Origin of the sequence: Streptomyces capitiformicae, from assembly GCF_002214185.1 — a bacterium.
GTDB lineage: Bacteria > Actinomycetota > Actinomycetes > Streptomycetales > Streptomycetaceae > Streptomyces > Streptomyces capitiformicae.
Genome location: NZ_CP022161.1, coordinates 1,143,830 through 1,259,172, shown reverse-complemented (window position 1 = coordinate 1,259,172; position 115,343 = coordinate 1,143,830). Strand labels below are relative to the sequence as shown.

Genomic DNA, 115,343 nt, shown 5'->3' with positions numbered 1-115,343 from the left:
CGCGAGATGAATAGCTGCGCCGCCTCAAGGGGCGGTGGAGGCGGAGCGGTCCGGGGTACGCGGCCAGGGCCTGTGCGACAGCGGCCTCGTCGCCCCGAGGGCGGCTGCGCGGCGGCGTGGGGGAGCGTGCTTTCGGAGTGCCGGCCGAAAGCCCTAGCTAGTACTGGGTGTACTTGTGCTTTCGGGTGGTGCGGCGATGAGGGCCCCTCCCGCTCGAGCGGAGCCGGGAGTGGGGAGCGTGCCGGGCGTCGCGCGGCAGAGGCCACTTTCGCAACCGGCCCTGGCTAGCCCCCTTGGGCAGCGTCCGGGGCGCGTGCCGGGCGCCTTTGAACAGCGATCCGGTGTGGGGACTTCCGGAACAGCGATCCGGTGTGGGGACTTCCGGAACAGCGATCCGGTGTGGGGACTTCCGACCGTCCCGCCGGTCCGCCCCTGTCTCTGTTCAAGGCGCTCTCGACTCAGCCGTGTGACGGTCGGCCGGCCGCGTGGCACTCGGCCACGGCAGGCGCTGGAAGGAGCAGAAGCGAATGACGCACACCATTCCCGACGTCAGTACTCCTGCCGGGATCATCCGGCTCGGCAACATGTTTTGCGACGCCAAGGCGCTGCTGACCGCTGTCGAGCTGCGCCTGTTCACGGTGCTCCACGAGAAGGGCCAGGCCACCGAGGAGGAGATCAGGTCCGCGCTGGAGCTGCACGGGCGTGGCCTGTCGGACTTCCTGAGCCTGCTCACGGCCCTCGGCCTGCTGGAGCGTGAGAACGGGCGTTACCGCAACACCACGGGCGCGGACACCTACCTGGTGCACGGCAAGAAGAGCTACGTCGGCGGCTTCCTGGAGCGGTCGAACCGGAACCTCTACCCCGCGTGGGGCCGGCTCTCCGAGGGCCTGCGCACCGGGAAGCAGCAGTCCGGCAGCGACTTCGACGCCGTCACGAAGAACCCGCACATCCTGCGCCAGTTCGTCGGCATGATGGACGCCCTCACCCACGTCGTCGGACCCGAACTCGCCCAGAAGTACGACTGGTCGGGCCACGCCTCCGTGCTCGACGTCGGCGGCGCCCGGGGCAACCTGTGCTCCATCATCACCAAGCACCACCCTCACCTCACGGGCCACGTCTTCGACCTCCCGGCGATGGAACCGCTCTTCGACGAGCGGGTCGCCGAGGACGGCCTCACCGAACGCGTCACCTTCCACGGCGGCAGCTTCTTCACGGACCCGCTGCCCACCGCCGACGTCGTCATCCTCGGGCACGTCCTGCACGACTGGGACAAGAGCCAGCGCGCCGAGCTCATCGCGAAGGCGTACGACGCCGTCAACCCCGGCGGGACCCTGCTGATCTACGACCGGATGCTGGAGGACGAGTCCACGCACATCGAGAACCTGGTGATCAGCCTCGACATGCTGCTCGTCACGGACGGCGGTGAGGAGTACCCGATCTCCGAGGCCGTGGCGGTCGCCAAGCAGGTCGGCTTCTCCACCGTCGAGGTCTCCCCGCTCAGCGAGTACGACACGCTCGTTGTCTGCCGCAAGAAGGCCTGAACCCCACCAGAGAGGAGTCTCCCCATGAGCAAGGCGCCTTCCGAGGTGCAAGTGCTGGTCGTCGGGGGCGCTGTCACCGGCCTGTCGACCGCCGTCTTCCTCGCCCGGCACGGGGTCAGCACCCTGGTCGTCGAGCGGCACCCCGACACCCTCAGCCATCCCCGCTCGCGGGGCATCAATCCCCGTACGGTCGAGGTCTACCGGCAGGCGGGGCTGGAGTCTCGGATCTGGGCCGAAGCCAGCCTGGCCACGGACTTCAGCAAACTCCAGATGATCAAGGCGGAGACGCTGGCCGCCGAGGAGCACTTCAGCGGGCCGACGGACAGCCCGGACCCGACCGGCGAGGTCAGCCCCTGCGAGTGGGCACCCATCGACCAGGACCGGCTGGAGCACCTGCTGCGCGAGCGGGCCACCGAGCTCGGCGCCGAACTCGCCTTCGCCACCGAGCTCGTCTCCTTCGAGCAGGACGACGACGGCGTCACCGCCGTCCTACGGGACCGTGAGGGCGGGGCCGAGCGCACCGTGCGGGCCCGGTACCTGATCGCGGCCGACGGCGGTCGCAGCCCGGTCCGCTCCGACCTGGGCATCGAGCTCGACGGCCCCGGCGAGTTCGCGACCACGGTCTCGGTGCTGTTCGAGGCCGATCTGAGCGAGGCGGCCCGCGGCCGTCCGGTCGGGGTCTGCTACCTCGACCGGCCGGCACCCTCGACGATCCTCTTCGCGCACGACGGCGATCAGCGCTGGATCTTCGCCACGCCGATGCCGCCGGACACCACCTTGGAGACGGTCACCGAGGAGCAGGCGATCGAGCTGGTGCGGGCCGCCATCGGTCTGCCCGACCTCAAGGTGCGCATCGTCGCGCAGCTGCCGGCGGGCGGCGCCAAGTGGCTCAGCTTCATCATCGGCGCCCAGGTCGCCAGGGAGTACCGCCGCGGCAGGGTCTTCCTCGTCGGTGACGCCGCCCACCTGGTCCCGCCCACCGGCGGGTTCGGCGCCAGCCTGGGCATCCAGGACGCGCACAACCTGGCCTGGAAGCTGGCCGCGGTGCTCGACGGCACCGCGGGGGAGGCGCTGCTCGACACCTACCAGGCCGAGCGGCAGCCGGTGGCCTGGATGACCCTCCAGCAGACCATGGCGATGATGCAGGACCGCACCGGCCAGGACGGCGGCGAGGACGGCGGGCTCAGCCCGGCCGAGAGCTACAGCACCACCGTCTTCGGCTACCGCTACTCCGACGGCCCGCCGGTGCCGCCCCGGCAGCTCAGTGGCGAGGCCGGCACCAGGGCCCCGCACGTGACGCTGGAGCGTGACGGGAAGACCATCTCCTCGCTCGACCTGTACGGTTCCGGGCCGGTCCTGGTCACCGCCGCCGGCGGCCAGGCCTGGGAGGCGGCGGCCGCCGCCGTCGCCGAGCGCCTCGGCGCGCCGCTCGTGGCGCACCGGGTCGGCGGCGCGGGGCTCACCGACCCGGACGACGCGCTGCCCGCGCGGTACGGCATCGGGGCCGAGGGCGCCGTCCTGGTCCGCAGCGACGGCTTCGTCGCCTGGCGTTCGCAGGGCGCCGCGGCCAAGCCGGAGGAGGAGCTGACGACCGCGCTGCTGCGTTTGCTGGGCCGCGACTGAGCGTTCCCCTTCCCCCCCAGGCGCCGGACGGGCTGGTCACCAGCCCGTCCGGCGCTGTTTTCACGGGGATCGCCCCGTCCGGTTCCACGCGGGACCCACGTCCGAGCCTGGCCTGGCCCCGGCCCCGGCTCGGCCCGGTTCCGGCCCCGGCTCGGCCTGGCCCGATCCCGATCCCGGCCACGGCCCGGCTCCGGCCTGGCTCGGCCTGGCTCGGCCTGGCCCGGTCGGCTTGGCTCGGTTCGCTCCGGCCCGGTCGGGTCTGGCTCGGGCTCGGGCTCGGGCTCGGCCTGGCTCGGCTTGGCTCGGTTCGACTCCGTCCGGCTCGGCTCGGCTCGGCTCGGTTCGGTCCGGCTCGGCTCGGTCCGGCTCGACCTGGCTCGGTTCGGTCTGGCTCGCCTCGGTCTGGCCCGGTCGGGTTCGGCTCGGTCCGGTTCGGTCTGGCTCGGCTTGGCTCGGTCCGGCTCGGCCTGGCCTGGTCGGGCTCGGTTCGGTCTGGCTCGGCTTGGCTCGGTCCGGCTCGGTCTGGCCTGGTCGGGCTCGGTTCGGTCTGGCTCGGCTTGGCTCGGTCCGGCTCGGTCTGGCCTGGTCGGGCTCGGTTCGGTCTGGCTCGGTTCGACTCGGTCCGGCTCGGCTCGGTTCGGTCCGTGAGGTTCCCCCGGTGTGCGGGAGGCGCTGATCAGCTGGTCAGGGCGGGTTGACGGGGTTTCAGGTTCGTTCGTTCGGCCGTTGTCTTCGGGGAGAGCGAGTCGGGCAAGACGAACCTGCTGCGCCTGATCGCGAAGCAGATCGCCGAGCGCTACACCCCCTCGGAGGCCCGGATCGTCGTCGGCGACTACCGCCGGACGATGCTGGAGGCGGTCTCCGAGGACCATTTACTGGAGCACGCACCGATGACATCCGCAAATGGGGACGGAGTCATCCGGGAGGATCATCTATGAAAGTACGCGTTGGGTTGACTGTGATGGTCGTCGCCCTCGCTACGGGCTGCGGCGTGCTGGGAGATAACGGCAGCGAAGGTAAAAACATGTCCGACATGACAATGCAACAAGCAGCTGAAAGAGCAGACAGCATCCTGACCGAAACGATGACGGCAATCAAGCCTCAAGTGCAGTGGGAGCACGGGATCTTCACGGACTTGACTTGCTCTGTATCTCGGAGAGTGTCCGTGACGACGATTATTTCCCCAGAACGAAGGGGTAGTTTTTTGGGTGTTGTGGAACGCTACTGGGAGAAACAAGGATTCACCCATCGCACCGCGAACAAAAGCACCACGAATCCGGCAACCTACTTCATCACACCGGATCAGTTCCAAATTCGTTTGCTCTTCGGCTATCAGGGGCAGGCCCACTTTGAGGTTACAACTCCTTGCGTCAAGAAATCCGCGGTAGCACCACCGCAGCCAGTTTCCGGCGTTCCAGAATATGACGGAAGCGAGCCGCCGCTCCCTAGCGAGAATTCAGATTTCTGGTCGGCAAACACACCAGTTTCGTCTGCCTCGCCCAGCTCATAAGAACTTGGGGGTGTTCCAGCGAGTCCGGTGGCAGGAAGGCCCTGGGCATCAAGGTGCTCCTGGGGCTTGTTGTCAACCTGGCTGGCGCTCAAGGAGCAGGAGGCGTTGTCGGACGTCCCTGGACGGATAAGCGCGGGATGCCCGAGCGCCTGAATTCTTAGAATCGCGGTTATGACCATGAAGAAAGAAGTGAGAGTAGCGACGCTAGGCGGAGCAGGCCTCCTCCTCGCTTTCGGATGCTTTTCCGGTTACAAATACTTTTTCACTATGGGGCTTAATCGATTGCCAGCAGAAGTCTGTTCGGGTGCTGTCGATCGTGCCACAGTGGCGAGTGCTCTCCCGGACACCCGTGAGGCTCAAGCCGGGGAGAGTCAGACCGCCCCGGGTGAGGACTTTCTCTTTGCTTGCCGTATCACGACCAGTAATAACTCGATAATTTCTGGCGAAAGCGAGGTTAGTGACGCCTCCATCACCAGTTGGACTCGCCATTTCGAGGAAAAAGGCGACGGCAAGGTGATGAAGGTATCGAGTGGTGATGTCCGTGCTCTCACAGTGTCAGGCCTCGCCACCGTATACGTACCTTGCACTCCTCCTGGCAAGGAGTCGAATGAAGCAGTTGAGTCTTACGCACTCGTAACCCAGGCAAGGGTTATCGGGGACAGTCGCGTCAAAGGACACGCCTTGCGGAAGGCATTGACCGACTTCTCCTTCCAGATGACGAAGCATGCGTACAAAATTGGCAAATGTCAGGAAGTGAAAAATCTCCCCAATGAGATTCCGGCCATGGATTCAGGATCTTAATACTCGATATCTTTCTTTCTCCCACCGAGCTTGCAGCACGCACTGAGTTCTTTCCATGCATTACCCTTCAGCGTGGCACCTATTTGTATCCAGGGGCAGTGACATGGTTCCTCGGCGCGAACAGGCGGCTCGACGGAAACCGAAATCGATCGCGAGAATCGACAGGGTATCCGTCTCCAAACAGGCTGCCTAAGAAACCACTGCAGGCATATGTGAGCCAGAACGTAAAGCTGTCAGGCCATTCTGCCGCTGGACCTGTTCTTCAGGCTGGCAACAAATGCAGCGAACGCGTCTGAGCCAACGGTAAATCCTCTCCGGTCAATGGCTTTGGAGTCACGTATACCCACGCGTTGCGCAGCATGTGAAACCTCCACGCACTCGTTGTCCGCCGCGCTGTAACTGCTCTTGAACCAATCCGTTGCTGCGAGTCGGTCGGTTATCTGTGTCTCGTTCATCGGTTGAGCTCCTGTCGCGCTTCGGCCAACAGCTGGAGGCTGGCCGACGTGTCGGCTGCTTGTGATCGCAGGTAGTCGAACATGAGCTTGTAGCTCTGCACATCGGTGGGGGCGTCGAGATAGAGCCCCCGTTTGTGGAGTTCCAGATAGACCACACTCACATTGCCGAGCGGGTCGCCTGTGTCGTCACGGCCGAGGATCAGGAAATGACCGCCCGAGCCGGCCGCGTGGGCGCCTGCGGTGAACTGGAGAATCTGGATGTCCACGTTGGGGCGTTGCGCCATGGCGTACAGATGATCGAGCTGTTCGGCCATGACGTCAACGCCGCCGACGCGTCGCCGGAGGACCGCATCGTCCAGCACCACCCACAGGTGTAGCGCCGGGGCCCGCTCCAGAATCGCTTGGCGCTTGACGCGGGCGTCCACTTTGCTCGCGATGGCATCGGCCCCCGTTCGGACGTCCTGTGCCTCGTGGAGAGCGAGGGCGTAACGCGGTGTCTGAAGCAGGCCGGGCACCAGAGCGTTGGCGAAGACGTGTTCGTACTCGGCGACGTCCTCAAAGGACATCAGCGGGTCCAGGACCTCTGGTACTGCCGGATGGTCCATCCACCAGCCGTTCTCCTGGTTGCGGACGAGTTGGATCAGCGTGTCCAGCTCCTCCGGTGTGGCACCACACGTATCGGCGATCGCTCTCACCGTCGGGATCCGGAGCTTCGCGCGGTCCTGCCACGTCTCGTACCGGTTGACGGTACCGACGGAAACTCCAGCATGCTTGGCCACTTCGGACTGTGTGAGGCGGGCTCGGGCTCGCAGCGCTTTCAGCCCGCGGGCGATCTGCATGCGACCAGCAGGTCCCGCTGATCCTCGTACGGTCACCGTCTCGTCTCCTACTCGGCCGTCGTAGTCACCTGCCCTCGGACTGCGGAGCGCCAGGCAGAGCGTATGCGGTACCCGGAGCTCGCACCTCCCGCCCTGAAGTTCACCTTGTCGAGGGAGAGTTGAGCCAATCGAGTATCGACCATTGAAATTCAATGGCAGCATACTCAACCAGCACGCTGCGTACTGAAGCTGTCACCAAACGCGGTGGTCTGACGTGTGCGTGTACATCCGCCTTGCCAGCCGCACCTCATCAAGGGAGTGCTCATGCGACGACTGGATCCACTACCGAGCCAGTTTGGGGTTCCGCGCCCCGCAGCGCACCGTGGGCCTGCAGCCCCCACCGTCCGCTGCTGGTACGAACCCCTCGACGGCACCTCGCAAGCCCTCGCCCACCGCTACCTCGCCGCGTATGAGCACGAGGAGGAGGCAGGGGTCCAGCCGCTGCGCCGCGATATCCACACCCACCTGGGGACTGCGTCATGAACGACGAGGGGAAGCATGTACGGCTCCTGCCCTGGACCGGCTCCCACGGCCAGCCCTGTCTCCTCCTCACCGACGGCGAGGGCACGGCCTCTCGGGTGGCCGACCGGATCGAGCGCACGCAGCTCGGACTCGCGGGCCGGCTTCTGGGGCGAGCGCGGGCCGTGTTGCCGGATCAGAGTGCGGATGGCAGTCAGTGGGCGCCGCTGGCAGGTCAGTTGACCGATGCGCTCCACGATGTGTTGCTCATCGCCGAGTCTCGTGGTGCTCGGCTCGGCGGGGTGCCGGCGGAGCATCGACGCTTCGGCCGGATCGCCCTCCCCGGTACCGATCTCACCTCCGCGTGCTTCGCCCGGCGTCACGTCCGCGACACGGCCGACTCGTGGGGACTGCCCCAAAGTGTGATCGACGACCTGGAAACGATCGCCGGAGAGCTCGTCGCCAATGCTCTGGAGCACAGTGACAGCCACACGATTACCGTTGACTGTGGCCTCACCTCCCGCACCGCTGTGATCAGCGTGACGGACGAGGGTGGAAGGCCGACATCCGCGGATCTGCCCGCGTCGGCGGAACTGTTGGGGTTGGAGCAGGAACGCGGACGCGGGCTGGTGATCACCCAAGCGCTGGCCGTCCGGTGGGGGACACTGCGGGACGGCGGCGAGCTGACGGTCTGGGCCGAGGTTCCCATGGAGTCTCCGGAGTCTGCCGGGTGACCTTCACCAGCACAACGGGGGAGGCAGCGTATCCCGCCGACTCCCCCGCCCCTCAGCCGTGTGTCAGCCCATCAGCATGCGGAGGCGCTTCGCGCCGTCCAGGTCCGTGCCCTGGTAGCCGACGACCGACCTGTCCAGCAGGGTGGCGATGAAGTTGAGCTTTTCCGTCATCGCCTGCATCTCGGTGGTGTTCTTGCGCTGGATGTCTCCGTACGCCGTCTTCGCCTCGCCCTCCCAGGTCTCGGCGACGCGCTTCACCTCTTGCATGAGGGCTTCGAGTTCCTGTGTGAGGTCGGTGGCGGTCTTACGGACGTCGCTCGCAGCCTGGGTGACTGTGGCGTAGCTGATCGCTGTGCGGTCGTAGCTGGTGCTCATCGTGGGTCTCCTCCGTGGCTCAGGCGAGGCTGGTGATGCGGTCGGTGGTGTACGTCTGGCCCCTCATACCCGCCTCGGCCTGGGCCTGGGACTCCCCGGAGTTGTCCACCCTCCGGATCTCCGCGATGCGCTCCTGCTCGTGCTCGTCGAACCCGTTGACGGCCATGCGCATGACGTCTTCCAGGTCGACGAGGTTGTCCTGGAGCTTCTTCAGGTGAACGTTCACCTCTCGCTGCACCCTGTCGTACTCCTGGCTCGCCGCGCCCTGCCAGCCGCCCTGGATCATGTCCACCACGGTGTTGAGCGACGTCACACGACGGCTCACCTCGACGTGGAAGTTCTGGATCTTGTTGGCCAGCGCGATGAGTTGGTCATTCTCGCGTTTCTGGTCCGCGGTCCCACTCACAGGTTCTCCACCCTCCTCTTGATGTGACGGCGGTATCGACCGCCGCGACGCGTCCATCGAGGCCGGACGCCCAGATGGTCCAGGCGGGCAAGAACCACCGTGATCGTCGCGCGCCGCGCGGCCACAGTGTCAACCGCCCCCGTGCCGTACCACCCACGTGATACCGCATACCACTCTAGTCACTTGACGTGACGCTTCCAACTGCAAAGTGGTAAGGGGCGGTTCAGGGGCCGGGCAGGTGTCGGACCAAGGGCCGCACAGGGACTCCGGTTGCCGACGGGGGGTGATGCGAGGATTGCGGGGTGTGACACAGCGCTGTTCTGTTTGTCGGTCACGGGCATGCCACCGCGCAAGTACTGTGACCCCGTAGCTCGTTCGTACGTCGGGAAGGGATCGCGCCGTCATGGCCGATGAGCTGGACAAGGATGCTGAGAAGGCGCTCAAGGAACGCAAAGAGCGCGAGAAGGACGAGCTGTATGCGCTCGACATCTCGGGGGTGGAGTGGCACAGCGCGCCGGGGACCGAGGAGCATGAGGAGCGGGTCGAGATCGCTTATCTGCCGGAGGGTGCCGTGGCCATGAGGTCGTCGCTCGATCCCGACACCGTGCTGCGGTACACGGAGGCCGAGTGGCGCGCCTTTGTGCTCGGGGCGCGGGACGGGGAGTTCGATCTGGAGCCGGCGCCTCACAACGGCGGGCTGGAGCAAGGGGCCGACGCCCCGCAGTGAGAGTGCGGCAGTGAGAGTGCGGCGGTGGAATGGAGCCACGAGTGTGGTGATGGCAGCCCGATGACCGCTGCGTGGTAGCCATCGTCCCGGGGTTCGGTGCTCGTCTCACCGGACCCCGAGCAGTCACCTCACGTGCCGGGTCTCACGCTCTCGCTGCCCGGCAAGTGCCAATCCCACATGCCGCATGTCCGCCAGTCGTACGAGAGGCTTCTCAACCGATTCCCGACTGATTCCCCGCTGATTCCCGGACGTCGGGTCATGCTCGGGCGTCCTTTCCGCGGTGCCGACGGCGCAGATCGCGCAGTACGACCGCCGTGCCGGTGATGACCGTGACCACGGCCGCGGTGAGGCCAAGGGTGTAGGTGGCGTAGCGCTCGTCGCGTTCGTGGGGTGTTTCGGCCAGCGAAAAGGCTTCCGTGTCGGGGGCCGGGGCCTTGGACACACCGGGGTCCGGAGTCGGCGACGAGGGTGGGTCGGCGACGTCGGAATCCTGAACGGCGCGGACCGGGTCGACGACGCCCCAGCCGACGAAGTTGTCGTGGCCGTTGACGGAGCGTTCGGCCGTCTGCTCGATCTGGGTCACGATCTGGGCCGTCGACCAGTCCTCGTTCTTCTCCTTCAGGAGTGCGGCGACACCGGCGACGAACGGGGCGGAGAAGCTGGTGCCGTTGTCCGTGCACTGGCCGCCGCCCGGGACCGTGGACACGATGTCGACACCGGGGGCCGCCACGCCCACGAACTCGCCCGCCTGGGAGAAGGAGGCTCGTTCGTTGTTGCGGTCGGAGGACGCCACCGCGAGGACGCCGGGGAAGGCGGCCGGGTAGGTGTTCTTGTACGTGCCGTCGAGGCCGTCGTTGCCCGCGGAGGCGACCACGACGACGCCCTTGGCGATGGCGGCGCGTACCGCCTGCGCAAGCGTGGACGTGCCGGACAGGGGTTTGGTCGTGTCCTGGGAGATGTTGATGACGTCGGCGCCCTGGGAGACCGCGTAGGTGATCGCCTCCGCCATGGAGTCCGAGTCGCCGCTATTCTCGGCGTCGTTCTGACGGATGGGGATGATCGTGGCGTTGGGGGCGAGGCCCACGAAGCCCGTGCCGTCGTGCGGTCGGGCCGCGATGATGCCCGCGACCTTCGTCCCGTGCCCCTCCCGGTCGTTCGTGGGATCGGCGCTCTTGCCCTTGGCCAGGAAGTCGCGTCCGGCCGCCTTGTCGACGGCCGCCTTCAACTGCGGGTTCTCGTCATCGACTCCGGTGTCGATGACCGCCACCCGGATGCCCTTGCCCTTGTCGGTGCCCTGCCAGAGCTCGTCGAGGAGCACACGCTGCAGCGACCAGGGAGTGCCCTTGACCTGCTTGGCCGGGAAGGTGCACTCACCACTGCCGTCGATCCGCACACGCGCGTGGAGCCCATCGGACACGGTGCGTACGTCGGACACGGTGCGTACGTCGGACACGGTGCGTACGTCGGACGCGTCGAGGCCGGTCCCTGGCGGTGCGGTGCTCAGCGCGGTCAGCAGCACGGCCGCGGCCGGCAGAGTTGTCTTCTTCGGCGACACCTGTACGTCGCTCCCGTCCTTCTGTGGTGTGGAGCCGCTGCGGAGATGGTGCGCGGACGCGCGCGTTCAAGAACCCTGCGGCTGGCGAGCGCTGTTGGTGTCGAGGCGGGGGCCCTTGGCCAGGAACTCCGACCAGACCAGCGGGACCTTCGCCGGGCGGACGTTCTCGTAGCCGAGCTTCACCTGGGCCTCGCTCGGCTCCGGCGTCCCGTCCGACGTCTTCCGCTTGCCGTCCGTGCCTACGCCGGACCGCTCGCTGTCGCTGTCGCCGTTCGCCTGAACGGCGTACCTGAGGCCGGTGTCCGTCACGAGGAAGAGTGACCCCGAATCGCTGTCGGTGCCCTGGATCTGTGTGTAGAGCAGTCCCGTTCCCGGGGTGACGTACGTGCTCGTCCCGCCTGCGGCGATCTCCGCGGGGTACCCGGTGCCCGCCCAGGTCTGGAGCGTCGTGCCGTTGTCGTCGTCCACGTCCCTCAGGACACTGCACACGGTGTCGCGGCCCGAGTCCGCGGAGGCGGAGTTGACCATGGAGGCGCGCCGCGTCGGCCAGTCCGCCGGCTGGCCGTCGAACGGGGCGCTGTCGGCGGTGAAGTCCTGGAGGCCCACCTTGACAGCCTCGCCGTTCATGTTGAGGACGGCGGTCCTGGGCGAGTTGATCAGCAGCCAGGCGGTGAACTCGCTGATGGGTTTCACCTGGCCCGGCAGCACGACGAAGTACCTCTCGCCCTCGCCTGTCTCCGTCACCAGCACCATGCCGACCCTGCTCTCGTCGTCGGAGAGCTGGCCCTGGATCCCGGCCGGTGCGCCCACGCCGGAGGGGAGTTCGGGGAACGAGATCGGGTCGCCCTTGTGCAGGGTGTCGATCCATTCCTTCGTGACGAGCTGAGGCTGTTTGGAGCCCACGAGCGCGTCCGTCAGCTTCCGGTCGTCCTCCTCGGTCGCTTCGCCCGCGACGGGGTACGCCTTTCCGGCGGCGTCCACCAGAAAGCGGTCTCCGGCGCGGGTCCTGACATAGAGGACCTCGCCGCCGGAGAGGCGTTCGGAGCCGTCGGTCCTCTTCACGTCCCGGTCGGCCAGGACGAACGTCGCCTCCTGGACCGTGCTTCCCTCGCCACCGGGCTGCTCGCACACCGCCCACCGCTTGGCTTTGCCCGCCTCGTCGGCGGTCGGCAGCCGGTCCGGTGCGTAGGGGATGCCGAGGATGGGGCCGCGGGGCGGCTTGCCCGCGTCGAGGATCTTGTCGCTGATCTGGACGACCTGGTAGTCGGCGCCGTTCATGAGAAGCCGGGCGGAGGCCAGGTTGAGGACGGGGTGGAGGCGGGTGGTCCCGTCCGTCTTGAGCACGACATAGCGTGTCGTGGACTGCTTGCCCACGATGACCCGGGTGCCCGGCTGGTTCCACTCCTTGGGCGCGGTGGGCTGGAACATGCCCCAGGCACCGAAGACGCCCAGGACCAGGGCACCGGCGATCAGGCTGGGCACGACGGCCCGCAACGGCTTGGGAGCCCCCTCTTCCGAGCCCCAGGGGGACGGCTGGAGAAAGGCCGCGAGAGTGCGTCGCTTCGCGAACGTGTAGGCGTTGAGTTCGTCCCGCCGTGATGCCATGAGTGCCTGTTTCTCCCCGTACCGCGCCCGGGGGCCGACGCCCCCGCCCTCCGCTGTCAGACCGCCCCTACTATGCCCGTTGAGCCGTTGTGCGTGTGGGGCGGGTAGGGTTCGTTCCACATCGAGGCCGCTGTCGAGTGGGTCGTTTCAGGTGACTACGGGGGGTTTGCAGCAATGGCTTCCGCAAGCCGGACGCGATCACGATCGCGGACAGACGCGGCCGACCGGCGTTCCGCTCCCGCTGTCACGCCCCCGTCCGCGCCCGCGGTGACGACTCCCGCTCCCGGTCCGTTCACACCGCATCTCAAGGCGGGCTCCGGGCACTTCGGCGCGTTCCGTTTGCAGCAGGTGCTCCTTGTCGAAGCGGCCGCCGCCGTGTTGCTCGTCGGCTGGGCCGTGCACCCCCTCGCGCTCGTGCCCGCGGCCGTCGTCGCGATCGTGCTCGTACTGCTCGCAGCGGTACGTCGCCGGGGGCGCTCGCTGCCCGAATGGCTGGCCACGGTACGGGCGTTGAAGGCGCGGCAGCGCAAGGCGGCCGAAGCGGTCATACCGCCCGGGACCGAGCCGGGGCTCGCGCCCGCGGTGGAGTGCGACCCGACCCTGCGGACCTACGCGTACGGCGGACGGGACCGGCGGAGCGTCGGGATCATCGGGGACGGGACGTTCGTCAGCGTCGTGTTGCAGGTCGAGGCGGACGCGACGGCGCTGCGGGCGGACAGGAGCCGGCAGCCGTTGCCGCTGAGGCTGGTGCGGGACGCGCTGGAGGTGGACGGCATCCGGCTGGAGGGTGCGCAGATCGTGCTGCACACCCAGCCTGCTCCCGCGATCCAGCTCCCCCAGCAGTCGGTGGCTGTCAGCAACTACGCGCCGTTGCAGGCCCAGACGGGTACGCCAGCGATCCGGATCACCTGGATCGCGCTGAAGCTCGACCCGGAAGTGTGCCCGGAGGCCGTGGCCGCGCGCGGGGGCGGTCTCCTGGGCGCACAGAAGTGTGTGGTGCGGGTCGCGGACCATCTGGCCAGTCGGCTGACCGGGGCCGGGTTTCGCACGACCGTGCTCGACGAGCAGGAGTTGATCGCTGCCGTCGCCACCTCCGCCTGTGCCAATCCCCTGGTGACAGCCGAGGCGGGACGTACGGAGACTCCACAACGGCGGACCGAGGAGTCCGGGCGCAACTGGCGGTGCGACAACCGCCGGCACACGACCTACTGGGTGCGGCGGTGGCCGCAGTTGGGCGGTCGGGGCCCGTCGCTTCCGCAGCTCGTGGGGCAGCTGACGGCCGTGCCCACGCTCGCCACCACGTTCAGTCTGACCTTGGCACGCGGAGTGCGGCAGGAAGTGGCGATCACCGGACATGTGCGGGTGACGGGGCGCAGCGACGACGAACTCGTCGCCGCCCGGCGGGCGTTGGAGCACGCGGCCCGGCAGGCCGGAACCGGGCTCGCGCGGCTCGACCGTGAACAGCTGCCGGGTGTCCTCGCAACGCTGCCTCTCGGAGGTGTCCGCTGATGACCATGACCGGTACGGGCCCCTACGCGCCCGATTCCAGCGCCACCGCCCCCGGTTCAGCCGCCCCGGGGCCTTCCGTGGGTGAGCGGGTGCGCGAGCGGCTGCGTTCCGGGTTCGGGCTGATCGGGCCCCGGCACGGACGGCACGCGCTGTCGGTCGAGCAGTTCGACTCGCTCGCGCTGCCTGTCGGGGACGACGGCGTCGTCATCGGCGTCGACGCCGAGAGCCGGCCCGCTGTCCTCGGGATCAACCGGCCCACCCCCTACGACGTCGTTCTGATCGGCGGGCTGTGGACTGCCCAGGTGCTCGCCCTGCGCGCGGCGGCCACGGGGGCGAGGGTCGCCGTGGAGACCGGGCGGGCACCGGCCTGGATGCAGTTGGTGCACGCCATGGGCGGCGGACAGAACGGCCTGGCCGTGTACGACGTCGGGCGAGTGCCGCCGCAGGGCGCCTCGGCCGGCGGTCCCGTGCTGGTCGTGCGGGACTGCGGTATGCGTCCGCCGCGCGGACGGGTCGTCGCCGGCCCCTGGCAGTCCGTCCTGACGCTGCTGCCGTACCTCAGCCCGGCCGCCCCCCGGCTCATCCGGCAGGCCCGGCTCGTCGGTGTGCAGCGGGTCTCGCCCGACGAGGCGGCGGAGTTGGGGCGCACCATGGCCCTGCCCCGCGCGGACATCGATTCGCTGCCGACGCTCGCCGACGGTGTCACCCTCTGGTGCGCCGACCGTGACCGGCAGTACGTGATGACCCAACCGACCGACGTCGAGACCGGATTGCTGGGTACGCCCCGGCGGATGGACTGACGGGCGTGGCGGCCTTCGGCGATCCGGCCGGCAGCCGTTCAGTACGTTCCATACCGGCAGCGTTCGGTGCCGGTAGCCGCCCGCGCCCGGGGACCGTCGTACGCCGGCGGTTCAGTCTCCCTCCCCTTTCGAGTTGTTCACCGGCAATGACCGGTTTGTTCATCCTCGTTGGGGATATGTGCGCCATCTCAGGGCAGGGTGCGACGGAGCGGGCGGGTGCTGAGGGGTGGGCGGGCCTGCCGTCGTCGCGCTCGTGGTGATTAGGCTGGACCCGGGGGCGGATGCCACGACGTCACGACGACACGGCTCGAACGACAAGAACGGTCGGCCCCGGCACGGCTTTGAGGGTGCTCGACCACACCAGGAGGAATTGTGAACAGCGATCGGGACGGGATCCGCGGGGGCTGGGCCACGCCCGGCGATGACCAGTCCGACGCCGAGTCCGCCATCGAGACGACGGGCGAGTTCACCATCGACTATGCGCCGCCTGCCTGGTACACGCAGAACGCCTCGTCGGGAGGGGGCGGTTCGGATTCCGGTAGTGCTGGACCCGCCGCCGGTTCGGTGACGCCACCGCCGCCCGCGCCGCCGGTCGGTCCGCCTGTCGACATGGCCGGCGGGGCTTCGGGGGGTGCGGCGTCGGGGGGTTCCTTTCCGCCTCCGTGGCCTCCGGTCGCACCCGCCCCGGCGCCCGTGCCCGAGCAGGCCGGTGCCGACAGCGGGGACATCGAGAGCGGCGCGACCATGCGGATCTCGGCCACCGCGCTGAAGCGTGAGATCGCGGAAGTGTCTTCGGCCAAGGCCCCGGAGGGTGACGCCGACGCGAGTGCTGGTACTGGTTCCGGTGGTGAAGCGGGTGGGGCCGACTTCGAGTTGAACGCTCCGCAGGCGGAGGGCGAGGCATCCGAGGGTGCCGCTGTGCCCGACGCGGAGGCCGGTCCGGATGCCGAGGTTCAGGGCCAGGACAGCGCCGAGTCCGGCGCCGCCGACACCGAGGCCGCCGAGCCGTCCGCCGATGCAGCGCCTGCCGACGCGGAGCAAGGCCAGGAACAGGGCCAGGTCACACCGGACGCGCAGGACAGCGAAGCCGATGCCGTAGAGGGTGAGCAGACCGGGCACGCGGTCGCCCCGGACGGTGCCTCCGGCGAGGCGGAGCCGACGGATGCCGCACCTCAGGACACGACTCCTCAGGACGCGACTCCTCGAGACACGACTCCTCAGGATTCCGTTCCGGGCGCCGACGAGCCCGCCGACCCAACCCCCGCCACCCCCGAGCCCTCGGACGCCGTCCCGCCGAGCAGCACGGCGCCCCAGGACGCCCCGCCCGCCGCGGACTCGCCCGGTGGCGAACCGCAGACTCCCCCCGCCTGGGCTCCGCCGCCGGTGCCGCAGGGCGGGCTTCCGCCGTTGCCGCCCGCGTACCAGCCCGCCGCGCCCGCCCCGGCGGCGCAGTGGCCCCCGACCGGGCCGTCGGCCCCGCCCGTGCAGGCCTTCCCCGGGGCGCCGCAGCCGGCTGCCGCACAGGGGGAGCCGCCATTGCCGCCGCAGCAGCCGTTCCAGCCGCAGGCTCCCCAGGGCGCGCCTGCGGCCTGGGGCAACCCTGCCGACGCCGCGCCCGGTACGCCCGGTATGCCTGGCACGCCAGGTGCTCCCGGTGCGCCCTCTACGCCGCCGACCCCGAGCCCCACGCCCCAGCAGGCCACCCCGGCGGGCTACGGCTTCCCCCAGCCCCCGGCCCAGCCCGGCCAGCCCACTCCCCCGGCTCCGCCCGCCCCCGGCTACGGCTTCCCGCCCCCCGGCGCCCCCGCGCCCCAGGCGCCCGTGCCTCCCCAGGGCGGTTACGGCTTCCCTCAGCCCCCAGCCCAGCCGGGTCCCCCGAACGCGCCGCAATCCCCCAATCCCCAGCCTCCCGCTCCCCCCGCGGGTTACGGCTTCCCGCACCCCGGCGCCCCCGCACCCCAGCAGGGCGTCCCCGGCGCACCGACCCCGAACCCCCAGGGCCCGCCCAACTCCCCCACTCCCCAAGGCGGCTACGGCTTCCCCCAGCCCCCGGCCCAGCCCGGTCAACCGCAACCCCAGATCCCCGGCCAGCCCAACCATCCGGGCCACCCGGGCCAGCCCGGCCCCGCAGGCGCCCCCGGTCAGCCCGGTCATCCCCAGGCCGCCGCGCCCGTCGACCCCCGTACTGGTGCCGCCTGGCCGCAGCCCGTGCAGCACGATCAGCGGCAGCCCACCAACCCGGGTGTGGCGCCGCTCGGTTACACGGCGGCGGTGGAGCTGTCCTCCGACCGGCTGCTCAACAGCAAGAAGCAGAAGCAGAGGAGCAGTCGGCCGGCGTCCGGCGGTGGGCTGTTCAAGCTCGGTGGTAAGAAGGAAGAAGCCGAGCGGCAGCGGAAGCTGGAGCTGATCAGGACCCCGGTGCTGTCCTGCTACCGGATCGCGGTCATCAGCCTCAAGGGCGGTGTCGGCAAGACGACGACCACAACGGCACTCGGCTCCACGCTCGCGACCGAGCGCCAGGACAAGATCCTCGCGATCGACGCCAACCCGGACGCGGGCACGCTCGGCCGCCGGGTGCGGCGCGAGACCGGTGCCACCATCCGTGACCTGGTCCAGGCGATCCCGTACCTCAACTCGTACATGGACATCCGGCGGTTCACCTCCCAGGCCCCCTCCGGCCTGGAGATCATCGCCAACGACGTCGACCCTGCCGTCTCCACGACCTTCAACGACGAGGACTACCGGCGCGCGATCGACATCCTCGGCAAGCAGTACCCGATCATCCTGACCGACTCGGGTACGGGTCTGCTCTACAGCGCGATGCGCGGAGTGCTCGACCTCGCCGACCAGCTCATCATCATCTCGACGCCGTCCGTGGACGGGGCGAGCAGCGCCAGTACGACGCTGGACTGGCTCTCCGCGCACGGGTACCAGGACCTGGTGGCGCGCTCCATCACCGTCATCTCCGGTGTCCGCGAGACCGGTAAGACGATCAAGGTGGAGGACATCGTCGCGCACTTCGAGACCCGGTGCCGTGGCGTGGTCGTCGTGCCCTTCGACGAACACCTCGCCGCCGGTGCGGAGTTGGACCTCGACATGATGCGGCCGAAGGTGCGGGAGGCGTACTTCACGCTCGCGGCGATGGTCGCCGAGGACATCGCCCGGCACCAGCAGTCGCACGGCCTGTGGACGTCCGACGGCAACCCGCCGCCGGTCGCCGCCCCGCCGATGCCGGGCCAGCCGTATCCGGGCCAGCCCTACCCGCCGCAGCAGGCCCAGCCGTACCCCGGTCAGCCCTACCCGGGCCAGGCCGCCCCACAGCCCGGCCAGCAGCCCCAGCAACCGCCGCAGCCTTACGGCCACCCCGGGCAGCCGGCGCCGGGGCAGCCCTACCAGCAGCCGTATCCGCCCCAGGGCCAGAACCCGCCGCCCCAGCAGTAGCGGACCTAGCTGACAGCGCAGAGGGCCCGCACCGTTCACGAACGAACGGTGCGGGCCCTCTGCGATTCCGAAGCGCAGTGGGGCTACTCCCCCTCATACGCCGCGATCAACTCCCGGCACTTCTTCACGTCCTCCCCCATCGCCACGAGCAGCGCCTCCAGCGAATCGAACTTCGCCTGCCCGCGCACGAACGCGAGGAAGTCGACGGCGACATGGAGCCCGTAGAGGTCGAGCCCCACCCGGTCGATGGCGTACGCCTCCACCGTGCGCTCGGTGCCGTCGAACTGGGGGTTCGTGCCGACGGAGATCGCGGCCGGCATGGCCTCGCCCTCGACGTGCAGCCACCCGGCGTAGACGCCGTCGGCGGGGATCGCGGTGTGCGGGAGGGTCTCGACGTTGGCCGTGGGGAAGCCCAACTCGCGGCCGCGCTGGGCACCGCGTACGACGACGCCCTCGACGCGGTGCGGGCGGCCGAGGATCTCGCGGGCGCCCTCGACATCCCCCTCGGCGACCAGCCGCCGGGTCAGGGTCGAGGAGAACGGCTCGCCGCCGCCCGCCTCGCCGGTGACGAACAGGTCCACGACCTCCACCTCGAAGTCGTACGTCTTGCCCTGCTCGGCGAGGAACGCCACGTCCCCGGCGGCCTTGTGGCCGAAGCGGAAGTTGGGGCCCTCCACGACGGCCTTGGCGTGCAGCTTGTCGACGAGGACCTTGACGACGAAGTCGGCGGGCGACAGCCGCGAGAACTCGGTCGTGAAGGGCAGGATCAGGACCGCGTCCACACCCAGCTCGCCCATCAGTTCGGCGCGGCGGTGGTGCGGGGCGAGCAGCGGGGGGTGGCTGCCGGGGCGCAGGACCTCGCTGGGGTGCGGGTCGAAGGTGACGGCGACGGTCGGAACGCCCAGCTCATGGGCGCGTTCCACCGCGTGCCGGAGGATCAGCTGGTGCCCCCGGTGCACCCCGTCGTAGGAACCGATGGTGACGACGCTGCGCCCCCAGTCCTCGGGGATGTCCTCCAAGCCACGCCAGCGCTGCACTGTGACCGCTCCTCATCGAACCCGTGTCCGTGGTTGCCTCATACGCAGGTCTAAGGGTGCCATGCCCGGTGTCCTCTGCCCGCATCGGCATCCGGCCTGTGACCCGGAGCACGAAACCCGCCGCCGCGTTCCTCCGCGCACTCGTCCTCGCTTCACGCCGGCACCAGCACCCCCGAAACCCCTCGCCAGGTTCTCGATCATGCGGCGGGTGCTCGGCCCGACGACCGCCGCCCACTCCTCGGGCGTTCCGCTCAACCAGCCCGCGACCAGTCTCTCGAAGCCCGCGACCAGTCTCTCGAAGCCCGGAACATGCCGGGCCAGGTCGGTGAGCGCCCAGCCGAAACGGGTCGCCTTCCTCCGGCGTACGGACGAGCAGTATCCCGATCCGGGGACGACGGGGCCGATGCGGTGGCGGGGCACGGGGAGGTTGCCGGTGGCCTGCCGGGACCTGGCACCGGACGCGGGCCTCCGACGGCATCGTGCCCCAGCCGTTGGTCGCGCCGAGCCGCCGCCCCGACACCTGCGCGGCGAGCCGCCGTACAGCCGTGCCCCGCATCCCGTTCGCGGCGGCGAACCGGACGGCGATACGCAGGCACTTCAGGTCGAGGTAGGCGCCAAGCACCTCGTCGCGGTCGGGGTATCCCGGAGCCCCGGCCGGAGACCCGGCCCCGCCCGCTCCGAAGCCCCCGGCCCGTCGCGTCCCGATCGGCCGTCCTCGCCAGACGGCGCCCTCCGGCAGCGCCTGCCCCTCACCGGCAGGCGGGTTCCAGGGCGCCGAACAGCAGAGGAGAGCCGTCGGTCGCGGTGTAGGTGACGTCCGCCGCGCCCAGCGCCCGGGCCTCGCGCCGGCCGGCGGCGGCGACACGGACGTACGCCCCGGTCTCGACCTCGTCCCGCGGCGCGAAGGGCAGCGGGGTCACCGTCATCGCGTCGGAGGTCGCCGCGCAGCTGCGGTCCCCGGCTGCGTGCAGAACGATGCGGGCCAGCCCCCGTCCACCGCCTCATGGCTGGTGACACCCGTGCCGTGGTGAGCGGCCACGAAGCCCGTGCCGCACGGCCGCCGTCGCCCGTTGCCCGACGGCCCCGTACCGCCCTTCCCGACCTCCCCGTCGTACCTCTGCTCCGACGGTAGGCATGTGAAGATCAGCAAAACAGGTGCCCTTGCGAACGCGCCCCCTTCCGCTCCCTCGGTTCACTCCGAGCGCCTGCACGAAGGGGTGAATAGCCGTCAGCGGATGGATACACCTTTGTGTGGGGGAACCGGGGGGGGGGACCGTGGAGCGGCGGGAACAGCGAGCCCCGTGAACGCCGCTCCACGGCGAAAGCCGGTCAACCGAAAACGGTCAGCCGAAGACGGCCAGGCTCTTCGCCTTGCCCTTCTGGTTCTCCACGAGGGCAAGGAAGCGCCCGGTGGGGTCGAAGACCGCCACGGGCCCGCGCTCCGCGTACTCCTCGGGCATCTCCAGCCGCACCCCGTTCAGCAGCAGCCGCGCGCGCCTGTCGTCCACGTTCCAGCGCGGGAACGCGGCGGCGGCCGCTTCGGCGATCGGCATCACGGTCAGCTCCTCCTGGAGCTGGTCGAGGGTCCGCGCGGAGTCCAGCTTGTACGGCCCCACGCGCGTCCGGCGCAGCGCGGTGAGGTGGCCGCCGACGCCGAGGTCGGCGCCCAGGTCGCGGGCGAGGGCCCGGATGTACGTCCCGGAGGAGCACACCACCGAGACGACCAGGTCGAGGACCGGGGTGCCGTCCTCGGCGACGGCGTCGCGGACGTCGTACACGGCGAAGGAGGAGATGGTGACGGGCCGGGCGGGAATCTCGAAGTCCTCGCCGTCCCGGGCCCGCTTGTACGACCGCACGCCGTTGATCTTGATGGCGCTGACCTTGGACGGCACCTGCATGATGGCGCCGGTCAGCTTGGCGATCCCGGCGTCGACGGCCTCCCGGGTGACCTTGGAGGCGTCCACGGAGGACGTGATCTCCCCCTCGGCGTCATCGGTGATCGTCGTCTGTCCGAGCCGGATGGTCCCCAGATACTCCTTCTCGGTCAGCGCGAGATGGCCGAGGAGCTTGGTCGCCTTCTCGACGCCGAGGACGAGGACGCCGGTGGCCATGGGGTCGAGCGTGCCCGCGTGCCCGACCCGCCGGGTCCGGGCGATGCCCCGCATCTTGGCGACGACGTCGTGCGAAGTGAAGCCCGACGGCTTGTCGACGATGACAAGGCCGTCGGGCGTGGTGTTCTTCTGGCGCTGCTGGGTCATACGGCGGCGTCGTCCTCGTCGTCGCCCGGCTTCTTGTACGGGTCGGCGCCACCGGCGTACTCGGCCCCCGACGCGCTCTCGCGCACCTTGGCGTCCGAGGTCCGCGCCTTGTCGAGGAGGTCCTCGATGGTCTTGGCCGTGTCCGGGAGGGCGTCGGCCACGAAGGTGAGGGTCGGCGTGAACTTCACACCCGCGGCCCGCCCGACCTCGGAGCGGAGGATGCCCTTGGCGCTCTCCAGCCCCGCGGCGGCTGCCGCCCGCTCCTCGTCGTCCCCGTACACCGTGTAGAAGACGGTCGCCTCCCGCAGGTCCCCGGTCACCCGGGTGTCCGTGATGGTGACGTGTGAGCCGAGCCGCGGGTCCTTGATCCCGCGCAGCAGCTTCTGGGCCACCACCTCTCGGATGAGGTCCGCCAGCCTCTTGGCACGCGCGTTGTCGGCCACTGGTCCGTCTCCTAGCTCGTTCTGCGTTACTGCTGTTTCTTGAATTGTCTCTGCGGTCGGGCAGTCGGGCGGTCGTTCAGTCGGTCAGTCGTCGTCGCCGTGCAGGCGCCGTCGGACCGAGAGCAGTTCCACCTCGGGGCGGCCGGCGACCATCCGCTCGCACCGGTCCAGTACGTCGCTCAGGTGCCCCGTGTCGCCGGACACCATGGCCACTCCGATGCCGGCCCGGCGGTGCAGATTCATGTGGTCGACCTCCGCCGCGCTCACCGCGAACTTGCGTTGGAGTTCTGCCACGATCGGGCGGACGACGGAGCGCTTCTCCTTCAGCGACCGTACGTCGCCGAGCAGGAGATCGAAGGACAGAGTCCCCACGTACATGTGTGTGTCCGGTTCACCCGCCGGTACGGGATAGGTGGCCCGTCCGGCGATGTGCCTGGGCGGGAACATCAGAACCGTACAACGAACCCTGCGGGCGGCTCGACGGGATTGTTTCGCCCCCGCCGCCCACCCGTCCCATCCCCAGGGGCTGCGCCCCTTCGCCCCCCGATTCCGGGTGCGGGTCGGTGGGGGCTTGTCGCGCAGTTCCCCGCGCCCCTGAAGGGGCGCGGCAGCCCCAGATACGGCCACACCGGCCGGGGGTGAACCAGTCACCCCCGGCCGGTGTGAACCACCGGCTTACGCCCGCGGCTTCTCGCGCATCTCGTACGTCGCGATGACGTCGTCGACCTTGATGTCGTTGAAGTTTCCGAGGTTGATACCACCCTCGAAGCCCTCGCGGATCTCGGTGACGTCGTCCTTGAAGCGACGCAGGCCCTCGATGTTGAGGTTCTCCGCCACGACCTTGCCGTCGCGGATGAGGCGGGCCTTGGTGTTCCGCTTGACCTCGCCGGAGCGGATGAGAACACCCGCGATGTTGCCCAGCTTGGACGACTTGAAGACCTCGCGGATCTCCGCCGTACCGAGCTCGACCTCTTCGTACTCCGGCTTGAGCATGCCCTTGAGGGCCGCCTCGATCTCCTCGATCGCCTGGTAGATGACCGAGTAGTAGCGGACGTCCACGCCTTCGCGTTCCGCCATCTGCTGCGCACGGCCGGCTGCCCGGACGTTGAAGCCGATGACGATCGCGTCGGAGCCCATCGCGAGGTCGATGTCGGACTCCGTGACCGCACCGACGCCGCGGTGCAGGACGCGGATGTCGACCTCTTCGCCGACGTCCAGCTGGAGCAGGGAGGACTCCAGAGCCTCGACCGATCCGGACGCGTCGCCCTTGATGATCAGGTTCAGCTGCTGGACCTCGCCGGCCTTCAGCACCTTGTCCAGGTCCTCCAGCGACACACGGCGTGTGCGCTTGGCGAACGCGGCGTTGCGCTCGCGGGCGGCGCGCTTCTCGGCGATCTGACGGGCCGTACGGTCCTCGTCGACGACGATGAAGTTGTCGCCCGCACCCGGGACGTTGGTGAGACCCAGGACCTGCACCGGCGTCGCGGGGCCGGCCTCCAGCACGTTGTTGCCGTTGTCGTCGTGCATGGCGCGGACTCGGCCGTAGGCGTCGCCGACCACCATCGTGTCGCCGACCCGCAGCGTTCCTCGCTGGACGAGGACCGTCGCCACGGCACCGCGGCCGCGGTCGAGGCGGGACTCGATCGAAATACCCTGCGCGTCCTGCTTCGGGTTGGCCCGCAGGTCGAGCGAGGCGTCGGCGGTGAGGATGACGGCCTCGAGGAGGCTGTCGATGTGCAGACCCTGCTTGGCGGAGATGTCGACGAACATCGTGTCGCCGCCGTACTCCTCGGCCACCAGGCCGTACTCGGTCAGCTGACCGCGCACCTTGGTCGGGTCCGCGCCCTCGACGTCGATCTTGTTGACCGCGACGACGATCGGGACGTCGGCCGCCTTGGCGTGGTTGAGCGCCTCGACCGTCTGCGGCATGACGCCGTCGTTGGCCGCGACGACCAGGATCGCGATGTCGGTCGACTTGGCACCGCGGGCACGCATGGCGGTGAACGCCTCGTGACCCGGGGTGTCGATGAAGGTGATCTTGCGATCCTCTTCGTTGACCTCGGTCGTGACCTGGTAGGCACCGATGTGCTGGGTGATGCCGCCGGCCTCGCCCGCGATGACGTTCGTCTTGCGGATGGCGTCGAGGAGGCGCGTCTTACCGTGGTCGACGTGACCCATGACGGTGACGACCGGCGGGCGGACCACCAGGTCCTCCTCGCCACCCTCGTCCTCGCCGAACTCCAGGTCGAAGGACTCGAGAAGCTCGCGGTCCTCCTCCTCGGGGCTGACGATCTGAACCGTGTAGTTCATCTCGTCGGCGAGGAGCTGCAGCGTCTCGTCGGAGACGGACTGCGTGGCCGTGACCATCTCGCCCAGGTTCATCATCACCGCGACGAGCGACGCCGGGTTGGCGTTGATCTTCTCGGCGAAGTCGGTGAGGGAGGCACCGCGCGACAGGCGAATGGACTCGCCGTTGCCGCGAGGCAGCATCACGCCGCCGACCGACGGGGCCTGCATGGCCTCGTACTCCTGGCGCCTCTGCCGCTTCGACTTGCGGCCACGACGCGCGGGACCGCCGGGACGGCCGAAGGCGCCCTGCGTGCCACCACGGGCACCCGGACCGCCGGGACGGCCACCGAAGCCGGGACGGCCACCGCCGCCCGCGCCCGCGGGACCACCGGGACGACCGGCGAAACCGCCGCCACCGCCACCGGGACCACCGGGACGACCGGCGAAACCGCCGCCACCGCCCGGACGACCGGCGAAACCGCCGCCACCCGGACGACCGCCGCCGCCACCGCCACCGGGACGACCGCCGCCGCCGGGACCGCGGCCGCCGGGGCCACCGCCGCCGGGACGCGGGCCGGCAGCAGGACGCTGCGGCATCATGCCGGGGTTCGGACGCGGGCCACCGGGGCCGCCGCCGGGACGGGGACCGCCGCCCTGCGGGCGGGGCATGCCGCCCGGGGTCGGACGCGCGCCGCCCGGAGCCTGCGGACGGGGACCGCCCGCCGCGCCCTGGGGACGGGGACCGCCCTGACCGGCGCCCTGCGGACGCGGAGCGCCGCCGGGAGCACCCGGACCACCCGGGCCACCAGGTCGCGGAGCGCCGCCCGGACGGGGCGCCTGCGGGCGACCCATGCCGGTGGAGCCACCGGAGGTGAAGGGGTTGTTACCCGGACGCGGACCCGCGGGACGGGCACCGCCGGGCTTGGGCGCACCGGCACCGCCACCCGGACGCTGACCGCCGGGGCGGGGCGCCTGGCCACGGTCCTGACCGGGGCCGGCGGGACGCTGGCCACCGGGACGCGGCGCACCGGGGCCTGGACGGGCGCCCGGTCGCGGGGACGGGGCGGCCGGAGCCGACGGGGGCGCCTGGAACTCGGGCACGCTCGGGGCCGGGGAGGCCGGAGCGGGCTTCGGCGTCGGCGGCTTGGGGCCGGGCGTCGGGCGCGGGCCCGGCGTCGGGGCCGCGGGCCGCTCGGCGGCGGGCGGCTTGGGTGCCGCCGGACCCGGGCGCGGGGCGGCCGGACGTGCGGCCTGCGCGGGAGAGGGTGCCGCCGGACGGGCCGGGGCAGCCTTGCGGGGGGCGGCGGGCTTGCCGCCTCCGTTGCCCTGCTGGAGGGCGTCAGTCAGTTTGCGTACAACGGGCGCCTCGATCGTCGAGGACGCCGAACGGACGAATTCACCGAGCTCTTGGAGCTTGGCCATGACGACCTTGCTCTCAACCCCGAACTCCTTGGCGAGTTCGTATACCCGGACCTTAGCCACTTCGCTCCTTTTAGGTCCGGGTTGCGTCCGGACCGTCGCTACTTCATGGGCGTACTCATCGCGTGCTCATCGAGTGCTCATCGCAATCTCGACCTACTTCCAACTCGCGGGGTACCAGGGCCGCACGGAGGTTCCGTGCGACACGTCTTACTGTGTTGCCTGCTCGACGGTGAGGCGCAACGCCACTGTGTCGAGCGGTCCCGGGGCACGCAGCGCCCGTGGGAACGCCCGGCGGCGAACCGCCAGGTCGAGACAGACCGGGGCGGGGTGTACGTACGCACCCCGGCCGGGCAGCGTACCGCGATGATCGGGGACGCATTCACCCTCGATCGCCACGACGCGCAGCAGCTCGGTCTTGGCCGCTCGCTGCCTGCACCCCACACAGGTGCGCTCAGGGCATGCGCGGGCACGCGTCCGGCCAGACACTGCTAAGTCTACCTCCCCGCACCGACCTCACCCCTTTGGGGCAAGAATCGAACAGTTGCCGCGCATATAACTGACGTGATCTCAACGACCTGCGGCTTGTATCTATTCCCGATCAACCGCCGGTCGCACTTCGGGGACTATTCGGACGGCTGCTCGGTGTCCGGGCGGATGTCGATCCGCCAGCCGGTCAGACGGGCGGCGAGACGGGCGTTCTGGCCCTCCTTGCCGATCGCCAGCGACAGCTGGTAGTCGGGGACCGTCACGCGCGCGGAGCGGGCCGCGAGGTCCACCACGTCGACCTTGGAGACCCGGGCCGGCGACAGCGCGTTCGCCACCATCTCGGCCGGGTCGTCCGACCAGTCGACGATGTCGATCTTCTCGCCGTTCAGCTCGCCCATGACATTGCGCACACGACCGCCCATCGGACCGATGCAGGCGCCCTTGGCGTTCAGCCCGGAGCGGGTGGAGCGGACCGCGATCTTCGTACGGTGACCCGCCTCACGTGCGATGGCCGCGATCTCGACCGACCCATCGGCGATCTCCGGCACCTCAAGGGCGAAGAGCTTCTTGACCAGGTTCGGATGCGTGCGCGACAGCGTGACGGACGGACCGCGCACGCCCTTCGCCACTCGAACGACGTACGACCGCAGCCGCATGCCGTGCTGGTACGACTCCCCGGGGACCTGCTCCTGCACAGGCAGGATGGCCTCCAGTTTGCCGATGTCGACGAGCACGTTCTTCGGGTCGCGGCCCTGCTGGACCACACCGGTGACAATGTCGCCCTCGCGCCCCGCGTACTCACCGAGCGTGGCGTCGTCCTCCGCGTCCCGCAGTCTCTGCAGGATCACCTGCTTGGCGGTGGTGGCGGCGATACGGCCGAAGCCGGACGGGGTGTCGTCGAACTCACGCGCCTCCTGCCCCTCCTCCAGGTCCTCGGGGTCCTCCTTCGCCCACACGGTCACATGGCCGGTCTCCCGGTTGAGCTCCACGCGCGCGTGGCGGCGGCTTCCCTCGGTGCGGTGGTAGGCGATGAGGAGGGCCGCCTCGATCGCCTCGACGAGCAGGTCGAAGGAGATCTCCTTCTCCCGAACCAAGCCCCTGAGGGCACTCATGTCGATGTCCACGGCTACGCCTCCTCCTCTTCCTTCATGTCCTTCTTGTCCTTGCGGTTGAACTCGACCTGGACGCGGGCCCTGTCGATCTCGTCGAAGGCGAGCCTGCGGGTGGTGGCCTTGCGGCCCTTCACTCCGGGCACCTCGAGGTCGAGGCCGTCGTCGTCCACGGTCAGGATGCGGGCGACCAACTCGCCGCCGCCATCGTGAAGCTGGAACTTCACCAGCCGGTCCACCGCTCTGCGGTAGTGGCGGTGCTCGGTGAGGGCGCGCTCGGCGCCCGGGGTGCCGACTTCCAGGGTGTACTCCGCCTGGCCCATCATGTCCGTCTCGTCCAGTTTGGCCGAGAGCGCGCGGCTGACGTCGGCGACCGCGTCCAGATCGGCACCCTCGTCGGAGTCGACGACCACGCGCAGCACCCGCTTGCGTCCGACCGAGTCCACTGCGATCTCTTCGAGATCCAGGCCCTGGGAGCGTACGAGCGGTTCCAGCAGTTCTCGCAGCCTCTCGCTCTGGGTGGTGCTCATCCGGGTGACTCCTCGGCCGCGTGTGCTGTTGTGGGTAGGGCGCGTGTCAGGTCAAAGGGTAGCCGCTCCGCTGGGGTGTTGCCGTCCAAGTGGGTTCCCGTGGGGCGCGGTGGTGGCGGCCTTGGAGCAGATGCGCGGGTACCGTGATCACACCGCTTCTTTGTTCGTACGAATCCCCTAGGACGTCTGTCGTGTCGTTCACCGTGCCGTCGCGTACCCCTTCGGGTCCGCGTAGGAGGAGTCTGCTGGTCGGGGCCGCGGGTGCGGGTCTGCTCGTGGGGTGTTCGGCCGGGGGTGAGGGGTCGGATGCCGCCGGTGGCGGTCCGTCGGTGGTGGAGAAGGCGCGGGCCCGGGCGGCGAAGGACAGTGGAGGGCTCGTGGAGCGGTACGACGCCGTGATCGCGGCGCATCCGGATCTGGCCGCGCTGCTGACGCCGCTGCGGGCGGAGGTCGTACGGCATGTCCAGGCGTTCGGGGGTGGGAAGGGTACGGCCACGGCGAGCGCCTCCCCCTCGGGCTCACCCTCCGCTTCGGCCTCCCCCTCGCCCGTGCCCGCCGACCCGAAGGCCGCCCTCACCGAACTGGCCGCTGCCGAGCGGAAGCTTGCCGACGGGCGGGCCAAGGCGCTGCTGGAGGTGCCGGGTGAGGTGGCGCGGTTGATGGCGTCCGTGGCGGCGGCGGGGGCCGGGCACGCGTACTTGTTGGTGGAGGGTGCGAAGTGAGCAGCGAGGAGCTGAAGGCGGTGCAGGCGGCGCTCGGGGCCGAGCATGCCGCCGTGTACGGATACGGGGTCGTCGGCGGGAAGATCGGCGAGCCCCGGCAGAGCGAGGCGCGGGAGGCGTACGACGCGCACCGGGCCCGGCGGGACGAGCTGACGCGGACCGTACGGGACCTGGGCGGCAGGCCCGAGGCCTCGGCCGCCGCGTACGCGCTGCCCTTCCCGGTGACGGACGCCGACTCCGCCGTACGACTCGCCGCCGAGTTGGAGGAACGGGTGGCCGGGGTGTACTCCGACCTCGTACGGGCATCCGAGGATGGTCGGCGTGCCGCGGCTGCCGAGGCGCTGCGCGAAGCGGCGGTGCGGGCGGTTCGGTGGCGGGGAGGAAGCGTAGCCTTCCCTGGTCTCGCCGAGCGGGCGGCCGGTGCGGTGTCTTCGGCGGCGCCGGCGGCCCCGCACACCTGATCGCTGCTTGGAAGGAACGACTCGCGCATGACTCGCAAGGCTTTCGAGGCGTCCGAGGCGTTCGAGTCCTTCGAACCCCCGCAGCGGCTTGTGCGCGCGCTCGCCGAGAGTCGGCTGGGTGGGGGCGGCGGGGCGGACGAGTGGCTGGAGGCGCTGCCGCATCTCGTTCAACAGGCCGTCGCTCTACGCGAGTTGACCGTGGAGCGGGTGCAGGCGCCCGGCGGGCGCAGCAGTCTGGTGCTCCTCGTACGGCAGATCGACGGCACTCCGGCCGTGCTGAAGCTGGCGCCGGAGCGGGCGCGGCCGGAGAGCGAGCGGGCGGCGCTCGCCCACTGGGACGGGCGGGGTGCGGTGCAGTTGCTGAATCCCGGTGACAGTCATGGCGTGCTGCTGTTGGAGCGACTGCATCCCGATCTGTCGGTGCGGTCGTTGCCGGAGGCGAAGGCCCTGCTGGAGGCCGCCGCGACTCTGCGGCGGCTGTGGGTCGAGCCGCCCGCGGCGCATGTGTTCGAGACCGTGGCGGAGCGGACGGGGCGGCAGGCCGAGGCGATGCGGGGCGGCTCCGCCGGGGACAGCGAGGTACGGGCCCTGGTCGACGCCGCCCTTGCCGCACGGGAGGAACTGCTTGCCGCGGCTCCCGAGGAACGGTTGCTGCACGGGACCTTCCGGCAGAGCAAGGTGCTCGCCGGGGAGCGGTTGCCCTGGTTGGCCGTGGGGCCTGATCCGGTGATCGGTGAGTGTGCGTTCGATCTGGCTCGGCTGGTTCGGGATCGGGTGGAGGATCTGATCGCTTCGCCGTCGGGGGCCGCGACCACTCGGCGGCGGGTGAGGAAGCTTGCCGAGTCGTTGGATGTGGATCAGGAGCGGTTGCGGGGGTGGACGTTGTTCCGGGCTGTGGAGTCGGGGGTGCGGGCGCGGAGGGTCGGACGGCCGCGGGATGCGGAGTTGTTGTTGGAGTTCGCGGGGTGGCTTTAGTCGGGGGTGTGAGGGGCGTTGCACCGTAGGGGGGATGGTCGTTGTGCGGCAGGGGCCGGGTAGCCGCCGATCAGGGCCGCGCTCGTGTCCTGGAGAGGGAGCAGGCGGATCTCGTAGCTCATGAGGTGAGCTCGGCGTCCGGGCTGGGAGTGGCGGACGGCCGGCCCGGGGTCGTGACGACCGTGCCGTCGTGCGTGACCAGCCTGGCCGGCAGGCCCAGCCGCGACAGCCGGCGGACCGCGTGCTCGCCCTTCACCAGGGCCGCTGTGCTCGCCGCGTTGGCGTCGGCGCAGGTGGCGGCGGCCACCGAGACGGTGCGCCAGGGAGTGGCGGCGGGGGTGCCTGTGCGGGGGTCGACCATGTGGTGGAGGTGTCGGTCGCCTCGGCGACGGCGGCGGGCGGTGGTGCCGGAGGTGGCGAGGCCGCCGCTGCGGATGCCGACCGTGGCGTACGAGCCGTGGGCCGGGAGGTCGTCCACCGGGCCCGTCTCGTCCTGGACGCGGATGCGCCAGCCGCCGGCCGGGGGTTCGCCCGCGACGGCCGTGTCGCCGCCGAGGCCGACCAGGATGCCGCAGTCGGCGGCGCGGGCCGGCATGTGTGCCGCCTTGTCGGCCGCCCAGGCCTTGGCCGTGGCGCCCAGGTCCAGGCTGACACCGGGCGGGAGGGTCACCGTGTTCGTGGCGCGGGCCGGCTCGACCAGGCTCCAGCCCGGCACAAGCTTCACCGTGAGCCGCACCGGGCGGTCGTCCTCCTGGACCAGGGTGAAGTCGCGGTCGTAGCCGAGGGCCTCCATCGCCGAGCCGACCGTGGGGTCCACGGCGCCGTCCGTCGCCCGGGCGGCGCGCAGGGCCACCGCCAGGGCCTCGGCCGGCAAGGGGCTGACCTTGACCGGTCGGCCTTCGGCGGCGTTCAGCGCCGACAGCTCCGAGTCCGCGCGGAGCCGGCTGCACGCGGCGTCGACCTCGGCCAGGTGGCGGGCGAGGAGCAGGTTGCAGGAGTCCAGCAGGGCCGGGTCGGTCGTGACCAGGCGGACCCTCGTTCCAAGGGCCCGCCAGTCCATGGCGGCCGTGGGTCGGTCGGTCGTGGACACGGTCATCACGACGCCCCCGAGGTCGAGTCCGCCGCCGAGTCGTCCGTGGCCGAGGTCATGCCGTCGGAGGAGGACTGGAGGTCCGAGGAGGAGTCGGTCGAGCTGTCCGAGGAAGAGCTCGACGAGTTCGTGCTGCTGTCCGTACCGGTGTCGCTGCTCGAACTCGACGAACTCGACGACGCGGAACCCGAGTTGCTGCCGCTCGCCGTCGTGTCCGCGTCCGCCTGCACCCTGCCGATCAGCGCGAACATCCCGGCCGCGGCCGGGAGCGTCACCGCCGCGGCCGCGGCCGCCGTACGCCGAGCCCCTCCGCGGATGCCCGCGACGGCACCTCGTTCTCTGGTCGCCATGACCGTTCCCCTCCGTAGTGACGTTCTGTCACGCCCTACGGTCGGGGAACGGTCTGAGAGAAGCCTGTGAGGTACCTATAGGCCTCGGGAGAAGATTCTGAGGGTTTCCTCAGGACGCGGTGGACGCGGTGGACGCGGTCAGGCGGGCGATCGCCTCGTCGACCGTCAGCTCCTCGCGCTCGCCGGTGCGGCGGTCCTTCAGTTCCAGGACGCCCTCGGCTGAGCGGCGGCCCGCGACCAGGATCTTCGGTACGCCGATGAGCTCGGAGTCGGTGAACTTCACGCCCGGGGAGACACCGGCGCGGTCGTCGACCAGGACACGCAGGCCGGCCGTGCGCAGCTTCTCGGAGACGTCGAGGGCCAGTTCGGTCTGGAGGGCCTTGCCGGCGGCGACGACGTGCACGTCGGCCGGGGCGACCTCCTCGGGCCAGCACAGGCCCTTGTCGTCGGCGGTCTGCTCGGCGAGGGCGGCGACCGCGCGGGAGACGCCGATGCCGTACGAGCCCATGGTGACGCGGACGGGCTTGCCGTTCTGGCCGAGGACGTCGAGCTTGAGGGCGTCGGCGTACTTGCGGCCGAGCTGGAAGATGTGGCCGATCTCGATGGCGCGGTCGAGCTTGAGGCCGGTGCCGCAGTTCGGGCAGGGGTCGCCCTCCTGGACGACCACGACGTCGACGTACTCGCCGACCTCGAAGTCACGGCCGGCGACAACGTTCTTCGCGTGCGTGGCGTCCTTGTTGGCGCCGGTGATCCAGGAGGTGCCGGGGGCCACGCGCGGGTCGGCGATGTACGTGACCTTCTCGCCCAGGCCCTGCGGGCCGACGTAGCCGCGGACCAGGTCGGGGCGGCCCGCGAAGTCCGCCTCGGTGACCATTTCGACGACCGCCGGGGCGAAGTGCGCCTCGACCTTGCCCATGTCGACCTCGCGGTCGCCGGGGACGCCGACCGCGACGATCTCGCCGTCGACCTTGACGAGGAGGTTCTTCAGGGTGGCGGAGGCCGGGACGCCGAGGTGGGCGGCGAGGGTCTCGATGGTCGGGGTGTCCGGGGTCGGGATCTCCTCGGCGGCGGGCACCGCGGAACCGTCCACCGGCTTCAACTCGTACGTGATCGCCTCGGTGTTGGCCGCGAAGTCGCAGGCGGGGCAGTCCGCGAAGGTGTCCTCGCCGGCGCCGGCCGGGGCCAGGAACTCCTCCGACTTCGAGCCGCCCATCGCTCCGGCCGTCGCGGCGCAGATGCGGTAGTCGAGGCCGAGGCGCTCGAACACCTTCTGGTAGGCCTGGCGGTGCAGGGCGTACGACTGGGCGAGGCCCTCGTCCTCGGTGTCGAAGGAGTACGAGTCCTTCATCAGGAACTCACGGCCGCGCAGGATGCCGGCGCGGGGGCGGGCCTCGTCACGGAACTTGGTCTGGATCTGGTAGAGGATCACCGGCAGGTCCTTGTAGGAGGACGCCTGGTCCTTCACGATCAGCGTGAAGATCTCCTCGTGGGTGGGGCCGAGGAGGTAGTCGCCGCCCTTGCGGTCCTTCAGGCGGAACAGCTCCGGGCCGTACTCGTCCCAGCGGCCGGTCGCCTCGTACGGCTCCTTCGGCAGCAGTGCGGGGAGCAGGACCTCCTGGGCGCCGATCGCGTCCATCTCCTCACGGACGATGCGCTCGACGTTGGCGAGGACCTTCTTGCCGAGCGGCAGCCACGTCCAGACGCCGGCCGCCGTGCGGCGCACGTAACCGGCGCGGACGAGCAGCTTGTGACTGAGGACCTCGGCGTCGGCCGGGTCGTCGCGCAGCGTCTTCGCCATCAACTGGGACATGCGCTGGACCGGTGGGTTCGCCATGATTCTCGTACTCCTGCTGCCGTTGACTGATGGCAGGAGGTTAGCCGGGTGGTGCGGGACCGTGGAAATCGGTCAGCGGCGGCGCAGCGGGAGGGGGGCTCCCATCACGGCGTACGGCCTGGGGGCGCTGGGGAAGACGACCTGGCGGGCCAGGTCCTCGTAGCCAAGGGAGCGGTACAGGCCGCGGGCCGGGCTGTCGACGTCGATCGCGGAGAGGATCGAGCGGGGCTGCGTCGCGGTGTCGGTGATGGCGGTGATCAGGGCGCGGCCGATGCCCTTGTTCTGGTAGGCCGGGTGGACGTGCAGTTCGGTGATCACGAAGGAGTCGTCCAGCCAGGCCTCGTGGCCGAGGGCGCGCAGGTAGGGCTCCACGACGGTGGACCACCAGTGTGTGCGGTCGTTGGGCATGCCGTAGACGAAGCCGATGAGTCTGCCTGCGGCCGTTGTTGCTCCGAGGGCCCTTGCGCCGAGGTAAGTCATGTGGCGGAGGACGATCTGGCGGCGTACGGCTACCTCGTCGGGGCCGAGGCCGAAGGCGAGGGCTTGGACGGCGAGGGCCTCGTCCACGTGGGTGGAGAGGTCCAGGGGGCCGATCACGATGTCGTCGGGGCGGGGGCGATGGCCGTGTCCGTGACCGGGTAGACGCATGGGGGGAGATTACAGGGGACCGTGGGGAGTTGATCGGCTGCGGGTCGTGGGACTGGTCGCTCCCTCACTCACGGCTTCTCCCCCACTCTCGACTTCGCTCGAGCGGGAGGGACCCCCATGAGCGGGGGGACCCCCATCGCGGCGGAGCCGCGTATCGGTACAGCCCCGCGCTCAGAACAGGACGCTCATGAACGCGCCCACTTCCTGGAAGCCCACCCGTCGGTACGTGCGCCTCGCCGCCGTGTTGAAGTCGTTCACGTACAGGCTCGCCACCGGGGCCACGTCGGCCAGCGCGTAGCGCAGTACCGCTGCCATGCCGGGGGCCGCCAGGCCCCGGCCTCGGTGCTCGGGGGCGACCCATACGCCCTGGATCTGGCAGGCGTGGGGGGTGGCCGCGCCGATCTCGGCCTTGAAGAGGACTCGGCCGTCGGCGTCGAGGCGGGCGAAGGAGCGGCCGGAGCCGACCAGTTCGGCCACTCGGGCCTGGTAGAGGAGGCCACCGTCGCCGGCCAGGGGGGATACGCCGACCTCCTCGGTGAACATGGCCACGCACGCCGGCATGATCGTCTCCATCTCGTCCTTGCGGATGCGACGGACGTAGGGGTCCGGGGTGACGTCGGCGGGGTCGGGGAGCCGGTCGGTGACCATCAGCGGCTGGTGGGTACGGACCTCGCGGGCCGGGCCCCAGCTGGGTTCGAGCAACCGCCAGAGCTGGGCCGTGGATTCGGCGGGGCCGACGATGGAGGAGCAGCGGCGGCCTGCCCGGCGGGCGCGGTCGGCAAAGGCGCGGACGGCGCGGGGGTTGGCGCAGATGGGGACGAGGTTGGCGCCGGCGTAGCAGAGGGAGGTGAGGGCGCCGTGCTCGTACCAGCCCCACATTTCGCCGCCGAGCCGCCAGGGGTCCAGGCCGGCGACCTGGACGCGGGACGTCACGAAGGCGTTCGCGACCGGCTCGCGGTCGAGGACGGCGAGCGCGGCGTCCAGGTCACTCGGTTCGAGGACCCTGGTGGTCGTCTGGGTCAACACGTGCGGGGGCCTCACCCTGGGGGTATGCGCTGATTCCCGCACGATACCCCGCGGGGCTGTGGCCGGTCGCCTTGTAGCTCGGGAGGAACTGTGCTTGGGCGGCTGCGGGTTCGTTGTGGCTGGTCGCTCCCCTCAGCCTGCCACCGCCACCGTCGGTTCGCCCGACTCGATACCCTCGGCCTCCATCTGTTCGGCGATCTTCATCGCCTCCTCGATCAAGGTCTCGACGATCTTGGACTCGGGGACCGTCTTGATGACCTCGCCCTTGACGAAGATCTGTCCCTTGCCGTTGCCGGAGGCCACGCCGAGGTCGGCTTCGCGGGCCTCGCCGGGGCCGTTGACGACGCAGCCCATGACGGCTACGCGGAGGGGGACCTCCATGCCGGTGAGGCCGGCGGTGACTTCCTCGGCGAGCTTGTAGACGTCGACCTGGGCGCGGCCGCAGGAGGGGCAGGAGACGATTTCGAGGCCGCGCTGGCGGAGGTTGAGGGATTCGAGGATCTGGGTGCCGACCTTGATCTCCTCCACCGGCGGCGCGGAGAGGGAGACGCGGATCGTGTCGCCGATGCCCTCGGAGAGGAGGGCGCCGAAGGCCACGGCCGACTTGATGGTGCCCTGGAACGCCGGGCCCGCCTCGGTGACGCCGAGGTGGAGGGGGTAGTCGCACTGGGCGGCGAGCTGGCGGTAGGCGTTGACCATGACGACCGGGTCGTTGTGCTTGACCGAGATCTTGATGTCCCGGAAGCCGTGCTCCTCGAAGAGGGACGCCTCCCACAGGGCCGACTCGACCAGGGCCTCGGGGGTGGCCTTGCCGTACTTCTGGAGGAGGCGGCGGTCGAGGGAGCCGGCGTTGACGCCGATGCGGATCGGGGTGCCGTGGTCGCTCGCCGCCTTGGCGATCTCCTTGACCTTGTCGTCGAACTGCTTGATGTTGCCGGGGTTGACGCGGACGGCCGCGCAGCCCGCCTCGATGGCGGCGAAGACGTACTTCGGCTGGAAGTGGATGTCGGCGATGACGGGGATCTGCGACTTGCGGGCGATCACCGGGAGCGCGTCGGCGTCGTCCTGCGTGGGGCAGGCGACGCGGACGATCTGGCAGCCGGAGGCCGTCAGTTCGGCGATCTGCTGGAGCGTGGCGCCGATGTCCGACGTACGCGTGGTCGTCATGGACTGGACCGACACCGGGGCGTCTCCGCCGACCGCCACGGACCCGACCTGGATCTGCCGGCTCTTCCGGCGCTCGGCGAGCTTGGTCGGAACGGACGGCATGCCGAGAGAAATCGCAGTCATCTGCTGTGCAACCCCAAGTTGTGGATCAGGATCGATCGGGTCCCGGTACGGGCGGGCTCCAGGCTTCGAGATTACGGCACCGGCTTGGCCCCGAGCACATCGCGGGCCATGCACCCCAGCCGCCCCAGCCGCCCCACCCGTGCGGAAGGCGGTCCGCCGGAACGGGAAAGCGGCCGGGCACCCAGGGTGCCCGGCCGCCGTGAACGCCGTGTGACTAGGAGATGCGCACCGGGTTCACCACGTCCGCGATCAGTACCAGGAGCGTGAAGCAGATGAAGATTCCGGCCACCACGTACGCGACCGGCATCAGCTTCGCCACGTCGAACGGGCCGGGGTCCGGGCGGCGCAGCACCTTGGCCGTGTTTCGGCGGACCGACTCCCACAGGGCGCCCGCGATGTGCCCGCCGTCGAGGGGGAGGAGCGGGAGCATGTTGAACAGGAAGAGGGAGAGGTTGAAGCCGGCGAGCAGGATGAGGAAGCTCGCGAGCTGCTGGGTGGCGGGGATGTCCAGGGTGAAGATCTCGCCGCCGACGCGGGCCGCGCCGACCACGCCCATCGGCGAGTCGGCCTCGCGCTCGCCATCGCCGAAGGTGGCGTCCCACAGGGCGGGGATCTTGGCGGGCAGGGAGATCAGGGACTCGACGCCGTTCTCCATCATGTCGCCCATGCGGTTCACGGACTCGCCGAAGGAGAGCGGGAGGACGTCGGTGGCGGGGGTGAAGCCGAACCAGCCGGCGTAGTCGTACTTGCCCTCGACGTAGCCGCCCTCGCCGTCGGTCCTGCTGACCAGGTTCTTGACGAGGGTGGCGGTGAGGTCGAGCTTCTCGCCCTCGCGCTCGACCGTGACGGTGACTTCCTTGCCGGGGTTGGCGCGGATGTCGGTCTGGAGCGCGGACCAGTCCTCGACGGGGGTGCCGTTGAACGCGACGATCTTGTCGCCGGGCTTGAGGCCCGCGGCCTTGGCGGGGGCCGTCTCGTCGCCCTTCTCGCACTTGGAGCGGTTCTCGCTGGCCTCGATCACGCAGTCCGAGACCTTGCCGACCGTGGTCGTCGTGGTCTGGGCGCCGAAGGTCATCATTACGCCGAGGAAGATCACGACGGCGAGGACCAGGTTCATGAACGGGCCCGCGAACATCACGATGACGCGCTTCCACGGCTTGCGCGTGTAGAACAGGCGGCTCTCGTCGCCGGGCTGGAGCTCCTCGAACGAGGCCGCGCGGGCGTCCTCGATCATGCCGCGGAACGGGGACGTCGAGCGGGCCTCGATCCGGCCGTCGGGGCCGGGCGGGATCATGCCGATCATGCGGATGAAGCCGCCGAGCGGGATCGCCTTGATGCCGTACTCGGTCTCGCCCTTCTTGCGCGACCAGATCGTCGGGCCGAAGCCCACCATGTACTGGGGTACGCGGATGCCGAACATCTTGGCCGTCGACAGGTGGCCCAGCTCGTGCCAGGCGATCGAGAACCCCAGGCCGATCACGAAGACGACTATGCCGAGGATGAACATCAGGGTCGTCATGCACGGGCCTCCGCGGTCGTCCGCTCGGTGGGTTTGTCGGTCGGGGTGGTCAGTTCCCGGGCCCGGGCGCGGGCCCACGTCTCCGCTTCGAGGACGTCCGCCACGGTGAGGGAAGTTCCCGTTCCGGGGGTGCCGTGCTCCTCGACCACGCGGGTCACGGTCTCCATGATCGAGTTGAAGGGCAGGGCGCCCTTCAGGAAGGCGTCCACGCATTCCTCGTTGGCCGCGTTGAACACCGCCGGGGCGGTGCCCGCGAGCTCTCCCACGTGCCGGGCGAGAGCGACCGACGGGAACGCTTCGTTGTCGAGCGGGAAGAACTCCCAGCTGGAGGCCTTGGTCCAGTCGAAGGCGGGCGCGGCGTCGGGGACGCGCTGCGGCCAGCCGAGGCCGATGGCGATGGGCCCGCGCATGTCGGGGGGCGTCGCCTGCGCCAGCGTCGATCCGTCCGTGAACTCAACCATCGAGTGGACATACGACTGCGGGTGCACGACGACCTCAATGCGATCGAAGGGAATGTCGTAGAGCAGGTGTGCCTCGATGACTTCCAGGCCCTTGTTGACGAGGGTCGCGGAGTTGACCGTGATGACCGGGCCCATGGCCCAGGTGGGGTGCGCGAGCGCGTCGGCGGGCGTCACATCCGCCAGCTCCGCCTTCGTACGGCCGCGGAACGGGCCCCCGGAGGCGGTCACGACGAGCTTGCGCACGTCGGCCCGTGTGCCCGAGGCGAGGGCCTGGAAGAGGGCCGCGTGCTCGGAGTCGACGGGGATGATCTGGCCCGGCTTCGCCACGGCCTTGACCAGCGGGCCGCCGACGATGAGCGACTCCTTGTTGGCGAGCGCGAGGGTGCGGCCCGCCTCCAGGGCGGCGAGGGTGGGGGCGAGGCCGATGGAGCCGGTGATGCCGTTGAGGACGGTGTGGCAGTCGGAGGCGGCGAGTTGGGTGGCCGCGTCCGGGCCGGCCAGGATCTCGGGAAGAGCCTCCCCCGCCCCGTAGACGGTGGCCAGGGCCTCCTTCAGCGCCGGTACGACGTCCTCCCGGGCCACGGCGACGGTCCGTACCCGCAGACGGTGAGCCTGCTCGGCCAGCAGCTCCACCCTCCCTCCGGCGGCGGAGAGCCCGGTGACGCGGAAGCGGTCCGGGTTGCGCAGGACGAGGTCGATGGCCTGGGTGCCGATCGAGCCGGTCGATCCGAGGATCACTGCATCCCGTACGCCGTCGACCGGGTCGAAGACGAGATGCGGATCGGCGAGAGGGGCTGGACTGTCACTCATCCCCCCATTGTGGCCGCATCCGGTGTCCGGCAGGACCGCGCGTCCCCCTGTTGACCCACTTCGTGCCGTGTGTGGCCAAGCGTGGTTGACGAGTGGATTTCTCCGTTTGTGAAGCACAAGTGAAGGCGGAGGTGGTATGACTTCTCCCCTGAACTGATCCGATAGTCGGATCAACCGATCGCCGGGCCGGTGGTTGATGGCGATCGTGAACGAGGATCCTGGGGGGATCTCCATGTCTGTGCGCATACGCGCCCGCGCCGCCCTGCCCGCGCTCGCCGGAGCGGTCGCCCTGACCGGCACGCTGCTCAGCTCTCCTGCAGAGGCCGCCGGGCGCGTCTACATCTACGAGGTGTACTACGACAGCCCCGGGTCGGACCGCGGCTCCAACGCGAGCCTGAACGCCGAGTGGGTCATCATCAAGAACACCAAGTCCACGACGGTGTCGTTGAAGGGCTGGAAGCTCAAGGACAAGACCGGCTACACGTACACCTTCGGCGATGTGAAGGTCAGCGCGGGCAAGTCCAAGAAGGTGCACACCGGCAAGGGGACCAACACCGCGTACGACAAGTACTGGGGTCGCTCCTGGTACGTGTGGAACAACACCGGCGACACGGCGACGCTGTACAACTCCGCGGGGGCCAAGGCCCACACCTGTTCGTGGTCCTCGATCGGCAGGGGCTACAAGTACTGCTGATCCGCGGCCACGCGGCGGAGCCGCACCTCGATACAGCCCCGCGCCCCTGAAGAACGGGGGCGCGGGGAGTCGGGAAGTCAGCGGACGGGGCGGTGGACGTTCTCCTTTTCGCTTGGGCCCGGGGTCGCGTCCGCGATCCAGGGGCCTTCGCCGGACGGGTCGATCACTCCCCGTTCCAGCCACTCGTACGCACCGGCCAGTACGCCCTTCACCACCTTGCGGTCCACGGTGTCGGTGTTGGTCCACAGGCGGGCGAAGAGTTCCTCCACCCGGATGCGGGACTGGCGGCAGAAGGTGTCGGCCAGTTGGTAGGCCTCGCGGCCGTGGGCCTCAGTGGTGCGGAGGAGTTCGGCGCGTACGACGGCCGCGCTCATCGCGAAGAGTTCGGCGCCGATGTCGACGATGCGGCCGAGGAAGCCCTGCTTGGTCTCCATACGGCCCTGCCAGCGGGACATGGCGTAGAACGTGGAGCGGGCGAGCTTGCGGGCGTTGCGTTCGACGTAGCGCAGATGGGTGGAGAGGTCGGGGTGTCCCGGCGGGTGGAAGTCGCCGTAGGCGCGCGGGAGTTGGCCGGTGCCCGTGACCAGCTTCGGCAGCCACTTGGCGTAGAAGACGCCCGCGCCCGCCCCCGCCTTCGCCTTTTCGGAGAGGGATTTCTCCGGGTCGATGAGGTCACCGGCCACGGAGAGGTGGGCGTCGACGGCCTCGCGGGCGATCAGCAGGTGCATGATCTCCGTGGAGCCCTCGAAGATCCGGTTGATGCGCAGGTCGCGCAGGACCTGCTCGGCGGGGACGGCCCGTTCGCCGCGTGCCCGCAGGGAGTCGGCGGTCTCGAAGCCCCGGCCGCCGCGGATCTGGACCAGTTCGTCGGCGATGCGCCAGCCCATCTCCGAGGCGAAGAGCTTGGCGAGGGCGCCCTCGATGCGGATGTCGTTGCGGTCCTCGTCGGCCATCTGGGACGAGAGGTCCAGGACCGCCTCCAGGGCGAAGGTCGTCGCCGCGATGAAGGAGATCTTCTGCCCGACCGCCTCGTGGTGGGCGACCGGCTTGCCCCACTGTTCACGGGCGGCCGACCACTCGCGGGCGATCTTGAGGCACCACTTGCCGGCGGCCACGCAGGAGGCGGGCAGGGAGAGGCGGCCGGTGTTGAGGGTGGTGAGGGCGATCTTCAGGCCGGCGCCCTCGGGGCCGATGCGGTTGGCTGCGGGGACCCGGACCTGGTGGAAGCGGGTGACGCCGTTCTCGATGCCGCGCAGGCCCATGAAGGCGTTGCGGTTCTCGACGGTGATACCGGGCGAGTCCGTCTCCACGACGAAGGCGGTGATGCCGCCCCTGTGACCCTCGCTCTTCGGGACGCGGGCCATGACGACCAGGAGGTCGGCGACCACGCCGTTGGTCGTCCAGAGCTTCACGCCGTCGAGGACGTAGTCGTCGCCGTCGGGTACCGCCGAAGTGGCCAGCCGGGCCGGGTCGGACCCCACGTCGGGCTCGGTGAGGAGGAAGGCGCTGATGTCGGTGCGGGCGCAGCGCGGCAGGAACTTCTGCTTCTGTTCGGGGGTGCCGAACAGTTTCAGCGGCTGCGGTACGCCGATCGACTGGTGGGCCGACAGCAGCACGCCGATCGCCGGGCTGGCCGAGCCCGCCAGGGCCAGGGCCTTGTTGTAGTACACCTGGGTGAGGCCGAGGCCGCCGTACTTGGGGTCGATCTTCATGCCGAAGGCGCCGAGCTCCTTGAGGCCGTTGATCACCCCGTCGGGGATACGGGCCTCGCGCTCGATCAGGGCACCGTCGACCTTGGTCTCGCAGAAGTCACGGAGCTTGGTCAGGAACTGCTCACCGCGCCGGACGGCCTCGTCGGTGGGGAGCGGGTGGGGGTGGATGAGGTCGAGGCGGAACCGGCCCAGGAACAGTTCCTTGGCGAAGCTGGGCTTGCGCCATTCCTGCTCCCGGGCGGCCTCCGCCACCTGGCGGGCCTCACGCTCGGTGACAGTGGGCTTCTTGAGGGGTGGTGCGGACATGAGGCTCACCTCGCCGCGAATCGGGATCATGGACCACATCGGTTACTGATGGGTGCTACTCGATCGTTGGTACCCGATACGGGGTGAGCCCGCCACCCCTCGCGCCATTCGGCCGAAGCCTCGGCCTCTTGAACCGCCGACCGAGAATTACCACCTGGTTCACCGGCTTGCGGTCGCCCACCCGGATGGGAAGCTGGGTGGACGCCGCATCGACCTTCCAGCCCCGGTGTCGGCCGAGGACGGTGGAGGCGTACGACTTCACGTCGCGGAAAAATTGCCGTCGGTTCTAAGCTGGGATTCGCGGCGCCCGCGCAACGAAGGGGCGAGCAAGGAAGGGGCGCGGGGCTGCGTCGATATGCGGCTCCGCCACGATGGGGGTCCCTCCCGCTCGAGCGAAGCCGAGAGTGGGGGAGCGACAAGCCACCACACACCCGCACCCGCCGAACAAATCCAACCCCACCCCATGAGGCGCCCCGGCTCACACCAACCGGAGTCGAAGCGCTTCGACAACCTATGGACACCCACCCACCGTCAGGCTACTGTCGAGTCACCCTCACTCACCCTGGTTCAGAGAAAACGCGCTGTCGAAGCGCTTCACACGCTTGGAGAGCTGGATGGTCACCCTCGCCGAGGTCGCCCAGCACGCCGGAGTCTCGGCGAGCACGGTGAGCTATGTCCTCAGCGGCAAGCGGTCCATCTCCGCGGGCACCCGGCAGCGGGTCGAGCGGAGCATCCAGGAGCTCGGCTACCACCCGAACGCGGGGGCCCGAGCCCTGGCGAGCAGCAGGTCGAACATCATCGCGCTGATGGTCCCCCTGCGGACCGACATGTACGTCCCCGTGATGATGGAGATCGCCATAGCCGTGGCGACGACGGCCCGCACGCACGGCTACGACGTGCTGCTGCTCACCGGCGAGGAGGGCCCCGACGCGGTGCGCCGCGTCACCGGCAGCGGGCTCGCCGACGCGATGATCCTGATGGACGTCGAGCTCGCTGACGAGCGGCTGCCGTTGCTGCGCGATACCGACCAGCCGTCGGTGCTCATCGGTCTGCCGGCCGACACCAGCGGCCTGACCTGCGTCGACCTCGACTTCGGGGCGACGGGCGCGCTCTGTGTGGAGCACCTGGCGATGCTCGGTCACCGCGACATCGCCGTCATCGGCGAGGCGCCCGCGGTCTACGAACGGCACACCGGTTTCGCCGAGCGCACCCTCGACGGACTCAGGTCCCGGGCACGGGAGCTGGGCCTGCGCGTACTGCACCGCCCCTGTGAGGGCGGCTACGACGCGATGGCCGCGACGCTGGCCCGGGTCTTCGACGAGCGGCCGGGCACCACGGGGTTCGTCGTGCAGAACGAGTCCGCGGTCGAGCCGCTGCTCTCGCTGCTGCGCCAGCAGGGCCGGGCGGTGCCCGAGGACATCTCGGTGATCGCCATCTGCCCCGAGCAGGTCGCCGTGCAGGCCTCGGTACGGCTGACCTCCGTCGCCATCCCGGCCCAGGAGATGGGGCGGCGGGCCGTGGAGCAGCTGGTCGCGAAGCTGGAGGGGCGGGACACCGAGGAAGTGGTGCTGCTCGCCCCCGAGTTGACGGTCCGCGCGAGCACGGGGCCGCAGTCCACGGCCGACTGAGCCCGTCGCGTGCCGGCGGCGGGCAGCTGCCCGGCCCGTTCGCCGGAGCCCTGTCGACGGACTCCCATCAACGAACTCCCGTCGACGACAGCCCAACTCCCCATCTGTACGGCAGTCGAGGGTCCTCCCCGGCTGTGCCCTCCACCTCCTCACCGCCCGGCCCACCAGAGCCGAGCCGGGCGGGCCACCACTCCTCCCTTCCAGGAGCCTTTCGTGAATCAGCCTGCCGAGAACCAGACCCCGTCGGGCGCGGTCAGCCTCGCCCAGTCCTCCCCCACCGTCGGCACGTTCCGTGAGCGGGACGGTGCGCTGGAGTGGAGCGGACGTCAGGAGACCCTGCGGATCGAGCCCTGGGGGCCGGACGCGGTCCGGGTCCGCGCCCGGCTGGGCGGTCCGGTCCTCGACGGACTGCCGGGTGCCCTGCTCGACGAGGCGGAATCCACGGAGAGCAGCGTCAAGATCGAGGACGGGCACGGCCAGCTGACCGTCGGCGCGCTCACCGTCGAGGTCGACGCCGAGGGCCTGATCCGGTACACGCGTACGGCGGACGGCGGCGAGCTGCTGTCGGAGGCGCGCGCCCACTTCTGGTGGCCGGGCTCGCGCCTGTACACCGCGGTCGGCAACGGCTACCACCGGCTGGAGCAGCGGTTCGCCGCGTACGACGACGAGAAGCTGTACGGCCTGGGCCAGCACCAGCACGGACGGCTGGACCAGAAGGGCCTGGTCCTCGACCTCGTCCAGCGCAACGCCGAGGTCGGCATCCCTGTGCTCACCTCCAGCCGCGGCTACACCCTGCTGTGGAACAACCCGGCGATCGGCCGCGTCGAGCTGGCTGGCAACGGCACGCGCTGGGTGGCGGACTCGGCCCGGCAGATCGACTACTGGATCACGGCCGGCGACCCGGCCGACGCGCAGCGCCGCTACAGCGCCGTGACCGGCCGTACGCCGATGCTGCCGGAGTGGGCGGCCGGGTTCTGGCAGTGCAAGCTGCGCTACCGCACCCAGGACGAACTCCTCGCCGTGGCACGGGAGTACAAGCGCCGGAACCTGCCCATCGACGTCATCGTGTGCGACTTCTTCCACTGGACGCACCTGGGCGAGTGGAAGTTCGACCCGGCCGAGTGGCCCGACCCGGCGGCGATGGTCCGGGAGCTGGACGAGCTGGGCATCAAGCTGGTGGTGTCCGTGTGGCCGTCGGTCTCGCCGCTGAGCGAGAACCACCACCTCATGGAGCAGCGCGGCTACTTCATCGGCACCCAGTACGGCCCGATGGCACACGCCGACTGGCCCGACAAGGAGGTCGCGTCGACGGTCCAGGTGGCCTTCTACGACGCGACGAACCCCGAGGCCCGGGACTTCGTGTGGTCGCGGGTGAAGGAGAACTATCTGGAGCCGTACGGCATCAAGGCGTTCTGGCTCGATGCCTGCGAACCGGAGATCAAGCCGGGCTTCCAGGAGAACCTGCGCTACTGGGCGGGCCCCGGCCTGGAGGTCGGCAACATCTACCCGGCCGAGAGCGCCCGCACCTTCTACGAGGGGCTGAAGGCGACCGGTGAGGAGGAGATCGTCTCCCTCAACCGCTCGGCGTGGGCAGGCAGTCAGCGCTACGGCGCCGCCCTGTGGTCGGGCGACATCGGCACCGATTTCACGACCCTGCGCCACCAGATCGCGGCCGGACTCAACACGGCCCTCTCGGGCATCCCCTGGTGGAACACCGACATCGGCGGCTTCCACGGCGGGAACCCGGACGACCCGGCGTACCGCGAGGTCATGGTCCGCTGGTTCCAGTTCGGCGCGTTCTCTCCGCTGATGCGGCTGCACGGCTTCCGCGACCCCGGCATGCCGCTGGGTCCGACGATGACCGGCGGTCCCAACGAGGTCTGGTCGTACGGTGAAGAGGCCGGGGCCGTGCTGGAGAAGTACCTGCGGCTGCGGGAGCGGCTGAAGCCGTACGTCCTCCAGGTCATGCGGGAGGCCCACGAGGAGGGGCTGCCGGTCATGCGGCCGCTGTTCCTGGAGTTCCCCGGGGACGAGCGGGCCTGGTCGGTCGACGACGCGTATCTGTTCGGGCGGGATGTGCTGGTCGCGCCGGTGCTGGAGGCGGGGGCGACGACGTGGACGACGTACCTTCCGGCGGGGGCTCGGTGGACCGATGCGTGGACCGGGCAGACGTATGAGGGGGCTACGTCGGTGACCGTGGACGCGCCGTTGGACCGTATTCCGGTGTTCCTGCGGGACGGGGTGGTCCTGCCGATCGCCGAGTAGGGCACCCGGCCGCTGGAGCGGGGCAACAGCCCCGCCTCCCTTGGTCCGTGGTCTCCGGGCCCGGTCTACGCTATGGCCGCCATCGCATGATCCTCGGGGGTGTGCGTCACCCCCTGAGCGAGCGGAGAACGCTGAGCATGAACAGCCGTACGGGAGACCCTCGTGGAAGCCGCGGGGGACGGCCGGGCCGTCGGGGTGGGCCCCTGCGCAGGCCGACGCACCGGACGCGTACGACGATACGGACGACCGGCGCGTACGTCGGTGTACCGGCGCCGGCCGTCCCGGCGGCACCGGCCGGGACAGACATCCCCCGTGGTTTTCTGCCGGGGCCCGCCCGGCACATCGCCGTGTGGAGCGCGCTGACGCTGCTCGTCACCGGGGTGGTGTCGGTGGTGGTGTGGCTGTGCATCACGTTTCAGACGGCGGTCACGCCGGTGCTGCTCGCGTTGTTGGGGACCGCGCTGCTGGGGCCGTTCTATCGGCGGCTGGTGGCGATGAAGTTCAACAAGTCCCTTGCCGCCGGGCTGACGTGTGCTGCCGTGGTGGTGGTCATGGGCGGGGCCACGTACATCGTCGTGGCCGCGCTGATCGACACCGGTGACCAGATCATCTCCTCGCTGCGGGACGCGGCGAAGTCGCTCAGCGAGGACTTCGGACTGGCGGGGACGTCGCTGGACGACCTCGCGAAGAACGCGAAGGAACTGCTGTCCAAGTTCGGGGGCACGGCGGCCTCCGGGGTGCTCAGCGGGGTCGGGGTCGTCAGCGAGATCATCACGATGGCGATCCTGGCACTGACGCTGATGTTCTTCTTCCTGCGCGACTCGGACCGGGCGGTCGCCGCCCTGCACTCGTTCGCGCCCCGCCGCTCCGGTGAGACGCTGGAGGTGATGACCCGGCGCGCCTTCCTGGCGATCGAGGGCTATATGCGCGGGACGACGATCATCGCGTTCATCGACGCGGTCTGCATCGCGATCGGCCTGCTGGTCCTCAAGGTGCCGGGCGCCCTGGGGCTCGCAGCCCTGGTGTTCATCGGCGCGTACATCCCGTATCTGGGCGCCTTCCTGTCGGGCTCGGTCGCCATCCTGGTGGCGTTCGCGGACCGTGGCGCGGTGACGGCGCTGTGGGTGCTGGGGGTGATCGCCGTGGTGCAGTTCCTCGAAGGGAACGTGTTCCAGCCGATGATCCACAGCCGGACCGTGCAGATGCACCCGGCGGCGATCCTGCTGGCGCTCACCGCGGGCGCCTCCATCGCCGGCATCCTCGGCATGCTCCTCGCGGTGCCGCTCGTCGCGGCGGCGTCCGGCGTGCTGTCGGAACTCCGGGCGCGCTACGGCGACGGAGGCGCCCGTACCGACGAACCGGACGCAAGCCCCGCGGCGGCCCCGTGACCGTCCGGACCTTCCTGCGCTTCCGGTTCCCGGCCGCGCTGCCGCCGTCTTCGTCGGGCTGAAAGCGGCCATGTACCTGGCCGCGGTGGGCGCGGTGATCGGGGGGTCAGCGCGGGCGACGAAGGGCTGGGCTTCGTCGTCGTGCAGTCCGGCGCGAACTACGCCACCGCCCTGGCGTTCGCCGCGGTCGCGCTGCTGGCCGTGATGAGCGTGGCCCTGTTCTACCTGTTGGTGCCTGCGGAGCGGCTGCTGCTGCCGTGGGTGAGGGAGACGACGTCCCAGCGGCGGAGCGGGTGGGCCGCCCGGGTGGCCGTACCGGCGGTGTGATCAACTCCTGTGTACGGCACGGGGGTTCGGGTCGGTCATCGTTCCCCCGTTTCGCCGTTCCGCCGTCGAAAGGAGCCCCGCCCGTGTCGTCCTCGTACTCCGTGCCGCTCTCGCTCAAGCTGGCGAACCTGTTGCTCCGGCCCGTCGCGGGCTCCCGGCGCGACCCCGACCGGGCCTTCGAGCGGATCCTCGCCAAGGCCGGGCAGGCGGAAGGGGACCAGGAGTTCACCGACGGCTTCCGGTTCCTGCTGCGGGGCTGGGCGGGCGACGAGCATCTGACTCCGGTCGGCTGGCAGTCCGCGCAGTCCCATGTCCGCAGACATCTCACCAACCGGGCCCGGGTCCAACGGCTGATCGCCGAGCACCCCGAGATCGAGCGGGAGCCCATCGAGCGGCCGGTGTTCGTGGTGGGGCTGCCGCGCACCGCCACCACGCTCACCCACAACGTGCTGTCCATCTCCGACGACCACCGCTGTCCCCTGCTGTGGGAGCTGACCGCCCCCGACCTCTACGCGTCCGAGCAGCAGCGCCGGAAGGCGATCGCGTCCACGCGCCGCTGGGTCGACGGCATCAATCTGCTCGCCCCCCGCTTCCGCGACATCCACCCGATGACCGCCGAGGGCCCCGAGGAGTGCACCTTCCTCCTCCCGCACGCCCTGGTGCCGCTGTCCCAGGCCCGCATACCCGCGTACCAGACCTGGCACTACGAGCGGGACTTCGTCGCCGACTACCGCCACCTCAAGCAGGTCTACCAGGTCCTCCAGTACGGCCGGCCGCGCCGCCGCTGGGTCCTGAAGTCCCCCATGCACACCGAGCACCTGACCGCGCTGCGCACCGTCTTCCCCGACGCCACGATCGTGTGGACCCACCGGGACCCGGCGACCGTCGTGGCCTCGTTCTGCAGCCTGGTCGAGCAGGGCATGATCGGCACCCTCTCCCCGCTCGACCTGCACGAACTCGGTGCCCAATGGCTGGAGTTGCTGCATCACCTCGTGCGGCGCGGCATGGCCGCCCGGTCCACCGTCCCCCGCGAGGCGCTCGTGGACGTCCCCTACTCCTGGCTCGGCACCGACCCGGCCACGGGCGCCCCGAAGCTCTACGACGCCATCGGCGCCCACTGGACCGACGCGGACGCCGCCCGGCTCCCGGGGATCACCGCCCGGCCCAAGGGCAGCCGCCCCCACCGCTACGACCTCGCCCGCTACGGCCTGACCCGCGCCGCCGTCGAGTCGGTGTTCGCCGACTACAACGCGCTGCGGGAGGAGGTGGACCGCGCCTGACGGCAGCGGCCCTCGGCCACAGGCAGGTGGCCGAGGGCCGCGTCCCAACCGATGGGCCGTGTCCTAGCCGATGACCCGGCCCAGCTCGATCCGGTCGATGTTCGGCGCCCAAGCGGTCGCGTTGCCGAACGTGACCTTGTTGGCGCCCTTCTTCAGGTCGACGGGGACGCCCACCGTCCAGTAGTCGTCCCAGCTCCAGGTGTTCTTGAAGGTGGCCTTCCGGGGCTCGCCGTCCCCGACCGTGATGTCGGCCGTGCGGGACATGATGTCCGTGTTGTAGGCGTGGCCGTTGTCGCGGCGGTCGTTGTGCGCGTAGTGGACGACGAGGACGTAGCGGCCGGCGGTGGGCGCGTCGACCGTGAACTCGGCGGTGCTGTCGGCGCTGTTGCCGAGCCAGCCGATGTACGAACCGGCGGTGGCGTGCGCCGAGTCGACGAGCTTGGTCCCGCCGGCGAGGGTGGCCGAGGCGCCCTCGTAGGAGAGTGTGCCGGCGGTCGAGCCGTCGCCGGTGACGTCGAGGGAGCGGAGGGCGGCGTACTTGGCCGTCGCCGTGACGCGGTTGTTGCCCGCGACGAGGTACAGCTTCAGCGGCCGGCCGGGTACCGCCGCAACCGTCTCTCCGTGCAGGGCGAGCCGCACCGGGGCCGAGGCGCGCGGCACCACGCGGTAGTAGCCGTCGCGGGGGGCGTAGACGTCGAAGACCGCCTTGTCGCCGGAGCGCAGGACGAGCGCGCCGGTGCCGACGCCGGCCGACGACGAGTAGTCGTACGACGGCTTGCCGCCGATGTCGGCGAGCGTGGCCTCGTACGAGGCGGAGGGCTCGGCGGTGTGGGCGGTGAGGTCGATCCGGTCGAGGGTGACCTCGGCGGCGCCCTTGGCGAGGGTCAGGGTGTGGGTGCCCGCCGACAGCTCCACACGGACGTCCTTCTTCGCGCGGTAGGTCCAGTTCTCGGTGGACGGGTAGGTCAGCGTGACCGGGTCGCCGCCGTCGATCGACAGCTTCTGCGTGGCGGGGGTGCCGGACTGGTTGCCGTACAGGATCGCCAGATCGTACGTGCCGTCCTTCGGGACCGTCACCGTGAAGTCCACCTTGCTGGTGGCCTGGTTGAGGGAGCCGACGTCCTTGGTGCCGGAGGCGGCGTAGCCGTTGGCGTTGCTGACCGTGCCCTGGGTGTAGACCTTGCCGTCGGTGATGGCGGCTTCCTCGGCCTCGTGGGAGGCGGTCCAGGGGACGGACGGCGTGGCCGGGGTGCCGGAGCCGCCGGGGGTGAGGACGATCCGGTAGGCGGACATCTTGTGCATGCCGCGCAGCGGGACGGTCACCGTGCCGTCGTCGGCGACCTTCACCTTCGTACGGGCGAGGACGCGGGGCGCCGCGTGCCGGCCCTCGTAGCCGGACCAGGCGGCCTCGGCGACGGTCGCGGTGACCGTGCGGCCGAAGAGGGAGCGGGAGACGTTGTCGACGACGACGTCGGTGTCACCGGCGGAGCCGCCGAGCAGGACCTGGGCCTGGCGGCGGGAGGTGTCGAGGGAGGCGAGGCCCTGGAGCGTGTCGATGGTGTTGGCCTGCGGCGGCGTGACCTTGACGGTGTCGCCGGTCAGGCCCGCGTACCAGCGGAAGAACCACCAGCCGCCGTTGGGGATGTTGGAGCGGACGACGTTGCCGTCCATGTTGCCGGCGGCGTCCCAGTACGCCTGGTTGGCGTACACCTTGTTCCTCTCGAACATCGAGACCCACTGGACGAGTTGGCCGGGGACGGAGAGGTCGCGGCGGTTGGCGTACTCGTCGATGTTGATCTTCAGCGGGGCTATGCCCGCCTCCCGCTCCAGGGCGCGGTAGTCGTCGTAGTGGGCCTGGAAGTCCCTGAGGGAGCCGGAGCCCAGCTCATGCCAGGTCATCACCTGGGGCAGGACGTTCTCGCGCTTGGCGAAGGCGAGGAAGTCCGTCAGCAGGCGGGTGTGGTAGGCGGCCTCGTTGGGGCCGGCGATCCGCGCGTCGGGGTCGATGGCGCGGATGCGCTCGTACACCGTCTTCCAGTCCCGGAAGAACCGGTCGCGGTTGGCCTCGTACTGGGCCTGGTCGGAGACGCCGAGCTTGTACCAGATCTGGTCGGGCTCGTTGAACGGGATGTAGACGAAGCGGTCGCTGTTCGGGTCGGCCGCGACCTCCTTGGCGATCTTGTCGACCTTGGGGAGGTAGTCGTCGATGCCGAGGTCCTCGTAGGGCCACTTGGCGTAGATGTCCTGCATCATCACGTTGATCTCGCCGCCGCCGTTACGGAAGAACGACTTGGAGACGGTGAGCGCGTCGCCGTTGGGGTGCTGGGCGCCCCCTTCCGGCTTCTGCGAGATGCTGGTGATCTTCAGGGGTTCCAGGGCGGCGTCGCTGGGCACCCCGTCGTCGCTGAGCCCGTACAGCGCGCCGTTGGCGCCCAGCATCACCGGGCCCTCGGAGGCGGAGAGGTCGACGGTCAGGCGCTGCGGGTCGGCCGCTGACGCGGGACCGGCTGCGGGGAGGGTGCCTGCCATGGCGGCTGCTCCAAGGGCGGTGGCGGCAAGGGCGGTTCTGATACGGGATCTTGTGCGGGTGGGGGTGATCACGCTGCTGGACCTCCAGCCATTCCGGTCACTCCGGTCATTTGACGGCTCCACTGGTGATTCCGGACACGATCTTTCGCTGGCCGACGAGGAACACGGCGACCATCGGCAGGCTCATCACCACGACGTACGCGAAGACGAGATGCCAGTTGTTGAGGTAGAGCTGGGCGCTGGCGACCTTGTAGAGGTTCAGGGGGAGGGTGGTCCGCTCGCCGCCGCCGAGGACGAAGAAGGCGTAGAAGATGTCGCTCCAGGCGTAGAGCATCACCATGATCGTCGCGGTGGCGATGACCGGCCGGAGGAGCGGGAGGACGATCCGGGCGAAGATCCGGAAGGGCTTCGCCCCGTCGATCCGGGCGGCCTCTTCCAGCTCCATGGGGATGGCACGGATGAAGCCGGTCATGAAGAAGATGGAGGTGGAGAGGTACATGCCGGTGTAGACGGCGATCATTCCGGGGCGGGTGTTCGCGAGGCCCAGCTGCCGTAGCTCCATCACGATGGTGATGACGGCGGGCGGCAGCAGCAGTCCGCTGATGCAGAGGGCGTACGCCGCCGCGACCAGCTTCGACTTGCGGCGGGCGAAGACCCAGGCCGCGCCCGCGCCGAGGATGAGGACGAGGACCACCGAAGGGACCACGACGAGCAGGGAGTTGAGCAAGCCCCGCAGCATCTCGCCCTGGGCGACGGCGTCCGCGTAGTTGCTGCCCGGCTGCCACTGCTCCGGCAGGTCCAGGTTCGGCTTGATGGCCTCCGCCTGCGGCTTGGCGGAGGTGACGAGGACCAGCCACAGGGGGACGCCGACGGCGAGGCCGGCGAGGAGGACGACGAGGCCGGGGCGGCCGTACCGCCACATCACGGCGCTCACAGGAGTTGCTCCCTTCGTCGCAGGCCGACGACCAGCGGGATCGCGACGGCGACCACCACCAGGAAGAGGACGAGGCTCATCGCGGAGGCCTGGGCGTACAGGCCCTGTCCGAAGATCCGGAACATGTAGATGTTGAAGACCTCGGTGGAGGCCGCGGGCCCGCCGCCGGTGGTGGCCTGCACGATGTCGAAGGTGTTCATCGAGCCGATGAGCGCCGTGGTGACGTTGAAGGTGACGGCGGGCGCGAGCATCGGCCAGCGCACCGACCAGAAGGTCCGCCAGGGCCCGGCGCCGTCCATCCGAGCGGCTTCCAGCATGTCTTTGGGGACGCCCTTCAGCCCCGCCAGATAGATCAGCATCGACAGGCCCATCCACTTCCAGCCGTGGATGAGGGTGACGAGGACGATCGTCCAGGTCGTCGAGCCCAGCCAGGGAATGTCCGTGCCGAGGACCGAGTTGACCGCGCCGTCCTGGTCCAGGAGGGCCTGGAAGGCATAGCCCGTGGCGAGGGCCGAGATCAGCACCGGGAGGAAGAAGACGGCACGGAAGAACCGGTTGAAGCGGGTGTCGTCCTCCAGCAACAGGGCGAGCACGAGCCCGAAGCCGTTCTGGAAGGCGGCCGCGAGGAACGCGTACAGCAGGGTCGTGCGGATCGCCCGGACGAGGGTGCCGTCGTCGGCGATGGTCGTGAAGTTGTCGAGGCCGGTGAAGGCGATGTCCGAGTGGTACGAGGACCAGTTGGTGAACGGGTAGTAAAAATTGAGTAGGTTGGGCACCAGGAAGAAGCCTGCGAAGACGACGATCGCGGGGAGCGCGAACCACCAGGGGTGGTGCACTGCGGCGCGCGGCAGCCGCCCCACGCCCTTCGGTGCGCCCGGCGCGGGTGCCTGCTTGCGTGCGGTACGTACGACAGTGTCCGCCATGGCTAGAAACCGGGCGCGCCCTGGGCCTTGGCCACCTGCGCGAACTGGTCCTGGATGGCCTGGGCGACCTGCTGCGGGCTCTTCTTGTCGTAGAGCATGTCGGCGAGGTAGAGGTGCGTGTCGGGGGCGACGATCGCCTTGGCCTGGAAGACCCCGATGGCCGTGGGCAGGGCGGCGACCTGGGCCGTCGACGTCTGCGGCAGCCCGTCCGGGGTGGGCACGGACGGCTGTACGGACGGAATCTTCATCGTCTTGATGTAGTCCGCGTAGTCGGGACCGAGCCAGAAGGCGAGGAACTGCCGGGCCGCGTTCTGCCGCTTCTCATCACCGGTCTTGAAGGCGACGACCCCGTTGGTCTGGTCCGGCGAGTACATGCCGGTGGCGGCGGAGTTGGCGATCGGGAACCAGCCGATCTTCTCGTCGATCTCCTCGGTGGAGTACTTGGCCTGCAACTGGGTCTGGAAGGAGGTGACGTTGAGGACCATGCCGACCTCGCCCTTCCACAGCGCGTCGGCCTGCCCGGTGAAGGTGCCCGTTCTGTGGTTCTTCTGGGCGAGCCCGGCGTCGAGCAGCTTCTCCTTGTACTTCTTGATCGCGCCGACGACGACCGGGTCGGTCCACTTCTCCTTGTTCTCGTTCAGGTCGGCCCACCACTGCTTGTCGAGGTCGGTGAGCTGGACCTGCATCTGCCACTGCAACGGCCACTTGTCGCCGCCGGCCTCGTAGAAGGCGGCCGCGTCGGAGTTGTCGACGACCTTGTGACCGAGGGCCAGCAGCTCGTCGTACGACTTCGGCAAGTCCTTCTCGCTCAGCCCGGCCGCCTTGAAGACGTCCTTGTTGTAGTAGACGCCGAGCATGGCGGGGCTGGTGACGATCGCCGCGTACCGCTTGCCGTCGATGATGCCGAGCGACTTCTCGGTGTCGCCGAGCTTGGACTCCCACTCCTCCCCGTCGAGCGTGAGGAGGTTCTGCTGCGGCTGGATGAAGGGGAGTGTGGAGATGGACGGCTGCCAGAACATCAGGTCGGGGCGGTCACCGGAGGCCAGTTTGGTCGGCACGTTCTGCTCGTAGAGGTCCGGGACCGCCTGGGTCTCCACCTGGGCGCCGGTCGCCTTCTCGAAGGCGTCGATGACCTGCTTGGGGGCATTGACCGTGTTCTGCGCCGTCCACATCGTCAGCTTCACGCCGTCGAGGCGGGCGGTGGGGTCGACCGCCGTGTTCTTCGTGTCCGACGCCCCGGAGTCCCCGGCAGTCGGATCGCTGCACGCGGTGGCGGCCAGGCCTATGGCACATAGGAGGGCCAGGGAGGGGAGAGCTCTTCTGTACATGCGCGTGCCTTTCGAGAACGGGCGGTTCAGGGCAGAGCAGGATTCGGAGCGGAGCGGTGCGCGAGCGGGGGCGGTGCGCGAGCGGGGGCGGGGGCGGGGGCGGTGGTCAGTCGTGGCCCGGCGGCGGACCCGAGCTCTCCCGCACCACGAGTTCCGGTACGGACACCGGATGCGGGGCGATCTGGGCGGACTCCTCCAGCACCCCGTGGAGGAGGGCGAACGCGGAGCGCCCGAGGCCGGTGAAGTCCAGACGTACGGTCGTCAGGGCCGGGGTCAGATAGGCGGAGTGCGGGGCGTCGTCGAACCCGGCCACGCTGACCTCGCCGGGAACGGACCGGCCGGCCTCGTGCAGGGCGCGCAGCACACCGAGCGCGAGGTCGTCGTTGCCGCAGAGGATCGCGGTGACGGACGGGTCCGCGGCGAGCCCGACGCCGACCGCGTGACCGCCCGCCGGACCCCAACTGCCCTGCACGGGACGGGGTTCGGGCGCGCCGGCCTCCTTCAGTGCCTGCCGCCAGCCGGTGGTGCGGGCGCTGGTGCGCCGGGTGCTGGACGGGATGGCGACGTAGTGCACGGTCTCGTGGCCGAGGGAGAGGAGGTGGCGGGTCACCTCGTAGGCGGCCTCGCGGTCGTCGGTCCACACCCAGGGGCGGTCGTCACCGGGTGGGCTCGCCGGGGTCTCGACGACACCGACGACCGGTAGTTCGGCGGGGACGGCGGCCAGGGCGCCGACACCGGCCGGATCGTAGGCGATCACGATCAGGCCGCCGCCGGCGTCCGCGGCCCGCTGCACCTCGGCGGCGACCGCGGCCTCGTCGGCCGATTCCAGGACGCCGATCCCGACCGCGTACGAGGCCGCGCGCGCCGCCTCCTCGACGCCCTGGAGGATCGAGGCGTAGCCGTAGTGGGTGGTGTTGGCGGTCAGTACCGTCACCGCCCGGCTGCGGCCGCTGGCCAGCGCGAGCGCGGTGGCGTTGCGGCGGAAGCCCAGCTCGTCGATGGCCGCGAGCACCCGCTCCCGGGTCGTGTGCTTGACGCTGGGGTGGCCGTTGATCACCCGGGAGACGGTCTGGTACGAGACCCCGGCGGCGGTCGCGACGTCCCGGATGCTCGCCGGGCGCCTTGTGTGACCGGTCACATTCATGCCAGGATTGTGACCGGTCACACAGGGGGCGTCAAGAGAACGTAATGACGGATTCACTCGGCTGACTCACCTGACTCAGGAGTCGGCTGACTCATCCGACTCACCTGTCTCAGGAGGGGGAACGCGTTGACCGACACGGCGGACGCGACAGACTCGGTCTCCAACCAGCCCCGGACGGCGTTCAGTTGGGGCCATACGGCGATGAAGGCCGAGTTCGTCGCCGCCTCCGACGGAACCCTTCGACTCGCCCGGCTGGCCCGCCCCTCGGATCCCGGATCCGATCCGGAAGCCGCCCTCCCTCTCGTCGAGTTGACCGCGTTCGGGCATGGCAGCGGATGGTCGGGGCCGCGCTTCACGGGGACGGCGTTCGGGGCGAGACCGGTGTATCGGGGGCACCGGAGCGGCCGCGGGGAGGACGGGTGGGAATCGCTGACCATCGAACTCCACGACCCGGCGACCGGGTTGACGGCCTTCGTGGAGCTGACCTCCCCCACCAAAGTGCCGGTGCTCCGCTCCCGGGTCCGGCTCCGCAACGACGGCACCGAACCCCTGGTCGTCCAGTCCGTCAGCAGTCTCCTGCTCGGCGGTCTGCCCGCCCCGGAGGCGCTGGACGTGCACCGGGCACGCAACGACTGGCTGGCGGAGTGCCGTTGGTACGCCGAGCCGCTGCGTGACACCGTCGCCGACATCAGCGTCGACGTCCACCAGCACGACAGCCGGGCCGCGCTGGCCCTGACGGGGCGCGGCAGCTGGCCCAGCGACGGTCATCTGCCGATGGGCGCGCTGACGGAGCGGGGCGGCGAGCGGACCTGGCTGTGGCAGATCGAGTCCCCGGCCGGCTGGCGCTGGGACCTCGGCGAACGCGCGCACGGCACCTACCTGGCACTCAACGGCCCCACGGACGCGGAGCACCAGTGGCGGGTCCGGCTGGCGCCGGGCGGCGAGTTCACGACCGTACCGGCGGCGCTTGCCCTCGGCTCGGGGCTCGATGACGCGATGGGCGCCCTGACCGCGTACCGCCGTGCCGTCCGCCGCCCCCACCCGGACCACGCGACGTTGCCCGTGGTCTTCAACGACTACATGAACACCCTGATGGGCGACCCGACCACGGAGAAGCTGCTGCCGCTGATCGACGCGGCGGCGAGTGCGGGCGCGGAGTACTTCTGCATCGACTCCGGGTGGTACGACGACTCGGAGAACGGCGGCTGGTGGGACAGCGTCGGCGCATGGCTGCCGTCGCCGCGCCGCTTCCCCGACGGCGGTATCACGGCCGTCCTGGACCGGATCCGGGAGCGCGGCATGGTGCCCGGGCTGTGGCTGGAGCCGGAGGTCATCGGCGTACGCAGCCCGATCGCGACCGCCCTCCCGCCGGACGCCTTCTTCCAGCGCGACGGTATCCGTCTCACGGAACAGGGCCGCCACCAGCTGGACCTACGGCACCCGGCCGCCCGCGCCCACCTCGACAAGACGGTGGACCGGATCGTCGGCGACTGGGGCGTGGGCTACCTGAAGCTGGACTACAACATCGTGATCGACCCGGGAACACTCGCCCCCGGCGACATCGCGCCCGGCGCCGGCCTCCTCGGCCACGCCCACGCCTACCTGGACTGGCTCTCCGGCGTCCTGGACCGCCACCCCGGGCTCGTCGTCGAGAACTGCGCCTCCGGCGGCATGCGCATGGACGGCGCCACCCTGGCCGTCGCCCAGCTCCAGTCCACCAGCGACCAACAGGACCCCCTCCGCTACCCGCCCATCGCCGCCGCGGCGCCCACGGCGGTACCCCCCGAACAGGGCGCCGTCTGGGCCTACCCGCAGCCCGACCACGACGACGACCTGATCACCTTCACCCTGGGCGGCGCCCTCCTCGGCCGCATCCACCTCTCGGGCCACCTGAACCGCATGTCCGAGCACCAACTCGGCCTCGTACGGGCCGCGGTGGACACGTACAAGTCGATCCGTGAGGACCTGGCCCGCGCCCTGCCGTTCTGGCCGCTCGGCCTGCCCGGCTGGACCGACGAGTGGCCCGTGCTGGGGCTGCGGGCGCCGGACGGACCGTCGTATCTCTCCGTGTGGCGGAGGGGTGGGTGCGACGAACTCCGGCTCCCGGTGGGGCACTTGGCGGGCCAGGACGTCCGTACGGAGATCCTGCACCCGTCCGACCCGGGCGCCGGCTCGGTGGTCTGGGACCGGGAGGGCGGCGAACTGCGGGTGTCGCTGCCGCGCACACCCGGCGTGCTGCTGATCCGTCTGACGCCGGGGACTTAAGGGCCCTGGACGTACGCGTGCCCGAGCCGGCGCCGCATGGGGGAACGGCGCCGACTCGGGGGTGTGGCTCAGCTGCTGCTGACGGTCAGGTTGTTGGTGACGAAGTCCAGGCCGCCGGAGGACGAGGTGACCTCGAAGCCGAACTGGACGTCGCCGATGGTCTCGTTGCCCATCCAGCCCTTGGTGTCCTTGATCCACTTCAGGACGGGGAGGATCTGGACGGTGCCGGAGGTGGAGTCAGCGGTGCGCAGGAACGAGAAGACATCCCAGTAGGTGCCGTCGGACCGGTAGACGCGGCCCTTGAAGACGTTCCAGTTGTGACCGCCGAGCGTGGCGTTGCCCTGGTAGTCGCCGAGCGCGCCGACCGCGCCGTTGTAGTTGACCCAGAGCATGATCTCGTAGTCGTAGTCCGTGTCCCAGACGTCGTACGAGGTGTTGTAGGCGCCCGAGGACGGGACGGTGACGTTGTAGCTGCTGTTGAGCGAGCCCAGCGAGGTGATCGTCTTGTTGATCACCTTCTTGGAGTTGGGGTAGGATTTGATGCCGCCGGTGTTGGGGTGGTTGGCCCAGACGCCCCAGCTGGTACCGGAGTTGGCCCAGATGCACTGGCTGCCGGCGCCGGAGCCCCAGATGTTGTTGTAGAGCGTGTAGCCGTTGAGGCTGGTGTTGCCCCACTGGTCGCAGGTGCTCCAGACGGCGGCCGAGGCGGGGGCGGCGGCCAGGCCGATGGTGGCGCCGAGCGCGAGCGCCGGGGCCAGCAGGGCTTTGACCGTGCGGCTGAGCGTGCGGGTGCGTGTTGCCATGGTGTCCCTTCCATGGGTGGGGGGGGGAATTGCGGGGGGAGCTACCGCGGCCCCAGGGTGAGGACGCGGTCTTCGCCGGCGACGAGATCGAGCGGCTCCGCGCCGGCGGAAGTCCGGAGTTCGACGCGGTGGGTCCGGGTGGGGCGGATCACCGCGGTCGTTTCTTGAGGGCTCCAGGTGAGGTCGAGTTCGGCTCCGAATCGTGTACGGACACCGCGGAGTCGGCCCGCCGGGCACATCGCCGGGAGCGCGGGCAGCAGCACCAGGCGGTCCGGCGTCGACTGCACGAGCATCTCCAGCAGTACGGCGGGCAGGGTGTGCGCGGCGTCCGCGTTGTAGACGTCGCGGTTCGGATAGTGCGCGCTCATCAGCGAGTTGTGGAAAAAGTCCCCCTTGAGGACCTCGCCGAGGGCGTGCGCGACCCGCTCGCCGTCGCGCAGCCGGGCCGCGACGAGGGCGTGGTGCAGATGGCCGTGGGCCGAGTCGTTCTCGGAGCCGCGCAGTTCGAGCGCGCGACGGGCCGCGGCGGCGAGGTCCGGGGTGTCGTACGGGTTGATCTCGTCGAGCGGCCAGACGCCGTAGAGGTGGCTGAGGTGACGGTGGTCGTAGGTGTCGTCGAGGCCGGGCCAGGCCCACTCGGCGAGGGCGCCGTCGGCGTTGACGCGGTGGGGCGGGAGGCGGTCGGCGAGCGCACGCCAGCGGTCCGCCCGCTCGGGTTGGTCGGGGTGGTAGTCGGCCGCTGTGAGCAGGGCGTGGCGGGCCGCGGAGAGGTCCATGGCCGCGTTGATCGCGCCCCAGCTCGCGTTCGCCGGCCGGTTCTCCGGCGAGTAGGAGGGGACGACGACCAGCTGCCCGTCGGCGTCGGTACGGGTGAGGAAGTCCTCGTAGAACAGGGCGATTTCGGCGAGGGCCGCGGCCGTGCGCGGGTCTCGTGTGCCGCTGGTCTCGTCGTGGTCGACGAGCGGCTTCAGCAGCCAGTCGGCACCCGCCGTCCACAGATGCAGCGGGTACTCGCGGCTGAAGTGGTACGTCAGACCGGTCTCCCCGTCGGAGTGGGGCGGGGCGACCACACCCCGCGCGCCGAAGATCGCCCGGGCGTTCTCCCGCCAGTCGGCAAGCTGACCGTGGATCAGCGCGGCGTGCGCCTCGGTGACTTCGGGGAGGGCGGCGGCCGCGGCGGAGGCGGTCTGAAGGTTGAGGTTGGCGTCGTTGGTGAACGCCCCCGCCCAGGCCGTGTCCCAGTCGCCGGTCCACAGGCCGACGAGGCGGGGCGGGAGCATCCCGGCGGCGGAGAGCAGATGGTAACGGCCGGCGGCGAAGAGGCGTTCGAGGAGGGCTGGGCTGTCGGGGCGGCGGATGAGCTCGGAGCCGGGGAGGGCGCGTTCCGTGTCATCGGCGTCGAGCGTGAGGGAGGCGCGGGTGTACGCGGTGCGGTGCGGGTCGAGGTGCCGCTCCAGGAGGTGACCGTACGGGTCCTTCCCCGCCGCCTGCCCCTCTCCGCTCGGCAGCAGTTGCCGCAGCCCCTCCCTCTCCGCCATCGCGTCCAGCTCACCGGTGTGCCGCCGTACGCGGGTGAGGAGCAGGACGGAGTCGGCGTGCTCGATGTGCAGGCCGGGGTGCTCGATGTGCAGGCCGGGCGGGGTCAGCGTCGTACGGCCGCCGTCGACGATCACGAGCGTCATCCCGGTGTACGCCCGCTCGCTCCCCGGGTAGCGGGCGCGCAGGCTCAGCAGGGCGCCGTCGGGAGTGAGGACCGTGCCGTGACCCACGGCCAGGTGGGCGGGCGCGGACGGCAGGCGGTGGTCGAGGGCGATGTCCAGGGTGAGGCCCCGGCCGGTGACGTACTGGACGATCACGTCGTCGGCCCGCGAGACGAAGACGCGGCTGCGCCAACCCTCGCACTCGGCCTCGACGACACCGGTGGTGAAGTCGACCGACCGACGGTACGTCCCACCGGCCGGGGCCGACCGCCGCAGCCGCACCTGGAACCCGGGGTGGAACGGCTGCACCCACTGCAGCTCCCGGCCGTCCGTGAAGCCTTCGGCCGCCGTCAGCTCACCGGCGAGCAACCTGTCCTGGAGCGCGGGGAGTTCGTCGGCGAGCTTCGGCGGCCTGGCGGTCTCGCCTCCGTTGGGCCGTACGAGGGTGTGATGGGTAACGATGACACGGTCGTCATTCGGATCACCGAACACCATGGCGCCGTGCCGGCCGTTGCCACTCAGGAAGGCGTCCTCCCAGCGGTCGGCGGGGGCGGGCTCCCAGGTGCCGTGCGGTGGGTACGCGGTGGCCGGTGTGGTCGGTGTGTACGCGGTGGTCATGGCCTGAGCACCGCCACACCGTACCGGCCGAGCGACAGCGAACCGGTGACCTGGGCACCCGTCAGCAGATCACGGTATGTGCCCGGCACGCCGACCATGACCTCGTCCCTGCCGTGGTTGAGCACGAAGAGCACCTCGCCGCGCCGTACCGCCTCGACCCCGTCGGGCAGTCCGTCGAGCACCGGCCGCACCCCCGTGTCGGCCGCCACCCGCGCCAACAGCCCGCGCAGCTCGGACGGTTCGGGCAGCGTGGAGACGTACCAGGCACGTCCCTTCCGCAGCACGGCCGGAAGGCCGTCGAGTTCACCTCCCTTGTACGGGACGACCACGTCCGCGTCCCCCGCCGCCTCGATCTCCTCGGACCACAGAGTCCCCCGGAAGCCGTCGCACTCGACGGTCTCCCCCGGGTCCAATGGCCACCACTCGTGCAGCGTCCGGATCCCGAACAGCTCGCGCAGCCGTACGTCCATGCCGCCGGGCCGTACGCGGTCGTCCTCGTCGGCGATCCCGGTCAGGAAGCCGCAGACGAGGGTGCCGCCGGAACGTACGTACGCGAGGAGGTTCTCGATGGCCGCATCGGTGAGCAGGTAGAGCTGGGGCACGACGACGAGCTTGTACACGGACAGATCGTGCTCGGGGTGGGCGAAGGCGGTGGTGAGGTGCGCCTCCCAGAGGGCTCGGTGCCAGGACCGTACGACCTGGGGGTGGTCGACCTCGGAGGACAGCCGTCCGTCCTGCGAACCGGCCCACCAGGAGTGCCAGTCGAACAGCACAGCCACCTCGGCGTGGATGTGATGTCCTGTCACTTCATCGCCGATGGCGGCGAGTTCGGCCCCCAGCCGCTTGACTTCCTGATACGTGCGCCCCTGCTCGCCCGCGTGGCTGACCATGCCCGAGTGGAACTTCTCCGCGCCCTGTCGGGACTGCCGCCACTGGAAGTAGCAGACGGCGTCCGCTCCTCGGGCGACGGCCTGGAGGGACCAGAGACGGTTGAGGCCCCGGGGCTTGGGATGGTTGACGCCGCGCCAGTTGACGGGTCCTGCGGCCTGCTCCATGAGCATCCACGAGCCACCGCCCGCCTGCGAGCGCGTCATGTCCTGCACCAGCGCCCCGTTCTGGGCGCCCAGCGGGTCGCGCGGATCCGGGTAGATGTCGACCGAGACGACGTCCTCCTCCCCGGCCCACCGCCAGGCGTCCTGGCCCACCCACATCGGCATGAAGTTGGTGGTCACCGGGATGTGCGGGGTGTGCCCGCGGACGATGTCGCGTTCGAGAACGTAGCACTCCAGGAGCGCGTCGGAGGTGAACCGCTTGAAGTCCAGTACGTGGCTCGGATTCTTCATGTAGTGGGCGCGGCGCGGGGGCAGGATCTCGTCCCAGTCGCCGTAGCCCTGGCTCCAGAAGGCCGTCCCCCAGGCCTCGTTGAGGGCGTCGAGCGTGGCGTACCTCTGCTGGAGCCAGCCGCGGAAGGCGGTCGCCGCCTCGTCGCCCCAGTCGTAGGTGCAGTACTCGTTGTTGATGTGCCACATCGTGAGCGCCGGATGGCCGCCGTAGCGGGCGGCGAGGTCCTCGGTGATGGCGGCGGCGTAGCGGCGGTAGGTGGCGCTGGAGTGCGAGAAGTGCTGGCGGGAGCCCCACCACTCGATCTGGCCGTTCTCGTCGCGGGGGAGCGTCTCGGGGTGGAGGCGGCCCATCCAGGGCGGGGGTGACGAGGTGGGGGTGGCGAGGACGACGCCGATGCCGTTCTCGTGCATCAGGTCCATGAGCCGGTCCAGCCAGCCGAAGTCCCGCTCCCCGGGGCGGGGTTCGAGCTTCGCCCAGGAGAAGACGCCGAGCGTGACGGAGTTGACGCCGGCCGCCTTCATGAGGCGTACGTCCTCGTGCCAGACCTCCTCGGGCCACTGCTCGGGGTTGTAGTCGCCGCCGAACAGGATGCGGCCACGGGTGGCGTCGTTCAGGCTCGGCTTCGGCTGCGTGGGGCCCGGCATCAGACCATCTCCCCGTACTGGATGCCGCGCCCGTTCGTCGCCAGGTACACGCGGCCGTACACGCGCGGGTCGCCGATGACGACCTCGCCGATCCAGCCCCACTGGTGGGCATCGTCGCTGATCCGCGTCCAGGTCTTCGCGCCGTCGTCGGAGCGGTAGACGGCGGTGGGTCGCGGCCCCGGGCCGCACAGCTTGAACTGGCTGTCTCCCTTGGGCAGTCCGATCGCACGAACGGTGAAGGAACGGCCACTGTCAGTGCTGGCGTACAGCGTTCCTGTGTCGGTGTCGAATGTGTAGAAGAGGGTCGGGTCGTGCTGGAGCGTGCGCATGACATACCTCGCTCTGCGGGTGGGGGTGCGGGAGGGGATGGGTCGCCTGAGAACTCGGGTGGTGCGGTGCGTCAGCGGCTGCGGGTTCGTCGTGGTTGCTCGCGCAGTTCCCCGCGCCCCTTAAAAGCCCCGGGCGCGCCCCATGCCACTAAGGGGCGCGGGGCTGTATCGATATGCGGCTCCGCCGCGTGGGCGCGACCAGCCACGAACAACCCGCAGCCGCCGACCAATCCCGGACCCCCGAGCTAAGAGGCGCCCGGCTCAACCCTTGACCGCACCGGTGAGCATGCCCTTCTTGAAGTGTTTCTGGACAAAGGGCGAGAGGACGGCGACCGGGAGCAGGGCCATCACCATGACCGCCATCTGGATGGCGAGCGGGGAGAGCTGGCCGGTGTTGATCTGGGCGGCGAGGCCGACGGGGCGTTCCTGTTTCTGGACGAGCTGGATCATGACGTTCTGCAGCGGCATCATGTCCTGGTCGGTCAGATAGATGGAGGCGTTGAACCAGGCGCTCCAGTAGCCGACCGCGTAGAACAGGGCGATGACCGCGAGGACCGCCCGGGAGAGCGGCATCACGATCTTCCACAGGATCCGCCAGTCACCGGCGCCGTCGATGCGGGCGCTGTCGATGAGTTCCGGTGAGATGCCCATGAAGAACGAGCGCAGGACCAGGATGTTGAAGACGCTCACGGCACTGGGGAGGATCAGCGCCAGATAGGTGTCCATCAGGCCCAGGGACTGCACAAGCAAATAGGTCGGGATGAGACCCGCGCCGAAGAACATGGTGGCGAGCAGGGTCATCAGGATCCAGCGGTGGGCGAGCGAGCCCACGCGGGAGAGACCGTAGGCGCAGAGGATCGAGACGGTCATGCTGAAGAGCGTGCCGACGAGGGTCACGCCGACGCTGACGAGCGCGGCCTTCTGGACCTGGCCGCCGCGGAGGAGTTCCTGATAGGCGATGAAGGTGATGCCCTTGGGGATCATCACCAGGCCACCGGCCTCGTCGATGGTCTGCTTCGACTGGAGGCTGGTGACGATGACGATCCACAGCGGGAAGAGGATCGCGAGGCAGGCGATGCCCAGGACGAGGCCCTTGCCCGCCACTCCGGCCTTGGAGGGTTCCTCTTCCCAGGCCGGGCGGGGTGGCGCCGCCCAGCGGCTCGGCTTCCGCACGGCCGGCTTCTCGTCGGCCGGTGTGTCCAGGACGGCGGTCATTTCTTGTACACCCCCTGCTCGCCCATGAGATGGGCGACCTTGTTGGCGGTCAGCACCAGTGCCAGGCCGACGACCCCCTTGACGAGGCCCGCGGCGGCGGCATAGCTGAAGTCCTGGTTGCGGATGCCGTTCCACCACACATAGGTGTCCAGGACGTCGGAGGCATCGACGCCCACCGCCTGCCGTTGGAGCAACAGTTGTTCGAACCCCACGGTGAGGGCGTCGCCCACACGCAGGACCAGGAGGAGGGCGATCACCGGGCGCAGGGCCGGCAGGGTGATGTGCCAGATGCGCCGCCAGCGGCCGGCGCCGTCCATGGCGGCGGCCTCGTACAGGTCGTTGGAGACGGAGGAGAGCGCGGCGAGGAAGACGATGATTCCCCAGCCCGCGTCCTTCCAGATCATCTCCACGGTGACCAGGTACTTGAAGGTCTCCGGGTTGGTCATCAGGTCGAAGCCCTCGACGCCGTGCTGGCGGAGGGTCTGCGCGATGACGCCCGCGCCGCCGAAGATCTGCATGAAGACCGTGACGACGAGGACCCAGGAGAAGAAGTGCGGCAGATACATGACCGCCTGGGCGATCGCCCGGACCCGGGGCCTGACCACGCTGTTGATGAGCAGCGCGAGCAGGATCGGGACCGGGAAGAACAGCACCAGTTGGAGGAAGAACAGCACGAACGTGTTCTGTACCGCGTGCCAGAAGGCCGAGTCCGCGAAGATCCGCTCGAACTGCCCGAAGCCAGTCCAGGGACTCTGGAAGATGGCGACGACGCCGTTCTCGCTGAGGTACGGGTCGTAGTCCTGGAAGGCGACCACATTGCCGAGGATCGGTATGTAGTTGAAGAGCAGGACCAACAGCACCGCCGGCAGGGTCATCAGCAGCAGCGTGCGGTCTCGCCCGAATCTGAGGCGCAGGCTGAGCTTTCCCGCGCGCTTGCCCTCCCGGGACCTGTCCCCGGCGGCGCCCTCGGACGCCTGCGGGGTCTTCTCTGGGGTCTTCGCCTCGGCCCTGGACCGGGGCACCGTGCTGTGGGACACGGCCTTCTCCTTGCCTCAGCCCCGGGTCAGTTCGCCGAACCGGTGTCGTCGAGCAGCTTCTTGTACCACTCGCGCAGGTCGTCGCCGCCCTTGCTCTTCCAGTCGGCCACCGCCTGCTGCATGTCGCTGATCTTCTTGCGACCGCGCACCACATCGTCCTCCAACTGCTCGAAGTTGTCGGCGAGGTTGGCCCAGCGGTTCGGCTCGGTGACGGTCAGTCCGAAAAAGGACGTCTTCTTGGTGAAGGCCCCCATGCGGTGCTGCCACTCGACGATGCCCTTGGTGACCTCGGGGAAGTCGGGGTAGGCGACGTAGGGGGCGGGGTTGCCGGTGTAGTCGTAGGCGCCGTTGACCTCGTTGACGCCCTGGGTGGTCCTGACCGGCAGGCCGTTCTTCATGTCGTAGTCCGTGCCCTCGACGCCGTAGGCGGTGAGCATGAACTCCTTGGTGCCGTAGGGCGCGGCGCAGTAGTTGCAGAGGGCGAGGAAGTCCTTGATCTGCTGCTCGGTCGCCTTCTTGCTGACGAAGGTGAAGATGTTGGCCGGCTGGCCCGCCCACAGGGTGGGGTCGCCGCCGTCGGGGCCGAAGATGTCGAACGCGGCCATGTCGAAGTCGCTTTTCTGGGTGGCCTGTTCGGAGACCGAGCCCCACCAGCCGGTGATGTTCCCGTTGAAGACCAGGGACTGACCGGCCGTGAACCGGTTCCTGGCATCGCCGCCCGCCTTGCCGGAGACCGCGTCCGGGTGGACCACGCCCGCCGCGAAGAGCTTGCGCGTCCACTCCAGCGCTTCGAGGAACTCCTCGGTCTCGACGCGGTTGACCAGCTTGCCGTCGACCATGTTCCACCACAGCGCCTTGTCGCTGCCGGGGAAGACGCCGAAGACGTTGAACGCCGTCCACTTCATGTCGTCACAGGCCCACACCTTCGACTTGGCGTCGGTGGCCTCCTTCGCCCAGGACAGGAACTCGTCGGGGCTCGTCGGGACGCTGTAGCCCTTCTCCTTGAAGATGTCCCTGCGGTACATGGGCGCGACGTCCGTGACGGACGGGGCGGGCAACGGGATCGCGCGGAGCTGACCGCCGAAGATGCCGCGCTGCCAGGCCTCGGTGGGGACCGCCGCGAGATTCGGGTAGTCCTTGACCTTGTCGCCGGAGAGGTACGGGCCGAGGTCGGCGAACTTGGCGTTGATGGCGCTGGGTATCTTGCCCATCAGGTTCCAGCCGGGGACGACCACCGCATCGGGAATGTCGCTGGCGGCGAGGACCGCGCCGAGCTTCTGGTCGTAGGTGACGCCGTCCTGGTTCTGCCAGGTCACCTCGACGCCGATGGCCTCGTTCATGGCCGCGTAGTAGGGGTTGTCGCCCTTCGGCGGGGTGCCCCAGAACGGGGACATGATCTTCAGTTTGCCGCCGCTGCCGAGCTTCTTCGGAACCGAGGTCTTCAGATCGGCCGTCGCGATCGCCGTGGTGAAACCGGCCGGCCCGCCGTTCTTCGCCGGGATGTCGGGCGCGACGACGCTCGACGCGACGAACGTCGGAAGGATCTTCGCGGCGTCCTTCCCCGAAGTCGTGCCCTCCTTGCGGCCTTCCTGCGAGCCGCCGCAGGCAGACAGCAGGGGCACACCCCCCGCCACTACGGCGGCGGCGACCGCCGTGGAGGCGAGGAAACTTCTCCGGCTGGGCTCGGCGGAGGCGGCGGAGTTCGGCGTCATTGCGTCAACCCTTCGTGGCGCACGCCAGGACACGCGGCGGTGGCCGTCGGCTGCGGTGTCGTGAGTGGAACTGCCTGTGCTGAAACGATGGAGCTGATGAACAACAGAGGGGTTGTGAGCACGCGAAGCTTTCCCTCTGCTGTCGAAGCGCTTCGATGTTGCTGCGAGGTTAAGTGAACGACCGAGGGTGCACAAGGGTCGATTCCGAGATTTCCGAGAGGCGTGAAGGATGGGAACCACCGCACCCGAGCCCCGATATCGCCGCCTTTATGACGGCGAGAAAACGGATCTGTTGCACCTTGGTCTCTTGACACCCACCCCTCGGTCGAATCAGCATCGAAGCGCTTCGAAAGCGCCCCGTCGCTCCACCCAAAGGGATCCCCACGTGACCGCACAGACGCTGCCCACGCCGCCTTTCCGCGATCCGCAGCTGCCGCCCGCGAAGCGCATCGACGATCTGCTCCAGCGACTCACCCTGGACGAGAAGGTCGCCCTCCTGCACCAATTCGCCCCCGCTGTCGACCGCCTGAGGATCGCCGCCTTCCGCACCGGGCAGGAGGCCTTGCACGGCGTGGCCTGGATGGGCCCCGCGACGGTGTTCCCGCAGGCTGTCGGCCTCGGCGCGACCTGGAACGAGGACCTCGTACGGCGAGTCGGCGAGGCGGTGTCCACCGAGGTCCGCGCCATGCGCGCCCTCGACGACCGCGTCGGCCTCAACGTCTGGGCGCCCACGGTGAACCTGCTGCGCCACCCCCTGTGGGGCCGCAACGAGGAGGGCTACTCCGAGGACCCCAAGCTGACCTCGGCGATCGCGACCGCGTACACCCGCGGCCTGCGCGGCGACCACCCCACGTACTGGCGGACAGCCCCCGTCCTCAAGCACTGGCTGGCGCACAACAACGAGACCGGCCGCGACGTCACGTCCTCCTCGGTCCGCCCGCGCGTCCTGCACGAGTACGACCTGCGCGCCTTCCGGGAGACGGTCGAGGCGGGCGCGGTGGCCGGCGTGATGCCCGCGTACAACCTGGTCAACGGTCGCCCCAACCACGTCTCGCCCTACCTGTCCGAGCACCTTCGCACCTGGACCGACGAGCACCTGATGGTCTGCTCGGACGCGAGCGCGCCCTCCAACCTGGTCGATTCCGAGCACTACTTCGACACCCACGAGGAGGCGACCGCCGCCGCGATCCGCGCCGGCGTCGACAGCTTCACCGACCACGGCACGGACGGCACCAAGATCGTCGAACGAATCCAGGGCGCCCTCGTCCAGGGCCTGCTGAGCGCGGACGACATCGACGAGGCGGTCCGCCGCCAGCTCTCGGTCCGCTTCCGCCTCGCCGAGTTCGACCCGGAACAGGACCCGTACGCCGACGCCAAGGACTTCGACACCCCGGCCCACCGGGACCTCGCCCAGGAGGCCGCCGAGCAGGCGGTCGTCCTGCTGAAGAACGAGGGCGGCCTGCTGCCGCTGTCCGGGGACACCCGGATCGCGGTCGTCGGTCTCCTCGCCGACGAGTGCAAGCTCGACTGGTACAGCGGCGCCCTCATCCACCGGTCCACACCGTTGGAGGGCGTGAACGACCGGTTCGGCGCCGAGCGCGTGACGTTCGCGGAGGGCGTGGACCGCGTACGCCTCAAGGCGTTGTCCACCGGCGCGTATCTGTCCGTGCCCGAGGCCGCCGACGCCACCGACGAGGTACGCGGCGCGGAGGGCGCCCTCGACCCGGCGCTGCTCGCCGGCCGCACGGACCTGCCGCCGCTCACCACCGACCCGGCCGGCACCGACCTCGCGCTGATCGACTGGGGCGAGGGCGCGCTCACCTTCCGTGCGCCGGACGGCCGTTACCTCTCGGTAGCCGAGGACGGCTACATCCGCGCGGCCGCCGACCAGCCGGGTGGCTGGGTGGTCCAGGAGATCTTCCGCCTGGAGCCCTCCGAATCCCATGAGAACGGTCACCTCCTCAAGCACCCGGGGACAGGCCGGTATGTCACTGTCGCCGCCGACGGCGTAAAGGTTGCCGACGAGAACGACGCGAATCCGGAAGTCTTCGAGCTCATCGTGACCGAGCCCGGCGAGGAGGCCGTGACCAGGGCCGCCGCCGCGGCCGACGTGGTCGTCGTGGTCGCGGGCAACGACCCGCACATCAACGGCCGCGAGACGGAGGACCGCCCCGGCCTCGCCCTCCCGGCCCACCAGGAGCGGCTGCTGCGCGCGGCCCGCGCCGCCAACCCGAACACGGCCCTGGTCCTGGTCTCGGCCTACCCCTACGCGCTCGACCACGCCGACCTGCCCGCCGTTCTGTGGACCGCGCACGGCGGCCAGGCCGCGGGCACCGCCCTGGCCCGCGTCCTCGCCGGCGACGTCTCCCCCGCCGGCCGGCTCCCGCAGACCTGGTACGCCTCCGACGCGGACCTCCCCGATCTCCTCGACTACGACGTGATCGGCGCCCGCCAGACGTATCTGTACTTCGAGGGCACCCCGCTGTTCCCGTTCGGCCACGGCCTGTCGTATGCGGATTTCGCGTACGAGAACCTCAACGTCCTCGCGGGCGGTGGTCCGGACGAGGGTGAGCTGACGGTCTCGTTCACGGTCACCAACACGAGCGGGGTGAGCGCCGACGAGGTCGCCCAGCTCTACGTCCGGGCCGTGGCGCCCTCGGTCCCGCGCCCCCGCCGCGAGTTGCTCGGCCACCGCCGCGTCACCCTCGCCCCCGGAGCCTCGACGGAGCTGACCTTCCGGCTCCCGCTGTCCGCCCTGGAGTTCTGGGACGTGGCGCACGGCAGGTGGCATCTGGAGCCCGGCGCGTACGAGTTGCTGATCGGCGCGTCGAGCGAGGACATCCGCCTCCGTACGACCGTCGACGTCGAGGGCGACCCGATCGCCCCTCGCCCGGTCCTCGAACGCGGCCTCGACGCGGCGGACTTCGACGAACAGCGCGGTACGGAGATCGTCGACCGCGCGAAGGAGTCGGGCGACGCGGTGACGCCGACGGGCGGCGCATCGGGTGGAACGGGTGAACTCGTCTTCCGCAACTGCGACTTCGGCCCGGCCGCCACGGAGTTGACGGTGGAGGTGGCAGGCGAGGGAAGCGTCGAGTTCTCCCTCATCGGCGGTCCGGTCCTCGCCACCCTGACGCTCGACCAACCCACCGGCGACCCGGACGACCCGTACACGTACACCGCCCTCCGCGCCGGCATCGAGGCCGCCGGCGTGCACGACGTCCATCTCAAGCTGCGCGGCCCACTGCGGCTCGCGCGCGTCGGCTTCTCCGGTTGAGGGTCCGGAAGCAGGCCGACACACACAGAAGGGGCCCGGCACCGGAAGGCATCGGTGCCGGGCCCCTTCATCCCGGGATCTGACCCCAGGCTACATGAAAATGATTGTCACAACTAGAGGTTCAGCCCCGTCAGTACCATGACCCGCTCGTACGTGTAGTCGTCCATCGCGAACTGCACGCCCTCGCGCCCGACACCGGACTGCTTGGCGCCGCCGTACGGCATCTGGTCGGCGCGGTAGGACGGCACGTCGCCGATGACCACGCCGCCGACCTCCAGCGCGCGGTGGGCGCGGAAGGCAGTCTGCAGGTCGTGCGTGAACACCCCGGCCTGGAGGCCGTACTTGGAGTCGTTGACGGCGGCGAAGGCCTCGCCCTCCCCGTCCACCTTCCGCACGGTGAGGACGGGTCCGAAGACCTCCTCGCAGGAGAGGGTGGTGTCGGCCGGTACGTCGACGAGGACGGTCGGCGCGTACGAGGCGCCGTCGCGCTTGCCCCCGGTGAGCAGCTGTGCGCCCGCCTCCACGGCTTCCTGCACCCACGCCTCGACGCGCTTGGCGGCGTCCTCGCTGACCAGCGGTCCGACGTCGGTGGCGTCGTCGGAGGGGTCACCGGTGACCTGTGCCTCGACGGCGGCCACGATGCGGGGCAGCAGCCGCTCGTACACGGACGCGTCCGCGATCACCCGCTGCACGGAGATGCAGGACTGGCCGCCCTGGTAGTTGGAGAAGGTGGCGATACGGTTCGCGGCCCAGTCGAGGTCCTCGTCGCTCGCGTAGTCCGCGAGGACGACGGCCGCGCCATTGCCGCCGAGCTCCAGCGTGCAGTGCTTGCGCGGCACCGAGTCCATGATCGCGTAGCCGACCTTCTCGGACCCGGTGAAGGAGATGACGGGCAGGCGGGGGTCCTGGACGAGGGCGGGCATACGGTCGTTCGCGACCGGCAGGATGCTCCAGGACCCGGCAGGGAGAGTGGTCCCGGTCTCGCCGAGCAGCTCGCCGATGACGAGCCCGGAGAGCGGAGTGGCCGGAGCGGGCTTCAGGATGATCGGCACACCGGCCGCTATCGCCGGGGCGATCTTGTGGGCGCAGAGGTTGAGCGGGAAGTTGAAGGGCGCGATGCCGAGGACGACGCCCTTGGGGAAGCGGCGCGTGAGGGCGAGCCGCCCCTGGCCGCCGAGGTCGGTATCGAGCCGCTGGGCCTCACCGCCGTTGAACCGCCGCGCCTCCTCGGCCGCGAAACGGAACACGGACACGGCGCGCCCGACTTCCCCCCGCGCCCACTTGATCGGCTTGCCGTTCTCGGCGGAGATCAGCCGCGCGATCTCCTCGGTCCGCTCGACGAGCCGCCTGCTGACGTGGTCCAGCGCGGCGGCCCGTACGTGGGCCGGGGTCGCCGCGAACTCGTCCCGTACGGCGTAGGCGGCGGCCACGGCCTCCTCGACCTGCGCGTCCGTCGGCACGCTCACCTCGCCGACGAGGCGGCCGTCCCAGGGCGAGGTGACGTCGAACGTGGTCTCACCGGTGGCCTCACGGCCGGCGAGCCAGAAGGCGTGCGTGGCGGTCATAGTCGATCCCGGCCCTTCGGTGGGTTGGTCGGCGCATTGGCTTCGGCTCCACGGTAGGGCCGGGGCGGCAGGGGGTCGCTTGTCCGGCGTGTACGAGTCCCGCCGGGGGTTACGCCGCTTTGGCCTGGTGGGCCGGAGTTTTTCGCCCCGCCGCCCCTACCCGTCCCATCCCTGAGGGCTGCTGCCCCCAGACCCCCGGGTGCGTTGGTACGCGCGGGTTGTGCTGGGTTGCTCGCGCCCCCGCGGCGGAGCCGCACATCGATACAGCCCCGCGCCCCTGAAGGGGCGCGGGGAACTGCGCGACAAGCCCCCACCCACCCGCAGATCGGGGGCGATGGGGCAGCGCCCCTGGGGATGGGAATGGGTAGGGGCGGCGGGGGCGAAAAAACCGCCCTACTCCCCGGCCGCGGCCGTCGCCTTCAACGCCAGCCACAACTCCATCCGCACATCAGGATCATCCAACGACCGCCCCAGAATCTCCTCCACCCGCCGCATCCGATACCGCAACGTATGCCGGTGAACCCCGAGATCCGCCGCAGCCGCGTCCCACTGCCCATGCCGCGACAACCACGCCCGGAGCGAGGCGACAAGATCCCCCCGCCCCGTAGCGTCGTGCTCGCGCAGCGCCCGCAACATGCCATCCGCGAAAGCCCGTACCGCGTCATCGGCAAGCAGCGGCAGCACAGAGCCTGCGGCAAGCTCCTCGTGCTCGACGAGGCACCGCCCCCGCCGCCGGGCCACGGACAACGCCTGCTCAGCCTGCTTGAACGCGGCCCCGGCCGCGACGGGCCCGGCGGGCGCGGACAACCCGACGACGAGTTCCTCCTCCTCGACAGGAGCCGGAGCGGGGCCACCGCCGGCCGAGTCCCGCACCGCCGCCCGCGACGCCTCGACCGCCACCGCGAACTCCCCGCACGCGGCAACAGCGGCGCCCCCATCCACCGCGAGCACGACAAGCCGCTCCCCGTCCGGCACGACCAGCACCGCCTCCCCGGCCCGCGCGGCGGCGGCCTCGACGACCTCGGCGAGCTGCCCGAGCGGATCGGCGTTCGGATCGACGACGGCAAGCGCGGCAGCGGGAGTGGGGTTCGCTCTCCCACCCTCGGCGGCGGTGACCACGCCCCCGGTACCGGCGGCCGCCTCCCCCTCCACCCGCGCCCGCGCCGCAGACGCCGAGCCCGACTCCGCGAGGATCAGCCGGAACGGCGCGTCCAGCAGCTCGCCGTACAGATCCCCGGCGACGGCCCGCGCATGGTCGGACTCCCCGGCCAGCAGCATCCGCAGCACCGCCGCCCCGAGCCGCTGCTCGGCGGCGTGCAGCGGCCGTGACCGCTCCGTCGTCAGCGTCAGCAGCGCGATCGCGGAGTGGACGGCGTACCGCTCGGCCGTGCCGGGTGCCGCGGCGGTCCCGACGGCGAGCGCGGCGCGCGCCCGGCGCCCGGTGCCGAGGGAGTGCAGTTCGACGCGGTCCTCGCCGCCGACGACCGCGCTGGCCGGCGCGGGCCGGTCCCGCAGCCGCTCGACCTCGGCGGTCAGCCGCCCGGCGCGCCGCTCCGCCCACTCTGGCGCCACCGCGACGACCGCACCGGATGCGTCGTACAGGGCGGCCCACCCGTCGACCTGCCCGGCGAGCGCGGCGACGAGCCCCTCGGGGCCGTCGTTGAGCGCCTTCCTGGTGAGTTCCCGCTGCGCTGCGAACCCCGCCGTCACGGCCCGGTACTGATCGGCGGCGATGGCTGCCGACACCGCCTTGCTGATGGCGAGGAAGGGCGTACGCCGGGGCACTTCGAGCAGGGGCAGCCCCTCCCCCTCCGCCGCGTCGACGAGCGCCTCGGGGATCTCCTCGTAGTGCAGGCCGACCGCGAACCCGAGCCCGACGACCCCGGCCCCCACCAACCGCCGTACATAGCGCCGCATGGCCTCCGGGTCCTCCGCGTCCAGCTTCAGCGCGGTGATCAGCAGCAGCTCGCCGCCCTCCATGTACGGCACGGGATCGGCGAGCTCGCTCGGGTGCGCCCAGCGGACCGGCACGTCCAGGTGGTCGGCGCCCGCCCGCACGGTCAGCTTGAGCGCGGAGTGGTGGACGAGCGAGGCGAGCGTCGGGGGCATGGGGACCTTCGGATCGGCGGATCAGTGTCAGGACGGTGTGGTCTCCACGATCACCGCGGCGCGATCAATGTCAGGACTCTTTGGCCACCGCGTATGAACGACCTGTGTAGATTCTGCCTCACCGTACGGTCGCCGGGTGCGCTCGCTCCTGGATTGTCCTGTTCAGCTCCTGAGGTCCACCAGCAGTGGCGGCGCGTGCTCGCCCCGCACGTTCGTCAGGGACAGCACCGCGTGGCCCGGCGGCACCCCGTGGGCCAGTTCGGACGCCGACCACCGCTCCCGCTCGACCTGCCGTACGGTCACGGCGCGGGCGGTCGGCGCGTGGCCCGTGATCACCCGGCGCAGCGCGTGCCAGGCCTTCCCCGCCGGGGAGTCGGCGATGATCTGCCGGTCGGTGACGTCCCGCGCCTCGGTCCACTCCTTGCCCCACACCTCGGCGAAGTCCTGTCCGTCCCACGGGGTCAGCCCGGACAGCGCCATCCGGCACCCGGTGGCGCCGAGCAGCGGCCCGCGCAGCGGCCGGGGCACGTCGTCGAGGGTCCGGAGCGTGAGCACGGTCCCGGCGTTGGCGGACCGCAGCCGCTGGATACCGCGTACGGCTTCCGGTGTCACGACGCCCGTCGCGTCGTCCAGTACCAGGCAGGCGAACAGCGACCGGTCCTCCCGTACCGCCACGCTCGCGGTGAACTGCGCCAGCACCAGCCGGGCCAGGATGCGCGAGGCGTCGGCGTGGCCGCGTTCGGGCAGGTCGATCCGGACCCGTACGGGGTGGTCGAGCGCCCGGAGGGAGAACGGCCGGGACTGTCCGGAGGTGTCGAAGAACCCGGCGAAGGCGGGCCGGTCGATGAGCGCGACCCGGTCGGCCAGCACGGAGCCGACGTCCCCGGGATGCCCCAACTGCCGTTCCCGCGCGTCCAGTTCCCGCAGCAGCGAGTCCTGCCCGGCGTCCTGGAGCGCCTTGCGCAGCTCGCCCAGCGGGCCGGGCGCGCCGTCCAGCAGCCGGCGCAGCTGCGGTACGGAGGGGAAACGGCCGTGCACAGCCCGGAAGGGGCCGAGGAGCTGGGCGAGGACGGTGGTCGAGCGCCGGCTGTCGCCACCGGGGTGCGGGTCGGCGAGGTCACCGACCAGCGCCTCGGCGAGGACGGCGGCGGCCTCGTCGGGGTCCGTGGTCCCGCCGTAGAGGTCGAGGTCGTAGACGGATTCGGGGTTTCCGATGCGTACGACGACGTCGTAGGCGTCGGCCGGTCCGAGCCCGGCGCCCGCCGCGCCCACGACCACCACCGCCGCCCGCCCCGCCAGCGCGTGCAGACACAGCGACTCGGCGATGGGCCACACCACCCCCCCGGTCTTGCCGGAGCCGGGGGGCCCGACGGCGAGCAGAGAGGTGGCGAGCAGCTCGGGGGCCAGGGCGAGGCCCGTGCCCCGGTAGGCGTACGGGTTGCGCGGGTCGTCGACCGCGGCGCCCAGCCGGACCTGCCCGGTGACCATGTCGTGCTGGGCGAGGCGGCCCGGCAGGTCCCGCTCCCCGGAGGGGTGCAGACAGGCGGCCGCGCCGTCCTTCACCACGGCACCGGTGAAGGTCGCGAGACTGTGCCGGCCGCTGCGTACCCCCTGCCAGGCGCGCATGATCCTGGCGTGGTCGACGTCCCGCATGAGCCCGGCCCGCGCCTCGGCGACCAGCCGGTCGGCGGCTTCGACGGCTCCGGCCTCCCTCAGCTGCGGCCAGGCCGCCGGGTCCTCCTGGGGCGGCGGTACGACCTGCCGCTCCTGGGGCTGCCGGAAGCGCGGGGCCCCGTAGCGGCGCCAGACCTCGCCCCAGCGGCCGAGGCGCCCGACCCCGACCATGATCACCAGGGCGATGATCGTGTACCAGGCGTAGCTGAAGACCACCGAGGAGTACGAGCCGGGCGGCGCCCAGGAGTCGGGAACCATCGCGTACAGCGGCACCAGCCACCAGCCACCGAGGTAGCCGTTCCAGAGCAGGGACCAGATCAGCCAGCCGACGAGGAAGGCGATCAGCGCGCCGCCGAGCAGCTGCCGGCCGGGGACGGCCTCGGGTTCCTCGTCGGGCCGAGGCGTGTGCTTGAACCGCCACACACCGGGCGCCGCCTCCGGGCGCGGCGCCCGCAGCCAGGACAGGAAGGCGTTCCCGTCCGGCCTGGGCGGCAGCCCCGGCGTGCCCGTGGGCAGGGGAGGCGGAGGAGGCGCTGCGGGCATCTCCGGCGACCCCGCCGGACGCGGCACAGGATTCGCATGCGTGCCCCGCGCGTCCCGCGTCCCGTCGCTGTTCATCGCGCTTGCCCCCTGACCAGCCGTTCCGTCCACCATCAGCGTGCCAATCTAACGCTCCCACAAGGGGAGTTCACCGTTTACCCGGCCGGGCGGGCCGCGAAGCGGCGGGCCCGTGACCCGTCCGCCCCGCTTCACCACCGACAACGCGCCATGTCCACCGAGGACAACCGGCGCCGTCAACAACGCCCACATGGAGCATGCCCACTGCTCCTGTCCGGTCCTAGCCTGCGAGAAAAGAAAGCAAGCGTCCGCAACGCCCCCATCCGTAGCACGCCCTCCGCAGAACCCCAGGAGCCTCGCATGACCGCACTTCCTCAGGAGCGCCGCGTCGTCACCGCCATCCCCGGACCGAAGTCGCAGGAGTTGCAGGCCCGACGTATTGCCGCCGTCGCGGCGGGGGTGGGCTCCGTGCTGCCGGTGTTCACCGCGCGCGCGGGCGGCGGGATCGTCGAGGACGTCGACGGCAACCGGCTGATCGACTTCGGCTCGGGCATCGCGGTGACAAGCGTCGGCGCCTCCGCCGAGGCCGTCGTCCGCCGGGCCTCCGCCCAGCTCCAGGACTTCACACACACCTGTTTCATGGTCACGCCGTACGAGGGGTACGTGGAGGTCGCGGAGGCCCTCGCCGAGCTGACCCCGGGTGACCACGCCAAGAAGTCCGCGCTGTTCAACAGCGGCGCCGAGGCCGTCGAGAACGCCGTGAAGATCGCCCGGTCCTACACCAAGCGACAGGCCGTGGTCGTGTTCGACCACGGCTACCACGGCCGCACCAACCTCACGATGGCGCTGACCGCCAAGAACATGCCGTACAAGCACGGCTTCGGCCCGTTCGCGCCCGAGGTCTACCGGGTGCCGGTGGCGTACGGCTACCGCTGGCCGACCGGCCCGGAGAACGCGGGTTCGGAGGCCGCCGCGCAGGCCATCGACCAGATCACCAAGCAGGTCGGCCCGGACAACGTGGCCGCGATCATCATCGAGCCGGTGCTCGGCGAGGGCGGCTTCATCGAGCCGGCCAAGGGCTTCCTTCCGGCCATCCGCCAGTTCGCCTCCGACAACGGCATCGTCTTCGTCGCGGACGAGATCCAGTCGGGCTTCTGCCGTACGGGCCAGTGGTTCGCGTGCGAGGACGAGGGCATCGTCCCGGACCTGATCACAACGGCGAAGGGCATCGCGGGCGGTCTGCCGCTCGCCGCCGTCACCGGGCGCGCGGAGATCATGGACGCGGCGCACGCGGGTGGCCTGGGCGGCACCTACGGCGGCAACCCCGTCGCCTGCGCGGGTGCCCTCGGCTCGATCGAGACGATGAAGGAGCTCGACCTCAACGCCAGGGCGAAGCAGATCGAGGGGGTCATGAAGGCCCGCCTCACCGCCATGGCCGAGAAGTTCGACGTCATCGGCGACGTCCGCGGGCGTGGCGCGATGATCGCGATCGAGCTGGTCAAGGACCGTACGACGAAGGAGCCGAACCCGGAGGCGACCGCCGCGCTGGCCAAGGCCTGCCACCAGGAGGGTCTGCTGGTCCTGACCTGTGGCACCTACGGCAACGTGCTGCGCTTCCTGCCGCCGCTCGTCATCGGCGAGGACCTGCTGAACGAGGGCCTCGACATCATCGAGCAGGCGTTCACCCGTATCTGAGTCCGTATCCGATGCCGCTCCGATCCCGTCACTGAGCCCTCACCCGCACGGGGCGCATACGGAATCCCTCATCCGTCTCCGACGTCCCACACTTCCCGGAACCGGAATCCGCACCTGGATTCCGCTCCCTGTGAATGAGGGTCAGAGGGAGTGAAGAAGGTGTGCAAGGTGCATGTCGGGTCGCGTTTTCGCCTGTCGTCACCGCATTCCCTGCCGTAGGTTCTTCCCCAGATGAGAGATACACCCCGCCCACAGGGGACTGTGGGCGACACCGGGTCGGGGCCTCCCCAGCTTCGCCCTGGTCGTGCCCTCGCGCACACACCCGGAGCTTCCGGCTCCGGATCTCCTCACCGATCGGATGGCCGCCCGCCCCAAACCCCCCGGGGCGTGCGGCACACCGATCCGGACGGCCATCCCCGAACCACCCCCCCTGTTCGGGGATGGCCGACCTTCCTCCTCTCAGTCCTCTTCGGCCTTCCGGCCGCCCTCTTCGCGCTGATCACCTGGCAGGTCGTCGCCGCCGGCCCACTCGCCCGCGCGGACGAACGCCTCAGTGACTCCCTGGTACAGCGGGGCGCCCCCACCCAGTTCCTCGCCGACCTCGGCAACATCACGGTCGCCGTCCCGGTCCTGGCCCTCGTGCTCGGCTACGTCGCATGGCGTACGCGCGCCACCGGTAGGGACCACTGGTGGCGGCCGTCCGCCGCCGCGGCCCTCCTCATGGCCGTCATACCGCTCTGGGTCATCCCGCTGAAGGAGCTCATCGCCCGGTCGGGCCCGCCGATCATGGGCCCGGGGACGGGTTTCTACCCTTCCGGCCACACGGCGACCGCCTCCCTCGCGTACGGCGGTGCCGTGCTGTTGCTACTGCCCTGGCTGCGCGGCGCCCTCGTGCGCCGCGCGGTCGTCGTCATCGCGGTCGTGGTGAACATCGGCGTCGGCTTCGGCCTGGTGCGCCAGGGCTACCACTGGCCGCTCGACGTGGTGGCGAGCTGGTGCGTGTGCGCGACGCTGCTCTCCTCGCTGTGGTGGTTCGGTTCGCGTCGCGGCTCCGACTGACGTCCAGCCCCAGGGACGGAGATCCGTCAGAAGGGCCCTAACGGTCCTCGCCCCTGGCCAGGCCCGCCGCCGCCTCGTGTATCGCCAGTTCGAGCAGCGCCGGGTCGGTGAGGGTGCCGACGCCGTCCGGTGGGATCAGCCAGCGGACGCCGCCGCTCTGCCGACCCGGGTACGGCACCACGATCCAGGTGCCGCGGCCCACGCCGCGCACGCCCGTGCCGAGCCACCGGGACGCCGTTCCCGGGGGCACGAAGAAGCCCATGCGGTCGTCGCCGAAGTCGACGAGCACGGGGCCGGGCTGGTCGACGATGCGCGTCAGAACGTCGAGCGTCGGGTAGCCGAGTTCGCCCCGCAGGATCAGGACGTCCCAGGCCCTGCCCGCCGGGAGCAGGGCGACCCCCAGGGGGTTGCGTTCCCACTCCCAGCGGCAGGCCTCGGGATCCGGTGCTACGGATGCCAGCCACTCGACCGCCGTCTTGGCCCCAGTCATGACAGGGACCTTCCTCTCTGTAGGGCTCCCTTGCACGCGGTTTCGCGCCAGGAACACAGACAGGGGTTCGGGCCGGGCATTACGCGGGTTCCGACCACTTCTTGGTGGTGAATCGAGTAGGGGCGATCGAGCGGAGCGTACGCCTGTTGATCACGAGTGCGCCTTCACGCCCTCCGGGTCGTGCACGCCCTCCAGCTTGCGGGTCTCAGCTGTCGAAGCCCAGCCCCAGGCGGTCCATGGCCTTCAGCCACAGGTTGCGTCGGCCGGCGTGGGAGTCGGCGCGAGCCAGGGACCACTTGGTGAGGGCGATACCGGTCCAGGCGAACGGCTCGGGCGGGAACGGCAGCGGCTTCTTGCGGACCATCGCCAGCTCGGTGCGTTCCGTGCGCTCCCCCGCGAGCAGGTCGAGCATGACGTCCGCGCCGAACCGCGTCGCGCCGACTCCGAGCCCCGTGAAGCCGGCCGCGTACGCGACCCGGCCGTGGTGGGCGGTGCCGAAGAACGCCGAGAAGCGCGAGCAGGTGTCGATCGCGCCGCCCCAGGCGTGGGTGAAACGGACGCCCTCCAACTGCGGGAAGCAGGTGAAGAAGTGCCCGGCGAGCTTGGCGTACGTCTCGGGCCGGTCGTCGTACTCGGCGCGCACGCGGCCGCCGTACGGGTAGATCGAGTCGTAACCGCCCCACAGGATCCGGTTGTCGGCGCTGAGCCGGAAGTAGTGGAACTGGTTGGCGGTGTCGGCGAGCCCTTGGCGGTTCTTCCAGCCGATGGACGCCAGCTGGTCGGCGGTCAGCGGCTCGGTCATCAGCGCGTAGTCGTAGACCGGGACGGTGTACGCGCGCAGGCGCTTGACCAGGCTCGGGAAGATGTTCGTGCCGAGCGCGACCTGCCGGGCGCGGACCTGGCCGTAGGGCGTGCGGACGGCCATGCCCGGGCCGTACGCCTTCAGCGTCAGCGCCGGGGTGTGCTCGTAGACGCGGACGCCGAGCCGTATGCAGGCCCGCTTCAGGCCCCAGGCGAGTCGGGCGGGGTGCAGCATGGCCACGCCGCGGCGGTCGTGGAGGCCGGCCTCGAACGTCGGTGAGGCGACCTGTTCGCGGACCGCGTCGGCGTCCAGGAACTCGATGCCGTCGGCGAGGCCCCTGCGTTCCATCTCCTCGTACTGGTCGCGCAGTTCCCACGCCTGGTACGTCTCGGTCGCCACGTCGATCTCGCCGGTGCGTTCGAAGTCGCAGTCGAGGTCGTGCCGGGCGACGGCCGCCTCGATCTCGTCGAGGTTGCGGGCGCCGAGTTCCTCCAGCTTGTGGATCTCTTCGGGCCAGCGGGCGAGGCCGTTGGCCAGGCCGTGGGTGATCGAGGCGGCGCAGAAGCCGCCGTTGCGGCCGGAGGCGGCCCAGCCCACCTCACGGCCTTCCAGCAGGACGACATCCCGCCGCGGGTCGCGCTCCTTGGCGATCAGCGCGGTCCACAGCCCGCTGTAGCCACCGCCGACGACCAGCAGGTCGCAGGTCTCGGCGCCGGTGAGCGCGGGCTCGGGGTGGGGCTTGCCGGGGTCTTCGAGCCAGTACGGGACCGGCTGTGCGTCGGAGAGTGACTTTGTCCAATTGCTCATGGCGCTTGGGGCCATGATTTCAACTCCCTACAGAGATTTCCGTATGGCAGGCGTTATGCCTTCTGTCGCTTTCTGCGGTTTCCGATGACCATTCCGGCCACCACGAACAGTACGGCGACGAGGAACATGGCCGTACCGATGACATTGATCTGAACCGGCGTGCCGCGCTGTGCCGAACCCCAGACGAACATGGGGAAGGTGACGGTCGCGCCCGCGTTGAAATTGGTGATGATGAAATCGTCGAAGGAGAGCGCGAAGGCGAGCAGCGCGCCCGCCGCGATGCCGGGGGCGGCGATCGGGAGCGTGACCCTGACGAAGGTCTGCACGGGCCCGGCGTACAGATCCCGCGCGGCTTCCTCCAGCCTCGGGTCCATCGACATCACGCGCGCCTTGACGGCGACCACGACGAAGCTGAGGCAGAACATGATGTGGGCGATCAGGATCGTCCAGAAACCCAACTGGGCACCCAGGTTGAGGAAAAGGGTGAGCAGAGAGGCGGCCATCACGACCTCGGGCATCGCCATCGGCAGGAAGATCAGCGAGTTCACCGCGCCCCGCGCGCGAAAGCGGTACCGCACCAGCGCGAAGGCGATCAGGGTGCCGAGGACGGTCGCGCCGAGCGTCGCCCAGGCGGCCAGCTGGAGGCTGAGCGTGAGCGAGCCGCACAGGTCGGCCACGCCGCACGGATCGGTCCAGGCGTCCGTGGAGAACTTCTGCCACTCGTAATTGAAGCGGCCTTTCGGCTGGTTGAAGGAGAAGACGGTGACGACGATATTCGGCAGGAGCAGATAGCCGAGCGTCAGAAGTCCCGCGATGACGACGAGATGGCGCTTGAGCCAGTTGACGCTCGTGCCAGATTTGCGACTCCGTCGCGTGTCCATTTAAACCAGATCCTCCGTCCCGGACTTACGGATGTAGACCGTGACCATGAGGAGAATCGCGGCCATGAGGATGAACGAAAGGGCCGCCGCCGTCGGATAGTCCAGGATCCGCAGGAATTGGCTCTGGATGACGTTGCCGATCATCTGGGTGTTGGTGGAGCCGAGCAGTTCGGCGTTCACATAGTCACCGCTCGCCGGAATGAAGGTCAGCAGCGTCCCGGAGACGACACCGGGCATGGACAGCGGGAACGTGACCTTGCGGAACGTGGTGATCGGCCTCGCGTACAGATCGCCGGCCGCCTCGTGCAACCGCCCGTCGATGCGTTCGAGTGAGGTGTACAGCGGCAGGATCATGAACGGCAGGAAGTTGTACGTGAGACCGCAGACCACCGCGAGCGGCGTGGCCAGCACCCGGTCCCCCGCCGTCAGACCGAGCCAGCTGGTGACATCCAGGACGTGCAGCGAGTTGAGGGCGCCGACGACCGGGCCGCCGTCCGACAGGATCGTCTTCCAGGCGAGCGTACGGATCAGGAAGCTGGTGAAGAACGGCGCGATCACCAGGATCAGGATCAGATTGCGCCACCGTCCCGCACGGAACGCGATCAGATACGCCAGCGGATAGCCCAGCAGCAGACACAGGAGCGTCGCCGAGCCCGCGTAGAGCACCGAGCGCAGGAACTGCGGGTAGTACTCGCTCAGCGCGTCCCAGTACGTCGCGAAGTGCCAGGTGACCTTGTACCCCTCCTCCAGGGAGCCCGTCTGCACGGACGTGGAGGCCTGGTAGACCACCGGCATCGCGAAGAACACCAGCAACCAGATCAGACCGGGCGCGAGCAGCAGATACGGCGTCCAGCGGCCCGACTTGCGAGGCGGCGTCGCGGTGGTCGGGGCGGGCGCGAGAGGCGGTGGCGCCTCGGCTTCGGTGAGTGTCGGCATCAGGCGGCCGCTCCCTCTTCCACACCGGCGGAGCCCGCTGTCCCAGCAAGCAGGGACTGGGCGGCGTCCAGCCCGAAGGTGTGCGCCGGGCTCCAGTGCAGGACGACGTCGGCGCCGGGGACGAGCCGGGCGTCGCGTTCGATGTTCTGGACGTACACCTCGAACTCGGGGCAGACCGAGCTGTCGATCACGTACTGCGTGGAGACGCCGATGAAACTGGTGGCGGCGATCTTCCCGGTGAGGCGGTTGCGGCCGACCGGGATCTCCCCGGCGTCGTCCGCGTGCGTGAGGGTGATCTTCTCGGGCCGTACGCCGACGAGGACCTTGCCGCCGGTCGCGGTGGGCGCGCTGCACCGCGCCTCGGGAAGGACCAGTTTGCCGTCGCCCGCCTTGAGCACGATGTCGTCGCCGCTCTTGGAGTCGACCTCGGCCTCGATGAGGTTGGAGGTGCCGAGGAAGTTGGCGACGAACGTCGTCCGCGGGTTCTCGTACAGGTCGGCGGGTGAGCCGAGTTGCTCGACGCGGCCGGCGTTCATCACGGCGACCGTGTCGGCCATGGTCATGGCCTCCTCCTGGTCGTGGGTGACATGGATGAACGTGATGCCGACCTCGGTCTGGATGCGCTTCAGCTCAAGCTGCATCTGGCGGCGCAGCTTGAGGTCGAGGGCACCGAGGGGTTCGTCGAGGAGGAGCACCTTGGGGTGGTTGATCAGCGCGCGGGCCACGGCGACACGCTGCTGCTGGCCGCCCGACAGCTGATGCGGCTTCTTACGCGCCTGCTCACCGAGCTGAACCAGCTCCAGCATCTCCTCGACCTGCTTCTTCACGCTCCTGATGCCACGGCGACGCAGCCCGAAGGCGACGTTCTCGAAGATGTCGAGGTGCGGGAAGAGCGCGTACGACTGGAAGACCGTGTTCACCGGCCGCTTGTACGGCGGCAGCTGCGTCACGTCGTGATCGCCGAGCGAGATGGTCCCGCAGGAAGGTTCCTCCAACCCGGCGATCATGCGCAGGGTGGTCGTCTTGCCACACCCGGAGGCCCCGAGCAGCGCGAAGAAGGAACCTTCCGGCACGGTCAGATCGAGCGGATGCACGGCGGTGAAGGACCCGTAGGTCTTGCCTATGCCGGAGAGGCGGACGTCACCGCTGTTGTTCTGTGTGGTCTTCATGGTCCTCGTCACGCCCCCGTCAGCTTCGCGAACTTCTCTTCGTACGCCGTCTCTTCCTTCTGGCTGAGGGAGCGGAAGGCGCGGGACTTGGCCGCCATGGCCGCGTCGGGAATGATCAGCGGGTTGTTCGCCGCGCTCTCGTCGATCTTGGCCAGCTCCGCCTGCACGCCGTCCACGGGGCACACGTAGTTGATGTACGCGGCGAGTTCGGCGGCCGACTGCGGCTCGTAGTAGTAGTCGATGAGCCGTTCGGCGTTGGTCTTGTGCCGGGCCTTGCCCGGGACCAGCAGGTTGTCCGTGGACGTCATGTAGCCGCTGTCGGGGATGAGGAAGTCGATGTCGGGGCTGTCGGCCTTGAGCTGGACGACGTCACCGGCCCAGGCGAGACAGGCCGCGAAGTCACCCTTGCTGAGGTCGGAGGTGTAGTCGTTGCCAGTGAAGCGACGGATCTGCCCCTTGTCGACGGCCTTCTGGAGGCGGGCGATCGCGGCGTCGTAGTCGTCGTCGGTGAACTTCGCCGGGTCCTTGCCCATGTCCAGCAGGGTCATCCCGATGCTGTCGCGCATCTCGGAGAGGAAGCCGATGCGGCCCTTGAGCCTGGGGTTGTCGAGCATGTCGGAGACCGACTTCACCTCCTCGCCGTCGAGTGCCTTCTTGTTGTAGGCGATGACGGTGGAGATGCCGGTCCAGGGGTACGAGTACGCGCGTCCCGGGTCCCAGTCGGGGCTGCGGAACTGCGGGGAGAGGTTCAGGAAGGCGTGCGGCAGGTTGGACGGGTCCAGTTTCTGGACCCACCCGAAGCGGATGAGACGGGCCGCGAGCCAGTCGGTGACGCAGATCAGATCGCGTCCGGTGTCCTGACCGGCGGCGAGCTGCGGCTTGATCTTGCCGAAGAACTCGACGTTGTCGTTGATGTCCTCGGTGTACTTGACCTTGATGCCGGTGCGCTTGGTGAACGCCTCCAGGCTGGGGTGGTGCTTTCCGCTGTCGTCGACGTCCATGTACTCGGTCCAGTTGGAGAAGGCGATCTCCTTCTCCTTGGCCGAGTGGTCCTCGGACGACACGCCCGCGGTGTTCTTCGCCGCGGGGATGCCGCAGGCGCTCAGCGCCCCGAGCCCGCCGACGGCGAGGGCGCCGCCGGTTCCGGCGCGCAGCAGCGAACGGCGGCTGAGGGCGGCCCTGCCGTTCCTGAAGCTGCGCCGCATGGCGGCCACCTGGGCCGGGGACAAGCGGTCGGGCTCGTACTGCTCCATGCGCGTGATGCCCTTTCGGGAGGTGCCCTTTCGGGAGGGTGAAGGAGACCGGCCGAGGGTCGGGCGGCCGGACTCCCGTGTGACTGGCGGTCCCCGTGTGACTGGCGGTCCCCGTGTGACTAGCGGTGCCCGTCTGGTCGGCGGTCCCCGAAGATCGTGCGGTGCCAGCCCTTCCTGGCGACCGCCGTATTGTCGAACATGACGTGCTTGATCTGGGTGTACTCCTCGAACGAGTACGCGGACATGTCCTTGCCGAAGCCGGACGCCTTGTATCCGCCGTGTGGCATCTCGCTGATGATCGGGATGTGGTCGTTCACCCACACGCACCCCGCCCTGATCTCCCGTGTCGCACGGTTCGCCCGGTAGACGTCCCGGCTCCAGGCGGAGGCCGCGAGCCCGTACGGCGTGTCGTTGGCCAGCCGGATGCCCTCGTCGTCGCTGTCGAAGGGCAGCACCACGAGGACCGGTCCGAAGATCTCGGACTGGACGATCTCGCTGTCCTGGGGCGCGTTGGCGATGAGCGTCGGCCGATAGTAGGCGCCGTTCGCCAACTCCCCCTGGGGCGCCTCACCGCCGGTGACCACGCGCGCGTACGCGCGTGCCCGCTCGACGATGGCGGCGACCCGGTCACGCTGGGCGTGCGAGATCAGCGGGCCCAGGTCGGTGCCCGGGGCGAAGGGATCGCCGAGCCGGACGGTCTCCATGAGGGCGGCCGTCTTGGCGACGAACTCCTCGAAGAGGGGACGCTGGACGTACGCGCGCGTGGCCGCCGTGCAGTCTTGCCCGGTGTTGATGAGGGCGCCCGCTACCGCGCCGTGGACGGCGGCCTCCAGGTCCGCGTCGTCGAAGACGACGAAGGGCGCCTTGCCGCCCAGCTCCAGATGGATCCGCTTGACGTTTGCGGTGGCGATCTCGGCGACCCGCTTGCCGACTGCGGTGGAACCGGTGAAGGAGGTCATGGCCACGTCGGGGTGCCCGACGAGGTGCTCTCCGGCCTCCGTGCCCGTACCGGTGACGATGTTGATCACACCGTCCGGGATGCCCGCGTCCGTGGCGGCCCGCGCGAAGAGCAGCGAGGTGAGCGGGGTCAGTTCGGCGGGCTTCAGGACGATCGTGTTGCCCGCGGCGATCGCCGGGAGGATCTTCCAGGCGGCCATCTGGAGCGGATAGTTCCAGGGCGCGATGGAACCGACGACCCCGATGGGCTCACGGCGTATGTACGAGGTGTGGTCGCCGGAGTATTCGCCGGCCGACTGGCCCTGGAGGTGCCGGGCGGCGCCCGCGAAGAAGGCGATGTTGTCGATGGTGCCCGGTACGTCGAACTCGCGTGTCAGCTTGAGCGGCTTCCCGCACTGCAGCGACTCGGCCCGCGCGAACTCCTCCGCCCGGTCGGCGAGGACGCCGGCGAAGCGGTGCAGCGCGTCGGAACGCTCGCCGGGAGTGGTGGCGGCCCAGCCCCAGAACGCCTCACGCGCGGCGGCGACGGCCGCGTCCACATCGTCCGTACCGGCCAGGTCGTACCTGTACACCTCGTCACCGGTGGCCGGATCGACCACGGCGTGAGTACGGCCGGACGTGCCCTTCATCAAGCGGCCGGCGATGTACTGCGCGCCGTCCGCGAAGCGTTCCTGCATGCGTAGCTCCAGGTCGATTTGAGTGCCGATCCTGACAGAGCCATGGGGCTTCAACAAGGGATTCCGTTGTTGCCTTTTGGTTACGCGACGGAATCTGTCGACCAGGTAGTGCAGTCGGGTGGAAATTCGAGGACGGATTGTCAGCGGTGGCTGCCACACTTTCGGACATGGCGAAGATCGATTCTTGGGACACCCTGATCAGGGAGGTCCAGGCGGGGGCGAGGGTCAAGTACCTGCACTTCTGGGGGCACCGGCCGCGGCCCGACGGGCAGGTGGGCGCGAGCTGCCTGAGTCAGTGGTGGCCGTCACCGTTCACGGTGGACGGGGTGGAGTACGCGACGGCCGAGCACTGGATGATGGCGTCCAAGGCCCGGCTGTTCGAGGACGCGGAGGCGGAGAAGAAGGCCGTCGCGGCGTCGAGCCCCGCGCAGGCCAAGAAGGTCGGGCGGCTCGTCCGTGGCTTCGACGAGTCCCTGTGGCAGCGGGAGCGCTTCGGGATCGTCGCCGAGGGCAGCATCCACAAGTTCGCCGCGCACGCGGACCTGCGGGCGTTCCTGCTGGGCACGGGGAACCGCGTACTCGTGGAGGCCAGCCCCATGGACCGTGTCTGGGGCATCGGCCTCGCGGCGGACGACGAGCGAGCCATGGACCCCGCACGGTGGCGGGGCCCCAACCTCCTGGGCTTCGCGCTGATGGCGGCCCGGGAGCGGTTGCTCGCCGGCGGTGAGGCGTAGGGCCCTAGTCGGCGAGTTGGGCGAGTTCGGTGAACGTGGCCATGTCGCGGGGCTGCAGCGTCAGGGACAGGGACGTGGAGTAGCCGTCGTCGTAGAGGGGGTCGGTGTCCGAGTCGTCGCTGGTGCCGTCCGGCGCCACGATGATGAGGACGATGAAGCCGATGCCCAGCAGGACGCCGGCCGCGCCGCAGATGATCCCCGCCAGGGCATGCCCCGGGTTCGTCGCCTCGCCCCGGCGCGCCTTTGCCCGGCCTATGCACCCGAAGATCACGGCCAGGATCCCGAGCAGGATCGCCAGCGGCCAGAGACAGAACAGGGCAGCGGCGCAGATCCCGAGAACCATCGCCGCGATCCCCATGCCGTTGCTCGGCGGGGGCGCCATCCCGGGCCAGGCGTAACCAGGGACGCCATAGCCGGGGGCGCCGCCGTAACCGGGGGCGCTGTAGCCGACGCCACCGTGCGTGTGAGCGCCCGGGTACTGGGGATAGCCGTACGGGATGTGGCCAGGCCCGTCAGGGCTGATGGGCGGGGGAGGCACGGGTCCGCCGGGGGCACCGGCTCCGGGCGGGCCGAAGGGGTTGGGAGCGGGAGGAAACGTGGTGGGCACGGAGGCCGAAGGGGGCTGCGGCCCGCCCGGGGCTGCGAAGGCGTTGGGGCCGACCCATGGCTGGGGTGCCGGGGGCGCCTGGAGAGCCGTCGACTCGGCGGAGCCGATGGACTTGTCCAGGGTCGGAGTGCGGTCCTGCGGGGGCACCCAGGGGTCCGGCTGGGGGGTGTGCGCCGGCGACGCCGGAGTCTGTTCCTCGTCGGACGACATGCGCGGGTCCCCTCTGTACCGTTCTGTTCCGTTGTTTCCGCCGTACTGCTACGTCGTACGTTCGGTCATGCTAAGGCCCGGGTTCCGCCGGTGGGACCGCCGCCTACGATGATCCCCGAGTCATCGATCAGCCGATCATCCGCGCCCCCCCGACGACGACCACGGTCCGGGGCGGACGCCGTTCCCGGGGAGGAACCTTGACCGACAACCGCACCGCGCCCGGCGCATCGGCCATGCCCAGCACATCCGGCACCCGCGACCCGCACGCCTTCATCGCCGGCCTGCCCAAGGCCGAACTGCACGTGCACCACGTCGGCTCCGCCTCCCCCCGTATCGTCGCTGAACTGGCCGCCCGTCACCCCGACTCCAAGGTGCCGACCGACCCCGAGGCGCTCGCGGACTACTTCACGTTCACGGACTTCGCCCACTTCATCCAGGTGTATCTGTCCGTCGTCGACCTGATCCGAACCCCGGAGGACGTCCGGCTGCTGACGTTCGAGGTGGCGCGGGACCTGGCCCGGCAGCAGGTGCGGTACGCCGAGCTGACCGTCACGCCTTACTCGTCCACCCGTCGCGGTATCGACGAGCGGGCCTTCATGGAGGCGATCGAGGACGCGCGCAAGGCGGCGGAGTCCGAGTTCGGGACCGTACTGCGGTGGTGCTTCGACATACCCGGCGAGGCCGGGCTCGTGTCGGCCGAGGAGACGGTACGGCTCGCGACCGACGACCGGCTGCGTCCGGAGGGGCTGGTGTCGTTCGGGCTCGGCGGGCCCGAGATCGGCGTACCCCGGCCGCAGTTCAAGCCGTACTTCGACCGGGCGATCGCCGCCGGGCTGCGGTCGGTGCCGCACGCGGGCGAGACCACCGGGCCGGAGACGGTGTGGGACGCGCTGACCGAGCTGCGCGCCGAGCGCATCGGCCACGGCACGAGCTCCGCGCAGGACCCGAAGCTCCTCGCCCACCTCGCCGAGCACCGCGTCGCCCTGGAGGTCTGCCCGACGTCCAACATCGCCACGCGCGCGGTCCGCACCCTCGACGAGCACCCGATCAAGGAGTTCGTGCGGGCGGGCGTCCTGGTCACCATCAACTCCGACGACCCGCCGATGTTCGGCACGGACCTCAACAACGAGTACGCCATCGCCGCGCGGCTCCTCGACCTCGACGAGCAGGGGCTGGCCGCCCTCGCGAAGAACGCGGTGGCGGCGTCCTTCCTCGACGAGCCCGGCAAGGCCCGCCTGTCCGACGAAATCGACTCCTACACTTCGACCTGGCTCACCCCCTGACCCCATGAACCCCATGAACCCCTGAACCCCTGACCCACAATGAACCCCATGCGCACCGTGACCGCCGTGGCCCATCGCGGCGCCCCCTACCTCCACCGCGAGAACACCCTCGACTCCCTGCGGACCGCGCTCGAACTGGGCGCGGACGCCGTCGAGTTCGACGTACGGTCGACCCGTGACGGCGTGCCCGTCCTGCTGCACGACTCGACGCTGAACCGGTTGTGGGAGCTGGACCGGCCCCTGGCGGCGCTGTCCGCCGCCGAGCTGCGGGGGCTCACGGCCGACAGGGTGCCGACGCTGGCCGACGCACTGCACACCACCGGGGACAGCCGGGTCATGGTCGACCTGCCCGGCGCGGCCGACCCCCGGGCGGTGCGGCGGATCGTGGGCGTCGTACGGGAGTGCGGGGCCGAGGAGCGGGTGTACTACAGCGCCGGTCCCGACACCATGCTCGCGGTGCGCGCGGCCGACCCCGCCGCCGAGATCGCCCTCACCTGGAAAACCCTCGCGCCCCCGCGCCCGGCTCTCCTCGACGCCATACGCCCACGCTGGCTCAACTACCGCTTCGGTCTGGTGAGCCCGGCCCTCGCCGACCGCGTCCACCGCGACGGCTACCTCCTCTCCGTCTGGACCCCCGACACCCGCCGCTCCATGCGACGGCTGCTGAAACTCGGCGTCGACTCCATCACCACGAACCGAATCGACGCGTTGTGCGCGCTGCGGGGCGGCAGCGCCCCGTAAAGGGCGGGGGCTGCATCGCGTTCAACGACGCCCCGCAGCCGCCCACGGCGGAGCAATCGCCTGCGCATCCGCCCCTTCCCCCACCCACAACCCGATCAACAACGCCGCCGTCGCCTCCACCAGCCCCGCTCTCGCCAGCGGCCCTGCGTTCAGGGGTTCGCAGCCCAGGTCACGCACGAGGTGTCGTACGGCGGACAGGGCTTTCTCGTCGTCGCCGCACAGGGGGACCGCGAGTGGCCGGCCGTCGAACACCGGAGGTGCCAGCCGCCAGACGTCTTCGTGGCAGAGATTGAAGGCCTTGACGACATGGGCGCCCGGCGCGGCGGACGCGAGGCGGGCGGACGCCGAAGGGCCGCCCGCCGTCTCCAGTACGAAGCCCGGGCCGACCGGGTTCGTGCAGTCGATCAGGGTCCGGGAGCGCAGGCCGTCCTTCAGTCCCCCGACGACATCCACCGCGGCCCGCCACGGCAACGCCACAAGCACCGCGTCCTCTCCGAACTCCGCCGCCGCACGCAGGTCACCCGCGTGGCCGCCGAGCCGTTCGGCCAGGGCGGCCGCGCGGGTCGTGTCCCGGCCGCCCACGAACACCTCGTGCCCGGCCCTCGCCCACCGCGTGCCCAACGCGTCCGCCATACCGCCCGTGCCCAGAACCCCGATGCGCATGCGCACAGATGCCGCCTCCCTGTTCGCCGTGGTCGAAACAGCACGACAGTAGAAAGCCGCTCAGGCACCATTCGGTAAGTGACCGATGCCGGCGAAGCCACCGATATGCCGTCCGATGGCGTCCTCGCCGACTGCCGGGCCCGGCTCGCCTTCGATCTGCTGGGCAACACCTGGAACCCCGTTGTGCTGTGGGCCCTGCGACACAGGCCGAGCAGGCCGGGCGAACTGCGGGTGCGGATCGGCGGGATCAGCCCCAAGGTGCTGACGGAGACCTTGCGCAGGCTGGAGTTCAACGGGCTGGTGGCGCGGCGGGCGTACGGTGGTTCGCCACCCCGGGTCGACTACGAACTGACCGCGCTCGGGCGGACGCTGCTCCCACGGATCGAGGCGTTCGGCGCCTGGGCGCACGCGCACGGCGACGAGGTGATGGCCGCGCAGGAGAACGCGTGCGCTGCTACACCTTCGACCGCTGCGCCACCGTCGCCGCGTCCTCCGGGGTCTTCCGCGTGACGTACTGCGGTACGGGTGTCGTGTCCTTGCCGTTGTCGCGGACGAGACCGTAGCGGATGGCACCCTGCTCGGGGCCGTAGTTGACGTCCCCGGTGATCGCGTCCCAGGTGGTGGGGGCGAGGGTGATGTTGTAGTCGGCGCCGCTCTCGTTCTGGGTGAACGTGACGGTGCCGTCGACGTAGAAGTACTCGTTCTGCCACATCTGCTGGGTGCCGGCCGGCAGGACGATGTAGCCGATGTCGGGGCCTCCCATGCCGGAGGTCTTGCCGTCGGCGGACGTCGGGTCGTCCATGCGGCGGCCGCCGCCGGAGGCCACGTGGAAGAGCTTGCCCTTCAAGCCGGTCCAGGTGGGCATGACCAGGCCGCCGGGCCGGTACTGCGGCGCGAGCTGCCAGCGGACGAGGACGTAGCCCTTGCCGGTCAGGGTCACGCTGTCACCGCGGTGGTTCATCACGGCGCGCGCGCCGCCGCTGCTGGTGAGGCCGGTCTCGGGCCGGCGCGGGAGGGCGACGGGCGCGGTGTTCGGGTCCGGGGCCCGGTCCACGGCGTCCACGACACTGCCGTACAGGTCGGTCTTCCTCGTCGGCGACGGGGAGGCGGACGGCGAGGGCGAAGGCGAGGGAGAGGAGGAGGGCGACGGGGAGCGGGATGGCTCGGACACGGGCGGGCGAGCCGTGCTCAGCGCCGTGGGCGCCGTCTGCGGCGGCCGCGCGTCCGGCGTCGTCACCACGTACGCGCCCCCGGCGACGAACGTCGCGCCCGCCGTCACCGCCACGGCGGGCTGGGTGAGCGAACCCAGCAGCTTGGCGGACCAGCCCACCGAGGCCGAGGCCGACACGGCCGTCGTCGCCGCGACCGCCGTCTTGCCGCCGAACGCCAGCGACAGCGTGAAGCCGACGGGGATAGGGACGAGGGCGAGGCCGACGAGGAGCCGTTCGGCGGGTACGACGCCCTCGCCGCGCCGGTCGTGGCCGTCGCAGCGGGCGCAGCCGCGGATGTGCCGGGCGATGCGCTTGCGCCACACCGAGTCGGGCTGCCCGTTCCAGCGGGCGGTCACGGCGCCCAGGTCGGAGCAGGAGGAGCCGAGGGCACGGACGATACCCCGCGCGGTCTCCAGCCGGGCCTTCATCCGCTGCACCCGGACGGCGGCGTGCTGCCGGCTGATGCCGACCGCGGCCGCGAGTTCACGCCGGGTGAGTTCGCCGGCGACCTCCAGCCACCACAGGGACAGCAGCTGCCGGTCCTCGTCGTCGAGCCACCGGACCGCTTCCGCGACCTCACGCCGCTGTCCCTCCAACTGCAGCCGCAGGACGGTCAGTTCGGCGAAGTCGGCGGCGCCGGTGCCGTACGCGTCGCCGTCCTCGCCGAGCGGGTCGGCGGTGCGCCGTCGCGCCCGGTCGCGTATCTGCCGCATCGCGATGGCGACCAGCCATGACCGGAAACTGTCCGGATCCCGCAGCGTTTCGAGGTTGTCGACCGCGCGCAGCATGGTCTCCTGCACGACGTCGTCGACGTCCGCGTGGCCGTTGAGTGCACGGCCCACGATGTTGTAGACGAGCGGCAGCCAACCCTCGACCAGCTCGTCGAGGGCGCGCCGGTCGCCCGCCTGCGCGGCCCCGATGGTGGAGCGCCACTGCCGCCCGTCCACGTACGTTCCTTCCGCTCTCGCTGCGGTCACCCTGATCACTCGGCTGTTTTCCGTACTTTCTCAGCCATTCCCGTGACGTAGGGAACCCGCGAGGCGGAGATCACACCGCTCACACCGTTCATCCGGCTCACTCCTGTACGTGGGGCAACAGGGGTCGCCTGTGGAGACGGAACGGGGCTACGGGGATAACACTTTTTTTTCCGCCTCGCGCTCAGCCCGCGGCAGCCACGGTGGCCGGGGGCGCGACCGGTGGCGTCATCGCCTCCAGCCGCTTGATCCGCTTCCACACGACGTACAGCGGAATCACGCCGAACACCCCGAACGACATGTCGATCACCGACCACCAGAAGGGGATCCCCCGGATCGGACCGCAGATCAGCGCCAGTGGGATGATCCCGGCGCAGGCGATCATCCCGACCTCGACGACCCAGACGTTGCGGACCGGGTCGCGGTACGGGCCGTAGAAGGCGACCGCGATGACGAGGTGCGCGAAGGCCAGCCAGTCCGTGCCGTACAGCAGGAACGGGTAGTCGGCATCAGCCTCGTCCAGTCCCGCGCGTACCCGCTCGATCCACTCCATGAGCCCCGGCAGGTACTCCCCGACGGACAGCGAACGCATCAGCTCCTCGGTCCACCGCAGCTCATGGACCAGCGGGAACGCCGTGGCGCCGCTCAGCACCAGACAGACGACGAAGAAGACCAGCCACGCACGGATGCCCTTGACCAGGGCGGCTCTGTCACTCATGGCTGGAGCGTACGCCCCGACTTGAACACGTTCAAAACCACCCCCTCGATGTGGCCGGGGAAACAATTCGTGGCGACCGTGTGCGGATAATGCAACCGCCCACCGAGCGCCCACCGAGCACCCACCACCTGATGACGCTTTATCAGCCTTTCAAGGCCGAATCGGACCCGACCTGGATCCGATAGAAGACTTGCGGCATTTTCTGTCGTGCCGTAGTTACGTGGATCATGAACCTGTTCAACCGCGCTGCGTCCCTGCGCCGCTCGGCATCCCCCACAGCTACACAACTCCCCCACGACTCACGGGCTTTCGGTCAGGCCGGCCCGCCGGATCCCGCCCTCGCGGCGCTGACCGGAGAATGGATGATCGACCGGGCGCACAGTCGCATCGGTTTCTCCGTGCGCCACGCATTGGTGACGACCGTGCGCGGCGCTTTCACTGAGTATCAGAGTCGGCTCTACTTCGACGGCCGCGATCCATCCCGCTCACGGGCCGAGATCGTCCTGTCCACGGCATCCGTCGACACCGGCGTGGAACAGCGCGACGCCCATTTGGTCGGCCGCGACTTCCTGGACGCCGCGACCTATCCCCGAATGCGCTTCGCCAGTACGGCGGTTCGCCTCGTGGACAGTGACGTCTACCGCATGACCGGCGATCTCACGATCAAGAACATCACCCGCCCCGTCGACCTGGAACTCACCTATATAGGACACGTCACCGATCCCTTCGGATACGAACGAGTCGGATTCGACGGCACGACCACCATCAATCGTTCCGAATGGGGCCTCACCTACAACCAGAGACTGGCGGAGGGCGGCGCCATGGTGAGCGAAAAGATCCGCCTGCAATTCGACATAGCCGCCATCCGCCCCCTCCCCGGCAACTGACAGAACGCCTCCCGTAACCGGAATTCCCGAGAAGGCCCACACGCCCTGTTGTGTGGGCCTTCTGTTGCGTTGTGGGCGCCATGGGCCTCGCCCGAGGACAAAGCTCGAATCGGGTCCCCGGGTCGGGAGATTCAGGGAGATTCAGGGAAATCCAGGAGGACTCAGGGGGCGGAGATCATGCCCCGTACCGTCACCGTCAGGCGCCGCTCCTCGGCGCCGAGACCCATCGGCACTGGACCGAGCGGATTCCCCGCGAGGTCGCCGAAGGCCTGCGGCTGCGCGACCCCGGCCCAGGGCCTGTCGTCACATTCCCGTCTGCCCAGCGCCGCCCTGCACGCTCCCCCACGCTCGGCACGGCGGCGCCCGCGCGGCGATCGCCCTGGCGGTGAACGAGGCGGCCTTCTCCGCCGTCAACTCCGGCCTGCGGCGCAGCGGCAAGCTCGTCATGGTCGCCCTGCCCGCGCAACGGCACCGTCCAGCTCCCGATCTTCGCCACCGTGCTGAACGGTATGAGCGTGATCGGTTCGATCGTGGGTACCCGGCAGGATCTCGCCGAGGTCTTCCACCTGCACGCGGCAGGCCGGACCAAGGTCATCTCCGAGACGCGGCCGCTCGCCTCCGTCAACGAGTGCATGGACGAGGTGCTGCGCGGTCAGGTCAAGGCCCGGATCGTCTTCGGCCTCGGTTGGGGGAGGTGGGCGCGATGGCCATGGAGAGGGAGACGGACCTGCCGATCGTCGTCGGCGTCGACGGTTCCGAGCCCAGCCTGCGGGCCGTCGACTGGGCGGCCGACGAGGCCGCCCTGCGCGGGGTGCCGCTGCGCCTGGTGTACGCCTCGCTGTGGGAGCGGTACGAAGGCGCCCAGCTGGCCGAGGACCTGGGCAAGCCGTCCGAGCAGGTGCGGGCCGAGGACATCGTGGCGACCGCCGCCCAGCGCGCCCGTCTGCGCCGGGCCGAGGTGAGCATCGCCACCGACGTGCTGCCCGAGGAACCCGAGTACACGCTGCTCAGGGAGAGCCGGATCGCTTCCCTGCTCGTCACGGGCACCCGGGGCCGCGGCGCCCTCACCGAGGCGCTGCTCGGCTCGGTGAGCCTCACCGTGGCCGCGCACGCGCACTGCCCGGTGATCGTCGTGCGCGGCAGCCACGACAACCAGTCCCTGCCCGCGACCCACGGCCGCATCGTCGTCGGCGTCGGAGGCGGGGCCAGGACCACGGACGGTGCCGAGGAGAAGCCGACGAGTGCGGCGGCGGTGCGCTTCGCCTTCGAGGAGGCGCGGCGACGCGGGGCGGAGGTCGAAGCGGTACGCGCCTGGCGGTGCCCCGCGCACGAGACCACCGACCATCCCCTGCTGACGGGAGAGCCCGCCAGGCTGCACGAGCAGCGCGCCGCGGAGGCACTGGAGACGGCGTTGCGGGACGCCCCCGCCGATGTCGTACTCCATCGCCGTACCGCCGAGGGCCACGCCCGGACCGTGCTGGCCGACGCGTCGCGCCACGCCGACCTTCTCGTCGTGGGAGCCAGGCGCCGGCAGCGGCACTTCGGGCTCCAGCTCGGCCGGGTGACGCACGGCGCGTTGCACCGCTCCAGCTGCCCGGTCGCGATCGTCCCCGAGAGCGGGTGACGCCGGTGACCGGCTGCTCAAAGGCTCGCCGCGTGGTCGGGGACGTAGGTCTGCAGATCACGCGGCGGGCGCTGGTAGCCGGTCGGCGGCGGACGCTCCGGCAGCTCCAGCACCGGCGGAGGGACCTCCTGGTACGGCACGGAGTCCAGCAGATGGGCGATCATGTTCAGCCGGGCCCGCCGTTTGTCGTCGCTCTCCACGACGTACCACGGGGCCTCGCTGATGTCGGTGTGCACCATCATCTCGTCCTTGGCCTGGGAGTACGCCTCCCAGCGGGTGAGGGACTCCAGATCCAGCGCCGACAGCTTCCAGCGCCGCCGCGGGTCCTCCAGCCGCTTGCGGAAACGCTCCTGCTGTTCGGTGTCGCTCACCGAGAACCAGTACTTGCGCAGCAGGATCCCGTCCTCCACCAGCATCCGCTCGAAGATCGGGCAATGGCGCAGGAAGAGCTGGTGCTCCTCCTTCGAGCAGAAGCCCATCACATGCTCGACGCCGGCCCGGTTGTACCAGGACCGGTCGAACAGCACGATCTCCCCGGCGGCCGGCAGATGCTCCACGTACCGCTGGAAGTACCACTGGGTGCGCTCGCGCTCCGTCGGCTTGGGCAGGGCGGCGATCCGGGCGACACGGGGATTGAGATGCTCCGCGACCCGCTTGATCGTGCCGCCCTTGCCCGCCGCGTCCCGCCCCTCGAACACCACCACGAGCCGAGCGCCCTCCGCCCGCACCCACTCCTGCAGCTTCACCAACTCGGTCTGCAGGCGCAGCAGTTCCTTCTCGTACGCCGCGCGCGGCACCTTCGACACCTTCTTGCCGGCCATGCCGCCTCCACGACCCAATGCACCACCCCGCGCCCCGAAGGACCGCAGCCCCGAAGGGGCGCGGGGCCGTGCCCGTTCACGGTTCTCCCGCGGAGCGGGTGCTACCCGTCCAGCGACGTCATCACATGCTTGATCCGCGTGTAGTCGTCGAACCCGTACCCCGAAAGATCCTTGCCGTACCCGGACTTCTTGAAGCCGCCGTGCGGCATCTCCGCGACGAGCGGGATGTGCGTGTTGATCCACACGCACCCGAAGTCCAGCGCCTTGGACATCCGCATCGCCCGCGCGTGGTCCTTGGTCCACACCGACGAAGCGAGCGCGTACTCGACCCCGTTCGCCCAGCCCACCGCCTGGGCCTCGTCGGCGAACGACTGAACCGTGATGACCGGCCCGAAGACCTCCTTCTGGATGATCTCGTCGTCCTGCTTCAGCCCGGACACGACGGTCGGCGCGTAGAAGTACCCCTTCTCACCGACCTGGTGTCCCCCGGTCTCGACCTTGGCGTGCGCGGGCAGCCGCTCGATGAAGCCGCTGACCTGCTTGAGCTGGTTGGGGTTGTTGAGCGGCCCGTACAGCACGTCCTCGTCGTCCGGCTGCCCGGTCTTCGTCTCGGCGGCGACCTTGGCGAGCGCCGCCACGAACTCGTCGTGGATGGACTCGTGGACGAGGACGCGCGTCGCGGCCGTACAGTCCTGCCCGGCGTTGAAGAAGCCCGCCACCGAGATGTCCTCGACGGCCTTGGCGACATCAGTGTCCTCGAAGACGACGACCGGCGCCTTGCCGCCCAGCTCCAGGTGGACCCGCTTGAGGTCCTTGGACGCGGACTCGGCGACCGACATACCGGCCCGCACGGAGCCGGTGATGGACGCCATGGCCGGGATCGGGTGCTCGACCATCAGACGCCCCGTGTCCCGGTCGCCCGTGATGACGTTGAAGACACCCTTCGGCAGGATCGAGCCGATGATCTCCGCCATCAGCACGGTCGACGCGGGGGTCGTGTCCGACGGCTTCAGTACGACCGTGTTGCCCGCCGCGATGGCCGGCGCGAACTTCCAGACCGCCATCATCATCGGGTAGTTCCACGGCGCCACCTGGGCGCAGACGCCGACCGGCTCACGGCGGACGATCGAGGTCATCCCCTCCATGTACTCGCCGGCGCTCCGCCCCTCCAGCATCCGGGCCGCGCCCGCGAAGAAGCGGATCTGGTCGACCATCGGCGGGATCTCCTCGGAGCGGGTGAGCCCGATCGGCTTGCCCGTGTTCTCCACCTCGGCCGCGATGAGTTCCTCGGCCCGCTCCTCGAACGCGTCGGCGATCTTCAGCAGTGCCTTCTGGCGCTCGGCCGGGGTCGTGTCCCGCCAGCCCGGGAACGCGGCCTCGGCGGCGGCCATCGCCGCGTCGACGTCGGCCTGGCCGGACAGGGGCGCGGTGGCGTAGGCCTCGCCCGTCGCTGGGTTGACCACCTCGGTGGTCCGTCCGTCGACGGCGTCACGGAATTCGCCATCAATGTAGTTGCGCAGACGACGCAGCTCGGTGCTCACTGCCGACCCTCCAGATGTGGGTGTCCTGGGTGTCCATTCCTTGAGACACCACCCTAGTCCGCAGCCCCACGTTTTCAACACCCCCGACACCCTCATCGCTGCGAAATCCGTAAGTTGCAAGCCAGTAAACAACGAATTTCATCGATTCGGCCTTGCGGAACTGTCGAGACGTCGTGCACAGTGAGGTCGTGGCAAGTAGAAGCGCAGAGCAGAGGGACTCGAAGGAGTCCAGGAACGGCAGCGCTCAGCTGGACGCCGTCTCCCTCGCCATCGTCGAACAGCTCCAGGAGGACGGCCGCCGGCCGTACGCCGCGATCGGCAAGGCCGTCGGCCTCTCGGAGGCGGCCGTGCGCCAGCGCGTCCAGAAGCTGCTCGACCAGGGCGTGATGCAGATCGTCGCCGTCACCGACCCGCTCACCGTGGGCTTCAGACGTCAGGCGATGCTCGGCATCAACGTCGACGGCGACCTCGATCCCGTGGCGGACGCGCTCACGGCCATGCAGGAGGTCGAGTACATCGTGATCACCGCGGGCTCCTTCGACCTGATGGTGGAGGTCGTCTGCGAGGACGACGACCACCTCCTGGAAGTGATCAACAAACGCATCCGGACCCTGCCCGGCGTGCGGTCCACCGAGAGCTTCGTCTATCTGAAGCTGAAGAAGCAGACCTACATGTGGGGAACCCGATAGCCGTGAGCACCGAGACTCCGAACGCCGCCAAGGACGTCAGCAGCGTCAGCAAGACCGCGTACGACCACCTGTGGATGCACTTCACCCGCATGGCCTCGTACGAGAACTCCCCGGTCCCCACGATCGTCCGGGGCGAGGGCACGTACATCTACGACGACAAGGGCAAGCGGTACCTCGACGGTCTCGCGGGGCTGTTCGTGGTCCAGGCGGGCCACGGCCGCACCGAGCTCGCGGAGACCGCGTTCAAGCAGGCCCAGGAGCTGGCCTTCTTCCCTGTGTGGTCCTACGCCCACCCGAAGGCCGTGGAACTGGCGGAACGTATCGCCTCCCACACGCCCGGCGATCTGAACAAGGTCTTCTTCACCACCGGCGGCGGCGAGGCGGTCGAGACCGCCTGGAAGCTCGCCAAGCAGTACTTCAAGCTCACCGGCAAGCCGACCAAGTACAAGGTCATCTCCCGGGCGGTCGCCTACCACGGCACCCCGCAGGGCGCCCTGTCCATCACCGGCCTGCCGGGCCTGAAGGCCCCCTTCGAACCGCTCGTCCCGGGCGCGCACAAGGTGCCGAACACCAACATCTACCGGGCGCCGCTCTTCGGCGACGACCCGGAGGCCTTCGGCCGCTGGGCCGCCGACCAGATCGAACAGCAGATCCTCTTCGAGGGTCCGGACACGGTCGCCGCGGTCTTCCTGGAGCCGGTGCAGAACGCCGGAGGCTGCTTCCCGCCCCCGCCCGGCTACTTCCAGCGGGTCCGCGAGATCTGCGACCAGTACGACGTGCTGCTCGTCTCGGACGAGGTCATCTGCGCCTTCGGCCGCCTCGGCACGATGTTCGCCTGCGACAAGTTCGGCTATGTCCCGGACATGATCACCTGTGCCAAGGGCATGACCTCGGGCTACTCCCCGATAGGCGCGTGCATTGTCTCCGACCGCATAGCCGAGCCCTTCTACAAGGGCGACAACGTCTTCCTGCACGGTTACACCTTCGGCGGCCACCCGGTCTCCGCGGCCGTCGGCCTCGCCAACCTCGACCTGTTCGAGCGCGAGGGCCTCAACCAGCACGTCCTCGACAACGAGGCCGCGTTCCGCGCGACCCTGGAGAAGCTGTACGACCTGCCGATCGTCGGCGACGTCCGCGGCAACGGCTTCTTCTACGGAATCGAACTGGTCAAGGACAAGGCCACGAAGGAGAGCTTCGACGCCGACGAGACCGAGCGGATCCTCTACGGCTTCCTGTCGAAGAAGCTGTTCGAGAACGGCCTCTACTGCCGCGCCGACGACCGGGGCGACCCGGTCGTCCAGCTCGCCCCGCCGCTGATCTCCGACCAGTCGACCTTCGACGAGATCGAGCAGATACTCCGCGCGACCCTGACGGAGGCGTGGACGCTCCTCTGACGGCTGACGGCTGACGGCTGACGGCTGACGGCGCTCAACCGACAGCTGACAGCTGACAGCTGACAGCGCTCAACTGACCGCTCTCGCTGAGGGCGCTCGGCGTTTGAAACGGCCCGGGATACACCCGTACGAGTGAGATGGGTGCGTTCCGGGCCGTGTGCTGTCCGACCCCCGCCACCCTGCCTGCCTAGCGTGCCCTGTAACCGATCGGCCCTGCCTTCGTTCCCCCGGACGGGGGACTCCCCCCGGCAATTCCTGATCCGAACCGAGGTGTACGCCCATGGTGGCCCCGCCGGACAACGACGTGCTCTGGGCACGTGGTCTGACCTACGCGCACGACGGCTCGCCCGCGCTGCAAGGCGTGTCGATGGGCGTCCGGGACGGCGAGATCCTCGCCGTCACCGGGCCGCGCGGCAGCGGCAAGACCACACTCCTGCGCTGTCTGTCGGGGCAGTTGGTGCCGCGGCAGGGCGAGGTGTGGTTCAACAGCACCCCGGTGCACACCATGGGCCCCCTCACCCGGGAGCGGCTGCGCCGCGACCGCTTCGGCTGGATCGACCCGGAGCCCGTCCTCGTCCCTGAGCTGAACGTCTGGGAGAACACGGCTCTGCCGCTGATGCTGCGCGGCACCGGCCGCCGGGCCGCCAGGACCGCCGCCCTGGAGTGGCTGGAGCGCCTCGACATCGGCTCCTCGGCCCGCAAGCGCCCGCACGGCCTGCTGCAGTCCGAGCGCCAGCGCGTGGTCGTCGCCCGCGCGCTGGTCGCCACGCCCACCGTGCTCTTCGCGGACGAGCCGACCGCCGCGTTGCACCGCACGGAACACGCCCATGTGCTGCGCACTCTCACCGCGGCGGCCCGCTCGCACGACATCACGGTCGTCCTCGCCACCCACGACTCCGAGATCGCCTCCCTCGCCGACCGCACGGTGTCCCTGCTCGACGGGCGATGCGTGAAGACCGTCCGCCTGCCCTCCGCCGCCGACGGGGAAGGCCGGGCCGCCGCCGAGGGAGGAGGCAGGGCCGCGTGCTCGCTCTCCGCCTAGCCCGCCGGGCCCATCCGATCGTCCAGATCCGCCGCCTGCTGGTCACCGCGGCCTCCGGCGGCACCGGCTTCCTGCTGCTGTGCGCCCTCGGCCACGCCCTGTCCCACCCGCACGCCCCCGCCGGCTCGACGCTCCGCCTGCTCTGGTGCGCCGCGCCCGCCGCCGCCACCGTGTACTTCGCGGTGACGGTCGCCCGCACCGACCCCGGCACCCGTCCGCGCCCCGGCCTCTCCGCGATCGGCCTGGGCCCCGGCCGTCTGATGGCGGTCTCGGCGGTGACGACGGCCCTGTCCACCACCCTCGGCTCCCTGCTCGCCCTGCTGTTCTTCCTCCATCTGCGGGGCGACCTGACCGGCATGCCGTTCGACGGCGCCGCCGCCGACGTCCTCGCCGCCGGACAACCGCTGCCCCTGCCGGCCGCCCTCACCCTGCTCTCCCTGGTGCCGGTCGTCGCCTCCGTGACGACGGCCCTGGTCTTGCGCCCGAAGGGCACCCGGTCCCCCCGGCCCGCCGGACTCCGGACGCGCTTCATGGCATACGACACCTTCGACATCCGCAGGCGGGCCGCGTCACCGGCCGGTGCGTCGAGGTACGAGGAGGACGAGCTCCCCGACGAGGAACCGCCGGTTCCCGCCGTGGCGCCGGCCCCGCGTCCCGCCCCCGGCGGCCTCCCCTGGGGCATCGCCGTCCTCGCCGTCGGTCTCGCCGTCGAGACGTACGCCGGGCAGTCCGACCCCGGCTCCGGCCTCACCCTCCCCGGTGGCTTCGCCGACAGCCCCGCCGGAGTCCTCGCCGGCTGGCTGCTCACCGCGCTGGGGCTGATCCTCGCCGCACCCGGGCTCACCCATCTGTGCGGGTGGCTGCTCCAGGCCGTGGAGCCGGGCGCGCTGCGGCTGCTCGCCGGGCGGATCCTCCAAGCCGAGGCCCGGCGCATCGGGCGGCCGCTCGGGGTGGTGTGCGCGGTGGCCTCCGGGGCGTACGCCATGGTGTCGCTGTCCTCCGGCGCACGCCCCACGGTCGGCCCGCTCACCCTGCTGGGCGCGCTGGTCGTGGCCGGCTGCACCGTCCTCACCCTCGCCACGGCCGCCGTCGAGGCCCGCCGGGCGCACGCCGACACCACGGCCGCGCTGCTGCGACTGGGGGCGCCCAGCACCCTGCCCCGCCGGGCAGCCCTGCTCCGCGCGAGTGCCCTGCTCGCCGTCTTCGGCCCGCTGACCTGGACGGTCGCGGAGCTGGCGGCGCTGCCGATGGCCGCGTGACCGCCCGTCCCTGAGGCCGCCGGAAAACTCGTAGGAAAAAATTCGGCGCGGGGCGATGAGTTCCGCGACGGCCCCTGGTCTACCCCTCCGAACGGACCGACACCAATGACGGACCGCATAGCTCCGGGAGAGACCTCGCCATGAGCCAGAGCCAGACTTACCAGCAGATGATCTTCGTGAACCTGCCCGTGAACGACCTCGACGCCTCGAAGAAGTTCTTCACGGAGCTCGGGTACGCGATCAACCCCCAGTTCAGCGACGAGAACGCCGCCTCGGTCGTGATCAGCGACACCATCTTCGCGATGCTGCTCACCAAGCCGTTCTACGCGACCTTCACCAAGAAGGAGATCGCGGACGCCACGCGCACCAGCGAGGTGATGATCGCGCTGAGCGCGGAGAGCCGCGAGCAGGTCGACGAGCTGGTCGAGAAGGCCGTCGCCGCCGGCGGCACCGCGTCCGACAAGGTCCAGGACATGCCGGACTTCATGTACGGCCGCGCCTTCGACGACCTCGACGGCCACACCTGGGAGGTCGTATGGATGAACCCGGCGGCGATCGAGGGCTGAACACCCGCCGCACGTGCTGTGCCTAGAGTGGGCGGGTGCAGATAATGCCCGCCCACGCGGCCCACCACGGTGACCAGGAGATCGAGACGCTGGAGGAGTTCGACGCGACCGTCTCGGCGCGCGGCACGCTCTCCGGGTTCCGCGTCCAAGCCGTCGATCTGACGGACCGTACAAGGGAGTTGCTCGCCACGGACACGGCGGGCGCCGTCTTCCTCGGCTGTGCGATGCGGCAGAACGCGGCGGCGAAGGTCCGCGCGGACGGCGCCCTGGTCTTCCCGCCCCTACCCGGCCTGCCCTTCGACCCGTACCGCGGCCTCGTGTACTCCCCCGACGAGCTCTTCGCGTCCCTGGCGGAGGGCGGTTACGAGGCGACGCCGGACGCCCTGTCGTACACCTGGTTCCAGCGCACCAAGGCCGACCGCGACGTCTTCTCCTCGATGCTGCGCGCCGTCCACGACGACTCGGTCTCGGACGCGCTCGACGAACTCCTCGTCGGGGCACGGGTGGTGGGCGTGATGGGCGGCCACGCGATGGCCCGCGGCACCGAGGCGTACGAGGGCGCCGCCCGCCTCGGCCGCACCCTGGCCCGCTCGGGTCTCACGGTCGCCACCGGCGGCGGCCCGGGTGCGATGGAGGCGGCCAACCTGGGGGCGTACGCGGCCCCGTACGACGACGAGATGCTCGTCGAGGCCCTCCAACTCCTTTCCAAGGCACCGAAGTTCACGCCGTCGATCACCGACTGGGCAGGCGTGGCCTTCGAGGTCCGCACGCGCTGGCCGAAGGGCGGCACCTCCGTCGGCATCCCCACCTGGTTCTACGGCCACGAGCCGCCCAACCCGTTCGCCTCCCACATCGCCAAGTACTTCGCCAACGCCACCCGCGAGGACGGCCTCCTCGCCCGCTCCAACACGGGCGTCGTCTTCCTGCCCGGCGCCGCCGGCACCGTTCAGGAGATCTTCGACAACGCGACCCCCAACTACTACGAGTCCCGCGGCGAACCCACGCCCATGGTCCTGGTGAACCGCGCCCACTGGACGGAGAAGCTCCCGACCTGGCCGCTCCTCCAGTCCTTGGCCCGAGGCCGTTCGATGGAGGCCCGGATCGCCTTGGTGGACCGGATCGAAGAGGTTCCGGACGCCCTGGAGCGGCTGGAGAGTTGAGGACCGCGCGCGTTGTTGAACGGGCGTCAAACCTACGGGCCCCTCAATCAGTGGTCAAAAGCAGCCACTCGCACGCTTCTTCGGATTGACAGTACTTATGGCGCGCTTATAAACCTGTGTGGCACATGGGGAAGCCGCTGTTCCAGCGGCGCCTCCGTCACCCCCACCCCCCTGTGCTCCCCGTGAAGGGCAAACGTGTCCATATCTCCCCGCACCGCGCGAACTTCGCGCCCCCTCGGTGTTGTCCTCGCCTCCGCCGCACTTGTGCTCGGTGTCGCGGGCAGCGCCGTGGCCAGCAGCATCAGTGACTTCTCCGCCGTGGCCGAGTGCGACGGTGACAAGGGTGTCATCCGCGTGACCGACGTGGACCCGCTGGGCGTCAAGGCCGAGGTCACCGTCTACCTGGAGAACAACGGGGCAGACCTGCGCATGGTCGGCAGCCGGACGATCAAGAACTCCACCACCGAGGGTGTCACCATCACCTTCGACGAGGACTGGGAGCCGAACGCCGAGTACCGCGTCCACATCAAGGCGAAGAAGGACGTCGACGAGGACCTGCCGATCCTGACCGCTCCCGCCGAGGCCTGCGAGAAGGCGGACACCCCGCCGGCCGCCTCGGAAAGCCCCGAGGAGGCCGCGGACGACGAGCCCTCCAAGGAGCCCTCGAAGGAGCCTTCGAAGAACAAGAAGTCTCCCTCCCCGTCCGCCTCTGAGAACACCACCCCGGCGGGCACGAACGAGAACAACATCCCCTCCCCCGAGGGCGACTCCAATCTCGCCGAGACCGGCGCCACCTCGAACACCGGCCCGATCGCCGGGCTCGCGGCGGCCCTGGTCGCGCTCGGCGCGGGTGCCGTGTACTACAGCATGCGGCGCCGCGGGGCCTCCACCCGCTGATCCACGTCGTACGGCCGTGTGCCCGTGCCTCTCGCGGAGGGGTACGGGCCACGCGCTCGTCCAGCGGCAAGGTGCGGGTCACGCGCCTGTCAGCGGCTCACCCGAACGTTGCCCGCTTCAGCCAGAAGTCCAGCAGCCCCCGCTCTCCGAGCACCTCCAACTCCCCGCCGTCCAGCGGAAGTCGGCGGTAGAAGGCGAGCAGCACCTCGGTCAGCGGGCCGCGCAGCGCGACCGTCGCCTTCTCGTGGCCCCGGCGCCAGCGCACGACGTCCTCGGTCAACTCGACGAGCCACTCGGCGTTCAGGTCAGCGGACGCATCCGTGGCGTGGAGATGGATACTGCGCCCCGGGCCGCGCAGTTCGGCCGCCTCGTCGTGCGGCATGGTCCGCTGCACGAACTCGACGATCTCCAGCCACTCGTCGATCGCGTCGGCGGCGATGTCCGGCGCCACCTCGTACGGCAGCCCGGCGGTGAGCGTCGCGTCCGCCCGATGGACGACCAGCTCATGGGTCATCCGGCGGGCCCAGAACCCGGCGGTCTGCTCCCAGCCCCATGACCACACCGGCGCCTTCGGCCCCGCCTCGCGCAGCGTGGCGACGAGCATCTCGCCGGTCTCCGCGAGCCAGGCGTCCAGTGCGGCCGGGTCCCCCTTCACCTCGGGGCCGTCGTACAACGGGACTTCCTCCTCGGGCACTTCCTCCTTCGACCGGGTCCGTACGTTCAGTTCGACCCAGCGCAGGGCACCGCCGGTGTGCCGTACGAGGTGTTCCAGTGACCAGTCGGGGCAGGTCGGGACGGTGGCGGTCAGATCGGCGCCGGAGGTCACGACGTCCCTCAACTGCCGTACCTGAAGCTCGATCTCGTCGCAGTAGCGGTCATACCGAGCCTGGGGTTCTTGCCTGTGCATAGCCATGGCTCCGCACCTTATGCGGCCGGACCGTCCCCCAGCACGACGATTTCCGCCGCGTCGAAGGCCACCCCGACCTCGTCCCCGGGCGCCGGCGCCTCCCGCAGCGCACAGGCCGCCTCGAGCCGTGGCGCGCCCTCGGGCTGGAGGTTTACGGCGACATGGGTGCCCCGGAAGGTGCGTGCGGCCACGGTGCACCGCAGCCCGGCGGCCGTGTCGACCAGCCGTACGCCCGCGGGCCGCACCAGCAGGGCGCCCGGCCCCTGTGGCGAGCCCTCGGGCACCGGGACCTTGCCCCATGGTGTGTCGGCGGCCTGCCCGGTCACGGTCGCGTCGACCACGTTGTCGAAGCCGAGGAAGCGCGCCACGAACTCGTCCGCCGGTCGTTGCCACACCTCAAGCGGCGTACCGGACTGGGCGATCCGCCCGTCGCGCATCACCACGACCCGGTCGGCCAGCGCGAACGCCTCGCCCTGGTCGTGTGTGACCGCGAGCACGGTCGTCCCCAACTCGCCGAACAGCTCCCGGAGTTCGACGACGAGCCGCTCCCGCAGCGAGCGGTCCAGCTGGCCGAGGGGCTCGTCGAGCATGAGCAGCCGGGGGCGCGGGGCGAGGGCCCGGGCCAGCGCGACCCGCTGCTGCTCGCCGCCGGAGAGCGCCGCGACGGCCCGGCGCGCCGCCCCCGGCAGTCCGACCAGCTCCAGCAACTCCCCGACCCGTACGCCCTGTTCGGCCTTCGAGGCGCCGTGCATCCGCAGGCCGAAGGCGACGTTGCCACCCACGTCCCGCTGCGGGAACAGCTGATGGTCCTGGAACATCAGGCCGACGTCCCGCTTGTGCGCGGGCACCGCGGTGTTGTCCCGTCCGTCGAGCAACACCCGCCCGCTGTCGAGGGGTTGGAGCCCGGCGACCGCCCGCAGCAGCGTGGACTTGCCGCTGCCGCTCGGCCCCAGCACGCAGACGATCTCATGCTCGGCGACCTCCAGATCGACCGCGTCGAGCGCGGGCCGCCCACGGAACCGTACGGTCGCATCCGCAAGCCTCAGCAGCGTCTTCGACACCCTCTTCGCCACCATCTAGAACTCCCCCGAGCGATCGGTACGCAGGCGCTCCAGCACCAGCAGGGCCACGGCGCACACCACCATGAGAATCGTCGAAAGGGCCATCGCCTGGCCGTAGTTGATCTCCCCCGGCCGCCCGAGCAACCGCGCCACGGCCACCGGCAGCGTGGGGTTGTCGGCCCGTGCGATGAACACGGTCGCCCCGAACTCCCCGAGCGACACCGCGAAGGCGAACCCGGCCGCGATCAGCAGCGCCCGCCGCACCATCGGCAGATCGACCTCGCGCCACACCCGCCACGGCGACGCCCCCAGCACGGCCGCCGCCTCCCGCAGTCGCTCGTCCACCGCCCGCAGCACGGGCAGCATGGTCCGTACGACGAAGGGGACGCCGACCAGGGCCTGGGCCAGCGGCACCAGGAGCCAGGAACCGCGCAGGTCCAACGGCGGCTCGTCCAGCGTGATCAGGAATCCGAAGCCGACGGTCACCGCGGAGACGCCGAGCGGCAGCATGAGCAGCGCGTCGAAACCCCGGACGAGACGGCCGGCCCGCCGGGTCAGGGCCGCCGCGGCGAGACCACCGATCAGGAGGGCGATGGCGGTCGCCGCGAGGGCGTAGGAGAGGGAGTTGCCGACCGCCTCGATCGGCGCGACCAGGAAGATCCCGCTGTCGTCGCTGGTCAACGCCTCGTAGTAGCCCAACACGGACCCGGACGCACCGAACGACCGTTCCACCAGCACGCCCAGCGGCAGCAGGATCAGCACGACGACAGTGAGCAGAACCCCGGCCAGCAGCGCCCACTGCCCCGCCCCGCGCGGCCGGCGCGCCGTGAGCGAGGCGTCCACCAGCCGCAGCGCGGTCTCCCGCCGCCGTACGGTCCAGGCGTGCACGACGAGGATCAGCCCGACCGCGACGAACTGCACGAGCGTCAGCACGGCTGCCGTCGCCAGATCGAAGATCTCCGAGGTCTGCCGGTAGATCTCCACTTCGAGTGTCGAGAAGGTCGGCCCACCGAGGATCTGCACCACACCGAACGAGGTGAAGGTGAAGAGGAACACCATCAGCGCGGCGGCGGCCACGGCGGGCGCGAGCGCGGGCAGCGTCACCGTCCGCCAGGCCCGCGACCGGGACGCCCCGAGCATCCGGGCGGCCTCCTCCTGCCGGGGGTCGAGCTGTGCCCACAGCCCGCCGACGGTCCGCACGACGACCGCGTAGTTGAAGAAGACATGCGCGAGGAGAATCGCCCACACCGTCGTGTCCAGCCGTACGCCCCACAGCTCGTCGAACAGCCCACCCCTCCCGACCAGCGCCAGGAAGGCCGTACCGACGACCACGGTCGGCAGCACGAACGGCACGGTGACGACCGCCCGCAGGATCTCCTTGCCTCTGAAATCGAAGCGCGCGAAGACATACGCGCCGGGGAGCGCGATCAGCAGCGTGAGCGCGGTCGAGACGAGCGCCTGCCAGGTGGTGAACCACAGCACATGCCGGATCCCGGCATCCCCCAACACCTCCCCGATCCGCCCGAACTGCCAGGCGCCGTCGACGTGCAGCCCCCGCTCGACGATCGAGGCGACGGGATAGGCGAAGAACACCCCGAAGAACGCGACGGGCAGCACCATGAGCCCGAGCCGCGCCGCGCTCCCCGTACGGGGCCCCCGCAAGGGGGGCCTGCCTACTTCAGTACGAGCGAGTTCCACGACTTGACCCACTGGTCACGGTTCTCGGCGATCTTCTGAGGCGCCATGGTCTCGGGGTCCTTCGCCGCCGGCCCGTACTCGGTGAACTCGGCGGGCACGGACGCCCCTTCGACCACTGGGTACACGAACATGTTGAGCGGCATGTCCTCCTGGAACTCCTTCGAGATCAGGAAGTCGATGAACGCCTTGCCACCCTCGGCGTTCCTCGCGTTGCTCAGCAGCCCCGCGAACTCGATCTGCCGGAAGCAGGTGCCGGTCGCGACCCCGGTGGGCGCCGCCTTCGGGCGCGGGTCGGCGTAGATGACCTCGGCGGGCGGCGAGGAGGCGTACGAGACGACGAGCGGCCGATCGCCACCGGCCTTCTTGCCGTCGGTGGACCCGGAGAACTCCTGGCGGTAGGCCTGCTCCCAGCCGTCGACGACCTTCACCCCATTGGCCTTGAGCTTCTCCCAGTAGTTCTCCCACCCGTCGTCGCCGTACTGCGCGGCGGTACCGAGGACGAATCCGAGCCCCGGGGAGGAGGTGGAGGCGTTCTCGGTGACCAGCAGGTTCTTGTACTCGGGCTTGATCAGATCGTCGAAGTTCTGCGGCGGCTCGATCTTGTTCTTGCTGAAGTAGGCCTTGTCGTAGTTGACGCAGATGTCGCCGTAGTCGACGGGCGTGACCCGGTGCTCGTCCTTGTCGAGCTGGTACTCGGCGCCGACCTTGTCGAGCCCCTTCGCCTCGTACGGCTGGAAGAGGCCGTTGTCGAGGGCCCGGGAGAGCAGCGTGTTGTCGACACCGAAGAAGACGTCGCCCTGCGGATTGTCCTTGGTCAGGATCGCCTGGTTGACGGCCTGGCCCGCGTCGCCGCTCTCGAGGACCTTGACCTTGTAGCCGGACTCCTTCTCGAACGCCGTCATGACGGCCTTGGAGTAGGAGAAAGAGCCATGGCTGACGACCGTGACCGTCTTGGAACCGCCGCCGCCCGACCCGGTGTCGTCGGACGACGAACCGCATGCGGACAGCGTGACGAGCCCGAGGCCTACGGCCGCGGCGACGAACGTCCTGATGCTCACTGAATTCCTCCTGGGGTGACCAGGAAGAGACGCGGCCCTGCCCGGGACCGACTCCGCGGAGGTTTCCCGGGCAGGGCGCAACAGCTTGAGTGATGACCGAACTTCCTACCCAGAATGACCTGGGCGAGGTTCAGAGGGTCTGCGGCCCGGTCGCCGCACTCTCAGCGCTGTGGCGCTCCCCTGTCGGAATATGAAGATGTGTACGGAGGTCAGAGTACCCCGTGGCCGAATCCCTACTACTTCTCGGCCGCTCCTCGGTTACCTCTCCGTGGCCGCCAGCTGGCCGCACGCCCCGTCGATCTCCTGCCCGCGGGTGTCCCGGACGGTCACCGTCACCCCGTGGGCGGCGATGGCCTCCACGAACGCCTTCTCGTCCTCCGGCCGCGAGGCGGTCCACTTCGAGCCAGGGGTCGGGTTCAGCGGAATGAGATTGACGTGCACAGGCTTGCTCTTGAGCAGTCGCCCGAGCCGGTCACCGCGCCACGCCTGGTCGTTGATGTCCCGGATCAGCGCGTACTCGATGGACAGCCGCCGCCCGGACTTGGCCGCGTACTCCCACCCGGCATCCAGCACCTCGCGCACCTTCCACCGCGTGTTCACCGGTACGAGGGTGTCACGCAGCTCGTCGTCCGGCGCGTGCAGCGAGATCGCGAGCCGGCACTTGAAGCCCTCGTCGGCGAACCGGTGGATGGCCGGCACGAGCCCGACCGTGGACACGGTGATCCCACGCTGCGAGAGCCCGAGCCCGTCAGGCTCAGGATCGGTGAGCCGCCGAATCGCCCCGACGACCCGGTTGTAATTGGCGAGCGGCTCCCCCATCCCCATGAAGACGATGTTGGAAAGCCGCGCGGGCCCACCGGGAATCTCCCCGTCCCGGAGCGCCCGCATCCCGTCGACGATCTGATGGACGATCTCGGCGGTGGACAGATTCCGATCGAGCCCGGCCTGCCCGGTGGCACAGAACGGGCAGTTCATTCCGCACCCCGCCTGCGAGCTGATGCACATGGTGACCCGGTCCGGGTACCGCATCAGCACCGACTCGACGAGCGTCCCGTCGAACAGCCGCCACAGCGTCTTGCGGGTGGTCTCCTGGTCGGTCGACAGATGCCGTACGACCGTCATCAGCTCCGGAAGCAGCGCCTCCTGGAGCTTCGTGCGCGCACCCGCGGGGATGTCGGTCCACTGCTCCGGGGCGTGCGCGTACCGCGCGAAGTAGTGCTGCGAGAGCTGCTTGGCACGAAACGGCTTCTCGCCGATCGCGGCAACAGCGTCCTTACGCTCCGCAGGCGAGAGATCGGCAAGATGCCGCGGCGGCTTCTTGGCTCCGCGGGGGGCGACGAAAGTGAGTTCTCCGGGCTTAGGCATGGCCGTACCAGTGTCGCAGATCGTTCGCGGCGACCTGCGGCCACGGCCCTGCCCCTCCGGTAGGACTATGGGACAGGGTGCTCCAGCCTGTCCTTGAGGTGCTGTTCGTTGCGCGGCAGTTCCTTGCGGATCTGGGGGCGGACGACGAGGGGGACGAGGGCCTTGCCGATGCCCTTGCCGTCGAAGCCGACCTCGATGGTCACGCGGGAGCGGCGGCCTTCGTCGAGCGGGGTGATCTCGCCGTGCACATGTCCGCGGACGGGGCCGTCGATGCCTTGCATGCCCCAGACCCGGGGCGGCTCGTACTCGGTGAGCTGCATGGTCATCGGGATGTCCCGGCGGCCGATGTGCCGGGTGATGCGCAGCCGGGAGCCGACACCGACCGGCTCGGCGTCGAGCTGCTCCGTCGAGACCGCGCTCTCCTGCCATTCGGGGAGGTGGGAGAACTCGGTGATGTACGCCCAGGCATCCTCCGGGCGGCAGTCGATGTCGATCGATTCACGGAAGTCGGACATAAAGCCCGCCCCCTTTCAGGGCGATCCCCCCTGCAAGGGTCTCCACGAGAATCGTCCCACCGGACCACCCGTGGGTCCACGGCACGAAGCCCCCGCCCGGAAAAGGACGGGGGCTCACTCACATCGCGTAGTACGAGACCGTCAACCCGAGCCCACGAACAGCACCAGCAGCAACCACACCACCGGCGCCGTAGGCAGCAGCGAGTCCAGCCGGTCCATGATGCCGCCGTGCCCAGGCAGCAAGGTGCCCATGTCCTTGATGCCGAGGTCCCGTTTGATCATGGACTCTCCGAGGTCGCCCAGTGTGGCGCTGGCGGCGACGGCGAAGCCGAGGAGCAGGCCCTGCCACCAGGTGCCGTCGTGGATCACGAACTGCATGAGCAGCGCGCCCGCGACCATGGCGAAGGCGATGGCGCCGAGCAGGCCCTCCCGGGTCTTGCCGGGGCTGATGCGCGGGGCGAGCTTGTGCGTACCGAAGCGCCAGCCGACGGCGTACGCGCCCGTGTCACTGACGACGGTCAGCACCAGGAACACGAGGACCCGCTGCGGTCCGTCGTCGGCGGTGAGCATCAGGGCGACGAACGTCGCCAGGAACGGCACGTAGAAGGCCGCGAAGACCCCCGCGGTGACGTCCTTGAGATAGTTCTCCGGCGGTTCCGTCATACGCCAGAGGAGGACGGCGAGCGCGGTGAGCGCCATGGCCACCCAGGCGCCCTCCGGCCCGCGTACATACCCGGCGACGACCATCGCGGCGCCGCCGACCGCGAGCGGCACGAGGGGCGCCTTGATGCCCTTGCGCTCCTGCAGCCGTGAGGTGAGCTCCCACAGCCCGACCACCACGGCGACCGCTATGACGCCGACGAAGACGGCCTTGACGATGAACAGCGAAGCGACGATGACCGCGCCGAGCCCGACGCCCACCCCTATGGCGGCGCTCAGATCACGGCCCGCGCTCTTCTTCTGCGGGGTGGGCTGAGGTGCGTCGTGCATGGGCTCCGACTTCTGCGGCAACTCCCCGTAGGGATGCGCCGACGGCGTCTCGTCGCGGAACAGGGGGCCGGCCGGCCGAGCGGCCCCCCGGTCGTCGTCCTGGTTCCCGCCATGCGCGGGTACGTCGGGCACGATGGGCATGGGCTGAGTCTGCATCGGATGCCGAGCCTCAGGCGCATCGTACGCGGGACCCGCCGGGGCATGCGCCTGTACAGGCCCCCGGTCGGTCGGCGCCCAGTACCCGGCTTGTGGCGGCGCTCCCCAGGATGAGTCGTTCATCAGACCTCGAGGAGCTCCGCTTCCTTGTGCTTGAGCAGCTCGTCCACCTGGGCGACGTACTTCGCGGTGGTGTCGTCGAGCTCCTTCTCCGCACGGCGGCCCTCGTCCTCGCCGACCTCGCCGTCCTTGACGAGCTTGTCGATGGCGTCCTTGGCCTTGCGGCGTACGGAACGGATCGAGACCTTGGCGTCCTCGCCCTTGGTCTTGGCGACCTTGATGTAGTCACGGCGGCGCTCCTCGGTGAGTTCGGGGAACACCACCCGGATGATGTTGCCGTCGTTGCTCGGGTTGACGCCGAGGTCGGAGTCACGGATCGCCTGCTCGATGTTGCGCAGCGCGGTCTTGTCGAACGGGGTCACCACGGCCATGCGCGGCTCCGGCACCGAGAACGAGGCCAGCTGGTTGATCGGCGTCAGCGCACCGTAGTAGTCGGCCACGATCTTGTTGAACATCGCCGGGTGCGCACGGCCGGTGCGGATCGCGGCGAAGTCATCCTTGGCGACCACGACGGCCTTCTCCATCTTCTCCTCGGCCTCGAGGAGGGTCTCTTCGATCACCACTTGCTCCTGCGTGTCTTGAGTAGGCCCGGCTGCTGTTCATTGGTCACGTCGGCGGCCGGCTGCGTCGCGTCTTATTCCTGCACGGTTCCCGACCGGCAGGACATTGTCCATCCCCCGGTCAGGCTCCGTCCCCCGGGCAGGGAAGGACCCGGTCAGGCCCGGCTTCCCTGATCACCCACGAGAGTGCCGATCTTCTCACCCTTGACGGCCCGCGCGATATTGCCCTCCTTGAGAAGCTCGAACACGAGGATCGGGAGCTTGTTGTCACGGCAGAGCGTGATGGCGGTGGCGTCGGCGACCTTCAGCTCGCGGGTGATGACCTCGCCATAGCCGAGGGAGTCGAACTTGACCGCGTCCGGGTTGGTCTTGGGGTCGGAGTCGTAGACCCCGTCCACGCCGTTCTTGCCCATCAGCAGCGCCTCGGCGTCGATCTCCAGGGCGCGCTGGGCGGCGGTGGTGTCGGTGGAGAAGTACGGCATGCCCATACCGGCGCCGAAGATGACCACGCGGCCCTTCTGGAGGTGGCGCACGGCGCGTAGCGGGATGTACGGCTCGGCGACCTGGCCCATGGTGATGGCGGTCTGGACCCGGCTGTCGATGCCCTCCTTCTCCAGGAAGTCCTGGAGGGCGAGGCAGTTCATGACCGTGCCGAGCATGCCCATGTAGTCGGAGCGGG

95 protein-coding genes and 5 pseudogenes (1 of these 100 cut by a window edge) are annotated in these 115,343 nt (G+C 70.0%); 39 read left to right on the top strand and 61 right to left on the bottom strand.

Going from position 1 to position 115,343, the window contains the following annotated elements:
* Positions 1-527: 527 nt before the first annotated feature.
* From CES90_RS05705 to CES90_RS05690, 4 genes are all read left to right on the top strand, one after another.
* Positions 528-1,541 (top strand): methyltransferase, encoded by a 1,014-nt coding sequence (locus CES90_RS05705; protein WP_189780263.1) that lies wholly within the window; start codon positions 528-530, stop codon positions 1,539-1,541.
* Between the two features lie 24 nt (positions 1,542-1,565).
* Positions 1,566-3,164, top strand: a complete 1,599-nt coding sequence (locus CES90_RS05700; RefSeq protein ID WP_189780262.1) for an FAD-dependent monooxygenase — start codon at positions 1,566-1,568, stop codon at positions 3,162-3,164.
* Positions 3,165-4,098: 934 nt separating this feature from the next.
* A complete protein-coding gene (locus tag CES90_RS05695) occupies positions 4,099-4,674 on the top strand; it encodes a hypothetical protein (protein ID WP_229913775.1) in 576 nt (191 codons plus the stop codon).
* Between the two features lie 171 nt (positions 4,675-4,845).
* Positions 4,846-5,475, top strand: coding sequence for a hypothetical protein (locus tag CES90_RS05690; protein WP_189782639.1), 630 nt, complete (start codon positions 4,846-4,848; stop codon positions 5,473-5,475).
* Positions 5,476-5,708: 233 nt separating this feature from the next.
* On the opposite strand, the gene CES90_RS05685 is transcribed toward CES90_RS05690, so the two are convergent.
* The gene (locus CES90_RS05685; protein ID WP_189782638.1) at positions 5,709-5,930 is read right to left on the bottom strand and encodes a DUF397 domain-containing protein; all 222 of its coding nucleotides are present in this window, start codon (positions 5,928-5,930) and stop codon (positions 5,709-5,711) included.
* Positions 5,927-6,769, bottom strand: a complete 843-nt coding sequence (locus CES90_RS05680) for a helix-turn-helix domain-containing protein (RefSeq protein ID WP_229913774.1) — start codon at positions 6,767-6,769, stop codon at positions 5,927-5,929. The genes CES90_RS05685 and CES90_RS05680 overlap by 4 nt, the downstream gene beginning before the upstream one ends.
* Positions 6,770-7,072: 303 nt before the next feature.
* On the opposite strand from CES90_RS05680, the gene CES90_RS05675 reads away from it, so the two are divergent.
* Together CES90_RS05675 and CES90_RS05670 are read left to right on the top strand one after the other, a co-directional pair.
* Positions 7,073-7,291 (top strand): hypothetical protein, encoded by a 219-nt coding sequence (locus tag CES90_RS05675; protein ID WP_189782636.1) that lies wholly within the window; start codon positions 7,073-7,075, stop codon positions 7,289-7,291.
* 95 nt (positions 7,292-7,386) lie between these two features.
* Complete coding sequence (locus CES90_RS05670; protein WP_189782635.1) at positions 7,387-8,001, top strand: ATP-binding protein; 615 nt, start codon at positions 7,387-7,389, stop codon at positions 7,999-8,001.
* A 63-nt stretch (positions 8,002-8,064) separates the two neighbouring features.
* Here the strand turns inward: CES90_RS05670 and CES90_RS05665 are convergent, their stop codons facing one another.
* Entirely contained in the window at positions 8,065-8,376 is a 312-nt protein-coding gene (locus tag CES90_RS05665; protein ID WP_189782634.1) for a WXG100 family type VII secretion target, read from the bottom strand.
* Between the two features lie 19 nt (positions 8,377-8,395).
* Complete coding sequence (locus CES90_RS05660) at positions 8,396-8,782, bottom strand: WXG100 family type VII secretion target (RefSeq protein ID WP_229913773.1); 387 nt, start codon at positions 8,780-8,782, stop codon at positions 8,396-8,398.
* A 403-nt stretch (positions 8,783-9,185) separates the two neighbouring features.
* Here CES90_RS05660 and CES90_RS05655 point away from each other — a divergent pair, with 403 nt between their 5' ends.
* Positions 9,186-9,509 carry a DUF397 domain-containing protein gene (locus CES90_RS05655; protein ID WP_189782633.1) on the top strand — a complete coding sequence of 108 codons (324 nt, stop codon included), beginning with the start codon at positions 9,186-9,188 and terminating at the stop codon, positions 9,507-9,509.
* 256 nt (positions 9,510-9,765) lie between these two features.
* Here the strand turns inward: CES90_RS05655 and mycP are convergent, their stop codons facing one another.
* Together mycP and eccB are read right to left on the bottom strand one after the other, a co-directional pair.
* Positions 9,766-11,064 carry a type VII secretion-associated serine protease mycosin gene (mycP, locus tag CES90_RS05650; protein WP_189782632.1) on the bottom strand — a complete coding sequence of 433 codons (1,299 nt, stop codon included), beginning with the start codon at positions 11,062-11,064 and terminating at the stop codon, positions 9,766-9,768.
* A gap of 66 nt (positions 11,065-11,130) precedes the next feature.
* Positions 11,131-12,669 carry a type VII secretion protein EccB gene (eccB, locus tag CES90_RS05645; RefSeq protein WP_189782631.1) on the bottom strand — a complete coding sequence of 513 codons (1,539 nt, stop codon included), beginning with the start codon at positions 12,667-12,669 and terminating at the stop codon, positions 11,131-11,133.
* A 174-nt stretch (positions 12,670-12,843) separates the two neighbouring features.
* Here eccB and eccE point away from each other — a divergent pair, with 174 nt between their 5' ends.
* The 3 genes from eccE (at position 12,844) to CES90_RS05630 (ending at position 18,419) form a co-directional block, all read left to right on the top strand.
* Positions 12,844-14,178: a type VII secretion protein EccE gene (gene eccE, locus CES90_RS05640; RefSeq protein ID WP_189782630.1), complete on the top strand. Its 1,335-nt coding sequence runs from the start codon at positions 12,844-12,846 to the stop codon at positions 14,176-14,178.
* Between the two features lie 5 nt (positions 14,179-14,183).
* On the top strand, positions 14,184-14,978 hold the full coding sequence (locus tag CES90_RS05635; RefSeq protein ID WP_189782682.1) for a hypothetical protein: 795 nt from the start codon (positions 14,184-14,186) through the stop codon (positions 14,976-14,978).
* A gap of 372 nt (positions 14,979-15,350) precedes the next feature.
* A complete protein-coding gene (locus CES90_RS05630) occupies positions 15,351-18,419 on the top strand; it encodes an SCO5717 family growth-regulating ATPase (RefSeq protein ID WP_208921404.1) in 3,069 nt (1,022 codons plus the stop codon).
* A gap of 83 nt (positions 18,420-18,502) precedes the next feature.
* Here CES90_RS05630 and CES90_RS05625 read toward each other — a convergent pair whose 3' ends face one another.
* The 10 genes and pseudogenes from CES90_RS05625 to rimP all read right to left on the bottom strand — a co-directional run bounded on the left by CES90_RS05625 (position 18,503) and on the right by rimP (position 27,993).
* On the bottom strand, positions 18,503-19,456 hold the full coding sequence (locus tag CES90_RS05625) for a bifunctional riboflavin kinase/FAD synthetase (protein ID WP_189782629.1): 954 nt from the start codon (positions 19,454-19,456) through the stop codon (positions 18,503-18,505).
* Between the two features lie 152 nt (positions 19,457-19,608).
* A pseudogene (locus CES90_RS51895) lies at positions 19,609-19,844 on the bottom strand (hypothetical protein); the annotation flags it as partial.
* Between the two features lie 361 nt (positions 19,845-20,205).
* Positions 20,206-20,382, bottom strand: coding sequence for a hypothetical protein (locus CES90_RS51890; RefSeq protein WP_373313316.1), 177 nt, complete (start codon positions 20,380-20,382; stop codon positions 20,206-20,208).
* A 417-nt stretch (positions 20,383-20,799) separates the two neighbouring features.
* Positions 20,800-21,714 (bottom strand): tRNA pseudouridine(55) synthase TruB, encoded by a 915-nt coding sequence (gene truB, locus CES90_RS05615; RefSeq protein ID WP_189782628.1) that lies wholly within the window; start codon positions 21,712-21,714, stop codon positions 20,800-20,802.
* Positions 21,711-22,157: a 30S ribosome-binding factor RbfA gene (gene rbfA, locus CES90_RS05610; RefSeq protein ID WP_189782627.1), complete on the bottom strand. Its 447-nt coding sequence runs from the start codon at positions 22,155-22,157 to the stop codon at positions 21,711-21,713. Before rbfA ends, truB begins: the two co-directional genes overlap by 4 nt.
* 84 nt (positions 22,158-22,241) lie before the next feature.
* Positions 22,242-22,535 (bottom strand): DUF503 domain-containing protein, encoded by a 294-nt coding sequence (locus CES90_RS05605; protein WP_189782680.1) that lies wholly within the window; start codon positions 22,533-22,535, stop codon positions 22,242-22,244.
* 297 nt (positions 22,536-22,832) lie between these two features.
* Positions 22,833-25,928 carry a translation initiation factor IF-2 gene (gene infB, locus CES90_RS05600; protein WP_189782626.1) on the bottom strand — a complete coding sequence of 1,032 codons (3,096 nt, stop codon included), beginning with the start codon at positions 25,926-25,928 and terminating at the stop codon, positions 22,833-22,835.
* 147 nt (positions 25,929-26,075) lie between these two features.
* A complete protein-coding gene (locus CES90_RS05595) occupies positions 26,076-26,354 on the bottom strand; it encodes a YlxR family protein (protein WP_189782625.1) in 279 nt (92 codons plus the stop codon).
* A gap of 137 nt (positions 26,355-26,491) precedes the next feature.
* Positions 26,492-27,478 carry a transcription termination factor NusA gene (gene nusA / locus CES90_RS05590; RefSeq protein WP_149825638.1) on the bottom strand — a complete coding sequence of 329 codons (987 nt, stop codon included), beginning with the start codon at positions 27,476-27,478 and terminating at the stop codon, positions 26,492-26,494.
* 2 nt (positions 27,479-27,480) lie between these two features.
* On the bottom strand, positions 27,481-27,993 hold the full coding sequence (rimP, locus tag CES90_RS05585) for a ribosome maturation factor RimP (protein ID WP_189782624.1): 513 nt from the start codon (positions 27,991-27,993) through the stop codon (positions 27,481-27,483).
* Between the two features lie 191 nt (positions 27,994-28,184).
* On the opposite strand from rimP, the gene CES90_RS05580 reads away from it, so the two are divergent.
* Genes CES90_RS05580 through CES90_RS05570 form a run of 3 tightly spaced genes read left to right on the top strand, consistent with a single transcriptional unit; the run spans position 28,185 to position 30,151 of the window.
* Positions 28,185-28,715, top strand: a complete 531-nt coding sequence (locus tag CES90_RS05580) for a hypothetical protein (protein WP_229913771.1) — start codon at positions 28,185-28,187, stop codon at positions 28,713-28,715.
* On the top strand, positions 28,712-29,176 hold the full coding sequence (locus tag CES90_RS05575) for a ferritin-like domain-containing protein (protein ID WP_189782623.1): 465 nt from the start codon (positions 28,712-28,714) through the stop codon (positions 29,174-29,176). Before CES90_RS05580 ends, CES90_RS05575 begins: the two co-directional genes overlap by 4 nt.
* 27 nt (positions 29,177-29,203) lie before the next feature.
* Positions 29,204-30,151: an aminoglycoside phosphotransferase family protein gene (locus CES90_RS05570; RefSeq protein ID WP_189782622.1), complete on the top strand. Its 948-nt coding sequence runs from the start codon at positions 29,204-29,206 to the stop codon at positions 30,149-30,151.
* A gap of 118 nt (positions 30,152-30,269) precedes the next feature.
* Here the strand turns inward: CES90_RS05570 and CES90_RS05565 are convergent, their stop codons facing one another.
* On the bottom strand, positions 30,270-31,247 hold the full coding sequence (locus tag CES90_RS05565) for an FAD:protein FMN transferase (protein ID WP_189782621.1): 978 nt from the start codon (positions 31,245-31,247) through the stop codon (positions 30,270-30,272).
* Between the two features lie 39 nt (positions 31,248-31,286).
* Between CES90_RS05565 and CES90_RS05560 the strand changes: the two genes are divergently transcribed.
* Positions 31,287-31,661, top strand: coding sequence for a hypothetical protein (locus CES90_RS05560; RefSeq protein ID WP_229913770.1), 375 nt, complete (start codon positions 31,287-31,289; stop codon positions 31,659-31,661).
* 39 nt (positions 31,662-31,700) lie between these two features.
* Here the strand turns inward: CES90_RS05560 and CES90_RS05555 are convergent, their stop codons facing one another.
* From CES90_RS05555 to dxr, 6 genes are all read right to left on the bottom strand, one after another.
* Positions 31,701-33,425 carry a proline--tRNA ligase gene (locus CES90_RS05555; protein ID WP_189782620.1) on the bottom strand — a complete coding sequence of 575 codons (1,725 nt, stop codon included), beginning with the start codon at positions 33,423-33,425 and terminating at the stop codon, positions 31,701-31,703.
* A gap of 72 nt (positions 33,426-33,497) precedes the next feature.
* Complete coding sequence (locus CES90_RS05550; protein WP_189782619.1) at positions 33,498-34,073, bottom strand: GNAT family N-acetyltransferase; 576 nt, start codon at positions 34,071-34,073, stop codon at positions 33,498-33,500.
* A gap of 171 nt (positions 34,074-34,244) precedes the next feature.
* On the bottom strand, positions 34,245-35,099 hold the full coding sequence (locus CES90_RS05545; RefSeq protein ID WP_189782618.1) for a GNAT family N-acetyltransferase: 855 nt from the start codon (positions 35,097-35,099) through the stop codon (positions 34,245-34,247).
* 132 nt (positions 35,100-35,231) lie between these two features.
* Positions 35,232-36,389, bottom strand: a complete 1,158-nt coding sequence (gene ispG, locus CES90_RS05540; protein WP_189782617.1) for a flavodoxin-dependent (E)-4-hydroxy-3-methylbut-2-enyl-diphosphate synthase — start codon at positions 36,387-36,389, stop codon at positions 35,232-35,234.
* Positions 36,390-36,603: 214 nt separating this feature from the next.
* Positions 36,604-37,908 (bottom strand): M50 family metallopeptidase, encoded by a 1,305-nt coding sequence (locus CES90_RS05535; RefSeq protein ID WP_189782616.1) that lies wholly within the window; start codon positions 37,906-37,908, stop codon positions 36,604-36,606.
* Entirely contained in the window at positions 37,905-39,179 is a 1,275-nt protein-coding gene (dxr, locus tag CES90_RS05530; RefSeq protein WP_189782615.1) for a 1-deoxy-D-xylulose-5-phosphate reductoisomerase, read from the bottom strand. The genes CES90_RS05535 and dxr overlap by 4 nt, the downstream gene beginning before the upstream one ends.
* Before the next feature lie 232 nt (positions 39,180-39,411).
* On the opposite strand from dxr, the gene CES90_RS05525 reads away from it, so the two are divergent.
* On the top strand, positions 39,412-39,873 hold the full coding sequence (locus CES90_RS05525; RefSeq protein WP_229913769.1) for a lamin tail domain-containing protein: 462 nt from the start codon (positions 39,412-39,414) through the stop codon (positions 39,871-39,873).
* A gap of 77 nt (positions 39,874-39,950) precedes the next feature.
* Here the strand turns inward: CES90_RS05525 and CES90_RS05520 are convergent, their stop codons facing one another.
* Positions 39,951-41,891 (bottom strand): acyl-CoA dehydrogenase family protein, encoded by a 1,941-nt coding sequence (locus tag CES90_RS05520; protein ID WP_189782613.1) that lies wholly within the window; start codon positions 41,889-41,891, stop codon positions 39,951-39,953.
* 614 nt (positions 41,892-42,505) lie between these two features.
* Here CES90_RS05520 and CES90_RS05515 point away from each other — a divergent pair.
* From CES90_RS05515 to CES90_RS05495, 5 genes are all read left to right on the top strand, one after another.
* Entirely contained in the window at positions 42,506-43,519 is a 1,014-nt protein-coding gene (locus CES90_RS05515) for a LacI family DNA-binding transcriptional regulator (protein WP_189782612.1), read from the top strand.
* Positions 43,520-43,732: 213 nt separating this feature from the next.
* Entirely contained in the window at positions 43,733-45,784 is a 2,052-nt protein-coding gene (locus tag CES90_RS05510) for a glycoside hydrolase family 31 protein (protein ID WP_189782611.1), read from the top strand.
* A 137-nt stretch (positions 45,785-45,921) separates the two neighbouring features.
* The gene (locus CES90_RS05505) at positions 45,922-47,172 is read left to right on the top strand and encodes an AI-2E family transporter (RefSeq protein WP_373313315.1); all 1,251 of its coding nucleotides are present in this window, start codon (positions 45,922-45,924) and stop codon (positions 47,170-47,172) included.
* A 141-nt stretch (positions 47,173-47,313) separates the two neighbouring features.
* On the top strand, positions 47,314-47,499 hold the full coding sequence (locus CES90_RS05500) for a hypothetical protein (RefSeq protein WP_189782610.1): 186 nt from the start codon (positions 47,314-47,316) through the stop codon (positions 47,497-47,499).
* An 83-nt stretch (positions 47,500-47,582) separates the two neighbouring features.
* Positions 47,583-48,779, top strand: a complete 1,197-nt coding sequence (locus CES90_RS05495; RefSeq protein ID WP_189782609.1) for a sulfotransferase family protein — start codon at positions 47,583-47,585, stop codon at positions 48,777-48,779.
* Positions 48,780-48,842: 63 nt separating this feature from the next.
* Here the strand turns inward: CES90_RS05495 and CES90_RS05490 are convergent, their stop codons facing one another.
* The 5 genes from CES90_RS05490 to CES90_RS05470 form a co-directional block, all read right to left on the bottom strand.
* Positions 48,843-51,308, bottom strand: coding sequence for a CBM35 domain-containing protein (locus CES90_RS05490; protein ID WP_189782608.1), 2,466 nt, complete (start codon positions 51,306-51,308; stop codon positions 48,843-48,845).
* A gap of 106 nt (positions 51,309-51,414) precedes the next feature.
* The gene (locus CES90_RS05485; RefSeq protein WP_189782676.1) at positions 51,415-52,230 is read right to left on the bottom strand and encodes a carbohydrate ABC transporter permease; all 816 of its coding nucleotides are present in this window, start codon (positions 52,228-52,230) and stop codon (positions 51,415-51,417) included.
* Between the two features lie 8 nt (positions 52,231-52,238).
* A complete protein-coding gene (locus CES90_RS05480) occupies positions 52,239-53,165 on the bottom strand; it encodes a carbohydrate ABC transporter permease (protein ID WP_189782607.1) in 927 nt (308 codons plus the stop codon).
* Between the two features lie 2 nt (positions 53,166-53,167).
* Positions 53,168-54,493, bottom strand: coding sequence for an ABC transporter substrate-binding protein (locus CES90_RS05475; RefSeq protein ID WP_189782606.1), 1,326 nt, complete (start codon positions 54,491-54,493; stop codon positions 53,168-53,170).
* A gap of 106 nt (positions 54,494-54,599) precedes the next feature.
* Positions 54,600-55,637: a LacI family DNA-binding transcriptional regulator gene (locus CES90_RS05470; protein WP_189782605.1), complete on the bottom strand. Its 1,038-nt coding sequence runs from the start codon at positions 55,635-55,637 to the stop codon at positions 54,600-54,602.
* Positions 55,638-55,838: 201 nt separating this feature from the next.
* On the opposite strand from CES90_RS05470, the gene CES90_RS05465 reads away from it, so the two are divergent.
* Complete coding sequence (locus CES90_RS05465; RefSeq protein ID WP_189782675.1) at positions 55,839-57,902, top strand: alpha-galactosidase; 2,064 nt, start codon at positions 55,839-55,841, stop codon at positions 57,900-57,902.
* A gap of 68 nt (positions 57,903-57,970) precedes the next feature.
* On the opposite strand, the gene CES90_RS05460 is transcribed toward CES90_RS05465, so the two are convergent.
* The 7 genes and pseudogenes from CES90_RS05460 to CES90_RS05430 form a co-directional block, all read right to left on the bottom strand.
* Positions 57,971-58,705 carry a glycoside hydrolase family 12 protein gene (locus CES90_RS05460; protein ID WP_189782604.1) on the bottom strand — a complete coding sequence of 245 codons (735 nt, stop codon included), beginning with the start codon at positions 58,703-58,705 and terminating at the stop codon, positions 57,971-57,973.
* A gap of 41 nt (positions 58,706-58,746) precedes the next feature.
* On the bottom strand, positions 58,747-61,023 hold the full coding sequence (locus CES90_RS05455; RefSeq protein ID WP_189782603.1) for a glycosyl hydrolase family 95 catalytic domain-containing protein: 2,277 nt from the start codon (positions 61,021-61,023) through the stop codon (positions 58,747-58,749).
* Positions 61,020-63,011: a beta-galactosidase gene (locus tag CES90_RS05450; RefSeq protein WP_189782602.1), complete on the bottom strand. Its 1,992-nt coding sequence runs from the start codon at positions 63,009-63,011 to the stop codon at positions 61,020-61,022. The genes CES90_RS05455 and CES90_RS05450 overlap by 4 nt, the downstream gene beginning before the upstream one ends.
* Positions 63,011-63,322, bottom strand: a pseudogene (locus tag CES90_RS05445) (1,4-beta-glucanase); the annotation flags it as partial. The gene CES90_RS05450 and the pseudogene CES90_RS05445, both read right to left, overlap by 1 nt.
* Positions 63,323-63,601: 279 nt before the next feature.
* On the bottom strand, positions 63,602-64,555 hold the full coding sequence (locus CES90_RS05440; RefSeq protein WP_189782601.1) for a carbohydrate ABC transporter permease: 954 nt from the start codon (positions 64,553-64,555) through the stop codon (positions 63,602-63,604).
* A complete protein-coding gene (locus tag CES90_RS05435; protein ID WP_189782600.1) occupies positions 64,552-65,592 on the bottom strand; it encodes an ABC transporter permease in 1,041 nt (346 codons plus the stop codon). The genes CES90_RS05440 and CES90_RS05435 overlap by 4 nt, the downstream gene beginning before the upstream one ends.
* Before the next feature lie 26 nt (positions 65,593-65,618).
* Positions 65,619-67,304: an extracellular solute-binding protein gene (locus CES90_RS05430; protein ID WP_189782599.1), complete on the bottom strand. Its 1,686-nt coding sequence runs from the start codon at positions 67,302-67,304 to the stop codon at positions 65,619-65,621.
* Positions 67,305-67,689: 385 nt separating this feature from the next.
* Between CES90_RS05430 and CES90_RS05425 the strand changes: the two genes are divergently transcribed.
* Entirely contained in the window at positions 67,690-70,581 is a 2,892-nt protein-coding gene (locus CES90_RS05425) for a glycoside hydrolase family 3 C-terminal domain-containing protein (protein WP_189782598.1), read from the top strand.
* Positions 70,582-70,694: 113 nt separating this feature from the next.
* On the opposite strand, the gene CES90_RS05420 is transcribed toward CES90_RS05425, so the two are convergent.
* The 3 genes from CES90_RS05420 to CES90_RS05410 all read right to left on the bottom strand — a co-directional run bounded on the left by CES90_RS05420 (position 70,695) and on the right by CES90_RS05410 (position 76,547).
* Positions 70,695-72,146 carry an aldehyde dehydrogenase family protein gene (locus CES90_RS05420; RefSeq protein WP_189782597.1) on the bottom strand — a complete coding sequence of 484 codons (1,452 nt, stop codon included), beginning with the start codon at positions 72,144-72,146 and terminating at the stop codon, positions 70,695-70,697.
* A gap of 393 nt (positions 72,147-72,539) precedes the next feature.
* Positions 72,540-74,255 carry a PucR family transcriptional regulator gene (locus CES90_RS05415; RefSeq protein ID WP_189782596.1) on the bottom strand — a complete coding sequence of 572 codons (1,716 nt, stop codon included), beginning with the start codon at positions 74,253-74,255 and terminating at the stop codon, positions 72,540-72,542.
* 162 nt (positions 74,256-74,417) lie between these two features.
* Positions 74,418-76,547: an ATP-binding protein gene (locus tag CES90_RS05410; RefSeq protein WP_189782595.1), complete on the bottom strand. Its 2,130-nt coding sequence runs from the start codon at positions 76,545-76,547 to the stop codon at positions 74,418-74,420.
* Between the two features lie 300 nt (positions 76,548-76,847).
* Between CES90_RS05410 and gabT the strand changes: the two genes are divergently transcribed.
* Positions 76,848-78,182: a 4-aminobutyrate--2-oxoglutarate transaminase gene (gene gabT / locus CES90_RS05405; RefSeq protein WP_189782594.1), complete on the top strand. Its 1,335-nt coding sequence runs from the start codon at positions 76,848-76,850 to the stop codon at positions 78,180-78,182.
* 387 nt (positions 78,183-78,569) lie between these two features.
* Positions 78,570-79,241, top strand: a complete 672-nt coding sequence (locus CES90_RS05400) for a phosphatase PAP2 family protein (protein ID WP_229913768.1) — start codon at positions 78,570-78,572, stop codon at positions 79,239-79,241.
* 37 nt (positions 79,242-79,278) lie between these two features.
* Here the strand turns inward: CES90_RS05400 and CES90_RS05395 are convergent, their stop codons facing one another.
* The 7 genes from CES90_RS05395 to CES90_RS05365 form a co-directional block, all read right to left on the bottom strand.
* Positions 79,279-79,731, bottom strand: coding sequence for a hypothetical protein (locus CES90_RS05395; protein WP_189782592.1), 453 nt, complete (start codon positions 79,729-79,731; stop codon positions 79,279-79,281).
* A 205-nt stretch (positions 79,732-79,936) separates the two neighbouring features.
* Entirely contained in the window at positions 79,937-81,355 is a 1,419-nt protein-coding gene (locus CES90_RS05390; RefSeq protein ID WP_189782591.1) for an NAD(P)/FAD-dependent oxidoreductase, read from the bottom strand.
* A gap of 38 nt (positions 81,356-81,393) precedes the next feature.
* Positions 81,394-82,221 (bottom strand): ABC transporter permease, encoded by an 828-nt coding sequence (locus tag CES90_RS05385; RefSeq protein WP_189782590.1) that lies wholly within the window; start codon positions 82,219-82,221, stop codon positions 81,394-81,396.
* Positions 82,222-83,157 (bottom strand): ABC transporter permease, encoded by a 936-nt coding sequence (locus tag CES90_RS05380; RefSeq protein ID WP_189782589.1) that lies wholly within the window; start codon positions 83,155-83,157, stop codon positions 82,222-82,224. It lies immediately after the preceding gene.
* Positions 83,157-84,326, bottom strand: coding sequence for an ABC transporter ATP-binding protein (locus tag CES90_RS05375; protein WP_189782588.1), 1,170 nt, complete (start codon positions 84,324-84,326; stop codon positions 83,157-83,159). Before CES90_RS05375 ends, CES90_RS05380 begins: the two co-directional genes overlap by 1 nt.
* Positions 84,327-84,334: 8 nt before the next feature.
* Positions 84,335-85,579, bottom strand: coding sequence for a polyamine ABC transporter substrate-binding protein (locus CES90_RS05370; RefSeq protein WP_189782587.1), 1,245 nt, complete (start codon positions 85,577-85,579; stop codon positions 84,335-84,337).
* A gap of 119 nt (positions 85,580-85,698) precedes the next feature.
* Positions 85,699-87,213 (bottom strand): gamma-aminobutyraldehyde dehydrogenase, encoded by a 1,515-nt coding sequence (locus CES90_RS05365; RefSeq protein WP_189782586.1) that lies wholly within the window; start codon positions 87,211-87,213, stop codon positions 85,699-85,701.
* A gap of 167 nt (positions 87,214-87,380) precedes the next feature.
* Between CES90_RS05365 and CES90_RS05360 the strand changes: the two genes are divergently transcribed.
* Complete coding sequence (locus CES90_RS05360; protein WP_189782585.1) at positions 87,381-87,947, top strand: NADAR family protein; 567 nt, start codon at positions 87,381-87,383, stop codon at positions 87,945-87,947.
* A 4-nt stretch (positions 87,948-87,951) separates the two neighbouring features.
* Here CES90_RS05360 and CES90_RS49300 read toward each other — a convergent pair whose 3' ends face one another.
* A complete protein-coding gene (locus CES90_RS49300) occupies positions 87,952-88,764 on the bottom strand; it encodes a DUF4190 domain-containing protein (protein ID WP_229913767.1) in 813 nt (270 codons plus the stop codon).
* A gap of 233 nt (positions 88,765-88,997) precedes the next feature.
* Here CES90_RS49300 and CES90_RS05350 point away from each other — a divergent pair, with 233 nt between their 5' ends.
* On the top strand, positions 88,998-90,047 hold the full coding sequence (locus tag CES90_RS05350; protein ID WP_229913781.1) for an adenosine deaminase: 1,050 nt from the start codon (positions 88,998-89,000) through the stop codon (positions 90,045-90,047).
* Between the two features lie 48 nt (positions 90,048-90,095).
* Positions 90,096-90,788 carry a glycerophosphodiester phosphodiesterase gene (locus tag CES90_RS05345; protein ID WP_189782584.1) on the top strand — a complete coding sequence of 231 codons (693 nt, stop codon included), beginning with the start codon at positions 90,096-90,098 and terminating at the stop codon, positions 90,786-90,788.
* Between the two features lie 21 nt (positions 90,789-90,809).
* On the opposite strand, the gene CES90_RS05340 is transcribed toward CES90_RS05345, so the two are convergent.
* The gene (locus CES90_RS05340) at positions 90,810-91,451 is read right to left on the bottom strand and encodes an NADPH-dependent F420 reductase (protein WP_189782672.1); all 642 of its coding nucleotides are present in this window, start codon (positions 91,449-91,451) and stop codon (positions 90,810-90,812) included.
* A gap of 105 nt (positions 91,452-91,556) precedes the next feature.
* On the opposite strand from CES90_RS05340, the gene CES90_RS05335 reads away from it, so the two are divergent.
* Positions 91,557-91,961 carry a winged helix-turn-helix transcriptional regulator gene (locus CES90_RS05335; protein WP_189782671.1) on the top strand — a complete coding sequence of 135 codons (405 nt, stop codon included), beginning with the start codon at positions 91,557-91,559 and terminating at the stop codon, positions 91,959-91,961.
* On the opposite strand, the gene CES90_RS05330 is transcribed toward CES90_RS05335, so the two are convergent.
* Together CES90_RS05330 and CES90_RS05325 are read right to left on the bottom strand one after the other, a co-directional pair.
* Positions 91,906-93,609, bottom strand: a complete 1,704-nt coding sequence (locus CES90_RS05330) for an RNA polymerase sigma factor (RefSeq protein WP_189782583.1) — start codon at positions 93,607-93,609, stop codon at positions 91,906-91,908. The genes CES90_RS05335 and CES90_RS05330 overlap by 56 nt on opposite strands.
* A gap of 211 nt (positions 93,610-93,820) precedes the next feature.
* Positions 93,821-94,354, bottom strand: a complete 534-nt coding sequence (locus CES90_RS05325; RefSeq protein ID WP_189782582.1) for a hypothetical protein — start codon at positions 94,352-94,354, stop codon at positions 93,821-93,823.
* A gap of 227 nt (positions 94,355-94,581) precedes the next feature.
* On the opposite strand from CES90_RS05325, the gene CES90_RS05320 reads away from it, so the two are divergent.
* The 4 genes and pseudogenes from CES90_RS05320 to CES90_RS05315 all read left to right on the top strand — a co-directional run bounded on the left by CES90_RS05320 (position 94,582) and on the right by CES90_RS05315 (position 96,865).
* Entirely contained in the window at positions 94,582-95,241 is a 660-nt protein-coding gene (locus CES90_RS05320) for a YceI family protein (protein WP_189782581.1), read from the top strand.
* Between the two features lie 197 nt (positions 95,242-95,438).
* Positions 95,439-95,531 (top strand): annotated as a pseudogene (locus tag CES90_RS49295) (universal stress protein); the annotation flags it as partial.
* A gap of 59 nt (positions 95,532-95,590) precedes the next feature.
* Positions 95,591-95,936, top strand: a pseudogene (locus CES90_RS49290) (zinc-dependent alcohol dehydrogenase); the annotation flags it as partial.
* A 14-nt stretch (positions 95,937-95,950) separates the two neighbouring features.
* Positions 95,951-96,865, top strand: coding sequence for a universal stress protein (locus CES90_RS05315; protein WP_189782670.1), 915 nt, complete (start codon positions 95,951-95,953; stop codon positions 96,863-96,865).
* A 17-nt stretch (positions 96,866-96,882) separates the two neighbouring features.
* Here the strand turns inward: CES90_RS05315 and ppk2 are convergent, their stop codons facing one another.
* Entirely contained in the window at positions 96,883-97,686 is an 804-nt protein-coding gene (ppk2, locus tag CES90_RS05310; RefSeq protein ID WP_189782580.1) for a polyphosphate kinase 2, read from the bottom strand.
* A 101-nt stretch (positions 97,687-97,787) separates the two neighbouring features.
* Positions 97,788-99,227, bottom strand: a complete 1,440-nt coding sequence (locus CES90_RS05305; protein ID WP_189782579.1) for a gamma-aminobutyraldehyde dehydrogenase — start codon at positions 99,225-99,227, stop codon at positions 97,788-97,790.
* 173 nt (positions 99,228-99,400) lie between these two features.
* Between CES90_RS05305 and CES90_RS05300 the strand changes: the two genes are divergently transcribed.
* From CES90_RS05300 to CES90_RS05270, 7 genes and pseudogenes are all read left to right on the top strand, one after another.
* Positions 99,401-99,916, top strand: coding sequence for an Lrp/AsnC family transcriptional regulator (locus tag CES90_RS05300; RefSeq protein WP_189782578.1), 516 nt, complete (start codon positions 99,401-99,403; stop codon positions 99,914-99,916).
* Positions 99,901-101,310 (top strand): aspartate aminotransferase family protein, encoded by a 1,410-nt coding sequence (locus CES90_RS05295; RefSeq protein ID WP_189782577.1) that lies wholly within the window; start codon positions 99,901-99,903, stop codon positions 101,308-101,310. The genes CES90_RS05300 and CES90_RS05295 overlap by 16 nt, the downstream gene beginning before the upstream one ends.
* Before the next feature lie 364 nt (positions 101,311-101,674).
* Positions 101,675-102,352: pseudogene (locus CES90_RS05290) on the top strand (ABC transporter ATP-binding protein); the annotation flags it as partial.
* Positions 102,334-103,611, top strand: coding sequence for a hypothetical protein (locus CES90_RS05285; protein WP_189782575.1), 1,278 nt, complete (start codon positions 102,334-102,336; stop codon positions 103,609-103,611). The pseudogene CES90_RS05290 and the gene CES90_RS05285, both read left to right, overlap by 19 nt.
* 140 nt (positions 103,612-103,751) lie before the next feature.
* On the top strand, positions 103,752-104,177 hold the full coding sequence (locus CES90_RS05280; RefSeq protein WP_189782574.1) for a VOC family protein: 426 nt from the start codon (positions 103,752-103,754) through the stop codon (positions 104,175-104,177).
* Between the two features lie 35 nt (positions 104,178-104,212).
* Entirely contained in the window at positions 104,213-105,337 is a 1,125-nt protein-coding gene (locus CES90_RS05275) for an LOG family protein (RefSeq protein ID WP_189782573.1), read from the top strand.
* Between the two features lie 195 nt (positions 105,338-105,532).
* Positions 105,533-106,234: an LAETG motif-containing sortase-dependent surface protein gene (locus CES90_RS05270; RefSeq protein WP_189782572.1), complete on the top strand. Its 702-nt coding sequence runs from the start codon at positions 105,533-105,535 to the stop codon at positions 106,232-106,234.
* Between the two features lie 97 nt (positions 106,235-106,331).
* Here the strand turns inward: CES90_RS05270 and CES90_RS05265 are convergent, their stop codons facing one another.
* The 9 genes from CES90_RS05265 to pyrH all read right to left on the bottom strand — a co-directional run.
* A complete protein-coding gene (locus tag CES90_RS05265; RefSeq protein WP_229913765.1) occupies positions 106,332-107,147 on the bottom strand; it encodes a maleylpyruvate isomerase family mycothiol-dependent enzyme in 816 nt (271 codons plus the stop codon).
* An 11-nt stretch (positions 107,148-107,158) separates the two neighbouring features.
* Positions 107,159-108,217, bottom strand: a complete 1,059-nt coding sequence (locus CES90_RS05260) for an ABC transporter ATP-binding protein (protein WP_189782571.1) — start codon at positions 108,215-108,217, stop codon at positions 107,159-107,161.
* Positions 108,218-109,822, bottom strand: coding sequence for an ABC transporter permease (locus CES90_RS05255; RefSeq protein WP_229913764.1), 1,605 nt, complete (start codon positions 109,820-109,822; stop codon positions 108,218-108,220). It abuts the gene before it with no gap.
* Positions 109,823-109,875: 53 nt separating this feature from the next.
* On the bottom strand, positions 109,876-110,958 hold the full coding sequence (locus CES90_RS05250) for a thiamine ABC transporter substrate-binding protein (protein ID WP_189782569.1): 1,083 nt from the start codon (positions 110,956-110,958) through the stop codon (positions 109,876-109,878).
* Positions 110,959-111,216: 258 nt separating this feature from the next.
* Positions 111,217-112,323: a 23S rRNA (adenine(2503)-C(2))-methyltransferase RlmN gene (rlmN, locus tag CES90_RS05245; RefSeq protein WP_189782568.1), complete on the bottom strand. Its 1,107-nt coding sequence runs from the start codon at positions 112,321-112,323 to the stop codon at positions 111,217-111,219.
* A 65-nt stretch (positions 112,324-112,388) separates the two neighbouring features.
* On the bottom strand, positions 112,389-112,838 hold the full coding sequence (locus CES90_RS05240; protein ID WP_189782567.1) for an SRPBCC family protein: 450 nt from the start codon (positions 112,836-112,838) through the stop codon (positions 112,389-112,391).
* Positions 112,839-112,979: 141 nt separating this feature from the next.
* The gene (locus CES90_RS05235) at positions 112,980-114,107 is read right to left on the bottom strand and encodes a phosphatidate cytidylyltransferase (RefSeq protein ID WP_189782566.1); all 1,128 of its coding nucleotides are present in this window, start codon (positions 114,105-114,107) and stop codon (positions 112,980-112,982) included.
* Positions 114,107-114,664, bottom strand: coding sequence for a ribosome recycling factor (frr, locus tag CES90_RS05230; RefSeq protein ID WP_149825702.1), 558 nt, complete (start codon positions 114,662-114,664; stop codon positions 114,107-114,109). The genes CES90_RS05235 and frr overlap by 1 nt, the downstream gene beginning before the upstream one ends.
* 155 nt (positions 114,665-114,819) lie before the next feature.
* Positions 114,820-115,343 carry the 3' portion of a UMP kinase gene (gene pyrH, locus CES90_RS05225; protein WP_189782565.1) on the bottom strand. It continues 235 nt past the right edge of the window, so the window shows 524 of its 759 coding nt (coding positions 236-759); its start codon lies off the right edge, out of view; the stop codon is at positions 114,820-114,822.

What these genes read in the sequence shown, in the direction of transcription:
- CES90_RS05705 (WP_189780263.1), top strand. Translation starts at nt 528, where the DNA reads ATGACGCACACCATTCCCGACGTCAGTACTCCTGCCGGGATCATCCGG.
- CES90_RS05700 (WP_189780262.1), top strand. Translation starts at nt 1,566, where the DNA reads ATGAGCAAGGCGCCTTCCGAGGTGCAAGTGCTGGTCGTCGGGGGCGCT.
- CES90_RS05695 (WP_229913775.1), top strand. Translation starts at nt 4,099, where the DNA reads ATGAAAGTACGCGTTGGGTTGACTGTGATGGTCGTCGCCCTCGCTACG.
- CES90_RS05690 (WP_189782639.1), top strand. Translation starts at nt 4,846, where the DNA reads ATGACCATGAAGAAAGAAGTGAGAGTAGCGACGCTAGGCGGAGCAGGC.
- CES90_RS05685 (WP_189782638.1), bottom strand. Translation starts at nt 5,930, where the DNA reads ATGAACGAGACACAGATAACCGACCGACTCGCAGCAACGGATTGGTTC.
- CES90_RS05680 (WP_229913774.1), bottom strand. Translation starts at nt 6,769, where the DNA reads ATGCAGATCGCCCGCGGGCTGAAAGCGCTGCGAGCCCGAGCCCGCCTC.
- CES90_RS05675 (WP_189782636.1), top strand. Translation starts at nt 7,073, where the DNA reads ATGCGACGACTGGATCCACTACCGAGCCAGTTTGGGGTTCCGCGCCCC.
- CES90_RS05665 (WP_189782634.1), bottom strand. Translation starts at nt 8,376, where the DNA reads ATGAGCACCAGCTACGACCGCACAGCGATCAGCTACGCCACAGTCACC.
- CES90_RS05655 (WP_189782633.1), top strand. Translation starts at nt 9,186, where the DNA reads ATGGCCGATGAGCTGGACAAGGATGCTGAGAAGGCGCTCAAGGAACGC.
- eccB (WP_189782631.1), bottom strand. Translation starts at nt 12,669, where the DNA reads ATGGCATCACGGCGGGACGAACTCAACGCCTACACGTTCGCGAAGCGA.
- eccE (WP_189782630.1), top strand. Translation starts at nt 12,844, where the DNA reads ATGGCTTCCGCAAGCCGGACGCGATCACGATCGCGGACAGACGCGGCC.
- CES90_RS05635 (WP_189782682.1), top strand. Translation starts at nt 14,184, where the DNA reads ATGACCGGTACGGGCCCCTACGCGCCCGATTCCAGCGCCACCGCCCCC.
- CES90_RS51890 (WP_373313316.1), bottom strand. Translation starts at nt 20,382, where the DNA reads ATGACGGTGACCCCGCTGCCCTTCGCGCCGCGGGACGAGGTCGAGACC.
- truB (WP_189782628.1), bottom strand. Translation starts at nt 21,714, where the DNA reads ATGACCCAGCAGCGCCAGAAGAACACCACGCCCGACGGCCTTGTCATC.
- CES90_RS05605 (WP_189782680.1), bottom strand. Translation starts at nt 22,535, where the DNA reads ATGTACGTGGGGACTCTGTCCTTCGATCTCCTGCTCGGCGACGTACGG.
- rimP (WP_189782624.1), bottom strand. Translation starts at nt 27,993, where the DNA reads ATGAGCACCACCCAGAGCGAGAGGCTGCGAGAACTGCTGGAACCGCTC.
- CES90_RS05570 (WP_189782622.1), top strand. Translation starts at nt 29,204, where the DNA reads ATGACTCGCAAGGCTTTCGAGGCGTCCGAGGCGTTCGAGTCCTTCGAA.
- CES90_RS05565 (WP_189782621.1), bottom strand. Translation starts at nt 31,247, where the DNA reads ATGACCGTGTCCACGACCGACCGACCCACGGCCGCCATGGACTGGCGG.
- CES90_RS05555 (WP_189782620.1), bottom strand. Translation starts at nt 33,425, where the DNA reads ATGGCGAACCCACCGGTCCAGCGCATGTCCCAGTTGATGGCGAAGACG.
- CES90_RS05550 (WP_189782619.1), bottom strand. Translation starts at nt 34,073, where the DNA reads ATGCGTCTACCCGGTCACGGACACGGCCATCGCCCCCGCCCCGACGAC.
- ispG (WP_189782617.1), bottom strand. Translation starts at nt 36,389, where the DNA reads ATGACTGCGATTTCTCTCGGCATGCCGTCCGTTCCGACCAAGCTCGCC.
- CES90_RS05535 (WP_189782616.1), bottom strand. Translation starts at nt 37,908, where the DNA reads ATGACGACCCTGATGTTCATCCTCGGCATAGTCGTCTTCGTGATCGGC.
- dxr (WP_189782615.1), bottom strand. Translation starts at nt 39,179, where the DNA reads ATGAGTGACAGTCCAGCCCCTCTCGCCGATCCGCATCTCGTCTTCGAC.
- CES90_RS05525 (WP_229913769.1), top strand. Translation starts at nt 39,412, where the DNA reads ATGTCTGTGCGCATACGCGCCCGCGCCGCCCTGCCCGCGCTCGCCGGA.
- CES90_RS05520 (WP_189782613.1), bottom strand. Translation starts at nt 41,891, where the DNA reads ATGTCCGCACCACCCCTCAAGAAGCCCACTGTCACCGAGCGTGAGGCC.
- CES90_RS05515 (WP_189782612.1), top strand. Translation starts at nt 42,506, where the DNA reads ATGGTCACCCTCGCCGAGGTCGCCCAGCACGCCGGAGTCTCGGCGAGC.
- CES90_RS05505 (WP_373313315.1), top strand. Translation starts at nt 45,922, where the DNA reads ATGAACAGCCGTACGGGAGACCCTCGTGGAAGCCGCGGGGGACGGCCG.
- CES90_RS05490 (WP_189782608.1), bottom strand. Translation starts at nt 51,308, where the DNA reads ATGGCAGGCACCCTCCCCGCAGCCGGTCCCGCGTCAGCGGCCGACCCG.
- CES90_RS05485 (WP_189782676.1), bottom strand. Translation starts at nt 52,230, where the DNA reads ATGTGGCGGTACGGCCGCCCCGGCCTCGTCGTCCTCCTCGCCGGCCTC.
- CES90_RS05480 (WP_189782607.1), bottom strand. Translation starts at nt 53,165, where the DNA reads ATGGCGGACACTGTCGTACGTACCGCACGCAAGCAGGCACCCGCGCCG.
- CES90_RS05475 (WP_189782606.1), bottom strand. Translation starts at nt 54,493, where the DNA reads ATGTACAGAAGAGCTCTCCCCTCCCTGGCCCTCCTATGTGCCATAGGC.
- CES90_RS05470 (WP_189782605.1), bottom strand. Translation starts at nt 55,637, where the DNA reads ATGAATGTGACCGGTCACACAAGGCGCCCGGCGAGCATCCGGGACGTC.
- CES90_RS05465 (WP_189782675.1), top strand. Translation starts at nt 55,839, where the DNA reads ATGAAGGCCGAGTTCGTCGCCGCCTCCGACGGAACCCTTCGACTCGCC.
- CES90_RS05460 (WP_189782604.1), bottom strand. Translation starts at nt 58,705, where the DNA reads ATGGCAACACGCACCCGCACGCTCAGCCGCACGGTCAAAGCCCTGCTG.
- CES90_RS05455 (WP_189782603.1), bottom strand. Translation starts at nt 61,023, where the DNA reads ATGACCACCGCGTACACACCGACCACACCGGCCACCGCGTACCCACCG.
- CES90_RS05450 (WP_189782602.1), bottom strand. Translation starts at nt 63,011, where the DNA reads ATGCCGGGCCCCACGCAGCCGAAGCCGAGCCTGAACGACGCCACCCGT.
- CES90_RS05440 (WP_189782601.1), bottom strand. Translation starts at nt 64,555, where the DNA reads ATGACCGCCGTCCTGGACACACCGGCCGACGAGAAGCCGGCCGTGCGG.
- CES90_RS05430 (WP_189782599.1), bottom strand. Translation starts at nt 67,304, where the DNA reads ATGACGCCGAACTCCGCCGCCTCCGCCGAGCCCAGCCGGAGAAGTTTC.
- CES90_RS05420 (WP_189782597.1), bottom strand. Translation starts at nt 72,146, where the DNA reads ATGACCGCCACGCACGCCTTCTGGCTCGCCGGCCGTGAGGCCACCGGT.
- CES90_RS05415 (WP_189782596.1), bottom strand. Translation starts at nt 74,255, where the DNA reads ATGCCCCCGACGCTCGCCTCGCTCGTCCACCACTCCGCGCTCAAGCTG.
- CES90_RS05410 (WP_189782595.1), bottom strand. Translation starts at nt 76,547, where the DNA reads ATGAACAGCGACGGGACGCGGGACGCGCGGGGCACGCATGCGAATCCT.
- gabT (WP_189782594.1), top strand. Translation starts at nt 76,848, where the DNA reads ATGACCGCACTTCCTCAGGAGCGCCGCGTCGTCACCGCCATCCCCGGA.
- CES90_RS05395 (WP_189782592.1), bottom strand. Translation starts at nt 79,731, where the DNA reads ATGACTGGGGCCAAGACGGCGGTCGAGTGGCTGGCATCCGTAGCACCG.
- CES90_RS05390 (WP_189782591.1), bottom strand. Translation starts at nt 81,355, where the DNA reads ATGGCCCCAAGCGCCATGAGCAATTGGACAAAGTCACTCTCCGACGCA.
- CES90_RS05385 (WP_189782590.1), bottom strand. Translation starts at nt 82,221, where the DNA reads ATGGACACGCGACGGAGTCGCAAATCTGGCACGAGCGTCAACTGGCTC.
- CES90_RS05380 (WP_189782589.1), bottom strand. Translation starts at nt 83,157, where the DNA reads ATGCCGACACTCACCGAAGCCGAGGCGCCACCGCCTCTCGCGCCCGCC.
- CES90_RS05375 (WP_189782588.1), bottom strand. Translation starts at nt 84,326, where the DNA reads ATGAAGACCACACAGAACAACAGCGGTGACGTCCGCCTCTCCGGCATA.
- CES90_RS05370 (WP_189782587.1), bottom strand. Translation starts at nt 85,579, where the DNA reads ATGGAGCAGTACGAGCCCGACCGCTTGTCCCCGGCCCAGGTGGCCGCC.
- CES90_RS05365 (WP_189782586.1), bottom strand. Translation starts at nt 87,213, where the DNA reads ATGCAGGAACGCTTCGCGGACGGCGCGCAGTACATCGCCGGCCGCTTG.
- CES90_RS05360 (WP_189782585.1), top strand. Translation starts at nt 87,381, where the DNA reads ATGGCGAAGATCGATTCTTGGGACACCCTGATCAGGGAGGTCCAGGCG.
- CES90_RS49300 (WP_229913767.1), bottom strand. Translation starts at nt 88,764, where the DNA reads ATGTCGTCCGACGAGGAACAGACTCCGGCGTCGCCGGCGCACACCCCC.
- CES90_RS05350 (WP_229913781.1), top strand. Translation starts at nt 88,998, where the DNA reads ATGCCCAGCACATCCGGCACCCGCGACCCGCACGCCTTCATCGCCGGC.
- CES90_RS05345 (WP_189782584.1), top strand. Translation starts at nt 90,096, where the DNA reads ATGCGCACCGTGACCGCCGTGGCCCATCGCGGCGCCCCCTACCTCCAC.
- CES90_RS05340 (WP_189782672.1), bottom strand. Translation starts at nt 91,451, where the DNA reads ATGCGCATCGGGGTTCTGGGCACGGGCGGTATGGCGGACGCGTTGGGC.
- CES90_RS05335 (WP_189782671.1), top strand. Translation starts at nt 91,557, where the DNA reads ATGCCGTCCGATGGCGTCCTCGCCGACTGCCGGGCCCGGCTCGCCTTC.
- CES90_RS05325 (WP_189782582.1), bottom strand. Translation starts at nt 94,354, where the DNA reads ATGAGTGACAGAGCCGCCCTGGTCAAGGGCATCCGTGCGTGGCTGGTC.
- CES90_RS05320 (WP_189782581.1), top strand. Translation starts at nt 94,582, where the DNA reads ATGAACCTGTTCAACCGCGCTGCGTCCCTGCGCCGCTCGGCATCCCCC.
- CES90_RS05315 (WP_189782670.1), top strand. Translation starts at nt 95,951, where the DNA reads ATGGAGAGGGAGACGGACCTGCCGATCGTCGTCGGCGTCGACGGTTCC.
- ppk2 (WP_189782580.1), bottom strand. Translation starts at nt 97,686, where the DNA reads ATGGCCGGCAAGAAGGTGTCGAAGGTGCCGCGCGCGGCGTACGAGAAG.
- CES90_RS05280 (WP_189782574.1), top strand. Translation starts at nt 103,752, where the DNA reads ATGAGCCAGAGCCAGACTTACCAGCAGATGATCTTCGTGAACCTGCCC.
- CES90_RS05265 (WP_229913765.1), bottom strand. Translation starts at nt 107,147, where the DNA reads ATGGCTATGCACAGGCAAGAACCCCAGGCTCGGTATGACCGCTACTGC.
- CES90_RS05260 (WP_189782571.1), bottom strand. Translation starts at nt 108,217, where the DNA reads ATGGTGGCGAAGAGGGTGTCGAAGACGCTGCTGAGGCTTGCGGATGCG.
- CES90_RS05255 (WP_229913764.1), bottom strand. Translation starts at nt 109,822, where the DNA reads ATGGTGCTGCCCGTCGCGTTCTTCGGGGTGTTCTTCGCCTATCCCGTC.
- rlmN (WP_189782568.1), bottom strand. Translation starts at nt 112,323, where the DNA reads ATGCCTAAGCCCGGAGAACTCACTTTCGTCGCCCCCCGCGGAGCCAAG.
- CES90_RS05240 (WP_189782567.1), bottom strand. Translation starts at nt 112,838, where the DNA reads ATGTCCGACTTCCGTGAATCGATCGACATCGACTGCCGCCCGGAGGAT.
- CES90_RS05235 (WP_189782566.1), bottom strand. Translation starts at nt 114,107, where the DNA reads ATGAACGACTCATCCTGGGGAGCGCCGCCACAAGCCGGGTACTGGGCG.